60 protein-coding genes and 3 pseudogenes are annotated in these 101434 nt (G+C 58.9%); 21 read left to right on the top strand and 42 right to left on the bottom strand.

The genetic code is table 11. The features are described 5' to 3' along the window. Positions 1-447 precede the first annotated feature (447 nt). From tnpC to tnpA, 3 genes are all read right to left on the bottom strand, one after another. Complete coding sequence (gene tnpC / locus ALQ04_RS02390) at positions 448-2073, bottom strand: IS66 family transposase (RefSeq protein ID WP_122314255.1); 1626 nt, start codon at positions 2071-2073, stop codon at positions 448-450. 61 nt (positions 2074-2134) lie between these two features. Beyond that, positions 2135-2470 (bottom strand): IS66 family insertion sequence element accessory protein TnpB, encoded by a 336-nt coding sequence (gene tnpB, locus ALQ04_RS27110; RefSeq protein WP_122314254.1) that lies wholly within the window; start codon positions 2468-2470, stop codon positions 2135-2137. Further along, positions 2467-2835 carry an IS66-like element accessory protein TnpA gene (gene tnpA, locus ALQ04_RS02380; RefSeq protein ID WP_122365723.1) on the bottom strand — a complete coding sequence of 123 codons (369 nt, stop codon included), beginning with the start codon at positions 2833-2835 and terminating at the stop codon, positions 2467-2469. Before tnpA ends, tnpB begins: the two co-directional genes overlap by 4 nt. A 288-nt stretch (positions 2836-3123) precedes the next feature. Here tnpA and ALQ04_RS02370 point away from each other — a divergent pair, with 288 nt between their 5' ends. Then, a complete protein-coding gene (locus ALQ04_RS02370) occupies positions 3124-4578 on the top strand; it encodes an SEFIR domain-containing protein (protein ID WP_122314253.1) in 1455 nt (484 codons plus the stop codon). A 417-nt stretch (positions 4579-4995) separates the two neighbouring features. Beyond that, on the top strand, positions 4996-9279 hold the full coding sequence (locus ALQ04_RS02365; protein WP_259644881.1) for a PIN domain-containing protein: 4284 nt from the start codon (positions 4996-4998) through the stop codon (positions 9277-9279). Positions 9280-9341: 62 nt separating this feature from the next. Here the strand turns inward: ALQ04_RS02365 and ALQ04_RS02360 are convergent, their stop codons facing one another. The 4 genes from ALQ04_RS02360 to ALQ04_RS02345 all read right to left on the bottom strand — a co-directional run bounded on the left by ALQ04_RS02360 (position 9342) and on the right by ALQ04_RS02345 (position 12994). Then, complete coding sequence (locus tag ALQ04_RS02360; RefSeq protein WP_122314251.1) at positions 9342-9527, bottom strand: hypothetical protein; 186 nt, start codon at positions 9525-9527, stop codon at positions 9342-9344. Positions 9528-10047: 520 nt separating this feature from the next. Further along, a complete protein-coding gene (locus ALQ04_RS02355) occupies positions 10048-11175 on the bottom strand; it encodes a hypothetical protein (RefSeq protein ID WP_122314250.1) in 1128 nt (375 codons plus the stop codon). Between the two features lie 16 nt (positions 11176-11191). Next, complete coding sequence (locus ALQ04_RS02350; RefSeq protein WP_147466552.1) at positions 11192-11941, bottom strand: hypothetical protein; 750 nt, start codon at positions 11939-11941, stop codon at positions 11192-11194. A 231-nt stretch (positions 11942-12172) separates the two neighbouring features. Then, on the bottom strand, positions 12173-12994 hold the full coding sequence (locus ALQ04_RS02345) for an NADPH-dependent oxidoreductase (protein WP_122314248.1): 822 nt from the start codon (positions 12992-12994) through the stop codon (positions 12173-12175). 129 nt (positions 12995-13123) lie between these two features. On the opposite strand from ALQ04_RS02345, the pseudogene ALQ04_RS27105 reads away from it, so the two are divergent. Further along, positions 13124-13438 (top strand): annotated as a pseudogene (locus ALQ04_RS27105) (hypothetical protein). Positions 13439-13686: 248 nt separating this feature from the next. On the opposite strand, the gene ALQ04_RS02335 reads toward ALQ04_RS27105, so the two are convergent. After that, positions 13687-13905, bottom strand: a complete 219-nt coding sequence (locus ALQ04_RS02335) for an antitoxin Xre/MbcA/ParS toxin-binding domain-containing protein (RefSeq protein WP_122314247.1) — start codon at positions 13903-13905, stop codon at positions 13687-13689. A 900-nt stretch (positions 13906-14805) separates the two neighbouring features. Here ALQ04_RS02335 and ALQ04_RS26845 point away from each other — a divergent pair. The 4 genes from ALQ04_RS26845 (at position 14806) to ALQ04_RS02315 (ending at position 18115) form a co-directional block, all read left to right on the top strand. Further along, positions 14806-14970: a hypothetical protein gene (locus ALQ04_RS26845; protein ID WP_183142087.1), complete on the top strand. Its 165-nt coding sequence runs from the start codon at positions 14806-14808 to the stop codon at positions 14968-14970. Between the two features lie 27 nt (positions 14971-14997). After that, entirely contained in the window at positions 14998-16611 is a 1614-nt protein-coding gene (locus ALQ04_RS02325) for a hypothetical protein (RefSeq protein ID WP_122314245.1), read from the top strand. A 234-nt stretch (positions 16612-16845) separates the two neighbouring features. Beyond that, positions 16846-17781: a hypothetical protein gene (locus ALQ04_RS02320; RefSeq protein ID WP_122314244.1), complete on the top strand. Its 936-nt coding sequence runs from the start codon at positions 16846-16848 to the stop codon at positions 17779-17781. A gap of 22 nt (positions 17782-17803) precedes the next feature. Then, entirely contained in the window at positions 17804-18115 is a 312-nt protein-coding gene (locus tag ALQ04_RS02315; RefSeq protein WP_122314243.1) for a hypothetical protein, read from the top strand. 208 nt (positions 18116-18323) lie between these two features. Here ALQ04_RS02315 and ALQ04_RS02310 read toward each other — a convergent pair whose 3' ends face one another. Then, entirely contained in the window at positions 18324-19406 is a 1083-nt protein-coding gene (locus tag ALQ04_RS02310; RefSeq protein WP_259644880.1) for a hypothetical protein, read from the bottom strand. Between the two features lie 189 nt (positions 19407-19595). Next, complete coding sequence (gene nfsA, locus ALQ04_RS02305; protein WP_122314261.1) at positions 19596-20417, bottom strand: oxygen-insensitive NADPH nitroreductase; 822 nt, start codon at positions 20415-20417, stop codon at positions 19596-19598. A 172-nt stretch (positions 20418-20589) separates the two neighbouring features. Between nfsA and ALQ04_RS02300 the strand changes: the two genes are divergently transcribed. From ALQ04_RS02300 to ALQ04_RS02280, 4 genes are all read left to right on the top strand, one after another. After that, entirely contained in the window at positions 20590-20910 is a 321-nt protein-coding gene (locus tag ALQ04_RS02300) for a hypothetical protein (protein ID WP_122314241.1), read from the top strand. A 103-nt stretch (positions 20911-21013) separates the two neighbouring features. Beyond that, on the top strand, positions 21014-22513 hold the full coding sequence (gene istA, locus ALQ04_RS02290) for an IS21 family transposase (RefSeq protein ID WP_183142090.1): 1500 nt from the start codon (positions 21014-21016) through the stop codon (positions 22511-22513). Then, on the top strand, positions 22506-23309 hold the full coding sequence (gene istB, locus ALQ04_RS02285; RefSeq protein WP_122314240.1) for an IS21-like element helper ATPase IstB: 804 nt from the start codon (positions 22506-22508) through the stop codon (positions 23307-23309). The genes istA and istB overlap by 8 nt, the downstream gene beginning before the upstream one ends. 418 nt (positions 23310-23727) lie before the next feature. Further along, the gene (locus tag ALQ04_RS02280; RefSeq protein ID WP_122314239.1) at positions 23728-25833 is read left to right on the top strand and encodes a TonB-dependent receptor; all 2106 of its coding nucleotides are present in this window, start codon (positions 23728-23730) and stop codon (positions 25831-25833) included. A gap of 78 nt (positions 25834-25911) precedes the next feature. Here ALQ04_RS02280 and ALQ04_RS02275 read toward each other — a convergent pair whose 3' ends face one another. Continuing rightward, the gene (locus ALQ04_RS02275) at positions 25912-26304 is read right to left on the bottom strand and encodes a VOC family protein (RefSeq protein ID WP_122314238.1); all 393 of its coding nucleotides are present in this window, start codon (positions 26302-26304) and stop codon (positions 25912-25914) included. A gap of 249 nt (positions 26305-26553) precedes the next feature. Between ALQ04_RS02275 and ALQ04_RS02270 the strand changes: the two genes are divergently transcribed. Further along, positions 26554-27102, top strand: coding sequence for a hypothetical protein (locus tag ALQ04_RS02270; RefSeq protein ID WP_259644879.1), 549 nt, complete (start codon positions 26554-26556; stop codon positions 27100-27102). Between the two features lie 488 nt (positions 27103-27590). Here ALQ04_RS02270 and ALQ04_RS02265 read toward each other — a convergent pair whose 3' ends face one another. The 9 genes from ALQ04_RS02265 to ALQ04_RS02225 form a co-directional block, all read right to left on the bottom strand. Further along, positions 27591-28088, bottom strand: a complete 498-nt coding sequence (locus ALQ04_RS02265) for a heme-degrading domain-containing protein (protein WP_122314236.1) — start codon at positions 28086-28088, stop codon at positions 27591-27593. A 70-nt stretch (positions 28089-28158) separates the two neighbouring features. After that, positions 28159-29070 (bottom strand): AraC family transcriptional regulator, encoded by a 912-nt coding sequence (locus tag ALQ04_RS02260; RefSeq protein WP_122314235.1) that lies wholly within the window; start codon positions 29068-29070, stop codon positions 28159-28161. A 19-nt stretch (positions 29071-29089) separates the two neighbouring features. After that, positions 29090-30058 carry an XdhC family protein gene (locus tag ALQ04_RS02255; RefSeq protein WP_122314234.1) on the bottom strand — a complete coding sequence of 323 codons (969 nt, stop codon included), beginning with the start codon at positions 30056-30058 and terminating at the stop codon, positions 29090-29092. A gap of 3 nt (positions 30059-30061) precedes the next feature. Then, entirely contained in the window at positions 30062-32452 is a 2391-nt protein-coding gene (locus tag ALQ04_RS02250) for a xanthine dehydrogenase family protein molybdopterin-binding subunit (RefSeq protein ID WP_122314233.1), read from the bottom strand. Then, positions 32449-33441 (bottom strand): xanthine dehydrogenase family protein subunit M, encoded by a 993-nt coding sequence (locus tag ALQ04_RS02245; protein WP_122314232.1) that lies wholly within the window; start codon positions 33439-33441, stop codon positions 32449-32451. The genes ALQ04_RS02250 and ALQ04_RS02245 overlap by 4 nt, the downstream gene beginning before the upstream one ends. After that, complete coding sequence (locus ALQ04_RS02240) at positions 33438-33926, bottom strand: (2Fe-2S)-binding protein (protein ID WP_122314259.1); 489 nt, start codon at positions 33924-33926, stop codon at positions 33438-33440. Before ALQ04_RS02240 ends, ALQ04_RS02245 begins: the two co-directional genes overlap by 4 nt. Before the next feature lie 273 nt (positions 33927-34199). Next, positions 34200-34523, bottom strand: a complete 324-nt coding sequence (locus ALQ04_RS02235) for an antibiotic biosynthesis monooxygenase (RefSeq protein ID WP_122314231.1) — start codon at positions 34521-34523, stop codon at positions 34200-34202. A gap of 70 nt (positions 34524-34593) precedes the next feature. Then, positions 34594-35688 (bottom strand): NADH:flavin oxidoreductase/NADH oxidase, encoded by a 1095-nt coding sequence (locus ALQ04_RS02230; protein WP_122314230.1) that lies wholly within the window; start codon positions 35686-35688, stop codon positions 34594-34596. Between the two features lie 182 nt (positions 35689-35870). Beyond that, the gene (locus ALQ04_RS02225; RefSeq protein ID WP_122314229.1) at positions 35871-36053 is read right to left on the bottom strand and encodes a hypothetical protein; all 183 of its coding nucleotides are present in this window, start codon (positions 36051-36053) and stop codon (positions 35871-35873) included. A gap of 2 nt (positions 36054-36055) precedes the next feature. Here ALQ04_RS02225 and ALQ04_RS02220 point away from each other — a divergent pair, with 2 nt between their 5' ends. Beyond that, the gene (locus tag ALQ04_RS02220; RefSeq protein WP_122314228.1) at positions 36056-36361 is read left to right on the top strand and encodes an SDR family NAD(P)-dependent oxidoreductase; all 306 of its coding nucleotides are present in this window, start codon (positions 36056-36058) and stop codon (positions 36359-36361) included. A 150-nt stretch (positions 36362-36511) separates the two neighbouring features. Then, positions 36512-37753: an MFS transporter gene (locus tag ALQ04_RS02215; RefSeq protein WP_259644878.1), complete on the top strand. Its 1242-nt coding sequence runs from the start codon at positions 36512-36514 to the stop codon at positions 37751-37753. 22 nt (positions 37754-37775) lie between these two features. Here ALQ04_RS02215 and ALQ04_RS02210 read toward each other — a convergent pair whose 3' ends face one another. From ALQ04_RS02210 to ALQ04_RS02190, 5 genes are all read right to left on the bottom strand, one after another. Further along, on the bottom strand, positions 37776-38927 hold the full coding sequence (locus ALQ04_RS02210) for a DUF2235 domain-containing protein (RefSeq protein WP_122314227.1): 1152 nt from the start codon (positions 38925-38927) through the stop codon (positions 37776-37778). Positions 38928-38955: 28 nt separating this feature from the next. After that, positions 38956-40071 (bottom strand): NAD(P)/FAD-dependent oxidoreductase, encoded by a 1116-nt coding sequence (locus ALQ04_RS02205; RefSeq protein ID WP_122314226.1) that lies wholly within the window; start codon positions 40069-40071, stop codon positions 38956-38958. Further along, the gene (locus tag ALQ04_RS02200; RefSeq protein ID WP_122314225.1) at positions 40071-43037 is read right to left on the bottom strand and encodes a LodA/GoxA family CTQ-dependent oxidase; all 2967 of its coding nucleotides are present in this window, start codon (positions 43035-43037) and stop codon (positions 40071-40073) included. The genes ALQ04_RS02205 and ALQ04_RS02200 overlap by 1 nt, the downstream gene beginning before the upstream one ends. A 263-nt stretch (positions 43038-43300) precedes the next feature. Then, entirely contained in the window at positions 43301-44260 is a 960-nt protein-coding gene (locus ALQ04_RS02195) for an SMP-30/gluconolactonase/LRE family protein (RefSeq protein WP_183142088.1), read from the bottom strand. 164 nt (positions 44261-44424) lie between these two features. Beyond that, entirely contained in the window at positions 44425-45291 is an 867-nt protein-coding gene (locus ALQ04_RS02190; RefSeq protein WP_122314223.1) for a DMT family transporter, read from the bottom strand. A gap of 207 nt (positions 45292-45498) precedes the next feature. On the opposite strand from ALQ04_RS02190, the gene ALQ04_RS02185 reads away from it, so the two are divergent. Beyond that, positions 45499-46569, top strand: coding sequence for a nitronate monooxygenase family protein (locus tag ALQ04_RS02185; RefSeq protein ID WP_122314222.1), 1071 nt, complete (start codon positions 45499-45501; stop codon positions 46567-46569). Positions 46570-46639: 70 nt separating this feature from the next. Here ALQ04_RS02185 and ALQ04_RS02180 read toward each other — a convergent pair whose 3' ends face one another. Next, a complete protein-coding gene (locus ALQ04_RS02180) occupies positions 46640-48052 on the bottom strand; it encodes a diaminobutyrate--2-oxoglutarate transaminase (protein WP_122314221.1) in 1413 nt (470 codons plus the stop codon). 37 nt (positions 48053-48089) lie between these two features. Next, positions 48090-48305, bottom strand: coding sequence for an MbtH family NRPS accessory protein (locus ALQ04_RS02175; RefSeq protein ID WP_122314220.1), 216 nt, complete (start codon positions 48303-48305; stop codon positions 48090-48092). 202 nt (positions 48306-48507) lie between these two features. On the opposite strand from ALQ04_RS02175, the gene fhuF reads away from it, so the two are divergent. Next, positions 48508-49236 carry a siderophore-iron reductase FhuF gene (gene fhuF / locus ALQ04_RS02170; RefSeq protein WP_122314218.1) on the top strand — a complete coding sequence of 243 codons (729 nt, stop codon included), beginning with the start codon at positions 48508-48510 and terminating at the stop codon, positions 49234-49236. A gap of 9 nt (positions 49237-49245) precedes the next feature. Here the strand turns inward: fhuF and ALQ04_RS02165 are convergent, their stop codons facing one another. From ALQ04_RS02165 to ALQ04_RS02120, 10 genes are all read right to left on the bottom strand, one after another. Further along, on the bottom strand, positions 49246-50898 hold the full coding sequence (locus ALQ04_RS02165) for a cyclic peptide export ABC transporter (RefSeq protein ID WP_122314216.1): 1653 nt from the start codon (positions 50896-50898) through the stop codon (positions 49246-49248). Continuing rightward, the gene (locus ALQ04_RS02160) at positions 50895-54683 is read right to left on the bottom strand and encodes a non-ribosomal peptide synthetase (RefSeq protein ID WP_122314214.1); all 3789 of its coding nucleotides are present in this window, start codon (positions 54681-54683) and stop codon (positions 50895-50897) included. Before ALQ04_RS02160 ends, ALQ04_RS02165 begins: the two co-directional genes overlap by 4 nt. Continuing rightward, positions 54680-63700, bottom strand: coding sequence for a non-ribosomal peptide synthetase (locus tag ALQ04_RS02155; RefSeq protein WP_183142086.1), 9021 nt, complete (start codon positions 63698-63700; stop codon positions 54680-54682). The genes ALQ04_RS02160 and ALQ04_RS02155 overlap by 4 nt, the downstream gene beginning before the upstream one ends. 11 nt (positions 63701-63711) lie before the next feature. After that, positions 63712-73176, bottom strand: a complete 9465-nt coding sequence (locus tag ALQ04_RS02150) for a non-ribosomal peptide synthetase (protein ID WP_183142085.1) — start codon at positions 73174-73176, stop codon at positions 63712-63714. A gap of 43 nt (positions 73177-73219) precedes the next feature. After that, positions 73220-78034, bottom strand: coding sequence for a non-ribosomal peptide synthetase (locus ALQ04_RS02145; protein WP_122314208.1), 4815 nt, complete (start codon positions 78032-78034; stop codon positions 73220-73222). Positions 78035-78103: 69 nt separating this feature from the next. Next, the gene (locus tag ALQ04_RS02140; RefSeq protein WP_122314206.1) at positions 78104-79099 is read right to left on the bottom strand and encodes a TauD/TfdA family dioxygenase; all 996 of its coding nucleotides are present in this window, start codon (positions 79097-79099) and stop codon (positions 78104-78106) included. 118 nt (positions 79100-79217) lie between these two features. Continuing rightward, positions 79218-80165: an ABC transporter substrate-binding protein gene (locus ALQ04_RS02135; protein WP_259644877.1), complete on the bottom strand. Its 948-nt coding sequence runs from the start codon at positions 80163-80165 to the stop codon at positions 79218-79220. Between the two features lie 28 nt (positions 80166-80193). Continuing rightward, complete coding sequence (locus ALQ04_RS02130; RefSeq protein ID WP_122314202.1) at positions 80194-81243, bottom strand: iron ABC transporter permease; 1050 nt, start codon at positions 81241-81243, stop codon at positions 80194-80196. After that, positions 81240-82223 carry an iron ABC transporter permease gene (locus ALQ04_RS02125; RefSeq protein WP_122314200.1) on the bottom strand — a complete coding sequence of 328 codons (984 nt, stop codon included), beginning with the start codon at positions 82221-82223 and terminating at the stop codon, positions 81240-81242. Before ALQ04_RS02125 ends, ALQ04_RS02130 begins: the two co-directional genes overlap by 4 nt. Continuing rightward, positions 82220-83023, bottom strand: coding sequence for an ABC transporter ATP-binding protein (locus ALQ04_RS02120; RefSeq protein WP_122314199.1), 804 nt, complete (start codon positions 83021-83023; stop codon positions 82220-82222). The genes ALQ04_RS02125 and ALQ04_RS02120 overlap by 4 nt, the downstream gene beginning before the upstream one ends. 275 nt (positions 83024-83298) lie before the next feature. Between ALQ04_RS02120 and ALQ04_RS02115 the strand changes: the two genes are divergently transcribed. Beyond that, the gene (locus ALQ04_RS02115; RefSeq protein WP_122314197.1) at positions 83299-85515 is read left to right on the top strand and encodes a TonB-dependent siderophore receptor; all 2217 of its coding nucleotides are present in this window, start codon (positions 83299-83301) and stop codon (positions 85513-85515) included. 53 nt (positions 85516-85568) lie between these two features. On the opposite strand, the gene ALQ04_RS02110 is transcribed toward ALQ04_RS02115, so the two are convergent. Next, positions 85569-86720 carry a carboxylesterase gene (locus tag ALQ04_RS02110; protein ID WP_259644883.1) on the bottom strand — a complete coding sequence of 384 codons (1152 nt, stop codon included), beginning with the start codon at positions 86718-86720 and terminating at the stop codon, positions 85569-85571. 335 nt (positions 86721-87055) lie between these two features. Here ALQ04_RS02110 and ALQ04_RS02105 point away from each other — a divergent pair, with 335 nt between their 5' ends. The 4 genes from ALQ04_RS02105 (at position 87056) to ALQ04_RS02090 (ending at position 92056) form a co-directional block, all read left to right on the top strand. Beyond that, a complete protein-coding gene (locus ALQ04_RS02105) occupies positions 87056-88090 on the top strand; it encodes a LacI family DNA-binding transcriptional regulator (protein WP_122314193.1) in 1035 nt (344 codons plus the stop codon). 154 nt (positions 88091-88244) lie between these two features. Continuing rightward, a complete protein-coding gene (locus tag ALQ04_RS02100; RefSeq protein ID WP_122314192.1) occupies positions 88245-89621 on the top strand; it encodes an MFS transporter in 1377 nt (458 codons plus the stop codon). A 25-nt stretch (positions 89622-89646) separates the two neighbouring features. Further along, on the top strand, positions 89647-91002 hold the full coding sequence (gene gudD, locus ALQ04_RS02095; protein WP_122314190.1) for a glucarate dehydratase: 1356 nt from the start codon (positions 89647-89649) through the stop codon (positions 91000-91002). 388 nt (positions 91003-91390) lie between these two features. Continuing rightward, entirely contained in the window at positions 91391-92056 is a 666-nt protein-coding gene (locus ALQ04_RS02090) for a LuxR C-terminal-related transcriptional regulator (RefSeq protein WP_122314257.1), read from the top strand. 29 nt (positions 92057-92085) lie between these two features. On the opposite strand, the pseudogene ALQ04_RS27560 reads toward ALQ04_RS02090, so the two are convergent. The 4 genes and pseudogenes from ALQ04_RS27560 to ALQ04_RS02075 form a co-directional block, all read right to left on the bottom strand. Continuing rightward, a pseudogene (locus ALQ04_RS27560) lies at positions 92086-93288 on the bottom strand (ABC transporter permease); the annotation flags it as partial. 77 nt (positions 93289-93365) lie between these two features. Next, positions 93366-94089: pseudogene (locus tag ALQ04_RS27555) on the bottom strand (ATP-binding cassette domain-containing protein); the annotation flags it as partial. A 2-nt stretch (positions 94090-94091) separates the two neighbouring features. Further along, a complete protein-coding gene (macA, locus tag ALQ04_RS02080) occupies positions 94092-95243 on the bottom strand; it encodes a macrolide transporter subunit MacA (RefSeq protein WP_122314186.1) in 1152 nt (383 codons plus the stop codon). 119 nt (positions 95244-95362) lie between these two features. Next, on the bottom strand, positions 95363-101434 hold a 6072-nt coding region (locus ALQ04_RS02075), incomplete at its 5' end, for a non-ribosomal peptide synthetase (protein WP_122314184.1).

The following is a 101434-nucleotide window of genomic DNA, read 5'->3' as shown; positions in this document are numbered from 1 at the left end:
GTAAGCGTCCAGCCAATGCACCTTGCCTAGTCTAGATATGCCCAGCTATCGGCACCGTCGAAATGGCGCACGGGTGTTGTTCCGACCCATTCCTGATCGAAATTATTAATATTCACCCCAACACCAGCACCTGCCCCAGGGAGGATCGCTTCCCAGTGAGTGGCACACCCACAATTACTACAACGGATCGTCCTCAGGGTTTGCTGACCCCAGACGTACGATGAGGTATTTTGAGGGTGCCCCTCGAACTTTACTGAACCAGCTTCATAGTGAGCCCAAAGCGCCCCGAGTCTCCGGCAAATAGAGCAGTTGCATTTGATGGCATGAACTGGTGGATGCGGGATGAACACGCGCACGTTTCCACAATGACAGGAACCTTCTAATAGTCCATTTTTGGCGTGGGTTTTCATGTCAACTCCGTGACCGATTTTATGCCGGATGCCTAACTTACTTCAGTTGGGCACGATTAGGCGTCCATTCGTGGGGCAGTAGGTGGCTTATTTCACTCGCCCGCTGCGTCGGAAGGCGCGTGAGTACATCTTTCAGATAAACATACGGATCATGACCATTCAGTCTCGCAGACTGGATCAGGCTCATGATCGCCGCTGCCCGTTTTCCGCTGCGTAGCGACCCTGCGAAGAGCCAGTTTTTACGTCCAAGAGCCCAAGGGCGGATCTGGTTCTCACACCAGTTGTTATCTATGGGTACGGCCCCGTCATCAAGGTACCGCGCCAGCGCTGCCCAGCGTTTCAGGCTGTAATCGAGTGCTCTGCTGATGGCTGAGCCTTCGGGCACGAGGTCACGCTGGGCGATCATCCAGGCATGCAATATATTCATCACTGGGACGGCTTTTTCTTGCCGTATTCGGCGCCGTAAATCCGGCCCCAGATCGCGGACTTCGCTCTCGATTTCGTACAACAACTGGATATAGCGCAGGGCTTGCTCGGCGAGCGTGCTTTTATTCGTAGCGTGCAGTTCGAAGAACTTGCGCCGTGCATGGGCCATACACCCAATCTCTGTCACGCCCAGTTCAAAGCTGGCCTTGTAACCGCCAAAATCATCGCAGACTAGCTTGCCCCTCCAGTCTTGCAGGAAGTTGCGAGCATGCTCACCGGCACGACTGGGACTGAAGTCATAAACCACCGCTGCCACGTCCGAGAACTGGCTGGTGGCGTAGGCCCACACATAGGAACGGTGAGTTTTCTTTGTTCCCGGCATGAGCATCTGCACCGGTGTTTCATCTGCGTGGATGACTTCTTGCCCAAGCACTACTTCGCGCAGCGCGTCGACCAGAGGCTGCAACTGCACGCCCGTCACGCCCACCCATTGAGCCAATGTTGAACGTGGAATCGCCAAGCCTGCTCGACCAAAGATCGACTCCTGACGGTAAAGCGGCAGATGGTCGGCAAACTTGGCGATCATGACGTGGGCGAGCAGGCCCGAAGTCGGGATGCCCTTATCAATAACCTGCGCCGGAACCGGTGCCTGAGTCAGCGTTTCGCAGTCATCGCAGACCCACTTGCCACGAACATGGCGTTCGACAGTGAACACACCGGGCGTGTAGTCCAGCTTCTCGCTGACGTCCTCGCCGATGCGCTTGAGGGCGAAGCCGCATGGGCAGTGAGTGTTGTCCGGTTCGTGATGGATCAGCGTGCGTGGAAACTCAACCGGTAATGTGGTGCGCTTGGGCTTCTGCTTTTTCTCAGCCGGAGTTATCACTGCCTGCAAGCTTTGAAGCTCTGCTTCAATTGCCGCGATATCGGTATCGATCAGGTCATTGAGCAAACTGGCCTGCTCGGGATTCATCTGCTCGCTGCGTTTGGCAAACTTCAAACGCTTGAGTTGCGCGATTTCGTGGGTCAGTTTTTCGATCAGCGTTTGATCACGGTTGATCTTCTTGCCCATGCTCTCAACGGTTTTACCCATCGTCTCAACTTGTTGGTCGAGCGTTTCTACCGTCTTGCCCAGCGTGTCGACCTGGTGGTCGAGCGTCTCGACACGCTGCATCAACTGCGCCGCCAAGGCGCGCAGTTGTTCAGGGGGCATGTGATCGAGATTGGGTAGCGAAGTCATGGGGCCGATTTTGCCAGAGCAGGCAATTCGCGGCGATAGGTCGATGGGCTAATGGCAGCTGCTAAAGCAGTGTGATCGAGCCTCCAGAACCTGCACGCTGCCATGGCAGGCCCAGCACCAATGCCTGAAGTTGCTCGGTATCCAGTTCCATTTCTGAGCCGTGGCGAATGCCAGGCCAGTGAAACTTGCCTTGGTTTAACCGGCGCGCTGCCAGCCATATCCCGAAGCCGTCATGCACCAGCACTTTAATGCGATTGGCGCGGCGGTTGGCGAACAGATAAGCACAGTGCGGCTGCGCCGTACCGAACACTGCGATCACCCTGGCCAATGCCGTCTCGGTACCGGCGCGCATGTCCATCGGCTCGGTGGCGAGCCAGATGGAGTCGATGCGAATCATCGCAAAAGGTCTCGAAGAAAGGTCGCGCAGGCAGCTGCATTTTCAGTGGGCCAACTCACTTTTACGGTGCCGCGCGTGTGCTGTATTTCAACGCAGATATTCGATGATGATGGGTGGGATTTTGCCCCAGCCAGCGACACGGGTAATGGAATAAATGCAGGTTGCAGCGCTGTGCTTTTCTGCGATTGCAGCCGAATCCATTTGTGGACGAGGTTTGCGTTGAGATTATGGCTGAGTGCGACGCTGGCAATCGAAGCACCGGGTTGGGCACACTCTTGAATGACTTGGGCTTTGAAGGACTTGGAATAAGAACGGCGTGTTGGCTGCATGAAATACCCGCTTAAAGAGCTAGAACTGGTGTCCACTTAAATTCAAGTGCACACCATGTCTTGGCTTTGCGGGGCTGGGTAGATGACTTGGCCGGACGGTTACTGAGGGCGTCGACCTCCGTGCGGTTCTCAACAAGGGCCACTGGACACATATACGCCACCTTGCTGCCAATAGAGAAGCGGCGAAAATGGATCTCACCGCCCTGCAAAAGGAATTCAGCTAGCGATCCTGATTCGCATGCTTCTATTTTGATAGCATTAGGGCCGCACGGGCCGCGCGTAGACAGAAATGACAGTGCCCGATCCTTTAGGAAGCCAGATCCTATGACGGAACACCAAGACCAACCAAAGCTCTTTTTGTCATACAGTTGGAGCACTCCAGAGCACGAAGCATGGGTGGTGGAGTTGGCTGAAGAACTCGCCGCGGCAGGCATCCATGTGATTCTGGACAAATGGGATTTGAGAGAGGGCCAGGAAGCTTCGGCGTTCATGGAGCAGATGCTGTCCGATCCCTCCGTGACGAAAATAGCGCTGCTTTGTGATCGGGTCTATGCCGAGAAAGCAAACGGGCGCGTCGGCGGCGTTGGCACCGAAGCCCAGATCATTTCAGCTGGTATTTATAACAACGCGAGCAACACCAAATTTGTAGCGGTGGTTCGTGAAAGGGATGAGCACGGTCACGCCTATCTGCCAACCTACTACACTTCACGCATCTACATTGATCTGTCCGAGTCAGCTCGGTACGCCAGTGAATTTGACAGGCTCATCCGTTGGGCTCATGACCAGCCATTGCACGTACGACCGCCGACAGGCAAAAAGCCAGCCTACCTCGAACGGGAGAATCGGGCAATCACGCTAGTAACTAGTGCAGAACTACGCCGTGCTATTGATGCTATAAAAACCGATCGTTCGTTTGCCGAACCTGCACTCAATGACTACCTCACTGTACTCTCGGAGGGTATTGAGCAATTTCGTATTAAGCCCCAGTCTGATATTCCTTTTGATGACCAGGTTGCGAGCAGCATCGAGGACTTTTTGCCCTACCGCAATGAAGCTATAGAGCTATTTTCTACGGTCGCCAGGTACCGCGATACCGCTGAAGCACGCAGGCACATCCATCGTTTCTTCGAGAAGCTGTTGCCTTACCAGGAACGCCCTCATCATATCACGCAATACCAAGATACCGACTTCGATAACTTTCGCTTCATCGTGCATGAGCTGTTCCTTTACGCGGTAGCGACGCTGTTGAAAGAGGAGAAGTTCGAATTTGCCAACGAGCTAATAGGAAGCCCTTTCTACCTACCGGGTCGATCCGAGTACGGACGAGATGTTACAGTGACGTTCGGTGCTTTCCGGACTTATGCAGAAATGTTTGAACGTCGCAATGACCGTTTGAAACTCGGACGGTCATCCTTGAGGGCATTTCTGCTGGAGCAACGGAGCCATTCAAGTGGTTACAATATGCGGGAGCTGATGCAGGCTGATTTTGTATTATTCTTGAGGGATCGCGTGCAGCGGCCTAGTGAGTCGTTCCCTTGGTATCCAGAGACGCTCGTTTACGCTGGACGGCACTCGGGGCCATTCGAGCTGTTCGCCAGATCCAAATCCAAGCGCTATTTTAAACACTTGAAACTCGTCCTTGGGATCGACAATAAAGCCGCACTCGGTGAGCTGCTCAGCGGAATGGAGTCGGGTAACGCAAGCCTGCCCCGTTGGGATTACCAGGCATTGACCCCGCGCACCTTATCTGGATTTGAACATCTCGATACCACGGCTTAGACCGAGCCTGTTCCTCACAGACTCACAAGCCCCGATCTAGGACATCGGGGCACCGATCGTTTGGAAAGCTGGCTACGCGATGCTTTACCATCCTGAGAATGGTGGGCCTTGAACCCTAGCACAGTGTAGAACTCTCCCCTTCGACATCCCTGCAATGGCGGTCAAATACGGCATCCTCGACTGCCGTAGCACACCATCATGGCCGCAATGATAAGATAGGCAGCATCTCATTTGCGCGAACCATGTATGGCACGGCCTCCACGGACTAAGGCAGCAAAAGCTCCCACTTCTAAATCGAAAAGCCCGCAGAAACAGGTCGCAAGCCCTATTTCTACAGGTGGACGAGGTGTTGCGTTCGAACATCGTGTCCAGGCAGTGCGCCTACTCGCTATGTGCCTTGGCGACCACTGTGCAGGGTTGCGTGAGGGCTTTGTCATCGAGACCCTGCTGTTCCAAGGCAGGACGTTCGGCCATAACACCGACGACCTTGTGATCCAGGCTGTATCTCCTGGCTCCGGCCAGAAAGCTACCATCAGAATGCAGATGAAGCGGTCGCCTCGGGCGATTGCCAGTAACGAAGCTTTCAAAGAGTCCGTGGGTCTTGCCTGGCTCGACTTCATAGCTCCGGCATTCCAACGAGGCGTCGATGACAACCTGATCGTTTACCACGTAGCAAGCTCGTCGCACATGGAAAGCGCTGTCGAGGTTGTGAGGCTTGCGCTTGGCTCGCTGTCGCACGAAACCTGGTGCGCCCGCGTTCATGCTGAAGGGAGCAATGAACGAAACAGGGCTGCGTACGCGGCTATTAGAGCTGCTGCAGAGCACTACAACGAAGCGCCTGTCGCGGACGAAGATTTGCGGCAGTTTGCGCTCCACCTCAAGTTTTTCCCCCATGATCTGGATTCAGATCGTAGCCACGACGTTGGATTGCAGAAGCAACTGATCCAGCACACGTTGCCCCATAAGGACAGTGGCGCTGTGTGGTTGAGGCTGGTCGGTGTGTGTGCTGAGCTGAATGGCAGTGGCGCAGAAGTCGACCAGACCTCACTCCACTTGCACTTGGAAGGCCTAGCTCAAGATTTTCACAGGGCGCGGCTCATGCGTGAAGCCATCAAAGACCTGAGCTTGGGCACTGTAGTTGTTAGCCAAGAGCGGCACACCCAGCTTGCCCCTCTAGCGGAATACCTGGCGCCTCTTCTTTCAGGCAGCCGCCCTGCCACGAGCAGCTTTCTCGCGGATGAGCTTCCGCCAGCGAACCCGACATCAGAGAACACCCTCGCCTCCCGCCAGCTTGATCGCATCAGTCAACTGCACAACGACCACCGTTACCGCGATGCGCTGGCTCAGTTGGAGGTGCTCGAAGACGGTCTTGACACATACGATGCGCACCAACAGGCCCGATGGTATTTCCTCCGTGGGATGTGTTCCTGGCATTTGGCTGATGACGTTAAAGCCGCGGCAGACCTCGAAATGGCTGCCAACCTATACCAGGACGATGAGCGTATTGCGGCAGGCTTTGTCCGGGCGTGGATGCTCAAGAACGACGTAGAGACTGCGATCCAGGTTGGACAGGAGGCCATCGCGCGCTTCCCGGATTCGTACTCAGTCTGGGTGGCACTGATAAATGCGAGGCTCTTAAACAGAGAGCAACTGACGGCCGAAGAAATACCTGAGGCGTTCCGTGATAAGTCGGGAGCTTGGCAGATGCTAGCCAGCTCAATGGCCGGGGCCGGGGATGATGAAGGCGCGGTGGGTGCCATCCGGACGGCAATGGAGCAGTCTGACAGCTCAATTTTCATACTCGAAAATTATCTCCGGTTTGTCCTTCGATTGGCCACTGCCAACCCCTTCCACGTGAACACGCGATCGCAGCCCCAAGATCGGCGTGTGCTGATCCTAGACGCCATGTCGAAGTTCGATGACCGCGAGGGCGTGTTATGGGCTGAGCAGAGCCCCAGGACAAAAACCGAAATTGTCTTTCACCTGGCGTATGCGCATCTTTTGCTGGGTGAGCCAACTGAAGCGTTGAACATGATCGAAGCTGGCAGGCAGCGTGGTGTTCCCGAGGACGAATTTACGGTTAGGGTGGAGTTGGAGGCGCTCTGCGATCTCCAGCGTCACAGCGATGCTGTTGCTTGCTGCGCTGATCGTGTTGAACAGCTCACTGATGAAGCGCGCGTGGTTTTTGGGCAGGCGTGCCTGATTGCCAACAATCCGGAAATGCTTGCCGCGGCTTACAGCGCTCAGCTCAGTCAGCCTGATACGGATGTCTCTCTCAGAGCGACTCGTATGCTAAGGCATATGCACTGGGAGCTGCTGTTACGCGAAGGTCAGCACGAGGCCGTGCGGAATGAGCTCGCCCATCTCGGTATCACGCCGCAAAACAGCAGTATATGTGATGGTGTGTTTGCTGCCCGGGCGTATGCGGGCAACGAGGAGATGCGTCAGGCCTTCGGAGATCGCGTTGCTGAGCTCGCACCGCAGAGCATTGACCTACTGGATCTATCCATGGCATCGCAATGGATGCTTCATGTGCGGCGTTACGGTGACGCCATTTCGATGCTTGAACGCCTCCTACCAAGGGACGCGTTCAGTCCCCTGCATGTTGATTTACTGCACTGCTACGCGCTCAGTGGCCAAAGATCCAAAGTTCGAGACCTATTGGAATCACTTCCAGGGGAATGGCGACACTCAGCAGACGCCCGCCAAGTGGCACTGACTGTTTACGGCGAGGCCTGTGACTGGCCAAGAATGCGCGAGATGGCTGAGTTGCTCGTCGCTGAAAGTCCTAGTGAGGCCGCAGGCTGGTTACTGCTCATTCAAGTTCTGGCGAACGAAAGCCATGGTCGAATGGATGAAGCTCTTGCCAGGTTACCTGCACAGCTGAACGGCTCCGCTCAAGAACAGTTAAAGCTGGCCAACGCAGAGCTCAGTAGAGGTCTGCAGGAACGTGGCCTTGACCGTATCTACCGTGCCATGCGGTTGAATGGCGAGGACGTTGAAGCAGCAGCTGGCCACATCTCTCTCATGTTCCTAGCATCGAAGGAGATTGAGGTCGTTCATGCCCTTCCCTCTGCGGTTGAGGAAGGCACCGCTGTCGAGCTTGAAGACAGCACCGGCAGGACTGGATATGTCTCAATCGATTTCGCCTCTGAGCCGCCACTGGCACCTGCGGGTGAATTCGTTGCCGCGGACTCGTCACGGGCCGCCCGGCTGCTCGGTTTGAAAGTGGGTGATACCACAACCGTCAGCAGTGTGGTCGGTGAGCAGACGCTCACGGTTAAACGGATCATCACCCTCCATCGACGCCTGATCGACCTTTCCTACGAGCGCGTGTCCAATTCGGTCGTCCCGAGCAAGACAGTCGTAGCGATGAGTATTCCAACCCGGGATGACGGCGAGATCGATACGACTTTCTTCGTCGATCAGCTAGAGCAAAAGAAATCTCAGAGCCTCAATACCATCAGCCTGTACGGTCAGCATCACGCCACCATAGGCCTGCTCGCACGCCTGCTGGGTACGGATGTCATTGAACTCGTGAGGGGTTGGCCTGATGAAGGGGCGCTTCTCCAAGTATCGACGGGGTTAGGCCCCCAGGATGTCTTCCCAACTGATATATCCCAGGATCAGCCATGGCTCATTGACCTGTCGATGCTGGTGGAGCTTGCAACCTTAGGATTGCTCTATGTTCTGGAGCTTTTCCCTAGTTTGTACGTCACAGCTGCAACCAAGCAACTCTTGGACGTAAAGCTAGAGAAATCGGCCCACTACCGAAAGAGCGGTACACTCTTTTCCCACGGTGGCCATCTTGGCATGCAAGAGCTCACTGAGGACGCTTGGCGCAAGGATCGTGAGTATCTCGAATCGATCGAGACGGCTATCGGGGCGTTCTGTCAGGTGGTGCCGGCATACGGGCCGCCTGAGGCGTCCGAGCAGATGCAGATGCTTGAGGACATCCTGGGCGATGAAGACCATGCAGTCCTGCTCGCTTGCCAAGAGTATGGTGCAGGTCTTCTGTCGATTGATGCGCGGTTGCGCGATCTTGCCGGCATGCTGGGTATCGTTGGCGCGTCCCCTCAAATGTTGCTGAGGGAAGCCCAACGGGCAGATGGGCTATCGCAGGAGGAATATTCCCGAGCCGTAATGCGACTCGTCATGGCCAGGCGTAGCTTTGTTTCGGTTCGGCCGGTGGATCTCATCGTCATGATGAACCAGGGTGAGACGTTTGCGAATTTTGGCATCAACCGCTTGCGTAGCTACTTGGCGGAAGAGCACCTTGCATTCGACACTGCTGTACCTGTACTTGTAGATTTTGTGTGCGGGATGTACATGCAAAAACGCTGCAACCTAGGTGTGATGCTCCAATTGATGGAGTTCTGCTTTGAGCCGTTGTTCAGGCACCCTCACTGTCCAGATGGCTTCTGCCAGTTGGCCCTTGAGCATGTCTTCCTCAAATTCCACAGATATAGAATCAGCCCCGCAGCTCGTCGGGCCATTGAGCAAAGTTTACAATCGGCTGAGCAGCGAGCCGAGCGTCCCTGCAAGCTGGTGACGCTGAGTGCGGAGATCAATTACTCCTTCGCAGTCCCATTCTGGTCAGTGGTAGCCCCGTCCATGTTGACTGCTACCCAGGTAGAGGCCGGAAGTGAAGTACCTGCACTAGGCTCGGATGGGCAGCAAACTGGAGAGCGTGGTGCATGATCTGCTCCCGGGGTTATGGGCGTAGACCTCAGTGGTTGCTAATTTTCACCCATCGCATAGGGCTAGGAGCCAAGCAAGGCACCACACATAAATATGGCAAATTTTTCGGGCTCAGGATCATCGCCGCTAGTATATGAAATCGCGACGACAAACATGACGATAACTACCAGGCTCACGCCGAATAGAGCCTGAATGGCGGAATCTTTAGCTTGTTTTTCATCAAAGAACTTGGTGTGGGAAATGCTCAATGTTATCTAGCCTTACTCAAATCGTGGAGGATAATAGTTACGATATTAGGATCGGCGGATCCTGGAAGTAGCGAATTCAGTCTTGCCCGGTTTCTAAGGTAAGACTGGGTTAACCTAGTCGGTTGCATTTAGAAGAATTGTTTTCCGAACAGTGTCATTCCTGACCACACAGCCATGAGCCATCAGGACGTTAAGGCAGCGTCGCGGTACATCCTGATTTCGCAGGGGCAAGTGCGCTGCGTCAAGCGATCGTCAATCCCGGTGTGAAAATGGGTGTAACAATAGGGCGCGGCTCTTGCTATTAAGTCTTGATCCGCTTACTCACCGAAGCCAGCCTGCGCTTAACGCCAATTTTTGGATTCAAAGTTAACGTCCGGCAAACTCACCTTCCGAACTCTAGCATTTGGTGCACGATGGCCTGGGGAGCTGGGTCGCGAGATAGTCACCAGCTCAACTCCTCTGCGTCCTGTCGTCAATCCGGATCAGCACCGGATATAAGGGGCAACAGCGGCTGGGCTTTTCAATGCTGGTAAGCCCCGATCAGTTCACCGTCGCGCATTTCGATTGTAAGGGTCACGTTCGCCTCTCGCTCAAGCAGCAATGTACTCGCCCCTTGAATGTCGGATTGAGCATCAGTCTTCAGTTTCGGCAACCTCTCCTCGTTCCATTGGCGTAGCTTGATACGGTTAACCTGGATAGTGGACTGCCACTCCCAGACAGAGCTAAGTGTGTCGATCCGACCGTCCAAGGCAGTGTTGAATCTCTCCAACGGCCCCTGTTTTGAGAAGAATGCGTGCACCTCAGAATTGAGATCCTCCTCGCGTTTCGTTAGAAGCGATGTCTGACCGGTAATTTGCCTGAGCAAACTACACGCGACCCATCGCGCGCTCATACATAGCTTCCATTCTTCCACCAAGCGTTCGGCAGCGCCTTGCTCACCGCCTAGCTTAGAGACCAGCCCAGACGAGCCATCAAACAAACCTGGGCTATCAAATCCATCGACATTCTTTTTTAGCGCCTCCAATGAAAGCACGAGATGATCATTGATACCGCCAAGCTCGCGCTCAATGAACTCCAGCTGGGCGCGGGCGGCATCATCCATTTCACCATGGTGAAGCATGACGGCAACCTGGCCGAGATACTTCAACGCCCCAGTAATCTCAGATCTGCGTTTATCCGAGAGGTAAGCGTTGATCGCATCGATACCAGCCTTGATGTCATCTAGCTTGGCGCTGATATCCGCCAAGTGTTTCTGCGCAACTACGACTGAGGCAATCTGGAATAGCGCAGCGGAGTTCACGAGGTTCTGAAGGCGTTCCGGTTCGAACAGAGTCGCGTGTTCGCGGATTCTTCCACCCTCAATGTTGAAGGCTCGAAACCCTTCACCGTTGGCGACCTTGGCCAGCGGGCCATTGATCACTACTTCCATCAGTCGAGTCTGTGCGACCTCGGAAGCCACGGCTGCGCTGGGGATGGCTTGCAGCAGTGGCGAAAGTCTGTCGATCCCTGAGGTCGTTCGGTCGACGGCAGTTGAGTTCTTTGGATGCACACTCACCGGCTTGACCGTCACCAAAGGCTTATCGCCAGTGACTCCAATGATCAGAGTACCTGACGGTTCTTGACCTTTTGATTCGTTGAAGACGTCCATGCGAACTTCCCTTTAGTCAGCGCGCCTCAGCGGCGCCTCGATGCTTTTGGCGAATGTAGGCAATCTGAGCGACACATGGCAATGTCACTCTATAAGCCTCTTTTGCAGCCATGTGCACGCCGGCGGCGCTGGCAATGGCAATACCCACAACGCCCAGTAGAGCAGTTGCTGCCCTCCCACCAACGGCAACCGCCCCCGCAGTGAATGTACCTTCAGCCAACAAAGGGGCCACTGCCGCGACTCCCATTACCCCAGCTCTCGCTGCACCGAGTCCACCAGAGCCGATCACCGAAAGCACTGCCGCCAATCCGACGTCGATGGCACCGTTGTCGGCATGAACCTTCCCCGCAAACTCAGCGCGTTCCTGTTCGGTCATTTTTTCCCAAAGCTTAGTGACTAGCCTTTGAAGAACCTTGAGTTCCAACACCTCTATTGCTACTTTGCCCGTCACCTCAGCGTGCACGTATTTCGCAACGTCCCGCACGATTTCGGCGTAGGGAACACCAGTGCGACGCACAAGATTCGCGACACTGTTTCCTCCAAAGAGCTGGAGCTCCCGTATGAGCAGAAGCAATGTATCGCGCGAATATTTGGCCTTCCGTTTTGCAGAAATCAAAACCTGCTGAACGTCGGAGCTCATTGCCAATCGCCCGCTACCAAAATCCGTGAGGAAGTCGACCAAAGCCCCCACATCCACGGCATCCGCCGCTGATAGCAGCGTCAGTAATTCTTTATCACCGTTGATGACGTCATTTTCATACGACATTGCCGACCCCTTCATGCTCGTCCATTCTTGCGCCACTCCGTCATCGACACCGTCAAGGCATTACTGCGAGCAATCACACATAACGTGTTGCACGAGATGAGGTGCGGATACACAGCCCACGATGGGCAGAAATCATTTCGTTCAGTTTTCGATTTATCGACTCATAAGCCTAAGACTTGAAGCAGGACTCTGGGACACGGTCGGTCGCTGGCTCATGTAATGCTCTGCCAATCAGCGAAGCCCAAAGCCCATCCGCGCCAGCTCACCCAGAAGCTCCTCACGCCCATGCAGACTCGAAACATTCCGCAGTCTGCTGACCACTTGCTCCGACCAGCCCGAAGCCTTCATTCCCTCACGCTCATAGAACGCACCCAGGCGCGCATCGTATTCCGAGAGGACGCCCTCCTCGCCGGCGATCGTATAGGTTTCATGATGCAGTACGGCTTGCTGCGGCAGCCGTGGCTTTACCTTCGCAGGACGGTCAGGTGATGGATAGCCGACGCACAGGCCGAAGACGGGATAGACCTGTGGCGGCAGCCCCAACTCTTTTGCGACGTCTTCGATGTCATTACGAATGCCACCGATGTATACGCTGCCAAGCCCCAGCGACTCCAGAGCAACTACAGCATTCTGGGCTGCCAAAGCTGCGTCGATCGTACCTAGGAGCAGGCTTTCCAGGTACGGCAGCGCCTCCAGCTCTACCCCTGCCTGCTCCGCGATGCGCGAGACCCGGGACAGGTCTGCAAGCCATACCAGGAACAGTGGGGCTTGATAGATATATGCCTGATTGCCGGCCAGGCAGGACAGTCGCTTCTTACGATCGACATCTTGAACGGCGACGACACTCCAGACCTGGAGATTGGAAGATGTCGATGCGGACTGGGCGGCTGCGACCATTGTCTCGATCGTGCCTTCGGGCAGAGGTTGATCAGAGAACGCCCGGACGCTCCGGTGATCCAGCAATTGCTCGATGACCTCATTCCATTGGGTGACCGGCGAAATGTCAGGGGCGCCGTAGCGGGCGTTGAGCTTGGACTGGGCATTGGCTGTCATGAGTGCACTCCAAAAAGGCCGAAGGCTACCAAATTGATGCCCTCGCAACACGCAAGGTTTCATTTACCATTCGGTCAGCCCAGGTCGGACACGGATGACCGACAACACCCAGATTCAGGTACCGTTCTTTTGGAAGCAAAACCACTGACAGCCCGCGAGGCTTATCAGATCCTGCGGGACATCGCTCTCGGAGTTCGTAGCATGCGCCGGCTAGGTCAGCAGTCGTGGGCTGAAATCTACTGCGGTTTGATGACAGTGGAGGCCGATGGCTGGGTGCTCACGTTCTACAACGATTGCGACACGCTCGATTACTGCGCCAGCTGCTACAGCCCGGAGGGGTGAGCCTACGTCTTCGACTCGCTGCAGTCGTACAGTACCGACCCCTTGGAGCTGCTCAGCACCTGGGAACGTGCTCAATTGGAAAAGCTTTTGAGCGTCGCCTAGACGGCCAAGCATTAGCGCGATCTAGGTGACCACATGAAGAGACCGCTTCGAAAGTCGGAGATTCGGAGCGGCATCGTTCGGAGTTGCACGCGTCAAAGCCAACCGCTGTGCCATCCATAAACCTGCAGAATCACTTTCTTGCATCATGGCCGTGAATTCTGCGTCAGTTAGAAGCGCGGGTATTTTGGCTGGCGCCATAGCGAGTCCGGGTGTTGCCGGTTCAGTGACAGATTCAAATCATAGAATCTTCAGGCTACAATCCCATGCTCCAGCCGCCTGATGAACTCGATAACCTGGTCAGTTTCCAGCCTTGTTGTAACCATGGCGGCAGGAGCTTTGCCGCCAAACGCTTTCAGTGGACATGACAGCCAGTGCAGAGCTGCATCAAGATCGCCACCGAACAGACTCTTTGCTGCGTCGAGCACTTCCAGGTAACGATCGTGTTGATCAGGGGACAAGGTGCTCATCAGAAGGCTCGCTCCGCTTTGGCGATGTACAGGTCGGGCATGTGGCTGTGCCAAGGTCAAACGAGATCAATGGCCAGTATACGATCTCTTAAACTGCGAGCATCGTCGCTGAGCAATTTCCGGGTTCAACGTCCCCGCTGGGCCTGGCCAACGGGTCTAACGCCAACCAGCGCCAGCCGCATGCTGCGCACCAGGTCAGTCAGGTGTCCCCACAGTCGGAGCTGGAGACCGTGCTTCCCTACTCTGTCCAATTCCAGGCGTTCGATCCTGGTGATCATTCTTGCGATCCCTGCCCGAGCCCTCTGCCGGCGTCCCTTCCTTCGCATCTGCTGCTCTCCGAGTTGATCAAGCCTGAGTCGTACCGCGAGGTGATCTAGGATGGTCAACGTACACCACCGGATGCGAAGCGCCTAGTCATCAAATCGAGCGAAACTGCGGGGCTAATGGCCAAAATTGAATTTGACTGGATATATATACAGTGCATGGCTCCGCACCGTAATAAAGGCACCTTTCCTTTAGCTGCGGCATTCCTCACTGAGTGCACGATGCCTTAAACGCCCTGAAACTCAATAATTCCGGATGCTCCAGCCACTTATAACGATTTTGTGCTGATACGAGCGCCCTCCTCTAAAGCGCTCTGGAGTGCCATTCTGTACGCTAGCAAAACCAATTCTGTATATACATACAGGTCGCCCGTCATGCATTCCAAATCCTGGAGAACTACCCGGGAGCAGATTACTGATGCGGCCACCGCTTTCCGCTAACAACGCGGTGGCGAAGGCTCTCGGAAATCACGTCGCCACTTTCGACCTAGAGGCATCCTAGCTCGCTGGGTAACCTGAGCACATCACTCACCGAGCGCATCCAGCTAGTTGAAGCGCTCTTCTCAGGAGCTTCACCATGACCAAGAAAACCTCCGGCTCGCAACAGCCTTCGTCTCAGCGTACGCAAGCGAACCATCGCTCAGATAGCCTGAACGTCAACAAGGGAACCAGCGGATCGAACATCACCAACTCCCGAGTGCACGGCAATCGGGGCAAGCAACTCAACCCTAACCAGCAGTAACTGACAACGGCATTCGGGGCATTATTGATGGAACGACAGTACACCTCCCCTACCCTCGGCGATGTTGCTCAGTACGCCGTGGCGGCTTGCGGCGTAATGCCCCGCAAAGCCCGTAATCGAGATGACGAGACTGAATTCGATCAGGGCATGGCCAAAACCTACCAGAAGAAGATGCAGCGGCTGGCGAAGGAGGATTGCAACCTACAAGAAGCCTTTGAAGATATTGCCCAACTTCTGACCGCTTCGCTGGGGCGGTACATTCGCTGTCCCTTCTGGGCCGAGCAGATCCGAGATCTGTTGAACGAGCTGTACGGGTCATACGCGTCCATGGTCAAACACATGGGCACCATGATGACCAAACGGGACACTACGCGCTTTTTCCTCACCAGCTACGGCATTGACGTTGCAGTGAGGTCACTGGCTCACAACTGGGTCGTGCTGCAGGGCTATATCTATGCTGCCCCGCAGCCTATGGAGCCTTGCTGGTACCTTCCTTCCAACGTGGAGGGCGAGCTTTCAACTCCGCTGGACAAAGTACTGGGCTGGGCATACAGCGCCTGCGGCCTCACGCTGGCCACCTTCCATGACCCGATCGGAGTGGTCGGGGATACGACGAAGCTCAAACAAAATGAGCGGGCTGTTAGGAGTTGGAAAAACGGAAAGCACCTTCCGTCCCTGCCGGCGCTAGTGAGCATTCTGGAGGATTCGTTCCAGGCGTTAGCTTCGATTGGGAAGCCTGTGGAGCAGAGACTTCAAGACGGCATCATCACCTGCGCCGCTATAGCACGCATCACCACATCCATTTCGAAGGATATTCAGGAGCAGCTGGGCACAGAATACCTTCAGGATCTCTTGGGACAGGCCCGGCTATACAGCGGCTGGATGAAGGCTGAAATCAACACGTACATGGCCAGCCTCAACCAAGCGGTCGACGCACGTCTTGCAGAGCATTTTGCGGCGGGGTTAGCCGATGAAATAATTCGGCTCGAAGCATTTGAGCGGGTAGAGCTTGGGATAAAGATGGCCCCACATTTCTGGGCCCTCTTTGAAGGCAAACGCCACAATGCAAGCGAGCTCTTGCTTAGCCATAGGGATGCGGAAGGTCATGTTTCTGACGACGTCGTTCAGTGGATAGCGATCCGCTACGGAGCCTACGCCGCCAGGGTTAGGTCTGACTCAATCTCTCGCTGGAGCATCGATAAGCCTGGACTGTTCGACCTCTACCTGCAGAAAGCCCTGTCCCTGAGAAACGGCTCAGATGTAACCCTAGCAGCAGTTGAGGCGCTACACGCAGAGATGACGTTGGCCGGTGTCGCCGAGCGTCTTCCATGGCTAATGCACTGGTTGAGAGGCATCGTGTGTTATCGAAAAGAGGACTATGGCACTGCATCTAGCCACTACATCAAAGCCTTCCAGCTCGCTAAGTATTCGGCCGGTGAGCTGCAGTACTCACTGGCTAACCAGTACTTGGAGGTGATGGCCAAAACCAAGCAATGGAGACGGTTTAAGCAAGGCGTCCGCTGGGCGAACTATTTGGATATCCCAGTCCGTTGGCTGCGCGAAAAGGAGCCCACCGAAGAAAATATCCGGAACGCCTACGGGATCTTGGGGCTTGAGGCGGTTCGCTACGCTCGAATGTAATGGTTGTCCCGGGATTTCGAGCGAGGGAGCTGACTGCGTGCACATTGAAGCGTGCCATTCATGGGACTGAACCTTGCCCAACGAGCTCATTGCAGCCCTGGGGGACGCTCTTCAATAGGACTCGCTCGGCCTGCGTAGTCACCACCAACCAATTTCCGCTCCCATTCCGGTGATCCATGCGTGATGGTAAATTGCCACTCTCGCCATCGGATTAGCGGCCAAAAGGAGTGCATTTTGAAGAAGGATTTACTGGTCACGTGCCTGGCTCTTTCCCTCACAGGGTGTGGAGATGGCGGTGAAATGTACAAGAAGGAGGCTGAAGGCCTTCGCTCGGACGTCAAATCCCTGCAGGCAGAAATTACTGCTGCCAAAGGCAGAATTGCGCAGCTTGAGCAGGAAAATACGGCTCTCAAAGAAACACCATCCGTCTTGTTGGCTCAGGTTCGGAAGGCTTCCGACAGTGGTGATGAAGCAGGTACTCAAGCAGCTTTGGCATCGTTGACTTCTCGCTACCCCGATTCTGCTGAAGCCAAAATCGGCAGCGGCGTCTTGCAGAGGATGGTCAAGGATCGTGAAGCCAAGGAGCAAGAGGCGCGCCGGCTGGCCGCGCTTGGGATGAAAGCGATCCCGGTCAAAGGCTCATTCACAGCAGACGACAGCTCTGTCTCGCTCCAATCTGCCCAAATCGTCAGCCAGTGGAGCTTCAACGATTACGGTGATGAGTATGAGTACCGGTCTGCCGAGCGTGGCTCTAAATACATCACGGCGAAGGTTACGTACTCATCGAAGAGCAAAGACCCAAGGCTTGCACCTCTCGTCGTCTACGCATCAAACGGCGATGAGTTAAAACGACTGGGCGTCATGGGTTTTGAATTCGTCAGCTGGAGCAGTTACGCGACGTTCCTAGGTAACTATCATGATGACGCGAATGATTTTGCGCACAAGGCGAGCATCAGATTCTCCATGGGGCTCCAAGTCCCCATTGAGGCGATAACCAAGCCGCTGTATATCGTTGCCTCCTCTTCGGGTTGCGCGGATCGCAGCTCGGAACGATTTGGTAACCCACCTGTGAGCTACTCGACCTACAGCTGCGACCAGGCCGCCCCCGGTGTCCTTCGTGCCAGCGGCTTCAAAGAAGGCCGGTTCGGCATCGTTAAGCGTATCGACTGAATCCAAGAAAGGACTCTCATTCATGAAGAAGGCTCTAATCGCAGGGGGCTTTGCCCTGCTCTGTTTGGTCATCTACACCCAGATTACGATTTTCGCCGTACCGCCAATTGGAGCGGTACCTGAGGGTCGGACAGTCATCATGCTCCGCCTCAACAAAACGAATTTCATTGATAGCGCAGATGCCATGTGCGTTCGCATCCAGGGCTATGTCAGCCTGATGTGCCGAGGGATGACCATGGCGGGTGTGGTGAAGGCTACGACCATCATTGCACGTCTTCCCTACTCGGAAACCATCTACAAAATTAGCACTGGTGGTAATACCTACGAACGATAGCCTGGGGGATCCGTGGCAGATCAAGGCGATGTTGCCGAGCTAGTGATTACTGATGTGCGAGCAAGAAGGGCCACCAAAGAACAGTGGCGTTCTAGGCCGGATCCTCTTGTGAGAATGCCCCTTGCGGGGATGATTTCTTACGGCGCCCTCCCCGCTTAATTCGGCGTGGCAAGCCAAGTCGAATCAACTCCACAACACTATCTCTTCGTCATTCGCATGCTCGGTGCAATTGCTCAGCAAAGAGAGGCAGAAAAAGCTCGGACTCGGCTATTTGCCACCAAACCTTGTTCTCATGCTTGTCGGTAAACGCCAGCAGATCGTGGGCCAGAAAGGCCTCAAATCCCTCCCGTGCGACCTTGTCTTCGGAGCTGAACTCATAGAGCCCTGCTTGGACGAGCAGCTTCTTGACGATCAGGGGCAACAACCACGCAGAGAAAAGTAGGTGGTTATGGCGTGGCCAGATGCTTCCCTTCTGACCGGTACCAGGGCCATGAGCGGCAGCATTGCGAGCGGCACTGAAATCATGAACCCAGGCGTCTAGTGGGCGGCTGACGTTGCTGTCCCAGTGTTTGCACCACCAGGATTCATCTAAATTGCCCTTGCGCCAGGCGGGCGGGTTCGGCAGCTCGTCGAAGTGTTCGTTGATGGCCCTGCGAAAGGCGGCTTTGTCATGCGGAACGGCCAGCAGCGTGTCGATGGCGACCCTCATCAGGATCAGCTCTGATCGGTCATCCATGGATGAAGCATCAGTGTTGGCCCTAAGGTAAGAGACGATCGCTTCGTCGATGCGCTCCTTCAGTTCTCCGTCAGGGAGTTTGAGCAAAGCTTCCAGCAGTGGTGTGTCGAGCGTTATGCGAGTGAGATTGTCGACGTGGTACGGCCGAACGAACTTGAGCTCCCCGCTCCCCGCCAGCATGTTTTGCGTATTGCCGTCACGCCGGCGCGTGGTCATGCAGGAATGAGTCGGCGTGCCGACATCAAACCGCTGCGCCACGACCTGTAGGGTGTCGGCGTTGTAGTACTCAAACGTTGAGCAGAACTTGCGTTGTGCTAAGGCGGAAAATGCGAGGTAGGAACCCTGAACCAACCGCTCCTGGATCTGGGCATCCGATGCTTCCAGGCCTGGAGTGTCCTCATCCCAGATGATGAGTGCCGCTTGATGGATCGGCTGCGAAGGGTGAGGCCCAACTCCTCGGTCTCCATAGTTACCTAGCACGCCGTCGAAAGCTGCCTGAGGGATGCCCAGCAGTTCGCCAGGGAGTCGACCGCGTTCGTACGGGATCAGGCGCATGCCTGCAATCCGAAGCTCCTCAGTAGCCACTACCCAAGGTAGAAAAAACACCACTGCCATAGCCACCCCAATCGCCGTCTAGATCACGAATCAGAGGATTGAAGATGGCTGCTGGCCTGGGGATTTGCAAGGTCGCCAGTTGAGATGGCTTACTGCGGTGAGGCGACCAAACCCTCATGTGACTCACCCTCAGCGAAGCCCGAACCCCATCCGCTTAAGCTCCTCGACAAGCTGTTCTCGGCCATGCAGGCTCGAGACGCTCCGAAGCCTGCTCACCACCTGCTCTGACCATCCCGACGCCTTCATCCCTTCGCGTTGATAGAACGCACCCAGGTGCTCATCGTATTCAGCGAGTGCAGCAGCTTCGCCGGTGGCCGAGTAAATTTCATGGTGGAGTACTGCACGTTGGGGCAGCCTCGGCTTGACCTTCGCCGGACGATCCTCGGATGGGTATCCGACGCACATGCCGAATACCGGGTAGACCTGAGGTGGCAAGCCAAGCTCCTTGGCGACACCTTCGATATCGTTACGGATGGCACCGATGTAGACGCTCCCGAGTCCCAGCGACTCCAAGGCGACCACGGCGTTCTGGGCTGCCAGGGCGGCGTCGATCGTTCCCAGCAAGAGGCTCTCCAGGTAAGGCAGCGCCTCCAGTTCGGTATCGCTCTGCTCACCGATCCTGGAAACCCTGGAGAGGTCGGCCAACCACACGAAGAACAGCGACGCTTGCCGGATATAGGCCTGGTTGCCTGCGAGTGCTGAGAGACGATCCTTTCGATCGGCGTCTTGAACAGCAACAACGCTCCAGACCTGCAGATTCGATGAGGTGGATGCAGACTGCGCCGCTGCGATCAGCGTCTCGATCGTTCCTTCTGGCAGAGGCTGATCTGTGAAGGCTCGGACGCTTCGATGATCGAGTAGTTGATCGAGGGTGTCATTCCATTGCTTGAGAGGCGTGATGTCCGGCGCGCCGTAGCGGGCTGCCAGTTTCGACTGGGCGGTAGCTGTCATGCGTGTCTCCAAGAAAGGAGACGAGGCTATCAAATCGAGCCCGCGCAATCACACCTCCTGGCTGAAGTTTCATTTACCATGCTGGCAAATCATCTGTCTAGCTAGGGCCAGCTCAAGTGAGCGGTCAGTCTGCAGCCGCGCGCCAGCATCAGCATCAAAAAGGTATAGGTCGTTGTCAGCACTGCCCCTCACTGCCCGTGAAGCCTATCAAGTCTTGCGAGACATCGCGTTGGGCATCCGCACCATGCGTCGTCTGGGCACTCAGTCTTGGGCTGAAATCTACTGCGGCCAAATGACCGTGGAAACTGACGGCTGGGTGCTCACGCTCTACAACGATTGCGACACGTTGGATTACTGCGATAGCTGCTACAACCCCGACGGGCGCGCGTACATCTTCGATTCGATGCAGCAGTACGGTACCGACCCGATCGAGCTCTTGAGTACCTGGGAGCACGCTCAGCTAGAGAATCTATTGAGAGCGTGTTGCCGCTGACCGAAAACTGACCCATTAAAGGCTGTTCTGCCGACTGAAAACTGGCCCAGGTGTTCAACTGCTTCTGCTCACTTTCCGAGCAGGAGAACACTAGGTGATCAGCATGGAAATGATGGGAAAAATCCGGCGGATGTACTTCCGCGACAAGCTCTCGCTGCACCAAATAGCCAAGCGTACCGGGCTATCCAGAAATACCATCCGAAAGTGGATCAGAACCCCCGAAGCCAAACAGCCGGTGTACCAGCGGCAAGCCGCTTTCAACAAGCTCAGTCCTTTCCACGAAACGCTGGAACAGGCACTCAAAGCCGATTTGCTTCGGGCCAAACACAACCGCAGAACAGCCAATGCTCTCTTCGAGCAGATCAAAGCCGAGGGCTACGACGGCGGCTACAGCCAACTGACCGCATTCATCCGCTCGTGGCGCGGCGAGCAAGGAAAATCCTTGCGAGCCTTTGTGCCGTTGACGTTCGCGTTGGGCGAGGCTTTCCAGTTCGACTGGAGTGAAGAAGGTCTGCTGATCGGTGGGCTGTTCAGGCGGATCCAGGTCTCCCACATGAAGCTCTGTGCCAGCCGCGCGTTTTGGCTGGTGGCCTATCCCAGCCAAGGTCACGAGATGCTGTTTGACGCCCACACTCGCTCGTTTGGGGCATTGGGCGGCATTCCTCGTCGCGGCATTTACGACAACATGAAAACGGCTGTCGACAAGGTCAGCAAAGGCAAGGGACGGACGGTCAACGCCCGTTTTGCCGTGATGTGCTCGCATTATTTGTTCGATCCAGACTTTTGCAACGTAGCCTCAGGTTGGGAAAAAGGGATTGTCGAGAAGAACGTCCAAGACAGTCGGCGGCGTATCTGGCTCGACGCTCAAGACTGCCTGTTTCATACCTTCGATGAGCTGAATGTCTGGCTCGGCCAACGCTGCCGAACTCTCTGGAGTGAGCTGCAGCACCCGCAATACAAGGGGCTTACGGTGGCAGATGTCCTGGAGCTGGAACGGGTGGAAATGATGCCGATGCCCAGCGCTTTCGACGGCTATGTTGAACGCACTGTGCGGGTCTCCAGTACCTGCCTGATCAGCGTGGCGCGCAATCGTTACTCGGTGCCTTGCGAGCGCGTCGGTCAGTGGGTCAGCAGTCGTTTATACCCTTCGCGGGTTGTGGTCGTTGCCGATGAGACAACTATCGCCAGTCATGAGCGGCTTTTTGATCGAGACCAGGTCAGCTACGACTGGCAGCACTACATCCCGCTGATCGCGCGCAAGCCTGGCGCGCTTCGCAATGGCGCTCCGTTTGCCGATTTGCCCAACCCATTGCGCCTGCTCAAGCATGGCCTGCGGCGTCACGTGAACGGTGATCGAGTCATGACACAAGTCTTGGCTGCGGTGCCCATTACCGGCCTGAACTCCGTTTTGGTGGCCGTGGAACTGGTGCTTGAGTCTGGCAGTTTGAGCGCGGATCACATCCTGAATGTCCTGGCTCGACTGACGTCCAGCGCACCACCACGCTCAGTAGAGACGAGCCTTCAGCTTAAGGTCGCGCCGGCGGCCAACACGGCCAGGTATGACCAACTGCGCGCGAAAGATGAGGAGAGCCGAAATGCGTGACTTGATGGCAGAACTTAAAGAACTTCGCCTGCATGGCATGGCGCACGCCTGGGAAGAACTGGCAGCCCAAGGAGAGGCCTCGACAGCGTCCTCAAAATGGTTGCTGGAGCATCTGCTCCAGCAGGAGCAAGCTGATCGTGCCGTGCGCTCCGTGAATCATCAGATGAACATGGCCAAGCTTCCCATGCACCGTGATTTAGCGGGCTTTGACTTCAGCGCTTTCAGCGCTGATGCCCGACTGGTCAAGGAGCTATCCAGCCTGGAGTTCACCGAGACGGCCCAAAACGTGGTGTTTATCGGCGGGCTTGGAACCGGCAAAACACACTTGGCCAGCGCACTGGCTGTGTCCGGGATCACCGTTCACAACAAACGAGTCCGCTTCTTCTCCACGGTAGACCTGGTCAATCTGTTGGAGCGTGAAAAGTACGATGGGAAAACGGGCCGGATTACACAGGGGCTGCTGCGCACAGACCTCGTCATCTTGGATGAGCTGGGCTATCTGCCCTTCAGCCAAAGCGGTGGCGCGCTGCTGTTTCATCTTCTGTCCAAGCTCTACGAGCACACCAGCGTGATCATCACGACCAACCTCAGCTTCTCGGAATGGTCGAGTGTGTTTGGCGACGCCAAAATGACCACAGCGCTGCTGGATCGGCTGAAGCACCACTGCCACATCGTTGAAACAGGTAACGAGTCCTATCGGCTGCAACACAGCACTCTAGCTGACCAGACAAAGATCAAGGCACGAGAGCGAAAGCGTAAGGAAGATGATGTTGCTGAGGACGATGAGCCATTTTGATCTTGATCGTAAGGTGCCCTGTCGCATGCATCATGTGGTGGGGCTTCGATCTTTAGAGGTCGAACAGGAATGCTACGCTAATCCACAATTGCTGATGACGAATCGGCAATCTGCCCTGGGTCATTTTTCAATCGGCAGGGTGGGTCAATTTTCAATCAGCGCCGACAGTCTGTAGTTACTCTCACCTGAGACGTGGGACATATGAGCAAGCCGTGTCCGGTCGCTGACTGAATTGCCCCGGACTCTCTAGACACCTTGCAAGCTCATTGCGTAACGCTTTTCAAACTCTACCGGTGACATCTGATTGTTGAAACCATGGCAACGCTTTGGTCTGAACACGTACCAAAGCAGTAATTGATATAACATAACGTAATGATGCTAGAGTGTTACTACATAACATTAGTAGGAAGATAGCGTCATGTTCAGATCTGCACATCGCGCCAGTGCTGGGGTTTTCACAAGTGCAGCGTTGACCGGCATTTTTTCGTACGCACCGGTGGCGGAGGCAGAAACCGGGACGGATAGCCTCACTGAGCTGGATGCGATTGAGGTTGTAGGCGAAGGGTTCGGGTCGGGGCCTATCAAGCCGCTTACACGCGGCAAGGTGAGTAACGCACCGGAAAGCCTGCCAGCGGCAGTGTCCACGATTACTCAAGAAGACATCCGTACGCTCAACGTCGACCGTGATATCTCCAACATTTATCGCCGTGTGCCAGGTGTGGTGGCCAACAACATTGACCAGGGTGACACCGGAAATGGTTTTCGTATGCGCGGCTTCACCACCAATGGCACACACGGTGCTGACGTGGCCGTTACTGTCGACGGCGTGCCACAGAACATTCCGTCGAGCCAGGGTGGTGCCGGACACGGCCCGGTTTTCCTGGAATGGCTGACTCCGCAGATGATCAAGCGCGTTGACGTCATCAAGGGCCCTGTATCAGCACTGTCTGGTGATCAGAACCGCGCCGGCTCGGTGAATATTGAGACTCTCGATGGTGGTGATGTAGCGTCAAGCATCGGCATGGACATCGCCAGCTTTGATGGCCTGCGCGGGAACCTGGTGCTAGGTAGCGAGCATGACGGCCTCGAATCGCTGTTCATCGCCGATACCTACCAGACCAATGGTTATCGCAAGGCTGCCGAGACCAACCGGGATAATTATTTCTGGAAGCTCTCCAAGGTTATCGGTGATGCGAAATACTCGGCCCGCTTCAGCCACTACGAGGCAGACTTCAAGAACGACGGTTATTTGAACCTCCCCGCGCTCAAGGCCGGCACGATCAGCCGCCGCAACACTGATAACTTGTATGGCTTTGGCAATGCCAACCGAAACACCTACGTGTTTAATAGGGTGCCTGCAGAGGGCGAAGAAGGTCTGTCCTATACGGCATACTTTGAAGATTTCAAGCGCGTGCGCGGTATCTCAAATGGCACCAACACCCATAATTATGGCAAGGATGACCGCGATATTTATGGTGGCCGCGTAGCCTACAACTTTGTGTACAAAGACTCGACGGCACTGATGGTGGGTGCCGACGTGCGCCGCGACAAAGGCGATGCCTTCCGCCAGCAATACCGCAACTTTGAACCCACGCAGAACTACTACTTTGACTTCGATCAGGATCTGATCACCTACGGCGTGTTCGCCCAAGGACAGTACAAGCCGGTGGATTCTCTGAAGTTGCTTGCTGGCATTCGCTACGACCGCTTCGACTACGACATCGAAAACCTGAAGTTTCGCGATGCTGATACCGGCTACAACAGCTCAGTCACCACACCTAAGCTCGGCCTGGTTTGGACACCGAACGAGCAGTTCGAGCTGTTTACCAACGCGGCTCAAGGTTTTCGGTCACCGGCGGCGGAATACATCAGTTCCGGAAGCAGTAGTGCATTGCCGCTGAGCGAGACTGGCGGTCGGATCAACAGTAGCGTGCGCCCAAGCAAGGTCACGTCGTATGACATAGGTTTCACCGTGCGCCCAACCGAGCGCCTTTCCAGCACCACCGAGTTCTACTACATATTGAACGACAGCGAGACGCTGCAGACCTCACCGGGTGTCTTTGAGCAGGCCAGCGACACCACGCGCAAGGGCGTGGAGACCAGTTTCAACTACCAGCTCACCTCCACCATCAGCACATACGCCAGCTATGGCAGGATCATCGATGCTTCAATCAATAATCCCGCACCTGGCACCGGCGATCAGTTGCCAGTGCCCGAGCACACCTACAAGGCAGGCGTGCAACACCGCGATGCATTCATGGGTGGCCATCTGACGCTCAACGCTGATGTCTACCACCTCGCCGGCATTCCTTACTACGTTGGCACCACGAAAAAGGAAATGCCGGTCTACACCCGGTATGATCTGCGTGCGTCTTACGACTATGACCAGTACCAGTTCAGCATGTACGGTACCTTCCAGCCCCATCGCTACGGAACTGAAGTCGCTTATGGCACAAGCGCCGGGCTCGTGATTGTTCCGCAACCCTCAACGACCCTGGGCGCGTCTGTCAGGTATTTCTTCTAATAACGACGACTGAACACGGATCGTTAGACGCTGGCTCTTGAGCCGGTGTCTTCGGTCCAGAGCTCAACATAACGGCATTCAGTCGTTAAAAAACACCGCTATCTTGTTCCCCGCCGGATCTCGCAGATAGGCGACATAGAAGCTTGGCGTGTAAGCGGCGCGGGTTCCTGGAGCGCCCTCATCCTCACCTCCATGCGCCAGGCCTGCAGCATAAAGCGTGTCGACCTGGGCACGAGACTCGGCACGGAAAGCCGGCATCATCCCGTTACCTGCCGTTGCGGGTTTCCCGTCGAATGGTTTACCCACATGCACCGTCCCAGGCCCGTTCAACTTGTCGACGGTATTGGGAAGCGAATAGCTGCCGACTTCTTCGGAGTAGTCCTTTTCGTACCTCAACGGCAGAAGAATTGAATCGTAGAAGACCAAGGATGCATCGACATCATTTGCACCGATCCACAGGTAGCTGAGCATGATAGTCTCCTGAGACTGCTTGATGGATATATCATGCGACCGGCTCCACGTAGCTAGATTCACCTCCGCCAGTCGGGTAGGCGATGGCAGAGACAGGGAGAACACCGAGTCTTAAGCGGTCACCAGCGCATGGTCCTGCCTCTTCTGCGTCAACCAACTAGCACATCTGCACTATAGGTGACGCTCACTCATCGCCCTTAAACTACCCAAACACTCGACAGCCTGCGCTTTCACTGTCTCCGTACATACATGAAAAAATCAACACTACTCTTACTTTCAGAGGTAACGGGCATGGGTACTTATTGTCAACTGGCAAGGCTCAAAGGTTTGGCGACTGCAGGAATGTTAATGGTGGCCTTGACGGCATGCTCAAGCGGTGGCGGAAGTTCATTCGGTGGGCTGGACTCTCTGACAGGCGAAGGGATATACGCGCCTGAGTTCATTAAAGGCAATATCGTTGTCAAAAAATCCACAAAAGAACAGATTCGCGAAAAATTTGGTACGCCGTCAAACGTGACAGACAACTTGGGCAACGACACCTCTGTATGGCTGTACGATCGTAAGGACTCCAAGCTGGGTAAGCTGGCGGACATGGCTTATAAATATACCAGTCGGTACGGTGCCGGGGGCTCTGCCAGTGCCATCATCGGCGGACAGAACAAGGTGGGTGACGCTCAGGAAATCATGGATGACGCCGGTACTGTCTCAGGCAGTAATGCCCCGGGTCAAAAAGTGAAAGTTGAGAGGCTGTATATCGAGTTCAGGGGTAACGTCGTGAGCGGTTTCAGAACCTATTGATAATGGTCACTGTCTTTACTTGTTAAAAAATATGGCTCGGGGATGGCGCGAATCCATCTGACACAAGATTGCATTAGAGCAGATTGGTAGTCCACCCCTGACTATTAGCCACTGATATAAATCAACTTATTCCTGTCCGGACTTTCAAGACTACATGCATGCAGTCACCAGGACGAGAAGACTGGGCAGTAGGCTCTCGCTTTCATTGTGTCGTGAGTTATGCAATCGGCACTTTAACCCATTGCACAGGACGTTTATGGTCATACCCTACCTGCCGTTGCTGCTCTGGAACAAGCACTGGAAGCTGAGCGGTGAGTCTGTGTACTGTCAATACTGTAGCTGCTCGCAACAACTGGCAGATCATCGTCCTTTCAGGCACGCAAAGAATTGCCCTCTGTTTGCCAGAAAATCCCCTGGCCGAGAGCTGGGCCAGATCATCGAACAAAAAATCAACGCAGGGCTGTTTTAGTCTCAGCAACGTCAATGGTTTACTGAGTCAGCGCCACATCCGCCAGTTCAACACCACACATCTCGGCAAGTGCTTGCACCACCAGCGCGTGATCCTGTCTCTGCGGCAGGCCTGACACAGTAACGACGCCTATAAATCCAACGCATTCGACCTGCAGGGGAAAGCTGCCGCCGTGGCATGCATAGTCACGTGGAGGAAGCCCCATTGAAGCTTCCAACGAGTTGCCGTCTGCAAATGACAGGCCCACCCGATAAGAACTCTGGCCCATCAATTCCACAACATTCCTTTTTCGGCGAGCCCAGTCAGTATTGCTCGAAGTCGTTCCGGGCATGGCGTAGAAAAAAACAGTCTCGCGAGCAAGTCGGATTTCAATCGTCGTGCTCACCCCTGCTGCTTCGCACAGGGTTTTCAATCTGAGCCCAAGCTCCCATGCAGCAGCTTTGTCGAATGCTTTGAACTGGAGAGCCTTTTCCTGAGCTTCAATACGCTGTAGATCTCTCTGTCGCGCAATATCCATTAACTGTGGGTCCTTTCTCTAATGTCTGCGAAGACTCGGTTTCAGATGGGACGTAATGATAGGCCATCCTTTACTGCAAACGCATACGCTTGATGTCGCGCTGTGGTGGCTCTCCGAACAGTCGGCTGTACTCGCGGCTGAACTGGGAGGAGCTTTCATAGCCGACAAGCCCTCCGGCACTGCTGGCATCGACGTTTTGACTTAACATCATTTGCCGCGCAGCCTGGAGCCTGAGTTGTTTTTGGTACTGCAGCGGACTCATCCCTGTAACGGTCCGAAAATGTTGCCGAAAGGTCGAGGGACTCATGTGAGCCGTCGCCGCCAGCTCATCGACTTTGAGCGGATTGCGAAAATTCAGCTTCAACCAGGACAGGCATCTGGCAATGTGCTGGCTTGGTGAGCCGGCGCTGATGATATGCAGCAATTGAAGGCTATGGGGACCGCTTAATATGCGTACTACTATTTCCTCAATGATTAGCGGTGCCAGGACGTCAATCAAGCATCGATCCTCAAGCAACGCGACCAGCCGCTCCAGCGCACCCAGTATATGAGCATCCAACGCATGCACAGTGACAGGGCGGAACCCCTCATCTTTCATTCGCTGAGATAACTTCAGCCGTTCTGCTACCTGCACAACTATTGTGCTATCCAAAGCCAACAACAACCCGATAAAGGGCTGGGATGCACTGGCACTGGTGACATTGGCCAACACGGGAATGTCGACGCTCGTCACCAACGACTGGCCAGGACCATAGGCCAGAACCTCCTTGCCAACCACGACCTGTTTGCTTCCCTGCAGCGTCAGGCCGAGTCCGAGTGCGTAAATGCAGTGTAACGGCGCCGTTGCTGCGTTGCGGCGGTGAAAACTGAGTCCTGGAATTGCGCTGTAATGATCACCTTCCTGTCGAAGAATCTGCCCTATTCTTTCGGCCAAACGGGTAATGTCCGTGATATCGCAAGCATCTTTGAGAGCTGAACTCATAATTTTCCCCGATGTACCGCTAGAGTGCGTTTTTGCTAATGCCATTACTTACCCGAACCACATCGGACATGACCGCCAGTGCGATCTCGGCAGGTGTCTTGCTACCCAGGTTCAAACCGATAGGAGCGTGGATGCGATTGATACCTTCATCGTCCAGACCTCCGATACGCCTGACGCGCTCAAGGCGCTTTTCACTGGTTCGTCGCGACCCCATTGCTCCAATGTAGAACGCTGGCGTCCTTACTGCCTCCATCAACGTCAGGTCATCGAGGCGAGGGTCGTGAGTCAATGCGACGACAGCCGTCGATGCATGGCAGCCCCCCTGAGCAATGTAGGTTGCAGGAAGCATTTCAAACAGCGCGACACCGGGCATTTGGAATGTCGAAGTCAGCTCGGCACGCGGATCACACACAATGACCTCGTATCCCAGCGCAACTGCGAAACTGGCACAGAACTCTGCTACCGGCGACAAACCCGCGATCAAAAGCCGCCGTACGGCCCCTACCCTCAACCGAACTTGCTCATGCTCAACAGTGACTGGCGCGCACGCCATGTCAGCATCTTCCATATAGGCATCGTTCGTTCCCAGGACGACACGGCGCACAATTAACTGACGCCCCTGCAGAGCCTGCTCAAGCTTCGCGAAATACTCACGTCCCGAGCAGTTGGCCTCGAAATACTCAACGAGAACATCAAGCACGCCGCCACAAGGCAACTCCAGGTTTGGAGTAAACCCGCCCTCCCCGTATCGAATGATCTGGCTGCTAGGCACGAATTCATGTCGACCCAGTCGCTCCAGAAAATCTTCCTCCACACAGCCACCAGAAAGCGAGCCGCAGAACCCTCCCTGCGCCAGTGCTACAAGCATCGCACCGGGCCCGCGAGGCGCAGACCCGAATGTTGAAAGGACAGTGCAAAGCCACACGCCCTCGCCTTGTTCCAGCCAAGTCGAGGCCTGCTGGATAACCTGAAGATCCAGACTGTTCATATATCAGGCGAGCAACTTGTCCAGCGTGAAAGGGAGATCACGAATACGCTTGCCCGTTGCGTGGTAAACCGCGTTACCGATGGCGGCTGCTACTCCGACGATGCCAAGCTCACCCACGGCCTTACCGCCCAGGGCACTGGCCTGCAAATCGGGTATGCCTACATCGATAGTGATGATTTCAGGCACGTCGGCATTCACCGGAACGACGTAGTCAGCAAGGCTTGCGTTGACAATTCGACCATCACGGCGATCAATGTGGCCCTCTTCAAAAAGGGCCTGTCCGATTCCCATAATCATCCCCCCCATCCACTGGCTCTCAGCCAGCTTGGGGTTGTAGACCCTGCCACTGTCGAACGCTGCCACCATGCGCTTGACCTTGACCGTGCCGAAGTCTTCGTCCACTCGAACCTCGACGAAATGGACACCCCAACTGTGCGCAGATACCCCGCCATTAGTCGCAGGCAGCATTTGGCTGAACCCGTACGCGGCGGCATCACGATCGGCCTCGGTCGCACCGGATTTGAAGGTGTCGGTTGATATCTCGAATCGCTGTTTGCCAATCGCTTTCAGCAGGTCACCCAAAGCGATGCCGTCGCCCGGTCTCTGTGACGGTTTTATGCGCCCGTTCTTGAATACCAAGTTGGCGATGTCCATGCCATGCAGAGGAGATTTCGGGTCGGTTGTCGCCACACGCAGGATCTCGTTGCGAGCAACTTTTGCCGCCTTGTAGACCGCTCCTGTCAGGTTGTTTGCCAACTGGGAGCCGCCGGCAACGGGAGCCCGTGGCAAATTGGTGTCGCCGAGACTGACCTTGACCGCACTGGTCGGGACGTCGAGTACTTCGGCTGCAGTTTGCGCAAGGATGGTGTAGGTGCCAGTCCCCAGATCGGTACCACCGCTCAAGACATCTATCCGGCCATCGCGATGAATGATGATCTTCGCTTCCCCAGGCGTTCGCCACACGGGATAGGTTCCCGCGGCCATGCCCCAGCCAATCAGCTCGCGCCCCTCCCGCATCGAACGTGGCTTCGGATTACGATTGGCCCAGCCGAAGGCGTTTGCACCCGCGATGTATCCTTCTCTAAGACGGCGTGTCGTCCAGGGAATATTTGCCTTCGGATCCCGGGCCGCCCAGTTGCGCAGCCTCAGTTCGACCGGATCGAGACCAAGCTCTACAGCCAGCTCATCCATGGCAGTTTCAAGCGCATAGGTACTGATATTTTCGCCGGGCGCACGCATCCAGCCAGGATTGACGGTGTTCACCGGAATGATGCTGTGACGGGCGAGCATATTGGGCGTGGCATACATCAGTGCGGTCACTGAAGTACTCGGTTCCAGATGCGTGTCGTCGATAGCGGTCTCGTTCCATCCCTCATGCACTACCGAAACCAGCATGCCTTGACTGGTGGCCCCCAACGCCAACTTCTGACTCGTACGGGGCCGGCCACCAAAGCCTGTAAATGTCTGAGGGCGCGTCAACGACACCTTCACGGGGCGGCCCAATGCCCTGGACGCGGCACAGGTCATGGCGACATGAGGATGTGGTGCAATCTTGCAACCGAATCCGCCCCCCACAAAAGGTGAAACAACCCGCACCTTGTCCATCTCAAGCCCCATCCATTGGGCAATGACTTTACGCGCGCCGCCGACCCACTGGCTCGACTCATACACCGTAAGCTTGTCTGCTTCCCAGTGAGCGATGCATGCATGTGGCTCCATCGGAACGTTGTACTCACGAGGCGTGGTGTAGATGCCTTCTACTTTTACCGCAGCTGCTGCAAAAGCGGCGGGCGCGTCCCCCCACCTGGCTTGCAGGTCATCGATAGGTTGAGGTTTTGCGCGTGCATCATCAGGATCGATAATGGCTGTCGTTTGCTGGTAGGTGACCTTGACCAGGCTTGCAGCCTCAGTCGCTTGCTCGAACGTTTGCGCCACGACCAACGCTATGTGCTGGCCATTCCAGCGCACCTGGTCATCCTGTAGCGGAGTAAAATTCTCGGTTGCAGCACCACCCTTGATGAATGGGGTCGCTGGCTGAATCGCGAGCGGATTGAGATGTGTGTAGATGGCAATCACCCCTGGAGCCTTTTCTGCCACCCTGACATCGATTGCGGTAATGCGGCCTGCGGGAATGGTCGATTGCACCACCACACCGTAGAGCATTCCTTCGATGGTCTGCTCAATGGCATAGCGGGCCTCGCCTCTGACCTTGAGGCCGCCGTCTTGACGGGATGCCCGTTCACCCAGGGCACCATTCTGTTCTTTTTCGATCAGCGGCGCTGCCTCACCCGTCAGCGGGTTGAGTGCCAGGCCCGTGTACGCAACTGCTGAGCCTGCAGCAGCAGTCTTGAGCAGCGTCCGGCGATAAACCCTGGGGTTGAAGAGATCGCTCATACCAGACCTCCAGCGGTCATCAGTGCTCGCGCAACTACGCGAGGTGCAAGGACTATCTTGAAGCCATTGTGTTCGCGAGCCTGAGCGCCGCTGACGGAGAGTCGTGCGGCCTCACGAATCGCTTTCTCGGTGAATGTTCGGCCAATCAAAGCCTGCTCCACGGCACGTGCCCGCCAGGGTTTGGTCCCCACGCCACCCATGGCGATGCGGACATCCTTGATGGTTTTGCCGTCGTCTTCGAGTTCGACCCCGACGGCAGCGCTTGCAGCCGCGAACTCATAAGAGGCGCGATCACGCACCTTGAGGTAGTGAGAGCGTTTGAGGGCGGCTATCACGGGTACTTCAACCCCAATGATCATCTCTCCGGCAGCGAGGTCGTGCTCAATGTCCGGGCGTGCGCCGGGCAACCGATAGAAGTCCTCGGCGAGAACTTGGCGCTCATTTGCGCCGCTAATCAGGACCCTGGCATCGAAAGCAACCAGCGCCACGGCAAAGTCGCCGGGATAAATGGCGATGCACTCATCACTGGTTCCCAGCACTGCATGGTTGCGATTGATCCCGTTCAGTGCAGCGCATCCCGATCCAGGGTTACGCTTGTTGCATTCAGGATAGGCATCCGGGTCACGAAAATAGGTGCACCGCGTGCGCTGCATCAGATTGCCGCCAATCGAGGCCATGTTTCGCAACTGCGGCGATGCGGCGCGCCAGAGAGCTTCACTGAGAACGGGGGCCTGGGTCTGAACCCGAGGGTTGGCGGCAACATGACTCATCTTCGCCGAAGCCCCGATATGAATATCCCGGGCGCCCACACTAATGGCGTTCAAACCTTGCAAGTGGCTGATATCGACTAACCGGGCAGGACGTTCCACGCCGCATTTCATGAGATCGAGTAGTGTTGTTCCTCCAGCGAGAAAACGAGTTTCCGGCAAGACGACTTCCTGTCGCGCATTGGCGACATCACTGGCGCGAATATAGTCAAACGCTCTCATGCCTTATCCCCCTGCAAGCGGGCAGCTGCAGTGCGCACGGCCGTGACGATGTGTGGGTAGGCACCGCACCGACAAATATTACCGCTCATGTACTCACGAATCGCATCATCAGACCCCGTGTGTCCCTCGCGGATGCAGGCGACTGCGGACATAATCTGCCCTGGAGTGCAGTAGCCACATTGAAAAGCATCAAACTCGACGAAAGCAGCCTGCACGGCATGCAAAGTACCGTCCGCCCGGGCAAGCCCTTCAATGGTCGTCACATCACGACCTGCGACCTGCGCCGCAAGCGTCAAACAGCTCAAAACCCGCTCACCGTCGACATGAACCGTGCAAGCACCACACTGACCCTGATCGCAGCCTTTCTTGGTTCCGGGAAGAAATGCATGCTCGCGAAGCGCATCCAGCAAAGTGGTACGCGCATCAAGCTCAAAGGCCAGGGATGCACCATTGATGGTGAGCTGAAGTCTGTTGCGGTCTGCCATGATGGCCTCTCCAATAGTGTCCGAAAGCGCCACACCATCCATCAAGCGCCCTTCTGCTGATTAGTATGCTTGGCCAGCAACAAGCAGATTTGCCTGATAAAGGGTGTTTATTGCCCAATCCAACGATTCACTGGCAAACAACTCACTCGTAACAATGTGTTTCAGTGATATCGACTGCCCGAAATGATTGATTCAGCGGCGCCATAGTGTTGGCAGGATGTTCACTAAATAAACTTTCTCAACTTCAAGACCTTGAGCAGATCAACATTGAACTCAAACTTGCGCGCAGACAAAAAAAGTCTGGAATATCATCGTGTGCACCTGAAAGCTGTGCGCAATCTGGACTAGATCGGGCTCATTCTGTTTTGGATAGGCCAGCGCATGCTCACCGGCCTCTTTCGATAACCAGTACAGATGAAGTTGGACTGCATTTTGATATTCGTTTATCTGCACTCTCGCGCCAACAAAGCCTGGATGCTGACAAGTGAACTGTTCAGTATGCTTCGTCAGCGCTTTGACTAGCGCCTGGACAGAGAGCGGGCTGACGAGCATTTCCAAAGTCTGGCCAAAACCATGTTCACCCGATGATTTGCTCATGAATAATCTCCAGCACGCTCTCTACGACATGGACAATCGATGCACTGGCGCTCGCCTGTGCGCTACAACATCAGTCCGCCCAGTTCTGCAACCAGTAAGCGTAAGGTGTCGGCAACACCGAGGCCGGATCAGAAATACCCAGCGCCCGCGCTGCCTGGAATGGCCAGTGAGGATTGGCCAGTAGCGTCCGGGCAAAACAGACAAGATCCAGGGATCCGGAGCGTACGAAATCATCGGCCTGATGAGCGTCTGTAATCATCCAGCTTGTGCCGACAGGCAGGCCCGTTTCAGTGCGTATGCGCTGTGCAAACGGCACCATGAAATTCGGTCCCCATGGCACCGGCTCGCCAGGCACCGCAAGGGAGAGAGAGCAATCCACGAAATCTACACCCTGCTCCTGCAACCAGCGAAGCACCTGAGTCGTCTCCGCCAGTGACTCTTCGAGATCCTCTTCAAAATCGATGATGCCAAAACGAACCGTCAGCGGGAGATTGGAGGGCCAGACCTGCTTTACCGCGGTTACAATTTCCAGCAGGAAACGCGCTCGGTTGGGCAACGATCCGCCGTATTCGTCAGTACGAATATTTGCCTTCGCAGAGATAAAACTTTGGCCAAGAAAACCGTGCGCAAAATGCAGTTCCAGCCATTTGAATCCTGCACGATGGGCTCGCTCAGCAGCGCTCGCGAAGTCAGCTTGTATGTTTTTGATTCCTTCGAGCGTCAACTCGTCAGGAATATAGGAAGAGTCCGGCGCGTAAGGGAGAGCACTCGATGAAACAGGCTTCCAGCTCTGCTCATCTGACTCTTCGAGTGGATGCCCTCCCATCCAGGGTGGCGTACATCCGGCTTTTCGCCCGGCGTGACTCAGTTGAATGCCGGGCACAGCTCCGGCGTTTTTGATTAGCGAGACAATATCGGCAAAACTGGCAACATGGTTATCACTCCAGATCCCGGTATCGCCAGGTGTGATCCGGCCCTCAGGATTGACTGAAGTAGCCTCGACCACTACCAAACCTGCCCCGCCTTTTGCCAGTGTTTCATAGTGGGTTTTATGCCAGCCATTGAGCATGCCATCCACGGCTTGGTACTGACACATTGGCGAAGCCACAATGCGGTTACGCAGCGTGACATCCTTCAGTCGGTATGGTGAAAACAGCGAGGTCATGAGCTAATCCGCTTGTTGATTTGATAAGCGGATTATGGGCTTTGCAGGGAGCTTGTTATTTGCCTGATAGAAGCGAAAGACTGCACAAAATGACGCGATTTCAGAATGGCAATACCGTTTGCCCTAGTTGTTTCCGGGTATTTCCAGAATTTGAAATGCATAAATTGAGCGCATGCAGTTGCCTACAGTTTGTAAAAGATATAGTTGGAGGATGTCTTGTTGTCGACGTGCACGCCACGACTGCCAAGTGACTCATGCAACTTTGCATCGTCGATACGCACACGCCAGTGCACGTCATGCGCATCAGCCTGCTCCAGATCAACACGCTGGATCGCAGCAATCAGCTCATTCCTGAGAGGCAGCATTCATGAGTAAAGCATGGTTTATCACCGATACGACACGTGGGCCAGGAACAGAAATCGCTAAAGCAGCGCTCGCTACCGGTGATAAGGTCGTAGTTACAGACCGGGATTTACAGGTTTTGATAAGTGCACTGGGCAGTCATGATCATCTACTCCCACTTGCACTGGACATCACTAATGAAGCACAAGCAATCGCGGCAATATATTCAGCCGTCGAGCGTTTTGAACAACTCGATGTTCTCGTCAACCCTGTCACCGCCATCTCCCCCCCAATACGCCGGCCCGCTGCCTCAAGCCACAAACACGATTAATCAATCCTGCACATAGGTGCATTCTTTTTATACGGTTATTACAGATTATTTCACGCCTTATTCTTGTCGCCCCACCTGACCTTTGCATGATTGCGGTGTTTCTCAACGCCCGGAATTTGCATGACCGATAACGATACAAAGCAGGACCTAATGAAAACAGACACTTCCTCGACTTCTACAAACGCCGCCAGCCCGACTGCTGCCTGGGGCGCAGTGCTGGCCATGGCCATGGCAGCCTTTGCACTGGTGGCTTCTGAGTTCATGCCCGTCAGCCTGTTGACCCCGATCGCCAGGGATCTTCTGGTGACTGAAGGCCAGGCCGGACAAGCCATTGCCGTTTCCGGTGCATTCGCGCTGATCACCAGCCTCTGCGTGTCTGCGCTGGCAGGACACCTGAATCGCAAGGTGCTTCTGGCCTCGTTGACGCTGCTGATGATCATCTCGGGAACCGTGGTTGCCTTTGCGCCCAATTACGCCGTATTCATGGTCGGTCGCGCTCTGATTGGTGTGGCCATTGGCGGTTTCTGGTCGTTGTCGGCGGCTACCGCCATGCGCCTTGTCCCCGAAGACAAGGTGCCTCGCGCATTGGCGATCCTTAACAGCGGCAATGCACTTGCAACGGTTATCGCCGCGTCCTTGGGCAGTTTTCTCAGCTCTATCATCGGATGGCGACTGGCGTTCTTTGCCGTTGTCCCGGTGGCAGTCATCGCCTTGTGCTGGAAGCTGTTCAGCCTGCCCTCAATGAAACCTGAAGCCGAGCGGCGGTCCGGCAACGTGTTCAAATTGCTCAAGCGCAAGCCTGTCGCTTTCGGCATGGCGGCTTCGAGCCTGTTTTTCATGGGGCAGTTTTCGCTCTACACCTATCTGCGCCCTTTTCTTGAAAGCGTGACACAGGTAGACGTATCGACCTTGTCGTTTCTCTTGCTGCTGGTAGGCGTGGCAGGGTTTCTCGGAACCTTGCTGATTGGCGGGCTGCTGAAAAACGGCGTCTACCGGGTATTGACCTTCATCCCCTTGCTGATGGCTGTTCTGGCTATCTCGCTGACCTATGCCTATGTGGGTAGCTCGCTGTGGCTTACTGCCGTTGCGCTGGGGCTTTGGGGGCTGGTCGCCACGGCAGCCCCCGTGGGCTGGTGGACCTGGCTGGCAAGGACAATGCCGCAGGATGCCGAGGCCGGTGGCGGATTGCTGGTTGCCGTGGTGCAGTTGGCAATCATGCTCGGCGCAACGCTGGGTGGCGTGCTTTTCGATCATTACGGCTACAGTGCCACATTTGAAATGAGTGCCGCGCTGTTGATCATATCGGCAGTGCTGACCGTCATGACTGCGCGAGCCCAGGAGCAGGAAGCTCAACATGCATGTGACTCCCCTGCCCAGACTGCGCAGGCATGACGCCCGGATTGCCTTTGGTGAACTATGGCACGGACAACGCCGGATCAGCCGCCGACACATTGCCCGACAACTGTCCCGGATCCACATCATGCCGCGCGCCCCAGTCAGCAAGGTTCTTCGGCCGATAACCGGAGTCCTTCCTCCAGCGCTCAAACACTGACGCATCAATGGTTTCATTGATGACGGTGGTAATGCTGGTTCCGTTATCTATCGGCGCGGTCCCGATCGGGCGATAGTAATGTTTGCCCAAGGTTACGACCTCATAGAGACCATGGGCCATTTCGGCATAGGAATCCCTGATCGGGCAGCCTGCCTCGTCGCCATCTAGGGTCACTTCACTGTTGAATATCAGCCCATGGCTTGCGGCCTTGTTCATCAACCATTGCAGGGGTACCTGGGCCAGCAGGTCATTTTCATAACCGCCACCGACATTGGCGTGTGCCCCGACGAACCAGCGCTGTTCGACGTCAGCCAGATCGCGGGGCTTGTAGGTGTCGCCCTGCTTCGGTGTCTGTTTTTGCCACAAGGTCGGTTTGAACGCTTCGCGATGTTCGTCGATGGCCATGGCGTGATAGGCGTAGGTGTCATTGATTCGCAGGTCTGTCTCAAGGAAGGCAAAGTCTTCGCTGCTGATATGCGGCGCCCACGGCAACGGCACACCGAGTGCGCCCACAGTGTCCCATACACCCTGGAACCACACGGGGATCGGCCGGGAGTAACGCTTGAGCCATTTGTCTTCCTGCGACAGATCGTTGTCATCGATATGCGCCAGGGCGCGAATGGAATGCTCGGCCTTGCCCTTGCGATAACGCTCGTAAAGCTGCTTCAAGGAAATGGGCGAACCGGGTTTGAGCAGGCCACAAATGGAAATGAATCCGGCAAGGCTTCGGGCGGTAAAGGCTCCGCGGCTGAAGCCGAAAATGAATATCCTGGCATCGGGCTCATAGTGATCGACCAGCCACTCGTAGGCGCTGAGGACTTCCTGATTGATGCCGATACCAAACATCCCGCCGGCAATATGATCCCCGGCCTGGGTACCTACACCGGCACTGTAGTAACAGAGTTGCTCGGGCGATTTGTTGCATAGGGATTTGGCGCGGTACACGTTGGTATTATCGTCCACATTGTTCCAGGTACCGTCCAGAAACAGCGCAATGCGTTTGACATCAGACATGAGTAACTCCTGTAACGTCTGCTGATAATTACTGTAGGGCGGTCGTCGTTTGCCGTCGTTGCCAGAAAGGCTGATCCTGCCAGCGACTTTCCTCGTGATACCAGGCTTGTATGTGAGCCATATAGGCTGATTCGATACGCTGTAGCTCGGCCTGATAAAGACTCAACGCCTCCCCGTCGCCCTGTAACTGCAGATGGGTGGCTTGCGCTCCCGCAAGGCCAGTGTAGAGCGCATTGAACAGTCCTTGCGCCGACAGCGGGTCAAAAGATAGCGCCGCGTCGCCAACCGCTAGCCAGTTCTCTCCCGCCACCTGTTCCAGCATGGCCGTATGCGCCGCGCAAAACCCGTGCTGTTCGCTGGCAGTAAAGCCATGGCTGGCAAGGTTACTGCGCAACTCAGGCACATTTTGCAGTCGGGCCAGCAGGCCTTCGCTGCTGTAGGCAGAGCCAGCGGTATCCAGGTCCGCGTCGGTATAAAAGGACAGCAGCCTGCGATTGCCGGGAAGTGGTGATGTGTACCACCAGCCTCCGGCTTCCGCATGTAATTCACTGATGCCGCCCTCGATACGATCCTCGCCAAACACCCAACCACAGACCAGTTTGTCCTTGATCAGGCGTTTGTAGCCAAGCAGCCTGGCAAAAGCGCTGCTGCGGCCGGTAGCGTCGATGACGAAGCGGGTATCAACCGTCAAGCGCTGCCCTGCGCGCTCAAACTCCAATCGCCAGGGAGTATCGCCTGAAGGCTCGTGAATGTTGACCAGCCGGGTTTTCTGCAGCAACGCCGCGCCGCGTTTTTGCGCAACCTGCAATAGCCAGGCATCGAACAACCTGCGATCCAGGTGCCAGCCATGACCATCCAGATTGCGCATGGCGTGTTGATCCCATGACTGGTGACTGCCCCAGGCTCCACGGCTGGCAAGGCAAGGGGCATGGTTCTGCTGCAAAAATTCATCCAGCAGACCCATATCCCGAAACAGCCGTCCCGCCGCCGCAGGCAGCGACTCGCCAACGCTCAGACCTTTGCCCTCCCCTTTGTCCACCATCAGGACGTTATGGAAAGGTGCCAGGTTGAGCGCCAGAGAGCATGCCGCCGGACCACTGCCAAGTACCAGCACATCGGCCTTGAGGTCGGCAACGGTCGACATCAGCGTGGTTGACCGCGTCCGAAGCGTTGGACTTTTTCAATGGTCATGAGATCCACGGATTCAGCCCGAGTACCGCTAAAGGCACCCACAGACAACAGCGGTTCGTGGTGAGCTGTAGGTTTGGCATCTTTGTGCGGAGCGCCCATGTCCTTGATCGGTACATGCTGGTCTTCCACTTCGATATGCGCGGGAAAGTTCTCCCTGTCGCCAGGTCCTGGATGCACCTCTACAACGCCCAGATGATCGAAGTGATGGATCATATTGTTGATCTGGTCGGTATAGCTGGTGCTACCCAGTGGCTCGATCCACGAAGCACGATTGGCGAAGGCAGCCAGGCGTTCACCCAGCGGCTTTTTCTCGTCCATGACAATCTCATAGTTCTGTTTGGTCAAGACCTGGTTCGGAACCCTCGCAGGCCAGAACGAAGGCACATACGGGTCATAGTTCTTGTCATAGCCAGAACGGCAACTGGCAGTGTCGGTTTGCCAGGGCACGGCCATCCAGCGCGTGATACCACCAGGCTGCTGACCGCAGAGCGGACCATTAGGCAGGTTGATTGCATCGTAGGTGATGACTTCTCCCAAGCCCGGCGCGATCCAGCCTTCCAGTGCATGGGCAAAACGGAACGGTGCCATGTACATAGTGCTGGTCCGCACCGGCCAGGTCATTTCACAGCCGGGGTGGAAAGCATCGGCGAGACAGAAGTCCAGCGCAGCCTTGGTCAGCATGTCGCCTTGTTCGGCAAGCGGCACCTTATCCAGGGAAACTGGCCAGATTCGGGACGGGGAATAGTCCTCGACAAAATCGCCTGCTGCCCATTGCGCCAACATTGCCAATTGAGTGGCGCTCAGGGAAGCATTCTGCCGTGGTGTCTGGGCCGCCGGCACTGCCATTGCATCACCGTACAACCAGGGCCAGGGTTTGGGCGACCAGCTGTCCACCGCATCGTTACGGAACGAGTTGGCGATGGTGCGGCGTAGTTCGGTATAGGTATTGCTCGCGCTGGACAGGCGTGCAAGTGCCTGTGGCGTGACCAGGTCATTGGCACCTTTCCAGCCAAAACCCGCAGCGAAACCGGCGTTTACCCACTGCAAACCCGCCAGTCGCTCGAAGAGCGGCAGAATGTCGAAAGTAAAGCTTGGTCGCACCGGCATCGGCAAGTTGCCTGCGTTGATAGCGACATCGCGCATCAGGTCCCACATGGTCCGCACGGACTTTCGTTGCGGTCCGAAGTTAGGCGGTGCGACGACGATCCAGGCAGGATCGACCATCAATTGCTGCCCCAGATAAGTCACCTCGGCATTCACCGGCCCGTCCGAAGTATCGTCATACCAGCCTTCATTGTTGGCGAAGGTGATTGCCCGGCTATCGTCATACGAAGCCGCAGCACCATGGCCACCCAGGACAATCAGGCGTCCATTCTCATCGGTAAAGGTTTCACCCAGATAGACCTTCTGGCCCATGAACTGGCCGTCATCGAACTTCTTGGGTTTTGAGTTCTTGCCTGAGACTGTTTTTGCCTTGGGCCTGATTGCCAGTTGCGTCCGGTCAGCAATGGCAGCATTGCGCAGCGTCGTTGGCGGCGCCGATGCCGCCTCGGGGATATCGAGGGCCAGCTGAAAGCCATACCAGGCAGACTTCTCGTTACCCAACTGGACATTCCAGCGGATCTTCGCGTTATCGGGAGTGAGTTCATTAACGATCTCGCCCTTGGCATTCACACCATAGACCCGAAACCTGGCAGCCTGGCGCTTCAGTTGTTTTTTCGCATCGCGGTAATAACCCGGCGATTGCGCCGGTGGATTATCGACCTCCGGGCCGACAAACCATTCCGATTCACTGGAGCCTACCCGGGCCACGCCGATTGCAGGGTAAATCACCGCTTTGACAATGCATGTGTCCTTCTCGACCGGATAAGACATGCCGGTGGCTGAAGTCTGCGCCCCCGAGTAAGGACAAGAAGCAGGGCGTGGCGAGGACGGATCCTGTAAACCCTGGCCGTTGGCTTCATGGCGCGCGTTTGCGCCAGCTGCGTAAACCATCTTGCGTGCTTCGGCAATCGAGCCAACGGGCGTCTGTGCCAAAGGAACGCGCCAGATATTAAAGCCCAGCCCCTGGCCATACTCAGCCTGTCCGCGAGTGGCAATGTCCTGTTGGGACAGCGTCAGCGTCGCAACATGCACGAAAGGACTTTCACTTTCCGGCCACTCCACGGTGGCCTGGTCGAGCGGCATGCTTTTCTTGTTGGTCCGCAATTGCACCATGAAGCGGAACTGGTACTCCCGCTGTTCAAGGCGCCGGCCCAGGTCGACGGCCAGGTAATCGGTGGCGTCGTTGGCGACATTCTCCGGTGGCGTCACCGGATCAAGGCGATATTTGACGTAATGCTGCTCACCCGACTTGAAAGGCAGAATGGCCCAGTATTGCGTGGTCAGCACACTCCCTTCGATCTTGTCGCCCATCCGGTTGAGAATGGCATTGGTCTTGGGGTGCTTCTTCAGATAGCCTGGATAATCCCTGGCTACTACGCCTGCATAGGTGAACTCGGTCATTTCCTTGGCGTTGTCGACAAAGAAGACCGGGAAGTTCTGCATGATGAAGTCGGCGGTGTCTCCGCTCTCCCCCAAGGCCTTGGGACCGGATACTCCGTACAACTTGATGGCGATGCCAACGGTACTGCCCAGATCGGGCGATGTCGGTGTGGTATCGCTGGAGAATCGAACCCATGCATCGAGGCTGTCATGGGCAAACACACCCACTTTCAACTCGGCTGGAATGTTCTTCTCCATGACCAGCCGGCCACTGGCGACGCCATGCAGCTTGCGAAAGACTGCCCGTTCGGCCGGACGCTGGCCAAGCTTGATACGACCCTCCTGAACGATACCCACGAACATTTCGGTGAGACGCTCAGGTGCCTGGTCGGCACGGTCAAAACACGATGGAATTGGATCGGCTTCATTGCTCATGCTCACTCTCCCTGCTGGCTGAATCATCGGTAACTGCAACTGAACAGATGACGGGTCTTCTAGGCTGAGACCTTGGTAAGGCGCCACATTAGCTCAGCGTGAAGGCCAATTGCCATAGTGCATGGGAGAGTATTTTAGGTTTGTCGCATGGTGAGAGGCAGGACGTCGTTTCCTTGCCTCACGGCAACGAGTGTTTCACCGCTTGTGAAGTTTGCTGTTTCAAGCGCTGTTGCACACCCTGACAACAGCGTTGCTCGGGAACATCAACTCCCCCCAACCAGCACCCGCATCCGCAAAACCTTATCCGCCGCCGTTACATAAACCCAATGCCGGTCCCCGGCAGAACAGAAAGCCAGGTTGCCGGTATCCTTTGCCGCCACCAGCAGTTTCCCAAGCAATTCCCCCTGTGCAGAAAACACCTGGATACCTTCCTTGCTACTGCTCCAGACATTGCCTCGCTCGTCGACCTTGAGACCATCCGGGATGCCGGAGGTAATCTCGGCAAATACCCGGCCATTGCTCAACACCCCGTCGCGCACCTCATAAACCATGACGCGATGGGCCAGTTTCGGGTTCTTGAAGTCATGGGCCAATTGCGAGTCGGCTACATACAGCAGGCTTTGATCGGGTGAAAAGGCCAGGCCATTGGGTGCGTGCAGGCCGGGGGTGTTCAGCCGGGTCAGTTGCTCACGCTTCGTGTCGTAGCGATACAGGTACTCTCCGCCCTGTTCCGGCGTACCGCCGTAACTTTCGGCCTTGTTCTGGACGCCAAAGGTTGGATCGCTGAACCAGATATTGCCGCTGTCATCGACCACGACATCGTTCGGGCTGTTCAGACGTTTGCCCTGATATCTGTCGACGACGGTGCGCCATTTGCCATCCGCTTCCTGCCGTACAATCGCCCGTTCTCCGTGAGAGGCAGCAATAACGCGACCTTCGGCATCCAGAGCATGTCCATTCTGGTAATGGGCCGGATCCAGCCATGTGGAGACGCCTTCACCCTCTTTCCAGCTCATGACCTTGTTCGCCTTCACGTCACTCCAGATCAGGCGGCCATCGGGCAGGCATAGCGGACCTTCTGCCCACTGCGCCTTGCTGGTAAGCACTTCTACCTGCGCGTCGGGTTTGATCAGTGTGGAGAATTGCGGGTTATTCGCGACCAGAGTAATGGGCGATGCCAATGCATGATGACTGGCCAGGAGAGCACCGCCCAACAGTAGCACCGATGTTTGTTTGCGTAATTGCCGGAAGAGCCGATCCATATTTCGTCCTGATATCTATATGCACAAGGCGACAGATAGCTATGGAGACTGCCCGGTCCTGAAAGTTTAACGACAGGAAGCGATTGAAGCTTCCCGTAACTATTTTCACACGCTGATAGACCTGCTCAACGCCCCCTGATCGCATAGATACCGCCCGCCAGCACCAGAGCGGCACCCACCGCCGTATAGAGGTCGGGGAGCTCGCCAAAGACCAGCAACCCTACCAGCGTGGCAAACACCAGCAGCGAGTAATTGAACGGCTGCAGAACGGTAGCCGGGGCATATTCGAGGGCCTTGATCAGCAACAGGTGCGCGGTCATCCCGGCAATCGAATAGACCCCAAGCAGCATCCACTCCCGAGGCGATGGCGGCAGCCATGCGGGTATCCCGAAGCACGAGGAAGCCAGCGCGCCGACCACGGCCATGTAGAACAGGTTGGTCGCGAAGGAATCCGTCTGGCCAATGTGCCGGGACAGCAGGTTGTAGCAGGCAAAGGCCAGTGCGGCCAACAGTGGAATCAGCGCGGCGGGATCGAAAATCGCGAAGCCCGGCCGCAGGATCACCAGAGTGCCAGTAAAGCCCACCAGCGCAGCGGCCCAGTGCCGCATGCTGATTCTCTCGCGTAACAGCCAACCCGCCAGGGCCAGCGTCAACAGTGGAAAGACCGCAAACAAGGCATGACTTTCAGCGAGCCCCAGATATTTCAGTCCCCAACTGAACAGCGCCGCTTCGCCGAGAGCAAGCAATGCACGTGCAATCTGTAACACCGGAAAGGCGCTGCGGGCCGAAGCCTTGGCAATGCCCTTCCCGGCCAGATAGACGATCGCCACCAGCAGGAACGTCCAGTAGCGCACCATCAGCAGTTGGGCGACGGCGAAATCCTTGACCAGAAACTTGGTGATAGCGTCCTGGGACGCAAATATCAGCATTGCCAGCAAGCACATGGCTATTCCGCGACGCTGTCTGTCGCTGCCTGCCGTTACATCCGTCATATCAGAGTCCCTTCAAATATCAATGACCCACTTTACTCGCTCCAGTGCCTTGGCCAAACCTTGCCGTGATCGATTGTGTGCTGGAGCCAGCAAGGTGTCTCGCCCACCTCCAGGTACAGACACCTGAAAAGATGTTTCAAATGCAGGAATCTTGAACAAGAATAAAAGACATCGAATGCTCTTTGATCACCAGCGGAGTCGCAAACCATGAGTGCCGTCAGTTCGTTCGCAGCCCGGCTGCGCATCTACCCCATCATTCAGGCACCCATGGCCGGTGTTGCCACGCCTGAACTGGCTGCCGCCGTATCAAACGCCGGAGGTCTTGGCTCGCTGGGGATCGGTGCCAGTAATGTTGCCCAGGCCAGAGCGATGATCGAGCAAACCCAGGCCCTGACCACGCGGCCTTTCAACGTCAATGTCTTTTGCCATGCTCCGGCCTTGCGCAACGAGTCTCTGGAAAACCAATGGCTCCAGCACCTGAAACCATTGTTTGAGGAATGCGGCGCGCAGGTGCCCGTGGCGCTCGACGAGATTTACAAAAGCTTCATCGCGGACGATGAAGTGTTTGAAATGCTCCTGGAAACGCGGCCTGCGGTGGTCAGCTTTCATTTCGGTCTGCCTGCCGGGCAGCAGCTGGATGCGCTAAAGAGCGCAGGTATCTACACCCTGGCAACAGCGACCAACCTGCAGGAAGCACGGCAGATCCAGAAGCTGGGAATCGATGCGATTGTGGCTCAAGGCATTGAGGCGGGTGGGCACCGGGGCTTTTTCGATCCAGAGGCGCTCGATGAACAGTTGAGCATGTCGGTGCTGGTCCGATTGCTGGTCAAGCACATTGATCTGCCGATCATCGCCGCGGGCGGAATCATGGATGGTCAGGGGATCAATGCCGCCCTCGAGCTGGGTGCCGCGGCAGCCCAGCTTGGCACTGCATTCATCCTCTGCCCGGAATCCGCAGCCAACGCAGCCTATCGCGCCAATCTGAAGAGCGAGCGCGCAGCGGTCACTCGTCTGACCCCGGCGCTGTCGGGCCGTCCGGCACGAGGTATTCTCAATCGGTTCATCAGCCATGCCGAGCATGCGGCAATAAAAGTCGCCGCGTACCCGGTAGCCTATGACGCCGCCAAGCAGCTCAATGCCGTGGCCGCCAGGCTGGGCAACCACGAATTCGCCGCGCACTGGGCAGGCCAGGGCGCTCCGCTGGCGCGTGAGCTAGCGGTGGACGAGCTGATGAATCAGTTGATCAATGAGTGGCGCGGCGAACAGCAGCGGGGTTGAGATGTGGCCACAAGGGAACAGCTTTTTCGCGGTGAGAAAAAGCTGTTCCTGATGAGCCGTACAACTTGTGTCAGGCACGGACCTCTGCAATGGCGCGGTCCAGAGCCTTCTGGAAAAGCCCGGCCAGCACATCGATTTCCTCGGCCTGGATAATCAGCGGTGGCAGGAATCGCACCACTGCGCCATGGCGCCCGCCCAGCTCCAGAATCACGCCCAGGTGCAGGCACTGGCGCTGAATGGCCTGAGCCAGGGCCGTATGCGCTGCCGGTACACGACTGTCGCCTGCAGCTTCGCTGACGATTTCCACACCCACCATCAGACCGCGGCCACGCACCTGGCCCAGGCATGGATAGTCGCTCTGCAACTGACGCAGAGCCCCCATCAGTCGTTGTCCCATGACGTCGGCGTGCCCCGGCAGGTCTTCGCTGATGATATGCCGCAGGGTTGCCGCGCCCGCCGCCATGGCCATCTGGTTACCGCGGAATGTGCCGGCATGTGCGCCGGGTTTCCAGGTATCCAGCTCTTCGCGGTAGACCACCACCGCCAGCGGCAAGCCACCGCCGATGGCCTTGGAAAGCACCAGGATGTCGGGCTCGATCCCCGCATGCTCAAACGCAAACAGCTTGCCGGTCCGGCCTATGCCGGTCTGCACTTCATCGATGATCAATGCCACGCCATGCTTGCGGGTCAACTGGCGCAAGCCCTGCAGCCAGCGTACCGGGGCCGGGATCACCCCGCCCTCGCCCTGCACGACCTCGACCACTATCGCGGCAGGTGGCAGCACGCCCGATTCCGGGTCGCCGAGTAGCTGCTCGATAAAGTGCAGCCCGGCATCGATCCCGGCTTCGCCACCGATACCGAACGGGCAGCGATAGTCATAGGGATACGGCAGAAACTGCACATCGGCCATCAGCGAACCCAGTGCCTGTTTCGGCCCAAGATTGCCCATCAGGCTCAAGGTCCCCAGAGTCATGCCGTGATAACCGCCGGAGAACGACATGATCGGTTTGCGTCCGGTTGCGATCCGCGCCAGCTTCAGGGCCGCCTCGATGCCGTCGGCGCCGGTTGGACCACAGAACTGGATACGCGCATGCCGGGCAAAGTTTTCCGGCAAGGCGGCGAACAGGTCTTCGACAAAGCGATCCTTGACTGGCGTGGTCAGGTCCAGGGTGTGCAAGGGCAAGCCGGAATCCAGGGTCTCGCGCATGGCCGCAATGGCCACTGGATGGTTATGGCCCAGCGCCAGAGTCCCCGCTCCCGCCAGGCAATCCATGAACAATTGGCCCTGAGTGTCGCGCACATAAAGGCCATGCGCCTCTTGCAGTGCCAGGGGAATACGTCGCGGATAGGAACGCGCATTCGACTCTCGGGCAGCCTGGCGCTGCAGATAGGCATTACTGTTCAGTTCACGCGGTGCCTGTTGGCGAAACTGTTCCAGCGTAAAGGTTGCGCTGGACGAGACACGGGGCTGGACGCTTTCCATATTGAATCCCTGAGGTTGAAAACACAGTCGCGGGCGATCAGCCCTGTCCTTGAACCTGCATGGCCTGGCGCAGGCTCAACGGGCGCATATCGGTCCAGACCTTCTCGATATAGCTCAGGCACTCTTCCTTGCTGCCCTGCATGTCGAGCGTGCGCCAGCCGGCAGGCACACTGCGATAATCCGGCCAGATCGAGTACTGTTCCTCATCATTGACTACAACCAGAAAGCGCGTATCCGGGCTGTCCAAACTCATTGCTTGCTCCTTGACATATGATGGAAAAACTTTCGATACATTACTACGAATGGTAGCAATTCTCATTAATATTTTATTGCTCGAACATCGTTTACAAAGGGCAACATCGTTGATGAACAGTCGCAAGACGCTGACGCCCTGTTTATACTTCCAGCCCCTCTGAACGATAACTGCTCTCAACAAGCAGCCCACGGATGCGCCGATGATTCCCAGCCTTGCGCCGTTGTTCACTGGTCCACTTGCCGACTATGGCGAAAAACTGCAACTGCGCAGCCAGCCTCGCGAAGACGTGCCGGGTGACCGCTTCTTCGAGCATCAGCACTTCAGTGCTTTCGTCGATGACCTGCTGCAGCGTTATGAAACCGACGAGCGACTGGCGCTGGTGTCGTTGTGGTCCAAGTGGTACTTCAGCACCTTTCTGGCTCCGGCAATGGCTGCCAATCTGCTGCTGCACCTCGACCTGCCGCTGGCCCTCGCCGACACCGGAGTGAAGATCGGCAGCGATTCCAGGCCAAAGGCACTGCATCTTGCGCATGCCGGACAACCCCTGCTGCCCTGCTCTGCCTTCGAGCGATTTCATGGCCTGATCGAAAATCATCTGACGCCCGTCATCGAAGCCCTGGTCAAGGTCACCCGCGCATCGCCCCGACTGTTCTGGAGCAATGCCGGCAATACCTTTGAATTCGTCACCACCCGCCTCGACCTGCATCCGCTGGCCAGCGCTCACAGCACCGCACCGGCCAGGGAAATCCTCAACGCCCGGCTGATGCCTGACGGTCGACGCAATCCACTGTTCACTCCTGTGCGCTACCAGGAAGTCGGCGAGGACGAACCCCGCCGTACCCGGCGCATCTGCTGCATTCGCTACCGGCTTGCCGGTGTCGGTTATTGCAGCAGTTGCCCGCTGGATGAAGCTGGAAGCCATAATTAGACCGACCGTCTATAAACCCTGCCCTGCTAGCTGAAAGGGGTTTTCCGTTTCCCGGTCGTAGTCCACCAGATGGCCGTAGTCGAGGCGATAGACCCGGTCGGCAACATCGAAATAACGGTCATCGTGGGTGATGGCAATCACCGTCTTGCCGGCCGCTTTCAGTTCGGGCAGCAGGTCGTTGTAGAACACATGCCGGAATACCGGATCCTGATCCGCCGCCCACTCGTCCAGCAGGAACACTTCCCGGCCCTCCATCATCAGCATCAACAGCGCAAGGCGCTTGCGCTGGCCCATGGACAAGGCAGTGGTCGACAGTCGCCCGGCAGCGAACTCGACTTTATGAGCCAGGCCCAGACGTTCGAGGTAATGATCCACCCGTGCCTCAAGCCCTTCATGATTACCCGCTTCGCCGAGCACATCGGCGAACAGATAGAAGTCGGCAAAGATGGCCGCGAAATGCTCCCGGTGCCATTCGCTGGTGGCCGCATCGAGCACCACACCATTGAGTGAAACCTGTCCCGAGGTCGGCACGTAGAGCCCGGTCAGCAGCTTGGCAAGGGTCGACTTGCCACTGCCATTGCCGCCAACAATGAAAATCAGCTCGCCACGGCGAATCGACAGATCGATGGGTCCCAACTCGAACGCAAACTCGTCATTCTGTCCCGGATAACGGTAAGCCACGTTCGACAGGCGCAACTCGCTGAAGGCTTGTGCCGCCTGCTCCGGGGCCTTGAACTGTACCGTTTCGCCCAATGCCAGGGCATCGATGGCCTGCAAGGCGACATGACCGCGAATTACCGCAGGAATGGCGTCGAGAATCATCGAGATCGGTGTGCGCAGGAACATGATCGCCAGCACATAACCCACCACCACCTGCTGGTTCAGCCAGCCCAGCCCCTGCCCCAGGAAGAACAGCGTGCCGATCAACACGAATACCAGCAGGGTCGTCCAGTTGAGGTTGATCGCCCACAGGGTATCTGCCCGCACCGAAGCATCCAGCGAAGCCCGTGCAATCGGCTCAAGCTTGTGCTGATAAAGCTGGTGCCGACGTTCACGGCTCAGGCCCAGTTCGCAACGCCCATGAATGGCCGCCTCGAACTGCTCGGTCAACTGATCATCCTGCTGACGGACAGCCTGCATCAAGGTCTTGACCTTGCGGCCCAGCAACACATCGAGGGCGACCCCGAAAGCAATCACCGCCAGGGTCAGGAAAAAGAACGGCAGGCTCAGCCAGGCCATGTACGCCAGACCTGCCAGTAGCAGCAAGCCGTTGTACAGGGAAATCGGCAGTTGCTTGAACGCCGTGGCGACGGTGGTCACGTCCTTGGTCAGCGCGTTGTAGATGCGCGGGCTGCCCAGGCGCTCGATGCGCTCCAGGGCCGTACCCAGCACCTTGCCCACCAGACGCAGGCGCAACTGGTAGACCAGCCGGTGACCGATCTGCACCAGCAGCCACTGCGAGGTCACGCCGCTGATAAACAACAGCACCAGCAGGCCGGCGAAAACCAGCAAGGCCTGGCCGATGTTGCCAGGACCCTGTTCCAGACTGCGATTGATGTAGCCGATCAGGCCGATACTGGCCGCCGCACTCAAGGCACTGCTCAGCACCGCAAGAAAAATGCGCCACCGAGCGTTATGCAGCAGTTCTTTCAATAGAATCATGACGCCGATACCGCCTTGGCAGAGGTTTCCAACAATAAAGGCAGCAGGTTTTCGGCCAGTTGCGGCTCGCCGAGTATCTGCTGATGGCTCACGTCCAGTGTCCACTGGCGAACAGCCTGCCGCGTATGGGCTTGCCACTGGGCGCGCAAGTCACCATGGGCATTGCCGCGCCACAACCAGACCGGCACATCGACACTGGGCAGTGTCTGTTCATACAGACGGGTCTTGATCGAGCGATATTGCCCAAGCAGCGCAAGCAGATCGGCATCGGCCGCTTCCCATTGCAGATGCGCCCGCACCTGGACATCGTCGAGCAGGCGGGTGACGCCTTCGGCATAGTCATGACCGGCCAGCAGTCCGGTCAGGCGCTCGCGCAGCGATTCGCCAAGTGGTTGCGCGTGGCTGCGGCAATAGAAGGCAAAGTCGGCAAGCAGCTGTCCGGCATCGTCGCCCTCTCCGGCCAGACTGCGCTGGGCGTCGTGATCCACGACCACCAGTCCGGCAACATTGAAGCCGCTGGCTTGCAGATGCGGCACCAGCAGCAGGGCCAGGCGCGACGCCAGGCTCCAGCCGAGCAGTACCAGCGGGCGCTGCTTCAACTGAGCGGGAATGCTCGCCACGTACTGCTGCAACAGCGCGCTCATGTCATCCTCGTCCCAGCCTTGCTGCACGGCAGCCAGGCCGAAGACCGCGACTTCACTGCGCAGATTGTCCACCAGTGGCTGATAGGCCTGCAGATGCCCTTGCGCGCCATGCACCAGCAGCAAGGCTGGCGCGTTTTCATCCGCGTCGTTCAAGACTTTCCAGGCCCCGTCGCTGTCGCTGCTGCCCAGGCCACGCACCAGTTCACGCACGGTATGGCGCTCGAACAGCAGGTTGGTCGGCAGGTTGAGTGCCAGTCGCTCACGCAGCAGCGAGATGACCTTGATCGCCGCCAGCGAGTGACCGCCAACCGTGAAGAAGTTGTCGGTCACACCCAGATCGTCGACACCCAGCACTTCGCACCAGATAGCCAGAATAGCGCTTTCCAGCTCACCGACCGGCGCCACACGGCTGTTTTGCAGGCGCTGTCGGGCACGCTCCAGCAGGTTTTTGCGGTCCAGCTTGCCATTACTGTTCAATGGCAGGGCCTTCAGGGCGAAGATACCGCTGGGCAGCATGTAGTCCGGCAACTGACGGGCCAGGCTGGTACGCAGTTGCTCGGTGCTCTCGGACCCGGCGTCGTCCTTGACCACAAAGGCCAGCAGGCGCGCCTGATCACCCTGCCCGTCCAGCAGGACCGCCGCCTGCTGAATCCCCGGCTGGGCCAGCATGGCCTGTTCGACTTCCGCCAGTTCCAGGCGAAACCCGCGAATTTTCACTTGCTGATCATTGCGGCCAAGAATGCGCAGCGCGCCATCGGCCTGGCGCAAGGCCAGATCGCCGCTGCGATACAGGCGACGGCCACTGAGCGAATCGACAGCAAAGGCATGGCTGCCGACATCGCCGACATAACCACGGCCGACGCTGGCGCCACTGATACACAACTCTGCGGCCTGCCCAGCGGGCACCGGCCGTTGTTGTTCGTCGAGCAACTGGATGCAGTTGTCGCCCAGCACCTGGCTCAGGGCAGTACCCGCCACGCCCTGCTCAAGATCAATGGCTTGCCACAGCACACCCACCGTGGTTTCGGTGGGGCCGTAATGGTTGTACAGACGGCAGGCCGGTTGCACTTGTGTCAGTCGCGTCAGCAAATGCTCCCCGATGGGTTCGCCGCCCAGCACCAGTACCTTGCGCGGCAGAATCCGCTCTGCAGCCTGCTCGCCCATCAGAGCTTCAAGATGCGAAGGGACGATCTTCAATACGTCCAGTGGATGGCGCTCAAGCTCTGCGGCAAATGCCTGGGCATCGGTCACAGTCGACTGCTCCAGCACATGCACGCAACCGCCCTGCAGCCAGGCCGGGAACAGCACGGTATTGCCCAGATCGGCCAGCAACGAGGAAACCAGCCCGTAATGTCCGCCTTCGGGCAATTGCAGCGCCCGGGTCACTTGCGTGGCGTAATGCCGCAACTGGCCCTGCTCGATCTGCACGCCTTTCGGCTTGCCGCTGGTGCCCGAGGTGTAGAGCACATAGGCCAGGTCCTGTGCCGCGGCCGACAGCGGCGTGTCGAATAGCGGGCCGTTACTGGCTTCTGACCAGCGCAGCATGGTGATCGCGGTTTCCGGCAACAGGCCGTCCATATGCAGCAGCAATGCCGGACGGGCATCATCGAGAATCCCGGCCAGGCGCAGCGGTGGCTGTTGCGGATCCAGCGGCAGATAAGCCGCACCGACCTTGAAGCAGCCCAGCATCGCCACCAGCATTTCTGCGCCACGTGGCAGATACAGACCGACTAGTTGTTCGCGTCCGACCCCGGCCTGATGCAGGCTGCCGGCAACCCGGTCGCTCAAGACATCGAGTTCGGCGTAGGAAAAGGTCTGCCCGGCATAGCGCAGCGCCGGGCGATCCGGTTGGGCCCGGGCGTGCGCGCGCAAGCAGGCGACAATATCCAGATCCGCTTCCAGTTCCGGGCGCACCGACATTGCCTGCATTTCTTCGGGCAAACGTGGGTCGAAAGCATTGATCAGCCCATTGGGCGACTGGACCAGTTGTTCCAGCCAGTGGCCAAAGCGCTTGAGCAACATCTGCATCTGCTCAGTGCGGTACACGCCGCGATCATAAGCCAGCGCCAGTTGCCCATTGCCCTGGGCATCGAGAGTCAACTGTACTTGCAGCTCTACCGGCGTATCGAAGGACAGTACCTGCACGCCATGCAACTGCGCAGCATGCACGACCCGCAGTCCGCTCTGGAAACTGGCGCGCCATTCCGGCAACAGCTGCGCCTGGCCGACATATTCCTGCCACTCGACGGCGTTTTCCAGCTGTCGCTCCAGTTGCCGGGCCAGGTTGCTCAAGGTGCTGTGCTCGGAGATCTGCACCACCATCGGCAAGGTCTGCTCGAATACGCCGTAAGCGCCCTGTAATTCCTCATAGTTATCGCGAGGATCGTGCTGCAAGCCCAGTTGGCCATGAACCTGGCCGTTGAGCCTGCCCAGCAGCGAACCCCATGCGGCGAGGACCAGTTGCTCGACGTTCACACCTTCGCGCTCGGCCAGCGCGGTCAATGCCATCGGCAGTGTCTGCGCCAGTTCCTGCGCAACCACGGCATGGCTGCCACTGGCGATGCCATAACGTTCGATCAGGCGCATGCCCGGCACGTCCTGCAAGGCCAGATTGCGCCAGAACTGCGCGCCCTGCTCGGCATCCTCGTCCAGTTGCAGGCCGTTGATCCACTCGACATATTCGCCGTACTGCATGGGCTCGGCTTCCAGTGCCGCGCCCTGCCCCAGCAATTCGGCGCGCAACTGAACCAGGCTGCGCGGGTCCAGCGAATAGACCGGCACAGCCAGCAGCAGGCAATCGTCGAGCAGCCAGGCCAGCACGTCCGGTTGCTGCGTGCGGCACTGCTGTTGTGCCTGCTCCAGCCACTGCTGTGCATCATGGCCGTCGCTGGCCTGCGCCTGATGCCAGTCCAGACGCACTTCATGAGCCTGGGCAACACGCTGCCGCAGACCGGTTGCACCCAGCGGACGCTCATAGCGCAGGCGCAGGGCTTCATGTCGCTGCAGACAGACGCGCAGGCGTTGCTCGATCACGCTGGCGGCAACACCCGCCAGTTGCATGCGTACCCAGCGCCAGGCCTGTGGATTGGCCTGGGCCAGCTGTTTCTGTTGCGGTGAAAGCGTTAATCCAAGATCCATCATGGGTTCAACTCTGCGTGAGACTCTTCGGTCTGCGCCGGGGCAGCCATTACCTGATCACGGCCATAGATCTCGCCCATGGCCACCACAATCTTGCGCTCGCCATCGAATGGATCACGGGCGTGCGCCGCCAGCATGTTGTCGAGCATCACCACATCGCCCTGCTGCCAGTCGAAGCGCACTGCACAACGGTCGTAGGCGGCGTTTATCGCCTCGATGGCGCTTTCTTCAAGCTCCGAGCCGTCACCGTAGAACACCTGCCTTGGCATGTTCGCCTCGCCATCACGCAAGAACTGCTCGCGGATATCGGCATCGAGAAAGGCCGGATGGTACAGCTGGATCTGGTTGAAGAAGCTTTCCTCTCCGGTTAACGGATGCAGGATCACCGCCGGGCATACCTGACGGGTATGCAGGTCGTTGGCACCGCGCCACTCGAACTGGATATTGCTCTCCCGGCAGATACGCTCGACCTCGGCGCGATCTTCGGTCTGGAAGAAATGCTGCCAGCTGACGTCCAGGCTGGTGCTGAAATTGCGCACATACATCAGTTGCTTGCGGCGCAGGTTCGCCTGCAGCCAGGCCGGCAGCTCCCGGTAGACCTCGCGGCTGTCGACAATCGGCGTCGCGCCGCCGGAAGTGGCCGGGATCTCACAGTAGAACCACTGGCGGCGCGGCCAGCGATGCTGATGCGCGCTCTCGTTGTGGAACAGGATCATCCGGTCCTTGGGGTATGGCGTGGACTTGTAGATGTTCTTGCCGCCTTCCTTCTTCGGCAAGTCGCCATACTGGCCATACAGCTGCGGGCACAGGGCCTGGCAAAAAGTCTCGAAATCGACCGGGGTCGGCAGATCGAAGCCACGGAAGAGAATCCCGCCATGCTCGCGCAGCCAGTTCTCGACCTTGTCACGGTTGGCTTCGGCCCAGATGGCCGGTGCCAGCTCACGATCCCGCAAGGTGACCAGCAGCGGGAATTTCGAGCCTTCGCGCAGCGGCCGGGCTTCGATGGGCTCGCGAGCGATGGGCGAACCGCTCTGGCGCATCTTGCCCAGTTTGCTCATCTTGCGTTGCACCGGGTTGTCCGTGGACATTGCTGCAGCTCCCTTTACAGTCGGAATCAAGGTATCGATAGGGTTGTCAGGTGCGCCGAGGGCCATGCCCAGCAGCGTCTCGAAAGCATCGCGCAGGCGCTCGACCGTGGCCTGTCGGAACAGGCTGGTGCGATACACCCAGCGCAGGCTGATGGCATCACCGTCTTCGCTGGCGAACAGCGCCATGTCGAACTTGGAGTGATGCTGCTCGCCGGTCAGCGGCTCGACCTGCAGATTGCCCAGCCGGCGCTGCTGACGCGGCGTGTTGTCGAGGACAAACAGGGTCTGCAACAGCGGATGCAGATTGGCCACCCGCGGCAGTTCCAGGCACTCGACGACCCGCTCGAATGGTGTGTCCTGCCAGGCGAAGGCCTGCAGGCAGATCTCCCGTACTTGCAGCGCCTGCTCGCGGAAGCTCAACTCCGGTTGCAGGCGGATCCGCAGGGCCAGCAGGTTGACGAAGAAGCCGATCAGCGATTCGGTGGCTGGATGATCGCGGTTCGCTACGTCAGTGCCGATGACCAGATCACGGCCTTGTGTCTCGCGTTGCAGCACCGCGGCATAGCAGGTCAGCAACAACATGAACGGTGACGTGCCGCTGTCCCGGGCAAAGGCTTTCAGGCGCTCGACCGTACTGGCCGACAACTGGAAGTCCAGCGCCGCGCCAGTGCCGGTATCACGCTCCGGACGCGGAAAATCGAATGGCAATGGCACCTGGGCCGGAATCCCGGCCAGGGTACGGCGCCAGAAATCCAGACCTTCACGCTGACGCAGTTGCACGGCAGGCGAACCTTGCCAGACCGCGTAGTCGACGTACTGGATCGGCAGCTCGCCCTGTGTCGGCTGCAAACCGGCACTGTAGGCTTCGTAGCCTTGAATCAGCTCATCGACCAGCACCGCGCCGGACCAGCCATCGGAGGCAATATGATGCATGACCAGTTGCAGCACATGCTCCTGCTGATCAATCCGGTACAGCACCGCCCGCAATGGCGCCTCGCTGCCCAGGTCGAAAGGTCGCAGCGCAATCTCGCGGGCCTGGCTCGGCCACTGTGCTTCGCTCGACTCCTGTACTTGCAGCTCTACCGCCAGTTGCTGGTGAATCCGTTGACGCAATTCGCCTGCCTGTTGCTGATAAGTGGTGCGCAGAATCGCATGGCGGCTTACCAGGCGTTGCAATGAACGTTGCAGCGCCTGGCTGTCCAGTTCACCGCGCAAGCGTACGTTGCTGCTCATGTTGAAGCTGCTGTCGGTCAGATCCAGCTGTTGCATCAGCCAGACTCGCTGCTGTGCCGACGACAAGGGCTGATCCAGTTGCTGATCGACATGCGCAATGTTCAGCGCGCCGAGGTCCAGATGCTGCGCCAGGCCTTCGATTCGCGCTGCGAGTTCAGCCAGTACCGGAGTTTCAAACAACCAGCGCAACGGCACTTCAAAGCCCTGCTCACGCAAACGTCCGCGCACCTGAGCGGCCATCAGCGAATGCCCGCCCAACTGGAAGAAATGCCCATCGGCAGGAATCTGTTGCCGTTTCAACACAGCAGCCCAGACATCGGCCAGCATGCTTTCGCTGGCCGACAGCGGACGCTGTTCGGCGCTGGCAGTGGCAACGTCCAGTTGCAGGCGTGGCAACTGTTTGCGATCCACCTTGCCGTTGGTGTTGAGCGGCAACTGCTCCAGCGCCTGCAGATGCGTCGGCAGCATGTAGACCGGCAAGCGTGCTTGCAGGTAATCGCGGATCTCTGTTGTATCGGGCGGGCTCTCTGTTTCTGCTACCCAGAAAGCTGCCAGATGCTCGCCTTGTACGGCCACCACCGCCTGCAATACTTTCGGATGACTGAGCAGCACTGCCTCGATTTCGCCCAGCTCGATACGGAAGCCGCGCAGTTTGATCTGATCGTCCGTGCGGCCCAGGTAATACAGCTGCCCGTCGGGCTGCCAGCGCGCAAGATCGCCGGTGCGGTACAAGCGCCCGCCATCGACACTGAACGGATCGGCAATGAAGCGCTCGGCGGTCAGGCCAGGCTGCCCGGCATAACCTCGGGCCAGGCCTTCGCCAGCGATATAAAGCTCGCCGACGCAACCGGTCGGCACTTCGCACAAATGCTCGTCGAGAACGTGGCAACGGGTGTTGAGCAACGGCCTGCCAATCGGCGCGACCGCCAGTTGCAGTTCATCGATGGGCGTCTGGGTCGACCACACCGTGGTTTCGGTCGGGCCGTAAACGTTGACCAGTTGCGCCACGCACTGGCGCAATTCACTGGCCATTTCTGCCGCCAGTGCTTCACCACCGGCCAGCGCCACACGCCCGGACAGCACCTGGCGATCACCCTGCAACAGCATCGCCCAGGTAGCTGGCGTGGCCTGGATCAGATCCACAGCCTGGTCCTTGATCAGTTGCGCGAGCAGCACGGGATCCTGACGCTGTTCATCGTCGGCCAGCACCACAGTGCCGCCGCGCACCAGCGGCAGGCACAGCTCCAGACCGCAAATGTCGAAAGTGACAGTGGTCAGGGCCAGATAGCGCTGCACGTTGTCCAGTGGCAACGCCTGCTCCATGGCCAGCAGGAAGTTGGCGAAGTTGCCACGACTGATCTGCACACCCTTGGGTTGCCCGGTGGAACCCGAGGTATAGAGCGTATAAGCCAGTTGCTGCAGGTCTGTGCCCAACGCCGGAGCCTGTGTCGGGAACTGCGACAGCGGCAGATCGGCCCACAGCCAGCAATCCAGTGATTCGGGCAAATCCGCGGCCCGCGCATCGCAAAGCAGCAGTTGCGGGCGTGCCCGAACGAGAATCTGTGCCTGACGTGCCGCCGGATGGCCAGGGTCGAGGGGCAGATACAAGGCGCCGGCCTTCTGAATGCCCAGCATGCACACCAGCAGCCTTTCATCCCGTGGCAGGCAGAAAGCAACCGTCGACTCGTGACCGACACCTTGCGCCTGCAGCCAATGGGCCAGGCGATTGGCCTGGGCATCCAGTTCTGCATAGCTCAGGCGACGATCCGCGCAATACACCGCGACGCGCTCGGGATTGACCGCGGCCTGCACTTCAAAGCGAGTCACGAAGTCCGCCTCGCAAGGCAAGTCCATGGCCTTGCCCGCCGTGTCCAGGGCAGCAACCGAGTTTAGCGGCACTTCCAGCAGACGCTGCTCAAGGTCGAGTCGGGTCAGGCTGGCGAGCAATCCCTGGTAATCCTCCGCCAGCCGCCGGGTGGTGCCGGAGCTCAGCAGTGCAGTCGCGTACTCGACAATCAGCCGGGTACTGGCCTCGGCACCACGGCCCTGAGTGAACAGGTTGAAAGTCAGGTCGAACTTGGCGCTGACCACGCCGTCCGGCAATGCCAGCGACTCCACGCTGACGCCCGGCAGGCTGAAGCTGCGCAAATCGCCGTGGTCGATCTGATAGTTGAACAGGTTCTGGAACACCGGGGTGCGATCCAGATGACGCTCGAAATCCAGCTTGTCCAGCAGTTGCTCGAACGGCAACTGCTGATGAGCCAGATCGTCGGCCAGTTGCCCGCTCAGGCTTTTGATAAAGGCTTGCAGGCTTTGCCGGGCATCGATCTGCACCCGATGCGCCAGGGTGTTGACGAACAGGCCGACCAGCGCCTGACCCGCTGCCGACTCACGTCCGGCTACCGGCAGGCCGATGGCAAAATCCGTGCGCCCGGCATGTCGCCAGAGCAACAATTGATACGCGGCAAAATACATCACGAATGGCGTGACACCCAGCGCTCTGGCCTGGGCGTCGACAGCTGCACTCAATGAGGCGGGCAGGACAAACTCGTCACGGGCACCGGCGTAGGCCTGCACCGCCGGGCGCAGATTGTGGTCGGGCAGTTCCAGAGGTTCGTTGCCCAGACCTTGCAGGCGTTGTTGCCAGTAGTCGAGTAATTGCTGGCCATGCTCGCCTTCCAGGTGCTGGCGTTGCTCCTGGATCAGTGGCAACAGGCCGCTTGGCGCAGGCGTTGGCTGATCCTGATAGATAAGGGCAAAGTCCTGGACCAGCAGGCCCATGGACCAGCCATCGACGGCAATGTGATGGACATTGAACAGCAGACGGTAATCGTCGGGCGCCACACCAAACACATCGATGGCCAGCAATGGCCCGTTCACCAGATCAAAGGCACGTCTCGCCGCCCTGGCAATCGCTGCCTGTTGCTCCGACTCGTCCAGACCACTGAGGTCATGCACATTGAAGATCGGCGCGCCGCTCTCGTCCAGACGTTGCCAGACCTGGCCTTGCTCTTCATGGAAGCGGCAGCGCAATGCTTCATGGCGCTGGACCAGTGTCTGGCAAGTGCGTTGCAGTCGAGCCAGATCCAGATTGCCGCGCAGGGCCAGCAACTGGGTGACGTTGTACGCCGTTTCCGCCGGGTCGAGCTGCTGCATGAACCACACCCGTTGCTGGGCGTGGGACAAGGGTTGCCGTTGTTCTTCAACCTGTACGGGCTCTGGCGCGGCGGCAGCCGGTGCGGCTACAGGTTTCAGTACGCCAACCAGTTGCCGGGGCGTCGGGTGTTCCAACAGTTGCCGTGGCATAAGGCGTAATTGGGCCTGGCGCAAACGAGCGATCAGTTGCAGGCTGAGGATCGAGTCGCCACCTGCGGCAAAGAAATCGGCATCCGGCCCGAGTTCCGGTTGCTCAAGCAACTCGCGGAAGGCCGTGAGAACGCTAAGCAAGGCTGGCTGCATACGACAGTCGACACACAGCGCCATGTCGGCCAGGGTCGGATTTTTCAGCACATCCCGCGGTTGCAGCTTGAGCCCTTGCCGCGAAGCCATGCCGATCAGTTGCAGGCTGAGAATCGAATCGCCGCCCAGCGCAAAGAAATCATCGTTGCGTCCGACCTGCGCGCAACCCAGCACCTGACACCACAGTTGTGCCAGGCGCTGCTCCGTATCGCCCAGCGGCGGCTGAGTGGATTCGCCGGACGGCTCACCTTCAGCGGGCTCAGGCAAGGCCCGGCGATCCAGCTTGCCATTGGCGGTCAGCGGCAGCGTATCCAGCGTGAACCAATGCGCGGGCAGCATATGCTCCGGCAACTGACGTTTAGCTTCGGCTTGCAGTTCTGCCAGAGTCTCGGAGCTCAGGGACGGGCTCAGGTAGGCCAGTAATTGCATGCGCCCCTTGACCTCCGCGGCCAGTACCGCGCCTTCGCGCACCTGAGGCTGGGCAGTGAGCCAGGCACTGACCTCGCCCGGCTCGACCCGGAAACCACGAATCTTGACCTGATCGTCCTGCCGTCCGAGAAATACCAGATGCCCGTTGCGTTGCAGACGAACCCGGTCGCCGCTACGGTAAAAACGTTGCCCTGCGCTCGTCGAACCGAATGCGTGCTCGGTCAGTTGCGGCTGCCCGAGGTAACCCTGGGCAACCTGGGGGCCGGCGATCAACAGCTCACCGGCGACACCGACGGGCACGCTAACGCCATTACCATCGACGATGCGCAACTCGGCGTCGGCCAGCGGCTGGCCCAATGGCAGGTACTGGCCCGCTTCAAGGTCGTCGAGGCTGTGGATTTCGCCACAGATCACCCCGACAGTGGTTTCCGAAGGGCCGTAGTGGTTGAAGATGCGCAGTTGTGGTACCAGTTCCCGCACCCGTGCGAACAAGGCCTGATCGAAGCCCTCGCCGCCAAGAATCAGAACCTCTCTGGGCAGCACGCGACGGGCATCGTCCAGGGCCAGCAAACCGCGCAGATGCGAAGGTGCGATTTTCAGGCAGTCCACAGGCTGTTCGTCGAGGAAGTCGGCCCAGCCCGGTGGATCGAACGTCAGCGACGCGGGTGGCAGTACCAATGAATCGCCAGCATTCAGGGCGGCGAATACGCAGGTCAGGCCCAGATCCGCAGCCACGGTCGCCAGCGTCGCCCAGCGGCTGCCCGGTTTTGCCTGCAAGCGTTGGCCGACAGCGTTCGCGTAATGCGCCAGGTTGGCATGGGTGACCAGCACGCCTTTGGGCTGGCCGGTGGAACCCGAGGTATAGATCAGATAAGCCGGCAGTTGCGGCTGACTGAGGCTTTCGGTCAGTTCAACGCTGCCGTCAAGCGACCAGTCGGCTGCGCCCAGCACCAGACGCGCAATATCGATACCGGTTTGCGGCGCTTCGTCCAGGGCCAGCAACAGGCTCGCGCCGCTGTCCTGCACTAACTGCGCAAGCCGCTGCGGCGGTTGGGCCGGATCGAGAAACAGGCAGACCGCACCGCGCTGCCAGCAGGCCAGGGTCGCCAGCAATTGTTCGGCGCAACGCGGCATGCACAGCGCGACGACTTGGCCCGGAGCAACCCCCTGCCCGGCCAGACGCTTGGCCAGCACGCACGAAGCCGCGCCAAGAGTGGCGTAGTCGATGCGCTGCCCGACGCTGCACAAGGCTGTCGCGTTCGGTGTATGGGTTGCCCAGTGCTGCACTTGCTGGTCCAGCGGCACCGGGTTCAAACCCAGCGCCGAACCGCGCAGCTCGCTCGACGCCGAAACCAGTTGCAACTCACCCAGACGACGCTGGGGATGGCTGGAAGCCTCGCGGAAAATTGCCAGCAAGTCGTCGAGCATCTGCTCAACGGTGGCTGCATCGAACAACTCGTCGCTGTATTCCAGTTCGCAGCGCAGACGCGAATCGGCAGTACGCACCATGCGCAGCGTCAGGTCGAAGCGTGCATGGCGCTGCGGCGGGTCGAGCACTTCGACAGCGACACCGGGCAATTCAAGGGTACGACTTGCAGGCAGGTCAACCTGGACAAACATCACTTGAAACAACGGGTTGGAGCGTGAACCTTGAAGACTTTCGAGGACATTCTCGAACGGCAGCAACTGATGATCGAAGGCTCCCGCAACCGTGTCGCGGGTGCGCAATAAGGCGCTGGCGAAATCCGGGTTGTCTTGCAGCCGTTGGCGAATCACCAGGGTGTTGAGCAACGGGCCGATCAAGGGCACCAGTTCCGGACGATCACGCTGGGCTGCCGAAGTACCCAGGCACAAGTCGTTCTCACCGCTGTAGCGCGACAGCAGGCAACTGAATGCAGTCAGGCCGTAGATGTACAGCGTTACCCCGTGCTTGCGAATCGCGGCTTCGACCGCAGCGGTCAGCTCCGTCGGCAACTCCCGGGCCAGCACCGCGCCGCTGTGGCGCCGTTGCGTGGCTGCGGGCCGGGGCCGATCCAGTGGCAAGGACAATGCCGCGGGTGCATCGTCCAGTTGAGTGCGCCAGAAATCGATCTGTTGCTGGCAATTGTCGCTGTCCAGCCATTCCTGTTCCCAGGCGGCATAGTCGGCGTACTGAATGCTCAGTTCCGGTTGCCGGGCGGGCTCACCCACGGCGAGCGCGCGGTAGGCTTCGGCCAGTTCCAGCGTGAGTTGCTGGGCCGACCAGGCATCGTAGGCCACGTGGTGAATGGTGAAAAACAGCCAGGTCGACTGCCCTTGCGCATCACTGAACGCCTGCCAGCGCCACGGCGCCGATTGCGCCAGATCAAAGGGTTCGGCGAGCTGGCGCGCATACTCGTCGGCACACCATTGCTCGTACTCAGATGCATCCAGGGTCAGCGGCTGTACCTTTGGCAGCGGCACTTGCAAGGCTTCGCAATGCGGCTGCAACTGCCCCTGGGCATCGGTGCTGTAACGGGTGCGCAGAATCTGGTGGCGATCGGTCAATTGCTGCATGGCCTGTTGCAGACGCTGACCATCCAGGTCGCGGTCGAAACGCAGCACCGAGCACAGGTTGTAGAGCGCCCGGCTGCTCAGGGCTTCTGCCGAGAGAAAGCGGCGCTGCGCCTGGGCCAACGGCAGGCTCTGACCTTCGCCAGGCACCGCGGGCACGATCGGCAGACGCCAGCTATCGATGCCCTTCTCGGCCAGACGCTGACGGAAGATCTTTTTCTTGTCCGCAGGCAAGGAAGCCAGTCGCTGCGCAATTTCCAGGAACGCTTGTTGCGTCATCGCACTCATCCTTACTCTTCCATCTCTGATAACAGACGCTGCATTTCGTCCAGGGCTTCATCCGTCGAAGGCCCTTGGGGTTTTTCGATCTGCTCGGCAAGCGCGGCAATCGTCGGGTTGTGAAACAGGCTGCGCAACTCGATCTTGATTCCGAAGCGCTTCTCGACCTGGGTCATCAGACGCATCGCCAGTAACGAATGGCCGCCCAGTTCAAAGAAGCTGTTGAACACCCCGACCTGCGGCACTTCCAGCAGCTCCTGCCAGATTTCGGCCAGTTGCTGCTCCAGTTCGTTACGCGGCGCCACACCCTCGATGGCGACCGGCTGCGGTGCCGGCAGGCTCTTGCGGTCGATCTTGCCGTTGGCATTCAGGGCAAAGCGCGGCTGCTCGATGAAACCCGCTGGAATCATGTAGCCCGGCAACACGCCTTCCAGATGCTGACGCAAGGCTGCCTGATCCACCGGATTCGGTGCCTGCAGCCAGGCGAACAGGCTCTGACTACGGGCATCGATCATTACCACCGCCTCTTCCACGCCCGGATAACGGCGCAACAGCGACTCGATTTCGCCGGGCTCGATACGGAAACCGCGGACCTTGACCTGGAAGTCGCTGCGACCGACATAGGCCAGTCGCCCGTCATTGCGGCGACGCACCAGGTCGCCGGTGCGGTACATGCGGCTGCCGGGTTGGCCGGCATACGGGTCCGGCAGATAGGCCGAGGCCGTGATGGTCGCGGCATGCTGATAGCCACGGGTAACCCCGGAACCGGCGATATACAGCTCACCGGTAGTACCCAGCGGCACCGGACGCAACATCTCGTCGAGCACATAGCAGCGGGTGTTGAGCAGCGGCGCGCCAATGTCGGCAACTCCGCTCGGCACTTCCTGCAACGCCTGGGTTGTCGACCAGACCGTGGTTTCGGTCGGGCCATAGGCATTGATCAGTTGTACGCCACGGCTGCGCAGTTCGGTGACCAGTTCACCCGGAACCGCTTCGCCACCGATCAGGCCGCGTATCGCTGGCCAGTCGGCGTGACCGGTTTCCAGCAGGATCTGCCAGCCGGCCGGCGTGGCCTGGAACACCGTGGCGCGGCGCAGCAAGGCGAACAACTGATGACCATCGACCACCTGCTCGCGGCGCGCCAGCAGGATCGCCGCGCCATTGACCAGTGGCAGGAACAGCTCCGGCTTGCACATATCGAAGGCGTAAGTGGTACTGGCCAGCCATACATCCCTGTTATCCAGTGGCAACTGCGCATCGAGCCCGGCCAGCAGGTTGCTCAGGTTGTCGCGACTGACCTGCACGCCTTTCGGAGTGCCGGTCGAACCCGAGGTGTAGATGACATAGGCGCGTTGCTGCGGATGCACCGCCAGTGTCAGGTTCTCGTAGCTGTAATCGTCCAGTTCGAGTTGATCGAGCAGAACGTTATCGACGCCGCTCAAGGCATTGCCGCACAGGCTTTCGCTGAGTACCAGCGCTGGCCGCGCATGGTCGATGATAAAGCGCAGGCGGTCGGCCGGGTGTTGCGGGTCCAGTGGCAGGTACGCGGCACCGGCCTTGTGAACCGCCAACAGGGTTGGCAGCAGCCATGGACCGCGGGTCAGGCATACGGCAACCAGATCGTCCGTGCCCACCTTCCGGGCACGCAGCCAGTGAGCCAGCTGGTTGCTGCGGGCATTGAGTTGCGCATAGCTCAGTTGCTGATCCTGGCAATCTACAGCCAGAGCCTCGGGGCTCAGGGCCACTTGCCGCTCGAAGCGCGCAATCAGGTCCACTTCACCCTGCAAGGTCTGGGCTGGCAGGTTCCATGGGCGTTGGTCCAGAGCATGATCGGCATTGGCCAGATCAATGTCCCAAAGCCGCGCTTCAGGCTGCCTGAGCATGCCTTCGAGCAGATAGCGGTATTCATCGGCATAGCGCTGCGCGGTGCTGGCCAGGAACAGGTCGGTGTTGTACTCCAGCACGCAATGCCAGTCGTCACCGTGCTGCTCGATGTGCAGGCCGATATCCACCAGGGCGCTGTCGCTTTCGACATTCAGACGCTGCACCGGCAAACCGGCGAAGCTTTGCTCGATCGCGGCGCCGACATCGCGCTGGATCAGGTTGAACAAGGCCTGGAACAGCGGTGTATGGCTGAGGTCGCGGCGCACTTGCAATGCTTCCACAAGACGCTCGAAAGGCACATCGGCATGCTGCTGTGCCGCCAGATGGCTGGCTTGCAGTTGCTGCCAGAACTGCTCGACCGGTTGCAGCGGATCAATCTGGCTGCGCAGCACCTGAGTGGTGGCGAAATAGCCGATCAGATTATCGGTATGCGCCTGGTGCCGATGGGCGACCGGCAGGCCGATCCAGACTTCACGCTGCCCCGAGTGCCGCGCCAGCAGGGTTTTCCAGGCCGCCAGCAACGGGGCGAAAGCAGTCAGTCCGTGCTGTTGCGCAGTGTTGCGCAATTGCCTGACCAACGTGGCGGGCAAATTGAAGCGCAGACGCTGGCCCTTGTAGCCTTGCTCCGCAGGACGTGGCAAGTCGGTCGGCAGGTTGAGCACCGGTGGTTCGCCTGCCAGGGTCTGACGCCAGTATTCCAGCTGCGATTCGATCAACGCCTGTCCGGCCGGACCTTGCCAGCTGGCGGCCACATCGGAGAACTGCAGCGGCAGTTGCGGCAGGCAAACATTGCTGCCTTGCACAAGCGCCTGATAGATCAGTTGCAGCTCATTGAAGAAAATCTCCAGCGAGCGTGCATCGGCGATGATGTGGTGCAGGGTGACCTGCAGCACACTGCGACTCTGGCCCTGATAGATACGCACCCGGAACAGTGGCGAGGCCGTGAGATCGAAGCTGCGCTGCGCTTCCTGGCTCAGTTTCTGCGCGAAAGCCGGCGAATGTTCGTCGCCTTCCAGCGGCTCGATGTCCAGCAATACCGCCGCCTGATCCTCGACCCGCTGACGGGCGCCCTCAGGCGTTTCGCTGAATACCGTACGCAGACTGTGCTGACGGCCGATCAACTGGTTCAGGGCCTGTTCCAGCACTGCCGGTTGCAGAACACCGTCCAGACGCAAGGCCAGCGACAGGTGATAAGCCTGGGTATCGCCTTGCAGACGATCCAGGAACCACAGGCGCTGCTGAGTGAAATGCAACGGCGCCAACGGCTCCTCGAAAGTGCGCAGGATGCCTTCCGACTCAACGCTGCTAGCGGCCAGTTGCGCCGCCAGATCGCGCAGCACCGGTTGCTCGAACAAGGTACGCAGCGGCAGACGGCGACCATGTTGCTCGGCAATTCGCGCCACCAGACGCGCTGCCAGCAACGAATGACCACCCAGGGCAAAGAAATTGTCCTCGGCACCGATATCGCTGCAACCCAGCAATTCTTCCCAGAGCCTGGCCAGTTCCTGCTCCCACTTGCCGGAAAGTGCACTGCGTTGGCCATCGCGTTGCAGTGGCTCTGGTAACGCCTTGCGGTCGACCTTGCCGCTCGGGCTCAACGGCAGGGTTGGCAGATGCACAAACTGGCCTGGCAGCATGTAGTCCGGCAATTGTGCGCCGAGGGTTTCGCGCAACAGCGTTTCATCCAGTGGCTCGCCGGCGTAGTAACCCACCAGTCGCGCCGCTTCGCCGTTACCCAGCAACACCACAGCCGCTTCGCGAACCCCGGAAATACGCGCCAGCAACGCTTCGATTTCACCCAGTTCGATGCGGAAGCCGCGCAACTTGACCTGGAAGTCCAGGCGTCCGAGGTAATCCAGGCTGCCATTGGCGTTGCGGCGAACCCGGTCACCGGTGCGATACATGCGTGCACCGGCCACGAACGGATCCGGCAGGAACGCGGCAGCGGTCAGGCGCGGCGCAGCAAAGTAGCCACGCCCAAGGTTGGCCCCGGCCAGATACAGCTCACCGGGAACCCCGGCGGGCACTGGCTGCAAGTCGGCATCCAGAACATAAGCAGCAGTATTGGCCACCGGCTGGCCGATCGGCACTTCAACGCCGCTTTCGTTGCCAGTGCGCACCTCGAAGGTGCTGTAGACCGTCGCCTCGGTCGGCCCGTAGCCGTTGATGACTCGGGCTCCCCTGCCCTCCATGGCTTCGGCCAGTGCGCACGGCAAGGCTTCACCACCGGAAATGGCCCGCACGCCCTGCCAGTTGCGCGAGGTATGCGCTACCAGCATCCGCCAGGTTGCAGGCGTGGCTTGCATCACGGTCGGTTGCGCATCCAGCAACAGTTGATCGATGGCCTGCGGGTCGCGCGCCTGTTCACGGTCGGCCAGCAAAATGCTCGCGCCATGCGCCAGAGGCAGCAGCAGTTCGACAATGGCAATGTCGAAGGTCGCGGTGGTCAATGCCAGCACCCGGTCATTGGCGCTGAGCGGCAACACCTGCTCGACCGCCAGCATCAGGTTCATCAGGTTGCCGCGGCTGATCGCCACGCCTTTGGGCTGGCCAGTGGAGCCGGAGGTATACAGCACGTAGGCGAGTTGATCGGCCGTGCACACCGGGGCACGAAGTGTCTCGCCGGTATTGACTGCATCAATGTCCAGTAGCGGCACGCCGCTGTTCCAGTCGCGCAATGCGGCAAGGCTGGTAGCGGTGCCGAGGCACAAACCGGGTTGCGCTGCTTGCAGAATGTAGCGCCCACGGTCCGCAGGCGTATCTTCAGCCAGCGGCACATAGGCGGCACCGGCCTTGAGAATCGCCAGCATGGTCATCGGCAGCCGGGCATCGCGGGGCAAGCTGAAGGCCACCCGGTCTTCGCGGCCAACACCATGGGCCTGCAAGGTCGCCGCCAGTTGCTCGGCGGCCCGGTCCAGTTCGGCATAGCTCAGGCGTTGCTCACCTGCCAGCACGGCAATCGCTTGTGGCTGTTGCGCAACCTGACGCGCAAAGGCCTGGAGAATATCCTGATGGCCCTCAACGCCAATGCCATCGAGGCGTGCCAGCGCGCGTTCGGCAGGTTGCCATTGCAGCTCGCCCAACGCCTGTGCGGGTTGTTCGAGCAGTGCTTCGAGCAGCGCCAGATACTGGTCGGCCATGATCTGCACGGTCTGTTCGCGGAACAGGTCGCTGCTGTATTGCAGGCTCAGGCTGATGCCATGCTCGCTGTCACGCACGTCGAGGTGCAGATCGCACAAGGCGCTGTCCGGACGGTTGTCCAGCGGTTCGGCGATCACATCGGTCAGCTCGAAACGCTCCAGGGCATTGCCCGGGAAGTAGTTGAACATGACCTGGAACAACGGGTTGTAACTGACTTGCCGCGCCACGCCGAGCTGTTCAATCAGATAATCGAATGGCAGGTCCTGATGCGACTGCACCGACACCGACAAACTCTGCAGCTCGTTCATCAGTTGCAGCAGATTGCGCTCGCCCGAGAATTTCCTGCGATACACCAGCGTGTTGACGAAGCAGCCGACCAGCGGCTGCAACACCGCATGATGTCGGTTGGCAACCGGAACCCCGACAATAATGTCGTCTTCGCCGCTACGACTGCGCAGCAACAACTGGAAGGTGGTCAGCAGAGGAATGAAATTGCTCCAGCCGTGAGCGGCACTGAAAGCACGCAAGCGGGTGGTCAGTTCATCAGGCAGACGGCACTCGACACGTCCGCCGCTCTGGCTGGCCTGGGCTGGACGTGGAAAGTCTGCGGCCAGTTCCAGCACTGGCAGTTCACCGGCCAGTTGCTCGCGCCAGAAGCCAAGTTCCTGTTCACAGGCCTTGCTGCTCATCCATTGCTGCTGCCACAGCGCGTAGTCGGCGTACTGCATTGAAGCGGCCAAAGGCTGCTCGGTCAGGCCCTGGCGCCGGTTGCGGTATTGCTTGCACAGGCCATCGATGATCAATTGCAGCGACCAGCCATCGGCAACGATGTGATGGCAGTTCAGCGACAGGACAAAGGCTTCCGGGGCCAGGCGATAGAGTCTGGCGCGCAGTAACGGCGCAGTCTCCAGCGAGAACGGCGTCATTGCGTCCTGGCGCAGCAGTGCGTGCAACGCCTGTTCGTCTGCGACATCGATCACGGGCAGATCGAGTTCGCTACGGGCCAGAATCACCTGGCTCGGTCCTTCAGCCTGGTCAACAAACCCGGTGCGAAGTACTTCATGCTGGTCGAGCACGCTTTGCAAGGCAGCGTGCAGGTCAGCGATGTGCAACTCACCGGTCAGGCGTACCGCGCCCGCCAGGTTGTAGGCCGGGCTTTGCGGGTCAAGCTGCTGCAGGAACCACAAACGCTGCTGGGCAAACGACAACGGCAGTTTCGCAGGGCGCGGCAACAGAGTCGGTGACGACTGGGCGCTATCGCTGCGGTTTTCCAGCCAGTCCGCCATGCCAGCGATGGTCGGCCGCTCGAATACCACGCGCAATGGCAGGTCCTTGCCGCTGAGCTTGCCGATCAGGCCGATCAGTTGCGTGGCCAGCAGCGAGTGGCCGCCCAGCTCAAAGAAGTTGTCTTCGACACCGACCTGATCGAGGCCCAGCACGCTTTGCCAGGCTTCGACCATCTGGCCTTGCAGCTCGCTGCTCGGTGCGACATAACGGGCCAGGCTTTGTGCGGCAAAATCCGGCTCGGGCAATGACTTGCGGTCGATCTTGCCGTTGCCATTGAGCGGGAAACGCTCCAGGAACATGAAGGCGCTGGGAATCATGTACGGCGGCAGATTGCCCAGCACATGCTCGCGCAACGCCTCGATGCCCGGTGCGCTATCGGCCACCACATAGGCCACCAGCACCTTGGAACGCTGCTGGTCATCGCGGGCCACCACCACCGCCTCGCGCACGCCGGGATAGCGGGTCAGGCAGGCTTCGATTTCGTCCAGCTCGATACGGTGACCACGGATCTTGACCTGATGGTCGGTGCGTCCGACATATTCCAGGTCGCCATTGGGCAGGAAACGCGCCAGATCGCCAGTGCGATAGATACGGCTGCCGTCATTGGCAATCGGATCCGGCAGGAACACTGCTGCCGTACGTGCCGGATCGGCCATGTAGCCACGCCCGACGCCGACACCGGCGACGAAGATTTCCCCGACCGCACCGGCCGGGATCGGCTGCAGGTCGGCATTGAGCAAGTACAAACGGTTATTGAGAGTCGCGCGCCCGATCGGCACGTTGATGCGCTGTTCCGGCAAACGCTCAAGCAACGGATGGAAAGCTACGTCATCGGAGCACTCGGCCGGACCGTAGGCGTTCATCAGCGGAATCGCCGGATAGCGCTCGAACCAGCGCCGCGCCAGTGCCGGTGGCAACGCCTCGCCGGTGGCCAGCACCCAGCGCAGGGCTGAACGATCGAGCCCGCTGTCGAGCAGGCTTTGCATTAACGATGGCACCGCTTCCAGAATGCTGATGCCGTGGCGCTCGATGGCTGCCGTCAGGTCATCGGGATTCTGCACGATGCAATCGCCGAGGATCACGGTACGCGCCCCCAGCACCATGCCGGCCAGGGTTTGCCAGACCGAAATGTCGAAACACTGCGGCGCGGTCTGGGCAATCACATCGTTGGCATCGAGGCCAAGCCCCGGCAGTTTGCCGAGAATATTGTTGAGCATGCCGGCCTGGGCCACCATCGCCCCTTTGGGCGTACCGGTGGAGCCGGAGGTGAAGATGCAATAGGCCAGCGAGCTGTCATGCACCGCAATGTTCAGGTCCTCATCGCTGTAGCTGCCCAATAGCGCTGGATCGTAGCGCAGCGACTTGAGCGGCTGATCGAGGAGTTCCACCGCCTGCATCGCCAGTTCAGCCTGCCCTGCGCTGTGAATCAGCAACGGCGTGCGGCTCTGGCGCAGCACCTGAGCCAGGCGCTGCGGCGGGTTGCGTGGATCGAGCGGCAGCCAGCCGGCACCGGCCTTGAGGGTAGCGACAATCATCACCACCAGATCCAGGCCACGCTCGTCGAATACCGCGATCAAGTCGTCGGAGTTCACGCCCTCAGCCCGCAGATGCCGGGCCAGACGGTTGGCGGCACGGTTCAACTGGTCGAAGGTCAGGCTCTGCTCGCCGTGGACAAGCGCAACCCGCTCGGGAGTCTGGCGCACCTGTTGCTGTAAACGCTCGATATACAGCGGTTGCAGCAGTTGCTCGTCGGCAGCCAGACCGCCAGCGGCCCAGACCTGCTGCTGGAGGGCGATTTCCTGTTCGTCGAGCATCGGCAGATGATGCAAGGGGGTTTCCGGCTTCTTGCCCAGGGCTTCGCCCATATTCAGCAGCAAGGCCCGGAAGTGGCGCAGCATCTGCTCGATTTCTTCGCGCAGGAACCAGTCGGTCTGATAGGTCAATTGCAAGTGCAGGCGTTCGCCCGGCACGATCACCACGGTAACCGGGTAGTTGGTGTGGGTGCGGTTGGCCATATCGCTGATCAGGTAGTCCAGTTGCCCCTGACGCAAGTCGGCAGCAATCGGCGCGTTCTCGAACACGAACAGGCTCTGGAACAGGTCCTGACGCTGCACCTCGCTCCAGCGCTGGATTTCGGCCAGCGATACGCTTTCGTGCTCGCGCAGGCTCAGGTTCTCGGTCTGCAGGGCTTTCAGCCAAGGCCCGAGCGCATCGTCCGGACGCCAGCTCCAGCGCAGCGGCAGGCTGTTGATGAACAGGCCGACGATGCTTTCCATGCCTTGCAGATGCACCGGACGCCCGGCCACCGTGATGCCGAACACCAGATCGCGATCACCGCTGTAGCGCGCCAGCAGCAAGGCCCATGCGCCCTGCACCAGGGTGTTGAGGGTAATGCCGTGGCGCGCGGCAGTATTTTGCAGGGCCTGAGTCTGTTCAAGACTCAGATGCTCGACACAGTCCTCGACCGGCTCGGCGGCATCCTGAATGCGCCCGACATGGCCAAAACCGAACTGGTTGGGCGTGTCGAAGCCTGCCAGACGCTGTTGCCAGAACGCCTGATGATCTTCCGGCTTCTGGGTTTCCAGCCAGCGAATGAAGTCGCGGTACGGACGCGGTGCTGGCAGGTTCAGGCGACGACCTTCCTGAGCAGCGCGATAGCCGTTGAGGAAGTCCATCATGATGATCGAGAAACACCAGGCATCCATCAGGATATGGTGATAGCTGCGCACGAACTGATAGGTATCGGGCGCCAGCTTGTACAACCGCACCCGCATCAGCGGAGCCTTGGTGAAGTCCAGGCCCTGGACCCGCTCTTCGCTCAGCAACTGTTCCAGGCGATCCTGCTGTTCGGCTTCGCTCAGGTGCGACCAGTCTTCATAGGTAATCGGCAGTTCGACCTGCTTGTGTACCACCTGCATCGGGCGCTTCTGCTGTTTCCAGACAAAGGAAGTGCGCAACAGCTCATGGCGCTCGACAACCTGCGCCCAGGCCTGGCGGAATGCTGCCAGGTCGAGGTCCGGCATGACCATGACATGACGATATTGCAGCAGATACATGCCTTTGCCCGGATGCAACAGGCTGTGGAACAACAACCCCTGCTGCATGGGAGCCAGCGGATAAATCGCTTCGATGTTGCGCGAAAGTGCTTTGACCTTGTCGTTCATGCTGACGGTATCCGAACCTTTAATGTATGGGACGCTGGGGTTATCACTGCTCAAGTTGTTCGAGCAGCCCCAGGAATTCATCGTCGGACAGGCCAGAGTCCGCAAAATCAGAAGCCGTGGCGCGGCCAGCTGCAGGTGACAGGCAATGCTCCAGCAAGGCTCCGATCTGCTGCACGAACTGCTGCGCCAAGCGGTTTACCAATGCCTGGTCATGCACCTGCGGGGCATAGCGCCATTCGATATGCAGCCGCCCTTCGCTCTCCAGAACCGTCACATCCAGCCAGTGAGTGCGGCGGGTAGTGTCGGCGCGCATGCCGGGGCAGATCGGCCTGGCCAGACGCCAGAGTCGCGATGCCCCGAGCCATTGATCGACCCGACCCAGATAGTTGAAGGTCAGCAGCGACGCCGCGCCCAGTGCATGTGCCGGATCGAGGCGTAGCAGGCCGTAACCGATGCCTTGTTCAGGCACCCGGCGCAAGGCTTCCTTGGCGCCGATGATCGAGGCTTCCAGGTCCCATGAGGTATTGACCGCCAGCGGGTAGCGGCTGGTGTGCCAGCCGACCGAGCGGGACAGATCCGGGGCCTGTTCCCAGCCACTGCGGCCATGACTTTCCAGTTCGAGGGTGACACGTTCGCGGCCCTGCCACTGAGCGATGACACCGGCCAGCGCGGCCACCAACAGATCCTGCACCTGAGTGCCGTAGGCCGCATGGCAGTCACCTTGCAGCAATTGCGTCTGCTCGACCGACAACGAAGTGTCCAGCGTCCGGCTTTGGCCATACAGGTTGGTCTGCTCAAGCGCTGCGCCTTCGGCAACCAGTTGCTCTTGCCAGTAATCCACCTGGGCCAGAACCTCGGGTTCGCTGCGATGGCGCTGCAAGGCTTCGCTCCAGGCATGGAAACCGGCCGAGACCGCTGGCAGGGCTGCATTCGGTTGCAGGTACAGACTTTCCAGCTCTTCCAGCAGCACTTGCCATGACACGGCATCGACCAGCAAGTGATGGGCCGTGCAGAGCAGTTCGCGACTCCGGGAGAAATACACAAAGCGAACCAGAGGTGCGCGGTCAAGGCTGAAGCCTTGCTGCCAGCGTTGCAGCAAGGCTTCGCTCAAGGGTTCCGGCTCAATATGCAGCAGTGCTTGCACCTGGCTGGGTGCCAAGGCCTGATAACGCTGTTGCCAGCCGTTTTCCGTGTTTTCAAAGGTCAGGCGCAAACTAGCATGTCGCTGCAGCAGCGCGCCCAGTGCCTGGCTGAAGCGAGCCTGATCCAGCGCGTCGTCCAGCGCCAGCAACAGCGACTGGTTCCAGTATTCGGGTTCGGCTTGCTGCTGAGCGAAGAACCAGTCCTGAATCGGCGTCAGGGCAAATGCCGTGGTCGGCTCAAGCGCCGCAGGCGTAGCGCCCGCATTGGCTGCGCCGAGGTCGACCACTTGCTCTGCCCAGCCGCGCACGGTGGGAAACTCGAAGATCTGCTTGGGCTTGAGTTGCAGGCGTTGCTGCTTGGCCCTGGCGATGATCTGCAGGCTCAGAATCGAATCGCCGCCCGCCGTGAAGAAGTTGTCGTCGACACTCAACTCCGGCTTGTCGAGGATTTCCCGGGCGATATCCAGCAGGCGCTGTTCCAGTTTGCGCTGCGGTGTCTGCGCCACCCGCGCCAGAGCCCGCACGTTTTGCTCGGCAAACAATTGCTTGGGGGTCATCAGGATCTGTTGCTGGCGCGCCAGGGCAATGATCTGCAAACCGAGAATGGAATCGCCACCCTGGGCGAAGAAGTTGTCATCGGGGCCAAGCTCGGGTTTGCCGAGCAGGGTTCGCCAGATATCCAGCAAGGCACTTTCGACCGCATTCAACGGCTGGGCATCTGTCGGCTCTGCGCCAGGCAACTGCGCTGGTGCCTGCTCGGCCAGGCGTATCAGGGCCTGACGGTCGACCTTGCCGTTGGCCAGCAAGGCAAAGCCATCGAGGCAGTGCCACTGGGCAGGCTGCATATAGTCCGGAAGCCGGGTTTGCAGAGCGTTCTGAATATCAGCCAGAGCGGCCGACGGCGCCACCAGAAAGGCCACCAGCCGGTTGCCGGTCAACGGCGAAGGAATGTTCAGCACGCTGACATCGCTGACCTGCGGCACGTCACGCAACTGTGCAGCAACCTCGGCCGGTTCAACCCGGTAGCCACGGATCTTGACCTGCTCATCGAGGCGGCCAAGGAATTCCACCTGGCCCTGATGATTGAGTCGTACCCGGTCGCCGGTGCGATAACCGTATTCGGTAAAACGCGCCTGATCGGCCTGCGGAGCACTGAGATAACCCAGGGCCACAGTCGCACCTGCAACGCACAACTCGCCACTGACCCCGACCGGCAAAACTCTGCCATCAGGCGCACGGACGCTGACCTGAATATTGGCAAGCGGTCGACCCAGAGGCGCTGCGCCACTGCTATCGACTTCATGGGTCAGGACGCCCACGGTGGTTTCGCTGGGACCGTAATGGTTGACGATGCGCAGATCGGCTTGCAGGCCGCGCAGGCGCTTGACCAGATCGAGACCCAAGGCTTCACCGCCGGTCACCAGACACTGGCGCGGCAACAAGCGCTGCGGATCCTTGGCGACCAGCAAGGCGTTGAGATGGGACGGCACGATCTTCAGCATGTCGACCGGCTGACGCTCCAGCACCGCCGCCAGTTCCTCGGCATCGAAAGCCAGCTCTTCGGCCAGCAGACGCAGGCAGCGTCCGCTGAGCAAGGCGCCGAACAATGCGGTATGGCCAAGATCGGTAGCGCAACTGGCCAGGCTGGCAAGACTGGCATCGGCAGACAGATTCAGCCGCTCAAGGCAGCCGTTGACGTAATGGATCAGGTTGCCCTGGCTGACCTTGACGCCTTTTGGCCGGCCACTGGAACCGGAGGTATAGACCACGTAGGCCGCCAGATCGGCTGCCAGTGGCGCATGCAAGGCTGCATCGCTGAAGAGCGGCGCAGACGGCAACGATAACCAGCGGACCTGTTCCGGCAACCATTCGGGGCGTACGCCCTCGCCGACCCAGACCTTGGGCATGGCATCCTCGCAGATATCCTGCTGACGGGACTGCGGCCATTGCGGATCGAGGGCCAGATAAGTCGCGCCAGATTGCCAGGCCGCGAGCATGTGCATCACCAGTTCACGACTGCGCGGCAGGCACAAGGCAATGTGTTCGCCCGCCAGACTCTGGCCATCCTGCAGTCGCTCGCTGCGGGCAACCACCGCGCGGGCCAGCTCGGCATAGCTGAGGGTGCCCTGCTCGTCCTGCAGCGCAATGGCCTGGGGTTTGTGCACACATTGCCGAGTGAATGCCTGCCAGGCATTGCTGGTCGCGGTCGGCAGGTCTTCGCCCTTGAGCAACGACTGCTGCTCGGTGGCCAGCCAGTCCAGTTCGGCGAACGGTACTGCGGGCTGTTCGAGGGCCGCCAGTACCAGCGCGACGAACTGGTCGCGGTAACGCTCGATGGTTGCGTGCTGGTACAGCGCCTTGCTGTAGCGCCAGCGACAAAGAAAGCCTTGCTCTTCGTCGATGATCACCATATTCAGTTCGTGGGCCGCGCCGCGCTGTTCCGACAGCAGCCGGTCGACATACTGCTCGAAAGGCGCGATACGTTCCTTGTTGAGGGTGAACATATGCTGGAACAGCGGCGCCCTACCCATCTGCCGTGGCAGATCGAGCTGTTTGACCAGGCGCGAGAACGGATAATGGCGATGCTGCAGGGCTTGCTTGACGGTGGCATCCACTTCTCTGGCCCACTCGCCGCTGGACAGCTCGCGGCGCAGTCGGCAACGGATCGGCAATGGATTGACCAGGTAACCCGGCAAGGTGAGGTGTTCGCGGCGCAAGCGCCAGCCGCTGGGCGTTCCGAGGACAAAGTCGTCCTGTCCGGACAACACGCCCAGATACTGCTGGAACAGGGAGAACCAGAACACATAGGGCGTGACACCCCACTCACGGGCCACGGCACGCACCCGCGCAGTGGTCGCGGGATCGAAGCGCACCGACAGCTCGCCGCCCTTGAAGGCCTGATTGCTGCCATAGGCGAAATCGGTCGGTAATTCCAGCGCTGGCACATCGGCCAGTTGCGACTGCCACCATGCCAGTTCGGCAGGCTCGGCCGCTTCGCTGCGGATATGCAGGTCGCTGCAATAGTCGCGATAGGCATCGGGATTGACCGCCGGCAGCGGCTGGTCATTGATCAGCGCGAACAGCTCGTTGAGCACGGTGTAGAACGTGACCAGGTCCGCAGCGATGTGGTGAATGACCAGCAACACGGTATGTTCGGTCGTGCGGCCCTGCGAGTTGCTGAGCAGCGCGACCCGGCTGACCTCACCGGCTTCCAGATTGAAGGGCGCGTCGGCCAGTTCAGTGATGCGTTGCTGCAAAGTATCGGCATCCGCAGCCTGCAATGTGACGCACTGCAACGGCTGGATCCTTTCGCGATGGCTCCACTGCAACAACTCGCCGTCGCGCTCTGCGTAGGCAGTGCACAGCATCGGATAGCGTTGCTGCACCGCAGCCCAGGCATCCTGCAGGCGGCGGGGAAAATCCTCGCTGGAGAACTGCGCCTTGAGTCGACCGGCATAGGCGATGTTATAGGCGCAGCTGTCAGGCTCCAGGCGTTGCAGAAACCAGAGAGCCTGTTCGTTATCGGTCAGCGGGCGAGCATCGAAATAATCGGGGTGTTGCTGCAGCCATTGCAGCACTTCAGGAGCACGCGCCTGCAGCTCGGCTGCCAGCTCTTCGTTCAAGGCGTCTTGCGATCCATGCGCAATGGTTAACTGACCCTCAGCTATAGACAGGCGAATTCCACGCAGCCAGCAGCGATGCATCAGGCGATCCATTTGGTGTCCTTTTCATTGCTTGTTCAAAGTAAGCCGCCAGTTGCGGCGGCTTTCTGAAAGAGAGAGCTTTCAGCCTGCCGAAGCAGGCTCTGCCATGGCGACCACAACCTTGCGCGCGCCCTGGAATGTGGAGCGGCCATGAGCAACCAGCATGTTGTCGAGCATCAGCACGTCACCGGACTGCCAGGGGAAACTGACCTGGCAGCGAGCGAAAACCGAGCGGATATGCTCCAGGGCTTCCAGCTCGATGGGCGAACCGTCGCCGTAGAACACGTTACGCGGCACGCCTTCTTCGCCAACGATGGAAATCAGCGTCTCGCGCACGGACGGAGCCAGGTTGGAAATATGGAACAGATGCGCCTGATTGAACCATACCCATTCACCGCTCACCGGATGCTGAGCCACGGCCTGACAGACCTGACGGGTCGATAGCTCACCATCATCGGTCCACTGGAACTGGATATTGCTGGCCTGACAGAAACGCTCGACCTGTGCCCGGTCTTCGGTGCTGAACGCCTGCTGCCAGGGCAAGTCCAGGCCGTTGCCGTAATTGCGCACATACATCAGGCGCTTGTCGGCAAAGCGCTGGCGGATCACCGGATCAAGCTGCTGGTAGACCAGGCGGCTGTCGGCAATCGGGGTTTCACCGCCGACTTCCGCGGCCTGCACGCAATGAAACCAGATCTTCATTGGCCAGTTCAGCGAGTAGGACTGCTCATTGTGCAGCGGGATAACCTGATGGGCCGGGTATTCGGTAGAGGTGTAGACCCGGTTGTTGAGCTTGAGCTTGGTGCGCGGCGTGGAGGCGTAATCGTAAGTCAGCAGCTCATGCCCGAAGCTACAGGCAAAGGCTTCAAAATCCGCTTCATCCTTGAAGGCAAAGCCCCGCAACAACACGCCACCGGCACGCGGCAATTGGGTTGCGATTGCCTGCTGAATCCGCTCGTGACTGGCTTGCCAGGTATCACCGCCAGCCTGGGCATGAACCATGAACGGCAGGGTCTGCTCGTTACCCGGAATAATATCCGTGGGTTGAACCTGTGCAGCCGCCAAACCCGTATCCATTTGCAACCCCTCGCCGTTCCGATGCGTCTTTTTAGTGCGCACAAACTAATACAAACGAGTAGCAACATCAATAGAGAATCATTGTCATTCATGACTTTTGTATCATAATTGACACATCTCATCTGGCCTGCAACACATTCTCCCGCTCCGCGATATGCGACATCAGCAGATACGCGGAGCCCAACAGGCCTTGCATCGTATCGGCATAGCGGCTGCGGTTCAGATACAGGAACTGGCGGTTTTTCACCGCAAACAGATTCCGCCACTGCGGCGACTGACGGAAGGCCGCCGTGCTGGTCTCCGAATCTAACAGCTCTTCATATGTATCAATAATGAAATCACTGTCGAAGTCGCCAATCCGCTCCAGGCTGTACGGCACGTTCTGACGTGCAGCGCTGTACGCCGGAACACGGCCCAGCCCGAAATCGGCGATGACATCATCCATGCCACCACGGCCGATCAACTGGAAGCCGTCGGTGTAGACCTCCAGCGTGGTTACGGTAATCCGCGATGGATCCTTGACCCGCTTCTTGAATTCGCTGACCACCCATTGATATTCGCCCAGCATCTCCTGATAACGCTGCTGCTTGCCGACCAGATCGGCAAGTTCCCTGGCGTAAGTCTTGATATCGCTTTCCCGCGCAGGCAGCAGGACTACGGGCGCAATCTTGCTGAGCTTTTCCTTGAGATCGGCGTGATACGACAAGCCCACGATCAGATCAGGCTTGAGGGCGGCAATGGCTTCCAGATCGGGTGCCTGATGCGAGCCGATATATTGAATGCCGGTGACATCGAAACGCTCTTGCGTGCCGCGAAACAGCACATCGGAAAACAGCTTCTTGCGCCCGGTCGAGCCGCAGGGCTTGACTCCCAGCTCCAGCAACTGGGCAGTCAGGCTGAAGTCATGCATGGACACAATGCAATGCGGCGCCACAGGCACTTCGACCCGGCCAAAACTATTCTCGAACACTCTGGTTGCAGCGGTATCAGCGGCATTGGCGTTTACCGCCAGCAATGCCAATGGCACGCACAACATGCCGACTACGCCCCGGAAAAATCCTCTCACCCGCGTTTACTCCCCAGACAATTTGCTTTCAGCGATTACGCTGACGCGCCAACAAGACAATCAGATAAGGCGCGCCGATGATTGCGACCACCAGTCCTGCCGGCAGTTGCAAGGGCGGGAAAATTCCTCGCCCCAGTGTGTCGCCTGCCAGCACCAGCAGCGCACCGACCAGCGCCGACAACGGAATCAGGGCGCCATGGCGATCGCCGGCCAACTGGCGCGCCAGATGCGGCGCAACCAGCCCGACAAAGGTCATGGTGCCGACATTCGCCACCGCTGCAGCAGTGAGCATGACACTGCACAGCAGCAGGAAAATCATCACCGCAGTGACATTCAGCCCGCGACTGAGCGCGACCTTTTCCCCCAGTTGCAACAGATTCAACTGGCGATGACAAAACAGCAGCGGCAGCCCGGCCAGCAGCAACCAGAGGCCGAGACTGTGCACCTGAGCCCAGCCGCCGCGGTGCAGGCTGCCGCCCAGCCACATCAGGGCGGACTCGACCTGATCGATATTGCCGTAAGTGATGAGCAGATCGGCGACCGCGCTGAGCATGGCCGTCAATCCCACGCCCACCAGAATCAGGCGCAGCGGCGAGATGCCCTGACGCCAGGACAGCAATGCAACAAACAGCGCCACTGTCAGCCCGCCTACCAGTGCCGCCAGCGGATAAAATTCCTGGGGAAGCACGCCCGGCCACAACACGATGATCAGCAGCATGGTGACGCTGGCGCCCGACTCCACCCCGACCAGACCGGGTGCCGCCAGCGGGTTGCGGGTCAACGATTGCATCAGCAGGCCGGCCAGCGACATGGCCGCCCCGGCTAGGATCGCCAGCAGCACACGCGGCAGACGCAGCTCCCAGAGCAGATTGCTCACGGTCGGACTGACCTGCGCGGGGTTCCACAAGGCTTGCCACACCTGGGCAACGCTCAGAGAGAAGCTGCCAACCGTCAGCGCGTACAAGGCCAGTCCCATTACCGAGAATGCCAGCAACAGCACCGCAATCAGGTCGATGGGCCGGGCAATCCAGGGCAGCAGCGGATAAGTCCTGGGCAAGGTCAGAGCCGTGCGAATCATCTGACCTTCCTCAATACCAGGATGACAAAGACCGGGCCGCCGATCAGGGCGGTGACGATACCGGTATTCAGCTCGAACGGACTGACCACGGTTCTTGCCGCTATATCAGCGAGAATCAACAGCAGCGCTCCCAGCAACGGCGCAGCCAGCAGCAATCGACGATAGTCATCGCCAAACAACAAGCGCGCCGCATGCGGCACTACCAGCCCGACAAAGCCTATGGGACCAGCCAGGGTCACGGCACTGCCGGACAGCAGAACCACCGAAGCCAGGCCGAACACACGCATCTGCAACAGATTGACACCCATGCCGGCTGCGGCCTGCGGACCCAGGCGATGGGCATTCAGGGCCCGCACGTTGACAAGGCACAGCAACATGCCCAGCAGGATGTAGGGCCAGACCCAGGCCTGCATGGTGCCGCCAGTAACGCCGATGGAACCGGTGAGCCAGCGGCGCAGGCTGTCGAGCCCTTGTTGATCGAGCAGCAGCAGGATGGAAGTGATCGCACTGAACAGCGCAGCAATCATCGCTCCGGACAACGTCAGCCGAATCGGATTATGGCCCCTGCCCGCCAGTAACAGCACGCCGACGGCTGCCACCAGCGCACCGGTAAATGCAAACAGGGGAATCATCGACAGATCGTTGCCGGGCATCACCAGCAAACCGAAAACCACGAACAGCGCCGCGCCACTGTTGATGCCGAGAATTCCCGGATCGGCCAGCGGGTTATCGCCCACCGCCTGCATGATGGTCCCGGCCAGCCCGAGGCTGGCGCCGACCAGTATCGCGACCAGCAGGCGTGGCAGACGGCTGCCGCGAATGACGCTGTGGTCGGGATTGCCCGGCACATAGGCAACCAGTGCCTGCCAGGTTTCATGCCAGGGAATACTCTTGGCGCCAACCGCCAGATGGAACAGTGCCGCCAGGGCAATTACCAGTAACAGGCCCAGCCACACCGGCAAGCGCAAGCCGTGAATCACAGCGCCTCCTGCACAGCCAGTGGCTGGCTGCGACGCGCCTGCGGCACACATAACGGGTCACCGGAATACGGATCGGTAATGATGTGCGCATCCAGATCGAAGACTGCCTTGAGGTTTTCCCTGGTGAACACTTCAGCCGGCGCGCCCTGGGCCAGCAGACTGCCTGCACGCATCATCACCAGGTGATCGGCATAACGCGCGGCCTGATTCAGGTCGTGCAGCACGGCCACGACGGTCTTGCCCTGCTCGCGCAAATCCACCAGCAATTCAAGCAGGTTGATCTGGTGGGCAATGTCGAGAAAGGTCGTCGGCTCATCGAGCAGGATGACAGGAGTGTCCTGGGCCAGGGTCATGGCAATCCAGCAGCGCTGCAACTGCCCGCCCGACAGGGTTGCCAGCGAACGATCCAGCAGAGAGTCGATGCCGGTCAGTTCAATGGCGCGGTCAATCGCCTGCTGATCCTGCTCCGACCATTGCCGCCACCAGCTCTGCCAGGGGAAACGCCCCTGCATCACCAGTTCGCGCACGCTCATCCCGGCAGGAGACGTGGTGCGTTGCGGCAGCAAGGCCATCTGCTGGGCCAGGGCGCGACGCGAATAGTGCCCCAGGGCTTTTCCGCCCAGTTGTACCTCGCCCGCGCTCGGGCGCAGCATGTGCGCAAGCACGTTTAGCAAAGTGGTCTTGCCGCATCCATTGGCCCCGATCAGCGCCGTGAAACGGCCTTCGGGGATTTCCAGGCTGACGCCGTTGAGCACCTGCTGTTCGCCATAACCCAGGCGCACTCCACTGGCTTTCAGCATGGCTTGCCCTCCGTTCGGGAGAGCCAAATCGGATCACTCATCGAGCAATGCCCTGCATCGTTTTCATCCCTTGCCTGATTCAGGGGCATAAGTGGGCCACAGAATGTGTCGAAAATGAAATAAATCTGTACACAGCCAACAATCTTAATGCAAAACCTTATCATTTACAGATAAAGTATGGCCAGCCGACACCAGCCCGGTTGAGCGCCTGACAGCACAGGATTCAGGGCAGATTGCTACTTCACACGTCACATGTTCATCCAAGGACTTCTTCGATGCTCGAAAAAACAACAACAGTTAGCAGCGGAAAACACTACACCAGGCGCCCTCCTGTGTTTCACCTCACTACCCTGGCTCTGGCCTTGAGCAGCGTCATCTCGGCCCAGGCGATGGCTGCGGAACCCACCTCCGACAGCAATGCGCTGCAACTGACCGATATCAACATCAATGCCAACGCTCAGGAGAATCCGACAGCTCCGTTGGCCGGCAAGGTCGCCCTGCGCAATACCAGCGCCACCAAGACCAATGCGGCGATCACCGAAACGCCGCAGTCGTTGTCGGTAGTGACTGCCGATGAACTGCGCGACCGCAAGTCCGACACTTTGGCCGATGCCCTGAGCTATACACCGGGTTTCACCAGTCAGCCCAGCAGTTTCAACCGCACCTCCGACCGCTTCCGTATTCGTGGTTTCGACGTAGAGTCTGCCACCGGTGGATCGCTGCGTGACGGCCTGCGCCTGCAGAACAACTCCTATGACGGCGTCCAGGAACCCTACGGCCTGGAGCGCGTGGAAGTGATTCGCGGCGCGGCGTCGGTCCTGTACGGCCAACTGTCGCCAGGCGGATTCGTCAATGGCGTCAGCAAGCGCCCGACCGATACACCGCTTCATGAACTGGGCCTGCAATACGGCAATAACGACCGCAAGCAACTGACAGCCGACTTCAGCGGCCCGCTGGGCGACAGCGATACCCTCAGCTATCGCCTGACACTGTTGCAGCGTGACAGTGGCACCCAGCAGGACCATATCAACGACGACAAGACCTATATCGCCCCGGCCCTGACCTGGCGCCCTAATGAAGACACGTCGCTGACCTTGCTGGCCTTCCACCAGAAAAGCGACACGCGCTTTTCTGCGCCACTGCCTTACCAGCTCGTCAAAGGCCTCGGCACCGGTCCCTTTACCATTGGCCGTCACGACTTCATCGGTGAGCCCGGTTACGACGACATGAATGGCGAGATGTCCGCCATCGGCTATGAGTTCGAGCATAACTTCAACGAAAATATCCGCATCAGTAACAAGCTGCGTTACTACGAAGCGGAGATGAAGTGGAAGTACATGCAGATCCCGATCAATAACGCAGCAGCCATAGCAGCTGTCAATTCCGCCGCCAGAAATGGCTTACTGACTCGCCAGTATAGCGACCGTCATGAGCGCTCCAGAGCCCTGGCCAGCGATACAAACGTCGAAGCACGCTGGAATATCGGCGGCGTGGAGAACACCTTCCTGATCGGTGCAGACACCTACGATGCCTCGTACGATTCGCATAACTTCCGGGCTAACTCGACCTCTTTGAATCTCGCCACGTACAACTATGGGCAACCGGTGATAGTGAACAAGGCGCAAACAGCTGACCGAGGTTCACAAATCGACACGCTGCAGACCGGTATCTATTTGCAGGACCAAATCAAGTTCGACGATCACTGGCTACTGCTGCTTGGCGGTCGTCATGACTGGGCAGACCAGGATCAAAAAGCTTTTTCGGATGGTCGCAAACTGAAACAGAAAAACGAAGCCACCACCTGGCGTGCCGGTCTGGTGTACCAAGCGGATAACGGTCTGGCTCCGTACATCAGCTACAGCGAATCGTTCTTCCCGGTGGCGGTTGCCGAAGCGCCTAACCAGAACTTCGAGCCAACCGAAGGCAAGCAATATGAAATGGGTATTCGCTACCAGCCTCCTGGCAGCAATATCCTGTTGAGTGCCGCGGTTTATGAGCTGACACAGAAAAACGTAGTGAAGACCGTCAATAACATTCCCTCGCAGACGGGTGAGCAGCGCTCCCGCGGACTGGAACTGGAAGCCAAGGCCGATGTGACGCCGCAACTCAGCGTCATTGCTACCTATGCCTACACCGATTCGCGTATTACTGAAAGCTCGATCCTGAGCGAAGTGGGTCAGCGCAGCGAAGATACGCCATACCATCAGGCCGCGTTGTGGACCGACTACAACTTCGCCCTGCTTGGTCTGCCGCAGTTGAAGATCGGTGGCGGCGCCCGCTACAAAGGCACCACCCAGGCTTCGGGTATCGACTCGCAGATGCCGGCTTACTTCCTGTTCGACGCCATGGCCAGCTACCAGATCGACAAGAACTGGGATATCTCCCTCAACGCAAACAACGTGATGAACAAGAAGTACACCTACTGTGAGTTTGCGATTTGCCGCTACGGCGACGAACGCGAGCTGATCACTTCCGTCAACTTCAGGTGGTGATAGCTGGCCCGGTCGGTGCTGATGCACCGACCGGGCCATGCCTGTAGACGCTATCAGTGAATTTGCTTCTTGCCTGAGCCAGCCGCCGCCAGTACCTCATGGATCACCTGCGACTGCCACGCAAAATACGGGTTGTAAGTCAGGCGCGCATGCACCTTGCCCGGTTCGCGATACCCCCACTCCGAATACCACACCTCCTCTCCCGCTTCGCAACGAGCGACATCCCTGGCATTCAGGCCATTCCAGCAGAAGCGCAGCTTTCCCGAGCGGCCGTACAGCGCATTTTGCGGCGAAAACAGAATACCCATATGGGAAAACTGGCTGATGCGCTCATCGGCAAGACGGTCGCTGCGCGTCAGGATCCGTGATGAATCCGCAACGTTGCCTGCGCCGGCCTGATTATTCTGGCCATACCAGATCAAGCGGCTGGCCGGATGAGTGAAACGGCTCTTGAACAGTTCACGCACATAATGCACGTCGACCACCGAATCCTTTTCGCTCAGGACGATAGCGACAGGCCGGTCAAAGTTTTCATGTTCAATAAGGTCACGGACCACCACGCTGCTGCGATAGAACTGGGCGAAGCCGTTGGTGGGCACGTTGTAATAGCGCACCGGCGATTGCTGCGGACGGGATTCGTTGGGCGAGACAAGCCAGGTCCTGACCGGTGCCAGCCAGGGCGTGACCCAGTCATAGGTTGCGCTGGAACGGATGGCCGGGGAAAACAGTACCAGGCCACTGACGGCGGGATCCTTGATGGCGTAGGCCAGTGCCAGATTGGCGCCAGTCGAGAAGCCGCCCAGATAGACTTCCGGGTATTCCTGGCGCAGCAACGCGACCTGTTCCTTGACCAGAGCCTGCCATTCTTCGAGGCGGGCATCGATCAGGTCCTCGGGTTTGGTGCCGTGCCCCGGTAATAGCGCAACCCGCACGACATAGCCTTGCGCAGCGAAGTCCTGGGCAACGTCAACGAATGACCATGGCGAATCACCCAGCCCGTGCAGCAACAGCAGCGCCTTGCCCGACGGCACGGCGGGCCGTACCTCGAAAGGTGTATTCCACACCAGTTCATTGTCATGACTTTCCGTCTGGAAGCTGCGTTTCTCTCGAACTTCCTGCCGCGTTTCCTGCTGATAGGCCTGAAAGCTGGCGTGGTGGGTGGTGGCCGTCTCGGCATTAGGCTGGCGGCTGCAACCCGCTGCCAGAATCAGTAATGCCAGGCTGGCGGCTACTCTGCCTGTAAGTGATTGCTGCACAAATGCCACACCTTTGCTTAGTGAAAACATCAACGATTACTACTCCATGGGCCTGGTTTTGCAGCTCAATGATTACCTTGTGCCATTGTCATGCATAGTAAGCTCCAGATTCGCCGCCGCGATACGACAAGTCCCGCAGACGGTCAAAATCAGCGACCGGCGACACCACGGTTTGCCCTGCCCTGCAACCTTTCGTAAACTGCCCGCCACTCTCGGCCAGGCCGCCTGTCAGCAGCCTGGCGGACATTTCGCTTCATTCATCGACCAGCGCAGTCAGGACATCCGTGGCAAGAAAATCAAGAAGGGATCTGAGCAATGCAACCGGCACAGGAGAGGCCCCGGTCACGGTGATTGATGTTGCGCGTGAAGCCGGGGTTTCGCCGATCACGGTTTCGCGGGCAGTAAATCGTCCGGAACTGGTCAGTGATGCTACCCGCGAACGGGTGCTGGAAGTGGTCAGGGCCATGGGTTATGTGCCCAATCTGCTGGCCGGCAGCCTCGCCAGCAGCAAGAGCCGGCTGGTGGCCATTCTGCTGCCGACCATCGCCAACTCGATTTTCTCCATTGCTGTGCAAGCCATCATGGATCGCTTGACCGAAGCCGGCTATCAGTCACTGCTTGGCCCTACCGGCTACTCCCCGGAAAAGGAAGAGTCGCTGCTCGAAGCGATCCTGGGCCGCCGCCCCGACGGTATCGTGCTGACCGGTACGCTGCACACCGAAGGCAGCCGTGCGCGTCTTGCGGCTGCGGGAATTCCGGTGGTCGAGGCCTGGGACCTGAGTTCCACTGCTCTGGATATGCAGGTCGGCTTTTCCCATGAACAGGTCGGCGAACAGGTGGCCGACCATTTCGTTGCCAAGGGCTATCAGCGCTTTTCGGTCATCACCATCGATGATCCGCGTGGTATTCGTCGTTGCAACAGCCTGATCCAGCGTCTCGAACAGCATGGCATCACCCAGGTGCCGGTCGAGATCCTGCCGCTGCCCGCCACCTGGGAAGTCGGCCGTGAAGGGCTCAAGCGCCTGTGGCTGAACCCGCAACCTCCGCAACTGGTGTTCTGCAGTTCCGACACTGTTGCCATGGGCGTCCTCGCCCAGGCTGCGGAAATGGGCCTGCGGGTACCTCAAGACATTGCCGTACTGGGCTTTGGCGATACGACCAATAGTCGCTTTGCACAGCCTGCACTGTCGACCATCAGCGTCAACGCAGCGCTGATGGGGCATGAAGTGGCGCAGGCTCTACTACGCCGTTTCGACGGCGATAGCTCGGTCACCCATTTCAACACTGGCTTCTCGCTGATCGAACGCGCCAGCACCTGATTCCCCGCCTTTTACAAAAAAACTGCTGCCTTGGGCTTGAATGATAACGTTATCTGAATAATGATAACGTTATCGTTGTACGACAACGTACGAGACAGCCAACCCTGCTCGCGTCCATCTACCCGCATAAAAACAACTAGTGGGAGCGCCATACATGCAACAACCCAAGAAAACCCGCGCCCGGCATCTGATCCTGCTCATGCTGTTTCTGGTGACCACGATCAACTTTGCCGACCGCGCAACCATCTCGATTGCCGGCTCCAGCATCCAGAAAGATCTGGGCATCGACTCGATCACCCTCGGCTATATCTTTTCCGCTTTCGGCTGGGCCTATGTACTGGGCCAGATTCCGGGCGGCTGGCTGCTGGATCGCTTCGGCTCGAAAAAGGTTTACGCAGCCAGCATCTTCACCTGGTCACTGTTCACCCTGCTGCAGGGTTATATCGGTGAGTTCGGCGTCGGCACGGCGGTGGTCCTGCTTATCCTGCTGCGCATGATGGTCGGCCTGGCCGAAGCGCCCTCCTTTCCGGGGAATGCACGCATCGTCGCTTCATGGTTCCCGACCAAGGAGCGCGGTACGGCGTCCGCGATCTTCAACTCTGCCCAGTACTTCGCCACGGCCCTGTTTGCACCGCTGATGGGCTGGATCGTCTACAGCTTTGGCTGGCAGCACGTGTTCATCGTCATGGGCATCCTGGGTATCGTGTTCTCGATCATCTGGCTGAAGGTCATCTACAGTCCGAAGGATCATCCGCTGGCCAATGCCGAAGAAGTGCGCTACATCGCGGAAAATGGCGGCCTCGTCGATCTGGACGACCAGCGTAAAAAGGTCGATGGCGGGCCGAAATGGGATTACATCCGCCAACTGCTGACCAATCGCATGATGGCCGGTGTCTATCTGGGCCAGTTCTGCATCAACTCGCTGACCTACTTCTTCCTGACCTGGTTTCCGGTGTATCTGGTCCAGGAACGCGGCATGACCATTCTCAAGGCCGGGATCATCGCCTCCCTGCCAGCCATCTGCGGCTTTCTCGGTGGTGTATTGGGTGGCGTGTTCTCGGACATGCTGCTGCGTCGCGGCAACTCCCTGAGCGTGGCGCGCAAGACACCGATCGTGCTAGGCATGCTGCTGTCGATGTCGATGATCATCTGTAACTACGTCGAGGCCGACTGGATGGTCGTGGCGTTCATGGCCCTGGCCTTTTTCGGCAAGGGCGTCGGGGCGCTGGGCTGGGCGGTGGTGTCCGACACCTCGCCGAAGCAGATCGCCGGTCTGTCCGGTGGCCTGTTCAACACCATCGGCAATATCTCCTCCATCACCACACCTATCGTGATCGGCTACATCATCGCCGCCACCGGCTCGTTCAAGATGGCTCTGGTGTTTATCGGCGCCAACGCCTTGATCGCGGCTATCAGCTACCTGTTTATCGTCGGTGATATCAAGCGTATTCAACTCAAGGGCATTCCCGACTCGCCGGATGAGCAACCGGCACAGGCTGAATCCCCGGCAACCCCTCAGGCACCTCGCTGATCCCAAACAAGAAAGGACTTTATAGATGAACGATCTGACCTCCAATCAAGCGACCCGCGGCGCCCCGGTGATCACCGAACTGCAAGTGGTGCCGGTGGCCGGGCATGACAGCATGCTGCTCAATCTCAGCGGCGCCCACAGCCCGTTCTTTACCCGGAACGTGCTGATCCTCAAGGACAATGCCGGGCATGTCGGTGTGGGTGAAGTTCCGGGCGGCGAAGGTATCCGCCAGACCCTGGAAGACGCCAGGCATCTGCTGATCGGCCAGTCCATCGGCAATTACCAGCGCCTGCTGAACCAGGTGCGCACAGCCTTTGCCGACCGTGATTCGGGAGGCCGCGGCCTGCAGACTTTCGATCTGCGCATCGCCATCCATGCGGTCACCGCTGTGGAGTCGGCCTTGCTCGACCTGCTCGGCCAGCACCTTGAGGTGCCGGTGGCGGCACTGCTCGGCGAAGGTCAGCAACGCGATGCCGTCGAAATGCTCGGCTATCTGTTCTACGTCGGTGACCGGACCCGTACCGACCTGGCCTATCGTTGCGAAGCCGATGCCGACAATGCCTGGTTCCGTTTGCGCAATGAACAGGCACTGACCCCGGAGACCATCGTCAAGCTGGCAGAGGCAGCCTACGAACGCTATGGCTTCAAGGACTTCAAGCTCAAGGGCGGCGTGCTGCGCGGCGATGAAGAAATCGAAGCGGTCACCGCGCTGGCCGAACGCTTCCCGGATGCACGCATCACCCTGGACCCGAACGGTGCCTGGTCGCTGAAAGAAGCCATTCGCCTGTGTCGCGACCAGCATCATGTACTGGCTTATGCGGAAGATCCTTGCGGCGCGGAGAATGGCTTCTCGGGTCGCGAGGTCATGGCCGAATTCCGCCGTGCCACCGGCTTGCGTACCGCAACCAATATGATCGCCACCGACTGGCGGCAGATGGGTCATGCGATCCAGTCGCAGTCGGTGGATATTCCGCTGGCCGATCCGCATTTCTGGACCATGCAGGGTTCGGTACGGGTCGCGCAGATGTGCAACGAGTGGGGACTGACCTGGGGTTCACATTCCAATAACCATTTCGATATCTCGCTGGCGATGTTCACCCAGGTAGCGGCTGCTGCGCCTGGACAGATCACCGCCATCGATACCCACTGGATCTGGCAGGACGGCCAGCGCCTGACCAGAGAACCCCTGAAAATCGAAGGTGGGCTGGTTGCGGTACCGAAAAAGCCGGGGCTGGGTATCGAGCTGGATATGGACGCCTTGCAAAAGGCCCATGAAATCTACAAAGGCATGGGGCTGGGGGCTCGCGATGATGCCACCGCCATGCAGTACCTGATTCCAGACTGGACATTCAACAACAAGCAGCCCTGCCTGGTGCGCTGATGTAAATCCATGACCTGGCCAATGCTGGCAGCCGGCGCACAACCCCCTTGTGCGCCGTTTTTTATTGTCCCGGGCAAAAATGCCTGCTCCTGGGACCTGCAACACCGAGATCTTGTAACAAGATGCGTACAGGATTGAATGCAGAGCCGCGTCAGTCACCATTTCTGCAGCGTTTTGATGCCTTTGTCATTAACCATTCAAATCAATTGCTTAGCATATAAAAAGCACGCAAAAGCAGAGCATTGCATCGCCCCTGAAAGCCTTTGCGGCCTGTAACGGCCACTACCTTAAAATGTATATACAAGCAATCCGGGGTGAGCATATTCGTGACCCATATCTCACTATGGGCGTCGAAAGCTTGTCCTGCTACATCATCATGGATGACAAAATGCCACATACAATATTTCCGCAAATTGGCAGAGTCATGGCCAATATTGGTAATCGGAATTTTTCACGCGCGTTTCATGAGCTGATCAACACCCAACTGGCTGTCGATGCCGCACATCTCCACGCTTTGCCACAACCCTGGCAATCACCGCCTTCTTCGGGCAGGGCGATGTTTGACGACACGGTCGCTTCACGTGGCCATGTACTGTTCACGGATTCTGCCCACCTTTATCCGGAGCAGGAGTCCGATGGCTATTGCTGCCGAATCACGGTCTTTCGCGCCCCGCCGTCTCCATGCTTTTCCGCGGCCGAACGCCGTCGGCTGAAAGACATCTCGCCTTTCCTGTTTTCGATCCTGGAAAAACATGTGCAGGCCTTGCAGACAGCAATCTCCAGAGCCGAGGCAAGCAAGACCGAAAGCCTCGAAGACCGGTTTCACGAGCGTTTGCGCGAAACCGGCCTGAAACTCTCCGAACGGGAAACCCAGGTCTGTCTCGGGCTGCTGGCCGGGCATACCGCTCTGGAGCAGGCTGAACGCTTGACGCTGAAGGTAAATACGGTCGGCAGTTACCAGCGCCGCGCCGCCGTCAAACTGGGCATCAGCGGACGTCACTCGCTGATGCGCTGGATGTATGCCACACCCGAGGTCATCTCCATGGCCAATTGAGACCATGGACACGACAGGTACAGGCGCGGTCAGTCCCGCGCCAAGGCCTCGATAGGGTCCAGCCGTGCGGCATTGCGTGCCGGTACAAAGCCGAACAGCACGCCGATCAATGTCGAACAGGCAAAGGCCGTTACGATCGATGCCGGGGAAAACACCATTTCCCATTGTTTGACGAACAGCGTGAACAGGTAGCCGATCCCGTAGGACAAGGCGATACCGATGACCCCGCCGATCAGACAGACCATCACCGCCTCCACCAGGAACTGCTGACGGATATCCGACTGGCGAGCGCCGACGGCCATGCGGATGCCGATCTCGCGGGTCCGCTCGGTAACCGATACCAGCATGATGTTCATCACCCCGATCCCGCCGACCACCAGGGAAATCACCGCAATCAGCGACAGCAGCAAGGTCAGTGAGCGGCTGGTTTTCTGTACCGTCTGCATTACGCTGTCGAGGTTGTTGGTAAAGAAATCCTTGGTGCCATGACGTTGCAGCATCAAGGCCTTGATCTCTTCTTCCACCTGCTTGCTCGGCATGCCGTCCTTGACCCGCACGCTGATGCTGTCCAGATGACGCTGGCCAAGCACACGCCCGGCAGCCGTTTCATAGGGCATCCAGATATTCAGGGTGTTACCGGCGATGAACAGGTTCTTGTGATCGCTGGTGACGCCAATCACCGTGCATGGCAGGTTGCCGATCAGGATCACTTGCCCCAGCGGATTGACGCCCGGTCCGAACAGGCGTTGCGCGGTATTGTGGTCCAGCACCACGACCTGGGCCTGGCGCCGCGCATCCTGTTCATTGAAGGTGATGCCCGACGCCAACTGGATATTGCGTACCTGGAAGTAGCGGCTGCTGACACCATTGAGCTGGGCATCGACGTCGATATTGCGGTAGCGCACCAGCATGCTGCGACCGACCACCGGGGTGGCGCTGTCGATGTAATACATCTGGTTGAGTGCAGTGACATCGGACGGCAACAGCGTTTCGATGGACTTGGCCCGGCTGTCGCCAAAGTTGCTGCCGGCGTAGATATCGATGGTGTTGCTGCCGATAGCCTGGATGTCCTTGAGCACGTAGCGCTTGGCACCCTCGCCTATCGCCGAGATCGACACCACCGAGGTGATGCCGATGACAATCCCGAGCATGGTCAGCAAGGTGCGCATGCGGTGCGAGATCAAAGCGATCCAGGCCATGTTGAAGGCTTCGCGGAACAACCCGAAGCTGACCCCGAAACGCCCGACTGCGGCATGCTGCGATGCCGCTTCGGGCTCGGGTGCAGACTGGGTTTTCTGGACCGTGCGCTGGTCGCTGATGATTTCGCCGTCGCTGACCTCGATGATCCGCTCGGCATTGGCCGCCACCTTGGGGTCGTGGGTCACCAGAATGACCGTGTGGCCCAGAGCATGCAGCTCCAGCAGGATGTTCATCACTTCCTTGCCGCTGGCAGTATCGAGGGCACCGGTCGGTTCGTCGGCGAGGATGACCTGGCCACCGTTCATCAATGCCCGGGCAATACTGACCCGCTGCTGCTGGCCACCGGACATCTGGCTCGGCCTGTGCGCCAGGTGCCCTGCCAGGCCAAGGCGGGTCAATAGTTCTTCGGCACGCTTGTGGCGCTGTGCCTGTGAGGATCCGGCATAAACCGCCGGAATCTCGACGTTACGCACTGCATCCAGGTGCGGCAGCAAGTGATAACGCTGGAAAATGAAGCCGAAATGGTCACGGCGCAACGCCGCCAGCGCTTCGTCATCCAGGTCACGGGTTTCCTGGCCGTTGACTTTGTAGCTGCCGCTGCTGGCATGGTCCAGGCAACCGAGAATGTTCATCAGGGTCGATTTACCCGAACCCGAGGCACCGATAATCGCCACCAGTTCACCGGCATGAATCGCCAGATCAATGTGTTTGAGCGCCAGAAACTCCCGGTCGCCGGCCATGAAGCTGCGGCTCACGCCCTCAAGGTGCAGAATCGGGTTGCCCGGCTGGATCGTCGTCTCGTGCAGCGCGGCAACCTCTACCTTCTGGTTCATGCTCATGACCCCGCCACGGTCGCTGACGGATCGGCGATCACCACCTGGTCACCTTCGGCAAGTCCGTCCTTGATCTCCACCTGAACGTTATTGTTGATACCGGTCTGAACCTTGCGCTCCTGAGCGAAGCCGCCCTTGTCCAGCACACGCACGGTGTAGGAACCCTCGGCGTGGCGTGCGCCCAGTGCCGCCACCGGCATGCTCAGTGCGCCCTTGGCGGTGTCGAGGACGATCCGCACCTGGGCGGTCATGGAAATGCGCAGGCGGTGATCGAGGTTCGGCACCTCGAACAGCGCGTTATAGAAGACCGCCGAATTCTGCTTGGAGGACGAACTGCCGCTTTCGGTTTCCAGATAATCCTGCGGCGCAGGCTCGGTGCCGCGCAGCTTGGCGTAGTAACGCTTGTCTTCGCCCAGAATCGTGAAGTAGACCTCCTGGCCGGTGCTGATATGGATGACGTCCGCTTCGGAAACCTGCGCCTTGATGGTCATGGTGTCCAGATCTGCCAGCTTGAGCAGTACCGGTGCCAGTTGCTGGGCGATTACAGTCTGGCCTTCCTGAGTCACGATACCGACCACATCGCCGTCGATGGGCGCGACGATCCGGGTATAGCCCAGGTTGACCTTGGCGGTGTCGATCTGCACCTGCGCACTCTTGATCTGCGCTTCCAGAGCGCTGACGTTGGCCCGCTGAACTTCATAGTCGGACTCGGCATTCTCGAAGTCCTGACGGGAAATAGACTGATCGGTCTGTAATTCCTTGTAGCGATCATACAGACGCTTGGCCTGCTTCATCTGGGCCACGGCAGAGAGCCGATCAGCCTGCAGTTTATCCTCGTCGACTTCGGCCTGACGCAAGGTGTTGCGCAGCACCAGCGGGTCGATCTCGGCCAGCCACTGGCCTTTGGTGACCTTGTCGCCAAGCTTGACCTTGAGCGACTTCAATTGCCCTGAAACCTGAGCACCGACGTCTACCTGCTTGATGCCTTCCAGCACCCCGGTGGCCAGTACCGCGTTTTCGATGTCGCTTCGCTCGACCCTGGCGGTGATGTAGGTCGGCGGCTTGGCCGGGGCCTCGATGGCATACAGCACGGCACCTGCAACCAATACCAGAGCAGTGCCCAATCCAACCTTACGCAATTTCGACTTGTTCATAGATGCCCACTGAGACTTGAAGATCGTGCCCCCAGGCGGGGCGACGACTGACTTTGCGATTTACTGTGCAGCGGAGCGTCCCGCACCAGACTGCGGGACCAGCTCCTTCCTTCACGGCGTCATGACAGCGTTTCCTCGACCACGATGGACTGCCGGTCGTACCACCAGGCCGCGAGGCTGTAGACGTCCGGAGCCTTGAGGATGCTGAAGTGGTTACCTGGTCCGTCCCAGATCGCCAGTTGCGGCAACAGGTGCTGCCAGCCGACCGCCATGGCGGCCTGTTCCAGCAGGTTGCCCTCGGCATCCAGGCGGGTGTCCGTCACGCGCACCAGGCTGGCCGGGCCGGTATAACCCTGGCCCGGGCGGTACACAGTGCGCAGGGCACTGGCGAAGGTCCGGAAGATGCCATGCAGCGCCTGTGGCGCCAGGCGTGGCGGCAACAGACCGACACGTACCATGGCTTCCTGCAGCAGACGCAACTGGGTGCTGTCGTCGCTGGCAACGAAGCTCTGCGGGTCGATATCCAGGCGTTTGCCGCTGGATATCTGCAGCGCCTCGATCAGTTCCTTGAGGGCCGCCGTCGTGGTGTAAGGCTTGCTGCACAAACCATCGCCACCAGGTGCTTCGCTGTCGATCAGGGTCAGGGACGCAACTTCGCGGCCACTTGCCTGCAGCTTCACTGCCATGGCATGCGCTGCCCATCCGCCAAACGAATGCCCGACCAGATGCAATGGACCTTGCGGATAGAAATCCTCGATCTCTTGCATATAACGCTCTGCCGCCGCCTCGACACTGCGATGCGGAACACTGCGCCCATCCAGGCCACGCGGCTGCATGCCGTAGATCGGCCAGTCCGGCCCAAAGGCTTCGACCAGGCCGATAAAGCTGGTGACACTGTCACCGGCACCCGGGACGCAGAACAACGGAGTCTTCCCGCCCTTGCCACTCTGGATTGCCAGCAATGCCTGATAGGCCGGTGCTGCAGGCGCCCTGACAGGCTCAGCCGCCAGCACCTGAGCGATGGCCTGGCCGAGCACTTGCACATTCGGCGCCTGCATCATGCTCTGGTGATCGCCCGGCACGCTGATGCTGTATATCTGCTCTGCCTGCAAGGCCTCGGCCCAGCCAAGCGTCGCACTGGTACCAACCGGTGCCATTGGGCGTTCGTCGGCACAGAACAGATGCACCGGCAGGCTGACAGGCTCCAGTCGGTAATGAGCCAGCGCCTGACCGTGGGCCACTTCCCGCTCCAGGTAATGCTGCAATTGCGCGTCGCTGGCCTGCGCCAGCTCCGGATACAGCAGTTGCTCGTTGCGGCACAGCAACAGCAGCGCCTCGAAGCCCGGCATTGCCGGTTGCTCCAGAATCGAAGCCAGACGCGCCAGCGGCACAACACCCGCCTCGCCCTGGGCTTTCCAGTGCGCAGTGCAGTGCGACAGCAATTGCCGCTCCAGCAGGTTCGGCCCCTGCCAGCGTGCCTTGCCCTGATCGGTCAGGCGCGGCACGTAGCTGTCGATCAGGCCGAGGAAACCGACCTTTTCGTCCATCCCCAACAGTTGCGTAGCCACTTCATAAGCCAGCACGCCACCGAACGACCAGCCGGCCAGACGATAAGGGCCCTGCGGCTGTACGCCACGAATCCGCTCGACCAGACGCGCCGCCAGGCATTCGATGGTGCGCAACTGCGGCTCGCCCAGGCCGATGCCCGGCAGTCCGTAGATCGGGAAATCACCGTCCAGATGACGGCCCAATACCGGGAAGTAGGCATCCAGCCCCGTGAAGTCATGAATCAGGAACAGCGGCGGCTGGTTGCCATCCGCGCGCACCGTGATGACTTCTTCGGCGGCTGTCGGACCTGCCGGACGCTGGTCGAGCAGACCGGCCAGCGCCGCGATGCTGGAGTGCTGGAACAGCTCGGCCAGACTCAGTGGCACGCCGGACTTCTGGATCAGGCTGACCAGCCGGATTGCCGACAGCGAATGCCCGCCCAGCTCGAAGAAACTGTCGTGACGCCCGATCCGCTCGACTTCCAGCACCTCGGCCCACAGTTCGGCCAGGCGCTCTTCCAGCGGTGTCGCCGGAGCCTGATAGGTCGCGGTCGCCATGGCGTCGAGACTTGGCATCGGTAGCGCCCTGCGGTCGACCTTGCCGTTCTGGGTCAGTGGCAATGCATCGAGGCCGACATAGGCAGCCGGCACCATGTATTCCGGCAGGCGACCCAGCAGATGGGTGCGCAACATGGCGCCATCGAGTGCTGGATCCAGGCGAGTGAAATACGCCACCAGACGCAACGCGCCCTGCTCCAGGCGCTGGGTCAGCACCACCACTTCGCCAACACCCGGGCATAGCGCCAGTTGTTGCTCGATTTCCCCGAGCTCGATACGCACACCGCGAATCTTCACCTGATCGTCGTTACGCCCCAGATACTCCAGCGTGCCGTCGGCCAGCCAGCGCACCAGGTCACCGGTGCGGTACATGCGCGCCTGCGGCTGTTCGCTGAACGGGTCATCGAGGAAGCGTTCGGCAGTCAGGTCCGGACGGTTCAGATAGCCACGGGCAACACCGGCACCGCCGATGTACAACTCGCCATGCACACCGAGCGCCACAGGCTGCTGCCGCTCGTTGAGGACATACAAGCGGGCATTGCTGACCGGCTTGCCGATATGCAGCACGCCGCCCACTTCCATGGTCCCGGAACTGGCCACCACCGTGGCTTCGGTCGGACCGTAGTTGTTGACCACCGCAAAGCCGGGATCGCGGTTGAAATTGCGCAGACGGTCACCACCAATCAGCAGGGTGCGCAAGGTCGGATGGCGCAGCTCGCGGCTGAACGCATACTCGGCCACCGGCGTCGGCAGGAACGCCACCTGCAGCGGCTGGGCCAGCCACCAGTCGAGCAGCGCATCGAGCTGTTCGTTCTCGATTTCGCTCGGCGGAATATGCAGCACGGCACCTGCGCACAGCGCTGGCCAGACTTCCCAGGCCATGGCATCGAAGCCAAAACCGGCGACGCTGGCGGTGTGGCTGCCGGCGTGCAGGTCGAAGGCCTGGCAATGCCAGTCCACCAGGTTGCTCAAGGTGTGGTGTTCGACCATCACGCCTTTGGGCAGCCCGGTAGAGCCCGAGGTATAGATCACATAGGCCAGATGACCGGAGGTCAGGCCTGCAACCTGTGGATTGCCTGCATGGGCAGGCCAGTCCGGATTGTCGAGGGCAATCACCGGCACCGCGACTTGTGGCAGACGCTGCAACAGATCGAACTGGGTCAGCACCACGCTTGGCGCGCTGTTTTCCAGCAGATAAGCAATACGCTCGTCCGGATGCGCCGGATCGACCGGAACATAACCTGCCCCGGCCTTGAGCACCGCCAGCAGGCCGACCAGGGTTTCCAGGCCACGCCGGGCGAGCACCGCCACGCGATCGTCCGGACGTACACCCAGGCCGATCAGATGATGAGCCAACGCATTGGCGCGGTGGTTCAACTCGCTGTAGCTGAGGTATTGACCGCCCACTTGCGCGGCGATGGCATCGGGTTGCAGGACCGCCTGCCGTTCGATGCGCTGATGGATCGTCAGTACGGTTTCATGCTCGGCCTGGTGGGCATTGAAGACCTCCAGCAGTTCGACCCGCTCGGCAACCGGCAGAATATCCAGTGTCTCCACCGGCGTCTGCGGTGCCTGTTCAAGAGCCTGCATCAAGCTGTGCATGGCATTGACCAGATAGGCACAGATGCGTCGCGCATCAATGCCTGCCGAGGTCAGCGCGCTCAACTCGAAGTCCTCGCCCAGATCATCGACGCTGAGGGTCAGCGGATAACTGCTGCGCTCTTCGGCCTGCAACAGTTCGATGCCCTGCCAGGCAGTGCTGGCTGCTTCGTCAGTAGCTTGCGGTGCCGAGCTGTGGCGATAGTTGAACAGCGCGCTGAACAACGGCGCCCCCGCAGGCAAGGCACTGCAACGCTGAGCCAGGGCCAACGGCGCATGTTCGTGGGCGAACAGCCCGGTCAGGCGCCGGTGAGTCTGCAGCACCACGTCACGAACCGGTTGCTCACCCAGGTCGATACGCAACGGCAAGGTGTTGATGAACACTCCCAGCGTACGCTCCACACCTTCCCCGCCTTGCAGACGACCAAGCAGTACCGTACCGAACACCACCTTGTCGCGACCGGACAGATGGCCCAGTACCTGAGCCCAGGCCAGGTGCATCAGACTTGCGGCGCTGACACCCAGTTGCCGGGCCTGATCGCGAACACGACGCGACAAGGCTGCATCCAGACGCTGACGGGCTTCGCCGGGCACCTCAGTGCCGGGCAGCGACGCCTGGCCGTAAGGCAGGGTCGGCTCGTCGAGGTCGCCCAGTTGCTCGCGGAAGAACGCTTCATGGGCTTCATCACCCGGCCCCAGCAAGGCCTGAGCGATGTAATTGCGGTACGGCACGGGCTCGGGCAACTGCGCTTCGAGGCCGAGCAGTACGGCTTGCAGCTCGTGGCTCAGCAGTTCCAGCGCCATGTGATCCATGATCAGGTGATGGAACAGCAGCACTGCGACGATGCGCTGGTTGTCCGGATCGTCGGCATGCACCAGGCGCAGAAGCGGCGCCTGATCCAGTTCCAGCGGCTCGGCGTCGCTCAAGGCCGCCAGCGGCACTTCGACGACCGGCAGCTCGGCATTGCGCCAGACCACCTGCACCGGTGTTTCCAGACCTTCCCAGCACAGCGAAGTGCGCAGCACGTCGTTGCGCGCGATGACCCGCTGCAAGGCCGCGCAGAAGGCATTCAGCCGCTCGCGGTCGGCAAACGCAAAGCGCGCCTGCAGACGATAGGGATCGTCCCCAACCGAAGACAGGTAATGGTAGAAGATACCGGCCTGCAGCGGCCCAAGCGGGTAGATGTCCTGCACATTGGCGGTGCCGCCGGGAATGCTGGCGACGATGCGGTCGATGGCAGGCTGTTCCAGCTTGACCAGCGGCAACAGCTGCGGAGTGATCCGCACACAATCCGTGGTGATCAGGTTGGCCGGCACTTGCACGCTGGAATGCGTGCCGATGCCATTGGCCAGAGCCGCGAGGGTCGGCTGGGCGAACAGGACGCGGATATCCGCATCCAGCCCGAGACGACGCATGCGCGCAACCAGGGTAACGGCCAGCAGCGAATGCCCGCCCAACTCAAAGAAGTTGTCGTGACGACCGACCTGCTCAACCTGTAACAACTCGCTCCAGATCTGCGCCAGATCGGTTTCCAGCTGGCCTTGCGGCGCCTCGTAGTCGCGACCTGGCAATGCATCGCGATCCGGCACCGGCAAGGCACGCCGGTCGACCTTGCCGTTGGCCGTCAGCGGCCAGGCATCGAGGCGGACAAAGGCGCTCGGCACCATATAGCCCGGCAGCGTGGTCAGTAATGCAGCGCGCAGTTCGCTGACCGAATTCGCCGTGGCATTGGCCTGTTCGATGAAATAGGCCACCAGTCGCGACTGGCCCGGTTCGTCTTCCCGCGCCAGCACCAGGGCTTCTTCGATACCCGGCAGCAAACCCAACTGGCTTTCGATTTCGCCCAGTTCGATTCGCACGCCACGGATCTTCACCTGATCGTCGTTGCGGCCCAGATAATCCAGAGTGCCGTCGGCATTCCAGCGCGCCAGGTCGCCAGTGCGGTACATGCGAGCGCCCGGTTGCTGGCTGAAAGGATCATCGAGGAAGCGTTCGGCGGTCATTTCCGCACGATTCAGGTAACCACGGGCCACGCCGTCACCGCCCACATACAGCTCACCGGCAACCCCGAACGGCACCAGTTGCTGGTGTTCGTCCAGCAAGTACACCTGGGTATTGGCAATCGGCTTGCCGATATCCAGACTGCCATCGGGCAGCAAGCGGCCCGAAGTGGCTACGACGGTGGATTCGGTCGGGCCGTAGTTGTTGATCACGGCAAAGCCCGGATCGCGATGGAACTGGCGCAGGCGGTCGCCACCGATCAACAGGGTTTTCAGGGTTGGATGGCGCAACTCACGACTGAACGCATATTCGGCCACCGGCGTGGACAGGAACGCCACTTGCAGCGGTTGGGCCAGCCACCAGTCGAGCAACGCATCGAGCTGTTCGTTGCTGACATCGGCAGGCGGCAAGTGCAAGGTCGCGCCGGCGCACAAGGCTGGCCAGACTTCCCAGGCCATGGCGTCAAAACCGAAACCGGCCACGCT

The sequence above is a fragment of the Pseudomonas cichorii genome, assembly GCF_003700275.1.
Classification (GTDB): Bacteria; Pseudomonadota; Gammaproteobacteria; order Pseudomonadales; family Pseudomonadaceae; genus Aquipseudomonas; species Aquipseudomonas cichorii_B.
Note: the sequence above shows the minus strand (reverse complement) of the source record. Positions and strands in the feature narration are given on the sequence as shown.

Excerpts from the sequence above, each read along its gene's own strand:
- tnpC (WP_122314255.1), bottom strand. The coding sequence starts at position 2,073 with ATGACTTCGCTACCCAATCTCGATCACATGCCCCCTGAACAACTGCGC.
- tnpB (WP_122314254.1), bottom strand. The coding sequence starts at position 2,470 with ATGATTCGCATCGACTCCATCTGGCTCGCCACCGAGCCGATGGACATG.
- ALQ04_RS02370 (WP_122314253.1), top strand. The coding sequence starts at position 3,124 with ATGACGGAACACCAAGACCAACCAAAGCTCTTTTTGTCATACAGTTGG.
- ALQ04_RS02355 (WP_122314250.1), bottom strand. The coding sequence starts at position 11,175 with ATGGACGTCTTCAACGAATCAAAAGGTCAAGAACCGTCAGGTACTCTG.
- ALQ04_RS02350 (WP_147466552.1), bottom strand. The coding sequence starts at position 11,941 with ATGTCGTATGAAAATGACGTCATCAACGGTGATAAAGAATTACTGACG.
- ALQ04_RS02345 (WP_122314248.1), bottom strand. The coding sequence starts at position 12,994 with ATGACAGCCAATGCCCAGTCCAAGCTCAACGCCCGCTACGGCGCCCCT.
- ALQ04_RS02335 (WP_122314247.1), bottom strand. The coding sequence starts at position 13,905 with ATGAGCACCTTGTCCCCTGATCAACACGATCGTTACCTGGAAGTGCTC.
- ALQ04_RS26845 (WP_183142087.1), top strand. The coding sequence starts at position 14,806 with ATGACCAAGAAAACCTCCGGCTCGCAACAGCCTTCGTCTCAGCGTACG.
- ALQ04_RS02325 (WP_122314245.1), top strand. The coding sequence starts at position 14,998 with ATGGAACGACAGTACACCTCCCCTACCCTCGGCGATGTTGCTCAGTAC.
- ALQ04_RS02315 (WP_122314243.1), top strand. The coding sequence starts at position 17,804 with ATGAAGAAGGCTCTAATCGCAGGGGGCTTTGCCCTGCTCTGTTTGGTC.
- ALQ04_RS02310 (WP_259644880.1), bottom strand. The coding sequence starts at position 19,406 with ATGCGCCTGATCCCGTACGAACGCGGTCGACTCCCTGGCGAACTGCTG.
- nfsA (WP_122314261.1), bottom strand. The coding sequence starts at position 20,417 with ATGACAGCTACCGCCCAGTCGAAACTGGCAGCCCGCTACGGCGCGCCG.
- istA (WP_183142090.1), top strand. The coding sequence starts at position 21,014 with ATGGAAATGATGGGAAAAATCCGGCGGATGTACTTCCGCGACAAGCTC.
- istB (WP_122314240.1), top strand. The coding sequence starts at position 22,506 with ATGCGTGACTTGATGGCAGAACTTAAAGAACTTCGCCTGCATGGCATG.
- ALQ04_RS02280 (WP_122314239.1), top strand. The coding sequence starts at position 23,728 with ATGTTCAGATCTGCACATCGCGCCAGTGCTGGGGTTTTCACAAGTGCA.
- ALQ04_RS02275 (WP_122314238.1), bottom strand. The coding sequence starts at position 26,304 with ATGCTCAGCTACCTGTGGATCGGTGCAAATGATGTCGATGCATCCTTG.
- ALQ04_RS02270 (WP_259644879.1), top strand. The coding sequence starts at position 26,554 with ATGAAAAAATCAACACTACTCTTACTTTCAGAGGTAACGGGCATGGGT.
- ALQ04_RS02265 (WP_122314236.1), bottom strand. The coding sequence starts at position 28,088 with ATGGATATTGCGCGACAGAGAGATCTACAGCGTATTGAAGCTCAGGAA.
- ALQ04_RS02260 (WP_122314235.1), bottom strand. The coding sequence starts at position 29,070 with ATGAGTTCAGCTCTCAAAGATGCTTGCGATATCACGGACATTACCCGT.
- ALQ04_RS02255 (WP_122314234.1), bottom strand. The coding sequence starts at position 30,058 with ATGAACAGTCTGGATCTTCAGGTTATCCAGCAGGCCTCGACTTGGCTG.
- ALQ04_RS02250 (WP_122314233.1), bottom strand. The coding sequence starts at position 32,452 with ATGAGCGATCTCTTCAACCCCAGGGTTTATCGCCGGACGCTGCTCAAG.
- ALQ04_RS02245 (WP_122314232.1), bottom strand. The coding sequence starts at position 33,441 with ATGAGAGCGTTTGACTATATTCGCGCCAGTGATGTCGCCAATGCGCGA.
- ALQ04_RS02240 (WP_122314259.1), bottom strand. The coding sequence starts at position 33,926 with ATGGCAGACCGCAACAGACTTCAGCTCACCATCAATGGTGCATCCCTG.
- ALQ04_RS02235 (WP_122314231.1), bottom strand. The coding sequence starts at position 34,523 with ATGAGCAAATCATCGGGTGAACATGGTTTTGGCCAGACTTTGGAAATG.
- ALQ04_RS02230 (WP_122314230.1), bottom strand. The coding sequence starts at position 35,688 with ATGACCTCGCTGTTTTCACCATACCGACTGAAGGATGTCACGCTGCGT.
- ALQ04_RS02225 (WP_122314229.1), bottom strand. The coding sequence starts at position 36,053 with ATGCTGCCTCTCAGGAATGAGCTGATTGCTGCGATCCAGCGTGTTGAT.
- ALQ04_RS02220 (WP_122314228.1), top strand. The coding sequence starts at position 36,056 with ATGAGTAAAGCATGGTTTATCACCGATACGACACGTGGGCCAGGAACA.
- ALQ04_RS02215 (WP_259644878.1), top strand. The coding sequence starts at position 36,512 with ATGAAAACAGACACTTCCTCGACTTCTACAAACGCCGCCAGCCCGACT.
- ALQ04_RS02210 (WP_122314227.1), bottom strand. The coding sequence starts at position 38,927 with ATGTCTGATGTCAAACGCATTGCGCTGTTTCTGGACGGTACCTGGAAC.
- ALQ04_RS02205 (WP_122314226.1), bottom strand. The coding sequence starts at position 40,071 with ATGTCGACCGTTGCCGACCTCAAGGCCGATGTGCTGGTACTTGGCAGT.
- ALQ04_RS02200 (WP_122314225.1), bottom strand. The coding sequence starts at position 43,037 with ATGAGCAATGAAGCCGATCCAATTCCATCGTGTTTTGACCGTGCCGAC.
- ALQ04_RS02190 (WP_122314223.1), bottom strand. The coding sequence starts at position 45,291 with ATGACGGATGTAACGGCAGGCAGCGACAGACAGCGTCGCGGAATAGCC.
- ALQ04_RS02185 (WP_122314222.1), top strand. The coding sequence starts at position 45,499 with ATGAGTGCCGTCAGTTCGTTCGCAGCCCGGCTGCGCATCTACCCCATC.
- ALQ04_RS02180 (WP_122314221.1), bottom strand. The coding sequence starts at position 48,052 with ATGGAAAGCGTCCAGCCCCGTGTCTCGTCCAGCGCAACCTTTACGCTG.
- ALQ04_RS02175 (WP_122314220.1), bottom strand. The coding sequence starts at position 48,305 with ATGAGTTTGGACAGCCCGGATACGCGCTTTCTGGTTGTAGTCAATGAT.
- fhuF (WP_122314218.1), top strand. The coding sequence starts at position 48,508 with ATGATTCCCAGCCTTGCGCCGTTGTTCACTGGTCCACTTGCCGACTAT.
- ALQ04_RS02165 (WP_122314216.1), bottom strand. The coding sequence starts at position 50,898 with ATGATTCTATTGAAAGAACTGCTGCATAACGCTCGGTGGCGCATTTTT.
- ALQ04_RS02160 (WP_122314214.1), bottom strand. The coding sequence starts at position 54,683 with ATGATGGATCTTGGATTAACGCTTTCACCGCAACAGAAACAGCTGGCC.
- ALQ04_RS02155 (WP_183142086.1), bottom strand. The coding sequence starts at position 63,700 with ATGACGCAACAAGCGTTCCTGGAAATTGCGCAGCGACTGGCTTCCTTG.
- ALQ04_RS02150 (WP_183142085.1), bottom strand. The coding sequence starts at position 73,176 with ATGAACGACAAGGTCAAAGCACTTTCGCGCAACATCGAAGCGATTTAT.
- ALQ04_RS02145 (WP_122314208.1), bottom strand. The coding sequence starts at position 78,034 with ATGGATCGCCTGATGCATCGCTGCTGGCTGCGTGGAATTCGCCTGTCT.
- ALQ04_RS02140 (WP_122314206.1), bottom strand. The coding sequence starts at position 79,099 with ATGGATACGGGTTTGGCGGCTGCACAGGTTCAACCCACGGATATTATT.
- ALQ04_RS02130 (WP_122314202.1), bottom strand. The coding sequence starts at position 81,243 with ATGATTCGCACGGCTCTGACCTTGCCCAGGACTTATCCGCTGCTGCCC.
- ALQ04_RS02120 (WP_122314199.1), bottom strand. The coding sequence starts at position 83,023 with ATGCTGAAAGCCAGTGGAGTGCGCCTGGGTTATGGCGAACAGCAGGTG.
- ALQ04_RS02115 (WP_122314197.1), top strand. The coding sequence starts at position 83,299 with ATGCTCGAAAAAACAACAACAGTTAGCAGCGGAAAACACTACACCAGG.
- ALQ04_RS02100 (WP_122314192.1), top strand. The coding sequence starts at position 88,245 with ATGCAACAACCCAAGAAAACCCGCGCCCGGCATCTGATCCTGCTCATG.
- gudD (WP_122314190.1), top strand. The coding sequence starts at position 89,647 with ATGAACGATCTGACCTCCAATCAAGCGACCCGCGGCGCCCCGGTGATC.
- ALQ04_RS02090 (WP_122314257.1), top strand. The coding sequence starts at position 91,391 with ATGCCACATACAATATTTCCGCAAATTGGCAGAGTCATGGCCAATATT.
- macA (WP_122314186.1), bottom strand. The coding sequence starts at position 95,243 with ATGAACAAGTCGAAATTGCGTAAGGTTGGATTGGGCACTGCTCTGGTA.